Source organism: Streptomyces yangpuensis (genome assembly GCF_024666385.1).
Classification (GTDB): Bacteria; Actinomycetota; Actinomycetes; order Streptomycetales; family Streptomycetaceae; genus Streptomyces; species Streptomyces yangpuensis.
This window is the reverse complement of record NZ_CP102514.1, coordinates 1-112,791: the sequence shown is the minus strand read 5'-3', so window position 1 is coordinate 112,791 and position 112,791 is coordinate 1. Positions and strand designations below refer to the sequence as shown.

Below are 112,791 nucleotides of genomic sequence, written 5' to 3'. Positions count from 1 at the left end.
GGGCATGACGCACCACCAGACCGCGGAGGAGCTGGAGGCCGCGGAGGACGCGGTGGAGCGGTCCGCGGGCGACCTGGCCGCGGCGGACTCGGGTACCCGTGCCGAGGTGGCCGAATGGCGGCGCATCACCGATCTGCTCTTCGGCCACGGAGGCCCGTACGCGACGGAGATCGACGCCTACGTCCAGGGCCAGCTCACCGCCCGCAGGAACCGCCGGGCCGCGACCTCCTGAACCGGCCGGACTGGTCGCGGCCCTCCTGAGCCCCGTCGGGCGACGCCACCGGTGCCGCCGGCGGTGCTGCCGCCGGTGATGCGGCCGTCGGTGGCTCGGCCCTGTCATCGAAGGAGCGCCGGTCCGGCGCGTTGCAAGGCGGCGGGGTGCGACGAGTATGGGACGTACTCGGGAGCCCCGACAACGCGGCGAGCTGCGGTGCCGGGCGCCGCGTGCCGGCCGGGACCTTGACGACAGGGCTCAGCCGGCTGCTCTGAGGCGGGTCGCGGCGGCCTCGGCCTCCCGGACGACCCTGGCCGTGTCGATGTCGACCAGCCGGCCGGCCAGCTTCAGCGCCCGGCCGTCCACGAAGACCGAGTCGACGTTCTCGGGCCGCCCGTTGAAGACGATCTGGCCGACCCAGTCGAAGCGCGGTGCGAAGTTGAGCGCCGCCGGGTCGATGACGACCAGGTCGGCCCGCTTGCCCGGCGTCAGGGACCCCACCCGGTCGGCGATCCCCAGTGCCTCCGCGCCGCCCAGCGTGGCCATCCGTAACACGTCCTCCACCTGCGGGAAGACGCCGGCGTCCGTCGCCCGGGCACGTTGCAGGCCGATGGCCGTCTTCATCAGCGCGTGGAAGTCGGAGCTGTCGTTGGTCCCGCCGTCGAGACCGAGCCCGACCTTCACGCCCCGACGGCGAAACTCGGACAGCCGCATGATGCCGGAGGCCAGCCGCATATTGCTCAGGGGGCAGTGGGCCGCCCGTACGTCGTGTTCGGCGACGGCCGAGATCTCGGCGTCGGTCAGGTGGACGGCGTGGTTGATCAGGAGCCGCGGCCCCAGCGCCCCGATGTCGCCGAGGACCCCGATGGGGTCGTCCGCGCGCTGCTCGGGGCGCTCCAGTACATGCGAGTTGAGCATGACGCCAAGGTCCTGGGCCGCCTCCCAGTGCGCGCGGTTGAGGTCCTGGACGGCCCGCGCGGCGTGCGTGGCCACCTGGAAGGACCCCAGGGGCACCGGATCGACCAGTTCCTTCTTCACCTTCGTGACCAGCGCCGCGTCCGGCCCGGGCGGGAACATCGCGTAGGTGAAGCGCACCCCCGTGCCGGCCAGGGCCCGTACGTAGCTCTCGATGAGGTCGTACGCGAAGATGTCCACCCAGTCCACCAGCGTGGTGACGCCCGACTGGATGGCGTCGAGGGCCGCGAGCCGTACGAAGCTGTGGAGGGCCGCGGGGGTGAGCCGTGCGCGCTGGGGGTCGGTACACCCCGCGAACCACCCGAACAGGTCGCGGTCCGTGCAGCCGCCACGGATCACCGCCTGCCAGAGGTGCGTGTGGGTGTCGACGAACCCCGGCATGACCAGCTTGCCCGAGGCGTCCACCACCCGGGCTCCGGGCGGTCGTTGCAGTGCAGTGCCGACGGCGGCGATGGCGCCGTTCCGCATCAGGACGTCGGCGTTCTCGGCGGCTCCCAGAGGCCCGCTGCCGAGGGCGGGGTCCATGGTGAGTACGAGGGCGGCCCCGCGCAGCAGAATCGTTCTGCCATGTGGGGCGGGCCGGGCGGACGGGAGGCTCGGGGCTGCGGGGCGGTCGGTGACGCCGAGGAGCAGCGGTGCGGCGGCGGCCAGACCGAGACCGGTGAGGAGATCGCGGCGGCTGGGGGACGCGAGCGGGGTGGGGGTGGAGTGCATGGCGTGTTACCTCCCGAGAGTGCCGAACGGAAGGCCCGCCCGGGCGACGCCGGCCGGAGCGTCCGGGACGTCGGGGAGGGGCGGGAGATCACACGCAGCATTCCCGGCGAACGGCCGTCCGATAGACGTCAACGGAAAACATTTTCCGTTCCGGCCGTGCGCCAGTCATGTACCGGCCATGTTGTCGCGGCGGGCCGGGAGAGCCCGGCGCCGGGGGAGGGGAGGGCAGGGAGAGCAGAGAGAGGGCCGGGACCGTCGGTGTGACGGTCCCGGCCCTCCTCAGCCGGTTCGCGTGGCGCACCGGCGCAGCGTTGCGCCGGTGCAGCGTTCGCCGGTGCAGCGCGTGCTGCGGTGCAGCGGGTGCAGCGGTCAGGACCTGTGCATGCCCTTCTTGGTCCGGTCCGTGGCCTCCGAGGCCATCTCCTCGGCCTTGCCGGTCATCCGCTCGGCGCCGCCTTCCGCCTGCATGCGCTTGTCGTCCATCGCGTCGCCGGCGGTCTCCTTGAGCTTGCCCTTGACCTGCTTGGCCTTGCCCTTTGCCTTGCTCATGACGAAGTGCTCCTTGCCTGTGGGGGAATGCACTGCCCACCATGCGTCCGCCGCGGGTGACCCGCAACGCACGCTGGACCGTCCGGCTCGTCTCCCTAGTCGGGCGGCTCGGTCACCGTCGGCCGTTTGCCGGATGACGGTGGGCTGGGTACGGGACGGGGGCGCGGCTCACCCGGCCGGGGTGCGCGCTGCGCGTGCGCGGGATCCCGTGGGGTCGGGTCGGGCTTCCTGGGCGTGGGCCCGGAGCCCTCGGGTTCCTCTTCGGACGCCTTCCGGTCCATACGGCTCTCACCTCGCTGTCCGTGTCGTCCAGAGCGGTGCTGCGCCGTCGGCGCGCTCCTGCGTCTGCCCTGCCGAACGCGTTCCAATCCGTTGCAGCGGATCGCGTACTGGCACAGATAAGCGCGGCTTTCGCGGGCACACGCCGTCTGAAGCGCCACGGCGGAACCAACCCTTCCGTCGACACTCCAACGCGAATGAGGTACTCATGATTGCCGTCGGGTTGATCCTGCTGCTCATCGGATTTCTGACCGGGGTCTCGGTCCTGTGGACCCTCGGAGTCATTCTGCTCGTGGTGGGCGCGGCGCTGTGGATCATGGGATCGGTCGGACACGCGGTCGGCGGCCGGCGCCATTACTGGTAGTCCGGGACGTGGCCGAATCGGGCCTGTCCGGTTGATCACGACCGGGCAGGCCTCGGCCTGTCGAGGACCCCGGCCCGCTGCGCCGAGCACCGCGTCCACGCCGCGATGAGCCGTTACCGGCCGTCCCGGGCGAGGTTGTAGACCAAAATCAGGATCGCCGCCGCCATCACGGCCAGATGGACCCAGCCCGGCGCGTTCGCAACACCCGCCCCCAAGCTCGTATTCATCGCAGGGCCCTCCGTTCCCGGAAGGCGCCCAACTGCAGTAACCGTGTCCGATTCGCTGTCTCCATGTAGCGCACCTGCCCGCGCCGGGCCCGACAACGCACCGCGGGCCCCGAATTGTCGCCGGGTGGACCGCCGATGACCGGCGATGGTCCACCCACCTGCTCGACACCACGGACCGACCCGTCGCGGAATCCGTAGACCGGGTTGAGAGATGGGTGAGCGAACAGCGCGGCGCGCTCCGATCCAGCTGTCTTACCCTGTCGCCAGGCTGGTCGGATCAGACGCCCGCCCGAGCCGACCACGACTCCTGACCAACTTTCACAACACGCCCAGGCCCTGTCGTCGAGGTCCCGCCTGACCCGCGGCGCGCCCGGCGGCCGGGCCGCCGACCGCCCTGCCGGACAGCCCGCAGGCCCGGTGGTCACGGCCGACGGCCCGCCGGCGCCACCAGCCGGTGGCGTACGGCCATGACCGACAGCGCCCCTGCGGCGATCACCACCCCGCCCAGGCGCAGGATCACGTCGTAGGCCTCCTCGGGCGGCCGCTGCGGGGTCATGGCGGAGATCGCCGCCGCCGTCCCCGCCAGGGCGATCGCCCCCAGCGTGACCAGGAACGTCAGCAGTACGCCCGATGCCTCGCCCGCCCTGGCCGGTGCGACGACCTGCTGCGTCGCCACACTGGAGTAGGTCCAGCCCAGCCCCAGCCCGAGGCCGCACCACGCGAACACCGGCACGTACAGCCACCACGCGTCCACCCCGGCCAGCACGAACATCCCCGTACCCGCGAGAGCCCCGGCCAGCGCCATCACCGCGGTCGGCCGCATGCGCCGGCCCAGCCGCACACCGAGCGGCCCGCTGACCGCCACCAGCAGGGCCGGGGCCAGGAACACCGTGCCCGCCAGGAGCGGCGAGAGCCCGCGGACGCCCTGCAGGTAGAGCGTGGCGAGGAAGACGGTGACGCCGTAGCCCATGTTCGTGAGCGAGCCCATCCCGGTGACCAGGACGTACGGGGCGTTGCGGAACAGCCGCAGATCGACCAGCGGGTGCCGGGTGCGCCGCTCCCGGACGAGGAACAGCGCACCCGCCCCCACGGCCACCGCGAAGCAGACGAGGGTACGGGCGCTCTCCCAGCCCCAGGCGTCCCCGCGCTCCACGGCCAGCGTCAGGGTCGCCAGCGAGCACACGATCAGGGCGCACCCGAGGAGGTCGAGCTGGCGCGGCGCCGACGCGTCGCGCGAGTCCGGTACGTACACGAGCGCGATCAGCAGCGAGAGCAGGCTCAGCGGCGCCATCAGCCAGAAGATCCAGCGCCAGCCGGGCCCCTCGGTGAGCCCTCCGCCCACGAAGGGACCGAGCGCGGTCCCGATGTTCGCGACGCCGAACACCGCGCCCAGGGCCCGGGCGCGGGTCGGCTCGGGAAAGGTGTTCGTGACCACGGACACGGACACCGGGAAGACGAACGCCGCGCCCACACCCTGCGCGACCCGTGCCGCCACCAGCGGTCCGAGCCCGGGAGCCAGCGCGCAGCCCACGGAACCGGCGGCGAACAGGGCCGTCCCGGCCAGCAGCGTGCCCCGGCGACCGAAGACGTCCCCCACCCGGCCGCCGACGATGAAGAAGCAGCCGATGGCGAGCATGTACGCGGACAGGGTCCACTGCGCGGCCGAAGCCGTGATGCCGAGCTCCGCCGCGATGCCGGGAATGGCGAGGTTGAGCGCGAAGAAGTCGAGCTGGATGCAGAACAGGGCCAGGGCGACCGCGACGAAGGCCCCCTTCCGCCGCGCGGCCGGCGAAGACTCAGCGCGCATGGGGGCGGTTCCTCTCGGCCGACGCGATCGCGGCTGCACGGCCGACGACGGCCGCACGCACGCCCTCCCCCCATTGTGGGGCGCTTCACGACCGTCCGCAGTTCCGCACGGGGGAGTTCCGCAGTGCGGGGGTCCAACCGACTCGGTGGTGGCTGAAGAGCGGGCCGGAGCGGCGGCTGAAGATTCGCTCAAGCGTCTCCCGAACGCGCCCGCGATGCCGGTCGGTTGCTGTCAGGATCGGGCGTTCGTGCCCGGAGCGCACCACCGTTGGGGGAGAGGACGTCCAGCATGCCTGCCGGACCGTCGCCGTTCGTGCCGCCCGCACCCGCCGCCCGCGCCACCCGCCGTGCCGCCCGTCGTGCGCGCGCCGGGCACCCGGCTCGCCGGTGCCGGGGCTCGCGGCCGGAGACGAACGGACGTACGTCACGCCGATGCGCGCCTGACCACCGACATCATCCGCACGTTGCTGTGCACCATCGCCCTGGCGGCCCTCGCCCGCGCCCCGCTCCTCCACGGCCGTACCACCCGCTGAACGGGACGACCGGGCGGGCCCGCCGGCCCCGTAACCCGCCGTCGAATTCGCCGCCTCCGTCTCCTCCGTCGGTCAGCGCAGGGCCAGCGCCCAGGCGAGGAGGCCGAGGGAGACCGTGCACAGTACGGCCCGCCACACGTTCGCCCGCACCCACGGCGCTTCGAAGGCGCGGCGTACCTCCGCCGGGTCTTCGATCCGCTCGACGGGCCCGGCCTGTTCCAGGGCATTGTTCAGCGGGATGTTGATCCGAGCCGTCACGGCCATCGCCGCGAGGTACGCGACGAGCGCGCCGATCAGCGGCCCCAGGGCATCCCGCCCACCGCTGCCGACGGCGTGGAGGACGACCGCGGCCGCGCTGAAGACGAGCGCGCCGATGTACCCCAGCAGGAACCAGCCATTGAGGATCGCCACGTTGATCCGCTGCATCGTCTCGATGGCGGTGCGGTCGGCGGCGACCCGGAGCCCCGGCATGACGGATACGGAGAATCCGTAGAAGAGGCCGCTCATCCAGCCGATGGTGATCGTTGCGGCGATCATGGTCGCCAACCGTGCCGTTTCCACGTGAACCCCCGGGATCGAGAAGCAGGTCAGAACTGTGTCTCCGAACGGTCGAGTCCCGCCGATCATAGGGTGCCGGGAACGGGCCTGCGCCCGCGTAGGCTGACCGAACCGGCACGTCACCTCCCAGCACCGTGCATCCTCACCACCACCGTCACCGCCGAACGGAGTCGCCCGCCATGCTGACCGCCCTCACCGGTGTCCACGGGGACCGCGCGGACGCCGTCACCGTCGCCGGCCGTACCGCCTCCTACGAGGAACTCCTGGGGGCCGCCCGCCAGGTGGCCGTCGATCTCGCCGAGTCGGGGGTGCCGGCCTTCGCGGTGAACGCGACGCCCACCCTGGAGACCGTGGCCGCCGTGGTCGGCGCCCTGCTGGCCGGCGTACCCTGCGTTCCCCTGCCGCCGGACGCCGGTCCGGCCGAGCGCGGGCACATCCTGCGGGACTCGGGGGCTCGCACCATCGAGGTCGACTTCGCCCGCCGCTCGGACCGGACCCCCGACCCGGCCGCCGTACGCACACCCGACGACCCCGCCCTGATCCTCTACACCTCCGGCACCACAGGCGCCCCGAAGGGCGTGGTTCTCAGCAGCGCCGCGATCACCGCCGACCTGGACGCGCTCGCCGAGGCCTGGCAGTGGAGCGCCGAGGACACCCTGGTCCACGGACTGCCGTTGTTCCACGTCCACGGACTCGTCCTCGGTGTCCTGGGTGCGCTTCGCACCGGCAGCCGCCTCGTGCACACGGGCCGCCCCACGCCCGAGGCGTACGCTGCCGCCGGCGGCAGCCTGTACTTCGGCGTGCCGACCGTGTGGTCGCGCATCGCCCGCGAGCCGCGGGCCGCGGCCGCCCTGTCGGGGGCCCGGCTCCTGGTGTCGGGCAGCGCCGCGCTGCCCGCGCCCGCCTTCCGGGACATCGAGCGGGCGAGTGGACACCGCATCGTCGAGCGCTACGGGATGACGGAGACGCTGATCACGGTGAGCGGCCGGGCCGGCGGCGACCTCCACCCGGGCACCGTCGGCACCCCGCTCCCCGGTGTCACCACCCGTATCGCGGCCGAGGACGGTGCGGAGATCGGGGAACTCCAGCTGACCGGCCCCACGCTCTTCTCCGGCTACCTGGGCCGGCCCGAGGCGACCGCCGCCGCGTACACCGAGGACGGCTGGTTCCGTACGGGTGACATCGCGGCCGTCGACGAGAAGGACGGCGTGCACCGGATCGTGGGCCGCGCGTCCACCGACCTGATCAAGTCGGGCGGGTACCGGATCGGCGCGGGCGAGATCGAGAACGCGCTGCTGGATCACCCCCGGGTGCGGGAGGCTGCCGTCGTCGGGGTGCCCGACGCGGATCTCGGCCAGCGGATCGTCGCGTTCGTCGTCGCAGAGGGAGTCACCGGAGCCGAGCTCACCGACTTCGTCGCCGCGCACCTGTCGGTCCACAAGCGCCCGCGGGAGGTCCGCTTCGTCGAGACGGTGCCCCGCAACGCGATGGGCAAGCCCCAGAAGCGCCTCCTCCTGGACGGCGCCGCCCCCGACCCCACCTGACCGGCCGCGCGAAAACCCGATTCCGGCGCGACGCGCGCCTCGGTAGCGTGTGCCCTGAACGGGAACACCTGGGCGGGAGTACGGGACCGAGTGCTCCGCTTCGCCGAACACCCGGCAGCGGAGGCGGTCTTCGGGGCGAGAGGACACGGCTTCTGCCTCGGCCCCGTCATGGACGAGGAACAACTCCGCACCGTCTGGGAGGACCTGAGACCGATGGACCGAGGCATCGAGCCGACCGGCCACGCCTTCGCCCACTGGTACCGGAGTTGGCTCAGCCGCACCGAACACGAATGCGCCATCACCCCACCACCCGCACCCCACTCGCGGGACACCCCGTGAGCATCGGTTTCGTCCTGCGGATGCCGCGTGAGCTCGGAAGGCATGAGAGATGCATGTGAGGGACGCGGCGGCCAAGGAGACCGCCGTCGCTCGCTTCCTTCGCGAATACCCGCAGGTGGAGCACCCAGCCCGCGGCCACTCCGCCCTCTCGGGCTGTGCAGACGTCGACCGGTCCCGGATGACCGGGTGCCCGGCCGGTATCCCGGTCGTTCGATCGCCGGACGCCCCCTAGCGGGACCACACAGTGCCGCGGGACTCGTACTCCAGCATGGATTCGAGGCCGGTCGCCGCGTCGGCGCCCAGTTCTCGGCGTACGAGCCACAGCGCGAGCTCCAGGCCGGAGGTGATGCCTCCGGCCGTCACGAGATCGCCGTCGTCGACCACGCGCGCGTTCTTCAGAAGGCCGCCCTCCCGCTCCAGGTCCGGGCGCGCCTTGTGGTGGGTGGTGCACGGTCGGCCCCGGGTCAGGCCCGCGGCCGCGAGCAGCATCACGCCCGTGCACAGGGCGGCGACGGTGAGGCCCGGACGGGGCGCCGCTGCCAGCGCGCGCGGAAGGGTGCCGCGCCGGATCTCCGCCCACACGCCAGGGTCCTCGCGCCGGGCGTAGCCACCGCCCGGTACGACGACCACGTCGGCCTCCGACGACGTGCACCCTCAGGGACTTGCCGGTAACGGCAGAGGATCCCTCCGCCGCGTGGGCGGCGGGCGCGGTGGCGCCGAGCCCGCCGACTCCCGCGACCGCGCCGGTGGCGCCGAGCGCGGTCGAAGCCCGCAGCAGGTCCCGTCGGTTCAGACTCATGCGGCTCTCCTCGGTGTGGTCGTGCGCCTGCGTCTGCGTCTGCGTCTCGTGCAAGGGGTCGGCGGGACCGGTGCCCGAGTTCCGTGCGGACGCTGTGGCCCGCCCCACACACCCGCATCCACGCTGCCTCGCCCCGCACCCGCACCCGCACCCGCACCCGCACGCGCCGATCGGCGGTCGATCGGCCCCGGACGCACGACAGTTGGCGGCTGACCCGTCACACCGTGGCCGTGAGGATGGTCGTCATGGATCCCGAACTCGAAGCATTCGTCCCGTTCCTGCCCAGGACCGACTGGGCCGACCCGGCCGCCGCCCGCGCGATCTACACCGAGCTGGCCGCCTCCCGACCCGCGCCGGACCTCACGGACGTGGAGATCGAGGACCGCACGGTCCCCGGCGACCCCGCCGTGCCCGTACGGATCTACCGCCCGCGCCACGCCCGTGGAGCCGTCGTCTGGCTCCACGGCGGCGGGTTCATCATGGGTGACCTGGAGACCGAGCACCCGTGGGCCGCCCGGATAGCCGACAGCGTCGGCGCGGTCGTGGTCTCGGTCGGCTACCGCACGGCCCCCGAGCACCGTTTCCCGGCCGCCCTCGACGACGCGTACGCCGCACTGGCCTGGACGGCCGAGAACGCCACGCGGCTCGGTACGGACCCCGACCGGATCGCCGTCGGGGGCCACAGCGCCGGCGCGGGGATCGCAGCCGCGGTCGCCCTGCGGTCACGCGACGAGCAGGGGCCGCCGATCCGCTTCCAGCTGCTGAACGAGGCCGGCCTCGACGACCGTCAGGAGACGTGGTCGGCCCGGCAGTTCACCGACACCCCCTGGCTCGACCGCGGCAAGATCACCCATGGGTGGCGGCACTACCTCGGCCCGCGGCCCGCCACCCCGTACGCCGCTCCGGCCCGGGCCGACGACCTCTCCGGCCTGCCGCCCGCCTACATCGCCACCGCGGAGTTCGACCCGAACCGCGACGAGGGCATCGCCTACGCGCTGAGGCTGCTGCAGGCCGGCGTACCGGTCGAGCTGCACCAGTACGCCGGTACCTTCCACGGCTCGCAGGCGATCCTCTCCGCCGCCGTGTCCCAGCGTCAGATCGCCGATCTCGTGGCGGCGCTGCGCCGCGCGCTCGCCGAATGAGCCGCCCGCCGGGCACCCACATCCATCTCGAAAGGACGCACATGATGAGGATTCGACGGCCACTGTGCACGACCCTGGCCGCCCTCACCGCCCTCACCGCCCTGACCGCCCTGACCGTCGGTGCGGGCGCGTCGGCGGCAGCCGCCCCCATTACGCCGGCCGCCCCCGCCGCGTCGACTGGCCTGGACTGGGTGGCGCTGAAGTCCGCCATGGACGGGGTCCGGCGGGCAGGCGTACCGGGCCTGTACGCGGAGGTGCGCGACACGGGTGGCGGCCCCGGCCGGAGCTGGCGCGGCGCCTCCGGGGTCGCGGATCTCGGCACCGGCCGCCCCGTACGGCCCGACATGCGGCATCGCGTCGGAAGCGTCACCAAGACCTTCACAGCCGCCGCAGTCATGCAGCAGGTCGAACAGGGCCGGATCCGGCTCGACGCACCGATCGGAGACCACCTGCCGGACCTGGTACCGGGAGAACGCGGCAGGAAGATCACCGTCCGGATGCTGCTCAACCACACCAGCGGCATTCCCGATTACATCCCCTACGCGTTCCCGTCCCTCCAGACGTTCCCCTCGCCGGCCTCGGCGCGGAGCCTGGAAGACAACCGGTTCAGGCGCTTCCGCCCGGCCGAGCTCATCGCCCTGGGACTCGCGGCGCCCCCGGTCGGCGAACCCGGCGCCCCCACCGGGGTGTACTCCAACACCAACTACCTGCTCCTCGGCGAACTCATCGAGCGCACGACCGGTACGGCCGCGGAGGAGTACATCACCCGCCACGTGATCCGGCGCGCCGGGCTCCGGAACACTCAGTTCCCGGCCGGGACCCGCATCGACGGCCCGCACTCCCGGATGTACGAGTCCCTGTACGGCGTGCTCCAACCGCCGCGCGACTACAGCGTGTACGACATGTCGTGGACGGGGACGGGAGCCGCCCTCGTATCGACCATGGAGGACCTCAACCGCTTCTACGCCGAGCTGCTCGACGGCCGGATCGTGGGCCGGAGGTCGCTTGCCGAGATGCAGCGCACGATCCCGGTCCGCGCCCTGGACGGATCGGCCATCCGGTACGGCCTCGGCCTGCACGAGGTCACCGTCCCCGGCTGCGGCACCTTCTGGGGCCACGACGGCACGGTGTGGGGAGCCCGAACGATGTCCCTGACCCGCGCCGACGGCGGACGCCAGATGTCCGTGGGGATCAACCTGGAGAGGTGGAACGAGGCGGACGCCTCCGGCCGACCGCAGCACCACCCCATCGACGACGCCCTCTCCACGCTCTACCGCACCGCGATGTGCCCCACCCCGCCCCCCACCCCCTGACGAACCCGCGCCGCCAGGGCGCCTCGACCCGAACGCGCCCCGCACCACCGCAGGACGGGACGGTTGGGGGACGCGTACTCGCCGGCCGCGCAGGCGGAAGGCAACGGGTGCGCCGACGCCACCCGGCGCCTCGACTGCACATGGCTGAAAGCCTCCGCCGCCCGCCGCCCGCCGCCCGCTGCTGACCCCGGCACCCGGCCGGTCGGCTGACCCGGGCATGCGACCGGCCGGGTGACCCTGCCCGGCCGGCGGCCGCGTACGGCGCCGGCGGGCCCGCCCACGGGGGAGGATGCACGCACTCGTTCTCGTTCCCCCTCGGCAGCAGAAACGGCGGAGAGGAAGAAGATCCACGGTGCCGTCCCAGGGATCCACGCAGCGGCCCACGGCCGAACTCGACGCCCGCTACAGCTCCGCGCTCAACCCCCGCCCCGGTGCCTCCGAGGTCACCGCCACCGACTGGGCCGAGGCCCGGCGGCTCCTGGAGGCGGCCGAGATCTTCTGGCTGTCCACGGTACGGCCCGACGGCCGCCTGCACGTCACCCCGGTGATCGCGGCCTGGCACGACGGGGCCGTCTACTTCTCCACGGGACCGGGCGAGCAGAAGGCGAAGAACCTGGCCCACGACGGCCACTGCGCCCTGACCACCGGAGGGAACTCGCTCACCGAAGGCCTCGACCTCGTGATCGAGGGCAGGGCGGAACGGGTCTCCGATCCTGGCCGGCTGGAGGAGGTGATCACGGCGTACGAGGCGAAGTACGGCCCGCACGTCACCTCGTCCGAGGGCACCTTCCACGGGATCGACGAGGCGCTCCGGCAGGGAGCCGCGGTGGCGTTCGCGGTGACCCCGACCACGGCCTACGGCTTCGGCCGCGACGACGGCGTCTACAGCCACACACGGTGGACCTTCTGAAAGCCCTTGCCCACACCACGCCCACACCCATACCACGCCCACACCCACACCCACGCCGGGGCCCACACCCACGCCCGGGCCCCCACGCCCGGGCCCCCACGCCCGGGCCCCCACGCCCGGGCCCCCACGCCCGGGCCCCCGCGCCCTCAGCCGGACCGGCGGGCGTTCGGCCGGGCGTTGATCCGGGCGGCCTGGCGCGTCAGATGGTCGCGTTCGGCGAGGTTCGGAGCCTTCCGGGCCGCCTCCGCGTACAACCGGGCCGCCGTCACCGGGTCACCGTCGCGCTCGTGGAGGTACGCCGCCACCGCGGTATGGCGGGGGAGCGAAGCGTCGAGTGCCGCGAGCGCCGCCAGGCCCGCCCGCGGCCCGTCGGCCTCGCCGACGGCCACGGCACGGTTGAGACGTACGACCGGGCTGTCGGTCAGGCGCGCCAGCTCGTCGTACCACTCGACGATCTGCGGCCAGTCGGTCTCCTCGGCGACGGGTGCGTCCGCGTGGAGCGCCGCGATGGCCGCCTGGGCCTGGAACTCGCCCAGCCGGTCGCGGGCGAGCGCCGCCTGCAGCACCACGACGCCCTCGGAGATCATCGCCTTGTCCCACCGGCCACGGTCCTGCTCGGCGAGCGGCACCAGACCGCCGTCGGCGGCGGTCCGGGCGGCCCGCCGGGCGTGGTGGAGCAGCATCAGCGCGAGCAGCCCCGCCACCTCAGGGTGGTCGACCCCCGCCGCCAGCTGCCGGGTGAGCCGGATCGCCTCGGCCGCCAGGTCCACGTCGCCGGAGTAACCCTCGTTGAAGACCAGGTAGAGGACGCGCAGGACGGTGGCGACATCACCGGGCCGGTCGAACCGCACGCCGGAGACGGTGCGCTTGGCCCGGCTGATCCGCTGCGCCATCGTCGCCTCGGGCACCAGACAGGCCCTGGCGATCTGGCGGGTGGTGAGCCCCCCGACGGCCCGCAGGGTGAGCGCTACCGCGGACGACGGCGTCAGCGACGGGTGCGCGCACAGGAAGTGGAGCCGGAGCGTGTCGTCCACGCCCGGTGCGGGGCCGGGCGGCGGTTCCTGATCGACGAGGTCCTCCCGGCGGCGGCGGGAGGCGTCCGCACGCGTCGCGTCGAGGAAACGGCGCCAGGCCACGGTGACCAGCCAGCCCTTCGCGTCGCGCGGTGGGTCGGACGGCCAGACACGGACCGCCTCCACCAGGGCGTCCTGCACGGCGTCCTCGGCCGCCGCGAAATCGGCTCCGCGGCGGACGAGAACGGCGAGCACGCCGGGCGTGAGGCTCCGCAGGAAGACCTCGTCCATCAGAGGATCACTCCGTGATGGTGGGCGGCGCGGCCAGGAACGGGCGCACCTCCAGCCACTCGTGGATCGGCTTCCCGCCCGCCCCGGGAGCGGCCGACAGCTCCCCGGCCAGCTCCAGGGCGCGTTCGTAGCTGTCGACGTCGATCACCATCCATCCGGCGATCAGGTCCTTGGTCTCGGCGAACGGCCCGTCGGTGACCGGCGGCCGTCCCTCACCGTCGTACCGGACCCACGCCCCCTCGGGCGCCAGCGCCTGCCCGTCGACGAACTCGCCGGTCGTCTCGAGCCGCGCCGCGAAGTCGTTCATGTACCGCATGTGGTCCGAGATCTCCTCCGGCGTCCACCGGTCCATGGGTACGTCGTTGATCGGGGCCGGGGCGCCGCGGTAGTGCTTCAGCAGCAGGTACTTGGCCATGGTGCATCTCCTCGGTGCTGGTGCGACCCATTCTGGCCGCGTTCACACCGGGGACGGAGCGGCAGGCCGCTTCTCGACATCCCGGCCCGAACAATTTCCGGCGACCGCCGCTGCACCCGGCCCGGCCCGGCCCGGCCCGGCTCGTACCGGCCCGGCGCCACCGCCCGGCCGACCGGCACCACCATCGGAATGATGCCCGTGGGCCAGTCGTGCTGCGCCCCCGCACGCCTTCGACGTCCCGGCCGGCATCGGGACCTACGGTGCCGTCAACCCGTCCAATGCCGGACTCCGTCCCGCCACTCCGGCGTTCCCTTGGAGGTCACCATGACCCGTCCGCCCCAGCCGTTCGGCACCGTCGTCAGTACCGCCGGCGTCAACCTGCGCCAATACCCGAGTACGGACTCCTCCGTCGTGGGCAACCTCAACCACGGCGCCGAGATCGGCCTGCACAGCAAGGTGCACGCCCAGACCATCGACGGCAACAGCATCTGGTACCTGCTGCGCGACAAGGCCGTATGGGTCTCGGCCCGCCACGTCGACAACACCGGAGAGGTGCCACTGTCCAAGGACGCCAAACCGTCCGCCCCCCAGGGCTGAAGCCGGTCCCCGAACCGCCCGCGTGCACCCTGCGGACAAGCCCTGGGCCGTCCGGGGGCAGCCGGTGGCTGCCCCCGGGCCGGGATCCGCTGTCCTCAGGCGACGACGCGCAGCCGCGTCACGCCGCGGTCGATCGCGCCGCGTACGTGACCGTTCGGCGCGGCCGCGGTTTGCCGGAGGAACCGGACGACCTCGGCGGTGATGACCTCGCCCGGCAGGACGTTGGGAATGCCCGGCGGGTACGCGGCCAGCGTGTCCGCGGAGATCCGCCCGACGGCATCCTCCGCGGCGACGACCCTGGTGGGGCTCAGGAATGCCTCACGAGCCGTGAGCTTGGTGGCGCCGGGGTCCGGCAGCCGCAGGCCGTCCGAGCCCGTGCCCGAGCCCGAGCCCGCGCCCGAGCCCGCGCCCGAGTCCGCGTTCGTTTTCGGGCGCCTGTCACCGTGAGCGGCGCCGGCCGGGGCGGTGAGTGGGGAGGGCAGGGTGTGCAGTGCCTCGACGAACCGGTCGGTGTCGGGGACGGATCCCGCGCCGATCACGGCGACGATCGCCGCGCCGGTCGCCACCTCGACCATGACCTGATGGTCGCGGAAGAGCCGGCGCCGGGCCTCGTGGCCCGTGATCCCGCCGGCCCGGGTGTCGATGGCGATCCGCAGCGGATCGGCGCCGACGATGTCGGGGAAGGCATGGAAGCCGTCGCTCACCACAGTGAACCGGCCCAGCGCGCGGACTGTGTCCCGTACCCGCTCCGCGGTCTCGATGCAGCCGCCCGTGGCGTCGGCGCCGGTGGCGAGCCTCCTGCGGGCGAGGTCCAGCGACGCGGTCAGCAGGGCACTCGCGCTGGTGGACTGGACGAGCCGGAAGGCGCGGTCCACCAGAGGTTCGAGCCGGTCCGCGAAGGGCCCTTCCGCCAGGTGGAGCATGGCCGACTGGGTCAGGCTGCCCGCCAGCTTGTGCGTACTGGAGGTCACCAGGTCGGCGCCCATGGAGAGCGCACGCGCGGGGAGGTCGGGATGGAAGCCGAAGTGCGATCCCCACGCCTCGTCGACGATCAGCGGGACCCCGGCGGCATGGGCGGTGTCCGCGATGGCGCGTACGTCGGCCACCGCCCCGAAGTAGCTCGGCGAGACGATGTACACGGCGGCCGCGTCCGGTGTCCGCGCAAGCGCCGCTGCCACATCCGGGGCGGTCACGCCGTGGGCGATGCCATGCTCGGGGTCGACGGACGGATGGACGAAGACGGCGCCCATGCCGGACAGGACCAGTCCGTCGATGACGCTGGAGTGCACGCTGCGCTGCACGATGAGGGTGCGTCCCAGCGCGGGCGCGACCATCGAGGCGATCTGGTTGCCCTGCGAGGCGCCGTTCGTCAGGAACCACGTCCGGCGCGCGCCCCAGGCTTCGGCCGCCAGCTCCAGGGCCCGGTCCAGCGGGGTGTCCTGGCCGAGGTCGATGCCGTCGAGCAGCGGCGGGAAGTCCAGGGCGGTGACCATCGGGCCGAAGAAGCCGTCGAGGTCCGAGCCGCGGGTCGCGGCGTGCCCGGGCACGTTCAGCCTGAGCCAGTCCCGTCCGGCATGGCGCAGTAGTGCCTCCGCGTACGGGGCGCGGAGCTGGGCGGAGGGGGCGTGATGACCGGTCGTTCTTGTGTTCACCCCGGGAGCGTGACAGCCCTCGGACCATCGAAGAAGGGTGGAGTTTTCGTTGGCCCTCCATACGATGTCTATATGCTCGATGTCAGGCATCTCCAGGTACTGCGGTCCATCGCGCAGGAGGGTTCACTTGCCGCCGCCGGCCGTGCGCTGCACTACAGCCAGCCCACGATCACGCATCACCTCGCCGCTCTGGAGGCCCACTTCGACGCCCGGCTCGTCCAGCGCGGACCGCGCGGCGCCACGCTGACCGAACTCGGCGAGGCTCTGCTGCCCCACGCCGAGGCCGTGCTCGATCGGCTGCGCCGGGCCGAGCTGGAAGTGCGCAACCTCGCCGAGCGGGGCGCACGTACCCTCCACATCGGCACGTTCCCCACGGCGGGGGCCCTGCTGCTGGCGCCCGCGGTCAAGCGGCTCCACCGGCAGGGCGTGCACATTTCGCTCACCGAGGGCGAACTCCCGCTGCTGCTGAAGGGGCTGAAGGCGCGCGAGCTCGACGCCGCCCTCGTCTTCTCGCAGCCCGGCGACCGCCTCGACCTCGACGAGGACTTCGAGGTCCATCCGCTGCTGACGGACCCGCTCCTCCTCGTCATGCCGGAGGACCATCCGTGCGCGGCGCTGGACCGGGTGTCCCTCGGTGAGCTGCGGGACGCCACGTGGGTGGGCGCCGCCGACCCGCACGACCCGTGCGACCGTGTGCTCGCGTGGGCGTGCGCCCAGGAGGGGTACGAGCCCGTGCACGCGATGCGCACCGACGACTACGCGGTGGTCCAGGGCCTCGTGGCGGCGGGAACGGGCGTGGCCCTCGTCCCGCGGCTCGCCCTCGTACACCCTCGGCCCGACCTGGCCGTGCGCCCCCTGGCCAGCCCCGACCTGGCGCGGGAGATCAGCGTCGCCCTCCTGCGTTCCACCTCGGCCGCCGCCGCCCAGGAACTGATCGCGGCCCTGCAGGAACAGGCCGCGCTGATCACGGAGCGCTGGTCCGAGGCATGATCGCCGGAGCCCGCCCGTACGCTCCGGGCCATGACACGGATGAGTGACGACGGGTTGCGCGGCTATCAGGTGGGAGCGGTGGGAGCGGTGCGGGCCGAGCTTCGCGCGCTCTCGGTGGGCGACGATCGTGAGGGGATGCTGGAGGGGACTCCACACCTGCACCGCCGCTTCCGTCTGCGGGCCGTGGAGAAGGCAATGGCGGCGACCCCGCACCTGTATGTGCACGACCTCGAGCAGATCCGGGCCGATATCGCCGAGCGGTCCGAGGAGTGGCTGCCGCGGGAGGCGGCCCATGCGCGGCTGACGTCGTGGTGGACACCCGAGGGCCTTGCGGAGCCCGGGCACACGGAGCTCAAGGTGATGTGGTTCCAGACGGCCGCGGACGACCCCTTCGCCCGCCTCGCCGCGATCCTGCGTCCACTGGACTGGGCTGCGCTCGCCAGGTTCGTGCCCTGGGAGGACTGAACCGCGTTCCGAAACTGCCGGGCACGGTGATGAAAATGATGGATCAGAGCAACCATCTGCGCAGGTCGGACGTCTTCTGTGCGAAGAAACGTTTCCAGGGGGTTTTGTCTGTGAAGTTGTCCCGGATTGCCGCAGCGGTCACCACCGCCGCTCTCGCTCCGGCCGTCCTCATCGCGTCACCGGCGTTCGCCGCCGGTTCGGACGCTCCGGCCGCCGGCAACCAGCCGGCTCCGACCACGCCGGACCAGTCCGTTCCCGACCAGGCCGAAGAGGACCGCAAGACCATCCTCGCGATCATCGCTCACCCGATGGCCAGCGAGTACATGAAGGAAGCCGGCCGCAAGGCCATCGCCGACGGCCCGCAGGCCATGAGGAAGTTCATCGAGGTCGACCAGCACAGGATCCGCATCGACGACTATCGTGTGGCGATCCTCCGCCTCTCCCACGATGCCGGGCCCGGCCTGAAGGAAGGCATCGAAAAGCTCTTCCGGGGCGGAGAGACCCTGGAGCAGCTGCAGCACTTCTACGAGGTGACCCAGCACGAGCTGCGCGACCAGGACAACAAGGTCGAGATCTCCAGGATCATCAGCACGGGCGGCACCGCGGTCAAGGAGGCCGGCAAGAAGGCGCTCCAGGGCACCCCGGCCGACCGCACCGCCTTCCTGAAGACGGGTCGGTACCTCGCCCAGGCCTCGGACGACCGCGTCGAGCTCGCGCGCATCGACGAGGGCTGGCAGGGCCCGATCCTCAGCGAGGCGATCAGCAAGCTCCTCAACGGATCGCCCACCCCGGCCGAACTGCGCCACTTCCTGGAGGTGACCCAGCACGAGCTGCGCGACCAGGACAACCGCGTCGCGATCGCCAAGATCATCGACGGTGGCGGTCCCGAACTGGTCAAGGCGGGCCGCGCCGCCCTGGCGGGCACCGCCGCCGACCGGGCCGAGTTCCTGAAGACGGGCCAGCACGAGGCCCGTGCCAAGGACCAGGCGGCCAAGGACAAGGAGAAGCCCGGCACGGGCAAGGACGACCAGGGGCAGGGCAACGGCTCCGGTACCGGTACCGGTTCCGGTGGCAACGGTACGTCGACCGGCAGCGGTTCCGGCTCCGGCAACTCCGCCGTCACCGCCCAGGGTGGCAACGGCGCAGCCCTCGCCACCACCGGCGCGGGCGACAACACGACCATGATCGCGGGCGGCGCGGGCACCGCGCTCGTCGCCGGCGCGGGGCTGCTGCTCGCGGCCCGGATGCGTCGCGCCGGAGCGGCGGGCTGACCCGGCCCGCCCGCCGCGCGTTCGCGCAGTAAGGGCCGTCACCCCACGGGTGGCGGCCCTTCGCCTTCTTCGGACATCGGGTTCCCCACACGGCAGCGGCTCAGATGGGGCACTCGATGTGGATGTCGATGTCCACGTCCTCCGTGTGGATGCTGATGTCGATGGACGACTCCGTCTCCACCGGGATGATGGAGATCGGTATGCCGTCGGCGAGTCCCTGGCCGATCAGCGCCTTCCACCGGAAGGCCTCCGCGGGGTCGGAGGTGACCTCCACCATCATTTCGCGCTGCTTGTCCGTCAGCGCAAAGTACTCGTCCCCGAACGCCAGGGCGCCCTCGTTCTGGACGATCCCGATTGCCCTGCGGCGTTCCTGCTCGTCCTGCGTCAGTCGCTGGATGAGCTCATCGAAGGTTTGCGGATTGAGCGCGGGCTTGGTGTACGTGGCCATGGTGTCTCCTTGAAGCGCATGGGTCGGCACAGCGGCTTTGGCCAGAAGTGCCGGAAGGACCGGAGCCGGTGCGGGGAAGCCGGCCATGAACAGGCCTGGATCTTCCTTCTTGCCCCTGTTCCACCGTATGGGCAACTCGTTTGTGCTGCACGGCGGAAGCTGCCCCTCACTCCCCTGGGCCCGGCGGGCTGGCGGCCCTCGCGCTTCACCACGGACAGTGGCAGAAAGACCCCGCCAGGGAAGGCCCGCCACTCATGTCCGGACCCGTGGAATCCCTGCCCGACTGCGCCGACGACCCCACCGGCGCACTGTGCACCATGTTCGTCGACCTCGTGCAGGGCAGGCGGATCGAACAGGGGCAGGAACCCGCGCTGCGGCCCGTCTTCCTCAAGGCACACGGCTCCGCCCGGGGCCTCCTCACCGTCGACGCCGACCTGCCCGAGGAGCTGCGCGTCGGCTTCCTGGAGGCGGCCCGCGCCCAAGGCGGGTTGACCGCTTGGGTGCGATTCTCCAGCGACACAGTGCCCACCCGGTCCGACTTGCGCACCACCCTCGGCATCGGGATCAAGCTCTTCGGGTTGCCCGGCGCAAAGCTCCTGGCGGACGACAGAGCTGCGGACACCCAGGACCTGCTGCTCCAGAACCACGACGTATTCTTCGTCGACACCGCCCGTGACATGTGCGAATTCACCCGGGCCGGGTTGGTCGACAGCACTCTCCAGGCCTATCTGGACAGCCATCCCGTCACCCGGACCGTCCTTCAGGACATGGCCAAGGTCGAGAAGAGCACGCTGACGGCCACCTACTGGAGCGTGCTTCCGTACGGCTTCGGAGACGAGCGGCACGTCAAGTACAAGCTGGTCTCCGCAGGCTGCCCGGATGGCGACCCGCAGGCCGTGCCGCCCGACGAGGACCCGTCCTTCTTCCGCGGTGACCTCCGGCACCGGCTGTCTGCCGGAGAGGCGGCCTTCGACCTGTTCGTACAGCTGCGCACCGCCCCGGGCGATATGCCTCTGGACCGGGCCACGGTCCGCTGGGAGGAGGCGGCGAGCGCTCCGGTGCGAGTGGCCCGGCTGACCCTGCATCAGCAGAACACCGAGGCCCGCGGGCAGGCCGCGTACGGCGAGAACCTCGCCTTCAATCCCTGGCATTCCCTGGCCGAGCACCGCCCGGCCGGCAGCATCGCCGAGGCCCGCCGGGTCGTGTACCTCGCCTCGGCCGCCCGGCGCCGGGACGCCAACGGCATCCCCGCGACCGAGCCCGGCCCCGCTCGGCCGGCCTCCACCGAGCCCCCCGGCCGCGACACCCGGATCGTCCGCGCCGCCATCCACCCGGCGATCGGCGTGGCCCGGGTCGGCGACAGCGCCGAGGGCTTCTTCCTCGCCCCCGAAGTCGACGACGCGCCCACCGAGACGTCGTACAAGGACGCTACCGGGGCCCTGAAACGGCAGGCGGTCCGCTTCCGGGTGTACGGCTTCAACGCCGCCGGGGAGCCGGTCGCCGAGTTGACCGCGGACAACGCCGACCTGCGGTGGACCGTGCATGTGGCCAACAAGAAGGCCGCTTGGTACCAGTTCCAGCTCGCCCTGGACATCCCGGAGGCCACCCAGGCTCCGGAGAGCCGACTGCGCAACGCCACCGTCCGCCCTCGGAGCCGGCTTGTCATCGACCCCGGCTCCCGGTCCGTGCGCGGCCGCGACCGGGCCGGGCTGCCCGAGCTCCGTTTCGACACCGGCATGTTCCTGGGCACCCCCGTCTACCTCGGCGAACTACGCACCGATCGGGCCGGCCGGCTCCTCTTCCTCGGCGGCCACGGCAAGGCGGCCTCGGCGGACAACCTCCCCGCCACCGACTACGCCAACAACGACGGCTGGCACGACGACATCGCGGACGGGCCGGTGCGCGCCGAAGTCCGGATCGACGGCCGGACCATCCCCGTCGAGCCCGCCTGGGTCGTCGTCGCGCCCCCCGACTACGCGCCCGGTCTCAAGTCCGTCCGCACGCTTCACGACCTGCTCCGCGACACCTACGTGACGGCCGGGCTGCTGCCACGCCCGCAGCGGGTCTCCTTCACCCACGACGTGTTGCCGGTGCTGAGGCGGCTGTGCGACCTGCAGTGGGTCAACCACGGACTCGCCGTCCAGTTCGGCCACGGCGGCCGCGACCATCTGCTGGCTCCCGAGCGGCTCACCCGGCTGGCGAGCAAGGACCCGGTCCACAAGGAGCTGCGGCGCCAGGTCTGGGCATCGCTGCGACACCTCGACCGCGACGGCATGTCGCCCGTGCCCTGGCCCTCGGTGTACGGGGACGCCGTGAATCTGCCGCCGGTCTCCCCGCGCCAGCACCTCGCCCTTTCACCCCTGCAGTACGACCTGCTGACGCGATGGATGGACGGCGCCTTTGTGGAGGATTTCGATCCGGCCACCACACCGGTGACCAGGCTGGAGGACGTTCCGCTCGCCGAGCGCCCCGCGATGCTGGACCGGGCCGCGCTGTCGTTCTGTCTCGCCGACGCCTTCCACCCCGGCTGCGAGCTCACCTGGCCGATGCGGCACGCCACGATGTACTCGGCCCCCTTCCGGATCAAACACCGCGATCCGGGTCTGTCCGACCAGAGCTACGGCCGAGTCCTCACGCCGCAGGCCGCGCTCGGGGTCGACGGCCCCCTGTACGCGCAGGGGCCCGGCCACCTCACCCGGTGGATGGCCGTCCCTTGGCACACCGACACGGCGAGCTGCCGCTCCGGCTACGACCAGGGCTTCGGGCCCCGCTACGACCCGTACCTGCCCACATTCTGGCCGGCCAAGGTGCCCAATCACGTCCTGGCCGAGGAGGAGTACACGATCGCGATGGACCCCGCGCGGCCTCAGGAGGAGCGCAGGCTCGCCTTCGAGCGCAGGTCCGTATGGCTGCGCTGGCTGCCCACCGGCTACCAGGCCCAGATCAACGAGATGGTCCGGGACTTCGGCAAGCTCGGGATCGTCGAACGCCGGCCCGGACCGCAGGACACCCCCGGGCTCCCCGAGACCATGCTGGTGGAGTCCGAAGTGACCTTCGCTCCCGAGCCCGCACCGCCCCGCGAACGCAATCTGATCACCGTGCACGTGCCGGAGGCCGCCGACCCCGAGGTACGGGCTGAGGCCGTAGCCGCAGTCGTAGCGATGGCCGAGCCGCCCGATGACGAGGTCTCGGCCGGCTTCATCAACAAGATGTCCCGCTTCCCGGGCCGCCCGTGACAGGCGGCTGCGACGTGGTCGTGGCCGGCGCCGGGCCGGCCGGGTCGGTCGCGGCGCTGTGCCTGGCCCGCGCGGGCCGCAGGGTTCGGCTCCTCGCTCCTCGGCCGCAGGACCCGACTGGGCTGCGGAGAACGGACCCGTACCGGATCGGCGAGACCCTGCCGCCCGCCGCCCGGCCTCTGCTGCGCGACCTCGGTCTGCTGGACGGGCTCGACGCCGACGGGCACCTGCCCTGTACCGGCACCGACGCCGCCTGGGGCTCAGAGCAGCCACACGGGCGCGGTCACGTCATGGACCCGCACGGCCACGGCTGGCACTTGGACCGCGTCCGCTTCGACGCGTTCCTGCGCGGCGCGGCCGAGGACGCCGGGGCTCGGCCCGTGTGCGGCGTCGCAGTGCGCCGAACGGGCCGACCCGGAGCGTGGCGGCTGGTGATCCGCGAGCGCGGGGTGGAGCGGGAACTGCCCTGCAGGTGGGTGGTGGACGCCACCGGCCGACGCGCGGCGATCGCCCGACAGTGCGCCGCACGGCTGCGGCAGGACCGGCTCGTCGCCGCGTACGTCCTACTGGCCGGCCCCGTACCAGCCGACCAGGACCTGCGCACGCTCGTCGAGTCGGCGCCGCGCGGGTGGTGGTACACCGCGCGGGTGCCCGCCGGGCGGCTGGTCGCCCACCTCACCGACCTCGACCTGGTCGACCCCCGGCTGCGGACCGCCGCCGGGTTCCTCGAAGAGGCGGCCGGCACCCGGCACGTCGGGACCCGGCTGGGCGGCTACGCCGCCGGGCGGCTCCCGGAACCGCGATGGGCGCCGGCCCATGGGCAGCGTCTCGCCCGGCCGACCGGGCCGGGCTGGGTGGCCGTCGGGGACGCCGCGCTTGCCTGCGACCCGCTCTCCGCCCAGGGGATCCTCACGGCTCTGCACACCGGCGCCCGGGCGGCCGCGGCCGTCGACGGCTCCCTGCGCGGCGAGGCGGGCGCCCTCGCCGCATACCGCGCCTTCGTCGACGGGATTGCGGCACGCTACCTCGCCCTGCACGCCCAGGCCTACGCCGACGAAGCCCGTTGGGTGTCGTTGCCATTCTGGGCTCGACGCCGACCGTCGGTGGCGGCCCTGACCGGGGGCCTCACGCAGGGGTGAGGCAACAGCATTCGCGACGTGCCAGGGCCGGCAAGCCGAAGGGCAGCCACGACCGGCTCGCCCGGGGGCGGACATGACCAGCCTGCTCAACCCGCCGTGACTCGCCGGGTGCCAGAGCGTATGAAAGACATCTCGCGGGACGAACGACTCCACAGCCGCCCCGCCGCTTGGCCAGGGGCGAGCGGACTGTCGCGCACCACCTCCAGGGCGAGCAGCCCACCGGCAAGGCGGAACGCCTCTCCTTCGAAGCGTCGCAGCGCCGGGCGGCACCCCGGCCCCGGCCCGCCCGGGTGACCACCGGCGCGCCGGCCGCCGCGCGCCGCACAGGCAGCGGGGCGGACGCGGGCCCGGGGCACGGACGGCGCGACGGACAGCGCCTCCGCCCCCAGGGAGCGGCCCCGGCAGCGATGCCACCCGGTCCGGAGGCGGTCTCCTGGCGGTCCTGGCTCTCGGGGGTCTTCTCGGCGAAGGGGCGCAGGCTCAGGAGTTCCCTGGCCGCCTTCCCCCGGCTGCTGCCGGGGCTGATCAGTACGGTCAGCACGAGCAGCGCGTAGGGGATCAGGGCGATGACGCCGGCGTCGGTGTGGAGGAGGTCGCAGATGGACATAGGCCTCGATTCGTCTGGTGGGCCCGTCAGGGACACAGCGGGCGCGGTGCCCGCCGGTGCGTCCATTGCGTCCCACCACGGACGGCGTGTCGTGTCACGAACACTCGTTACTTGCCCGTGCGTATCGGCCCCGTCCGAACACCGGCCCGCGGCCCGCGACGCGCCGCCCCGCGAGACGACACCCCAGCCGGCCGGCGCATCAGGGCCCGCAGGGGCGGCACCGGCTCCAGCGGCCTGTTCATGCGGCGAACCCTTCGTCGGGGGTCGAGCTTCCGGCCTGCCGGCGGAGCGCTTCGAGCCTGTCGAGGGTCGCCTGGAGACGGTGCTCCGTGAGCCGCGCACGCTCCTCCAGGGCAAGGCGGTCGCGGCGCGCCCTTTCGAGCTCCTTTTCCAGCACCTGCAGCCGGTGGATCTGGGGGTTGACGATGCGCAGGGCGTCCGCCCGCAGAGCGAGCAGGTGGTGCGTCACCTCGGCCGAGACCGGGCGCCCGTTCTCGGCCGCCTCCCGCAGAAGCGCGTGCACGAAGTGCTCCGGCGGAATGCGGCTGCCGGCGAGGTAGCGCGAGACCGAACTCGCGTCGTATTGCTGGCGCCTGGCGAACCGGCGTGTGGAGACGTCCAGCACGTCGAACAGCTCGCGCAGCGCGGTGGCCAGCTCGTGCACCTCGGGCGGGAGGTTCGCGGGCAGGGCGCTCCGATGGCGGGACCTGCCGGATCCGGCGGACGCGGGCACGGGCCCGGGCACGGGCACGGGCGGGGGCGCTTCGGCCGTCAGCCTGCCCGTCGCCTCGGCGGCCGCCCCAGCGGTCGCCCCAGTGCCTGCCTCCGACAGGCGCCGGGCTGCCAGGGGATCCGGGGCCGCAGGAGGGCGGACAGCGTCTCGTGCGGCTTCCGCCTCGTACCGCCGCACCGCCGGCACCGGCTGGACGGCCTCGCGCAGCTTCAGCCGGTGCCGGGTGCGCAGCCAGGCCGCCTCGATACCTGCGATCCAGCGGTCCGGCGGGCCCTCCGTCGGCCTCCGCAACCACGGCCGGCTGCGGCAGGCGTACAGCAGGCAACCCCGGACCAGGGCCGAGACCAGGTCATGGGACGGGACCGTGGTGCGGTGCGGGGCACAGGTGTCCCCGAGGCTGCTGCGGGCGTGTCCGGTGAGCCGCGCCAGGCTGTGCAGGGAGGGGCAGCCCGCCCACAGCCGCAGTTCGCGCAGGAGCGCGACGTACGCGGCGGCGTCGACGGCCTGGGCCGGATCCGGCGGAGTGGCGGCCCAGGGTTCGTCCGGCCAGAGGCGGTCGCACCGCGGGCGATGAACCACTGCTCGGTCCAGTACTGCCGGTCACCCCGGCACGCCTCGGCGTACGCCAGGGTCAGGTCCAGGCTCGGCATCGTCGCACCGGACGCGGCGCCGGCCAGCGTCGACACCGAGAAGGCGTGGCCGACGCGGGCGGCCATCGCCCGGTAGGTGGGGTTGCCGGCGCCCCGGCGCAGGGCGCGCAGCCGCAGGGCGAACGTCCCGAACGGAGCGTCCGGGGCGATCGGCTTCTCGGGCCGGGGCATCAGCGGCTCCGGCCGGTCTCACGGGTGGCCGCCACCATCGCGACCAGGGCGGCGACCGCGGCGGACAGGTCGTGTCCGAGCGCGACCAGCACGATGACGATGACGGCCACCGGAAGGAGCGCCGGCACGGTGAACGATCGGCCGCCGGGCAGCCCGACACAGAAACTGCTGCTGTTGGGGTTCATGGGGAAGTCCTTGGTCCGGACGGGAGATGAGGGAGCGTCACGGGTTGCCGCCCGTGCCGCTGCTTCAGCCTGGCACGACGGTTCGGCGGCAGACCACCCTGTCCGGGGATGGTGTTTTCCGGCTGTGTTACGGCCGCACGCGAGCGTCCCCGCAGTGCTCCCAGGGGGTTGTCCACGCACATCCAGGACCGGCCGGACAACGCCTGTGGCGGCCGCAGGTGGGACCGTCCGTTGTCCGGCACCGTCCGGGATCGTCCCGGCCACAGATGCCCCCTCCTGCAACGACCTCGCGGAGCCGAACATCTCCTCGTAGGCAGCTTCAGGTCCTGGTCCGGACGGGGCAGCCGTACGCAGCACAACGCGGGGCCTTCGTTGCCGCGAGGGCCCCGCCCCTCCCCGGGTACGCACGCCGCTGGTCCGACAGCCACCGCCCGAGCGGGAACGCCCCGGCGGTCTCGACTCCGCCGCGACTCCTCTTCACGGCGCCCACCAGGTCACCGGCGCTCCGGCGGCGCGACGTCGGCGCCGGGACCGGGGCCGCCTGTCGATCACAAACCGTACAACCGGCGGGTGTTGGCCCCTATGGAGTGAACCGCACCGGAAGCCCGTGACCCTTGGCCGGAACCTTCCATACGGTGGCCCCTCTTCGCTCATCACCACAACTGGGGGGCCGGTGCGCAATCACCGACTCGTAATGACCGCTGCCTTCGTGGCGGCCGGTCTCGGCATCATCCCGGGCACCGCGCAGGCGGCTGATCCCGTACCCGTCGCGGCCGGCGTGGCCGAGGCGATCACCAAAGCATCCACGTCCCAGGGCTTCCACAGCCCCGCGGACCGCACAGTCCGTACCACTCTGCCCGCCGCCACCGAGGGGAAAACCAAGGCGAACGCCAAAACCGCAGCACCGCAGACCGCCCAGGCCGCGTCGACCGAGCAGGCCGCACTCGACGCGGGAGCCAACCCCGCCCTCGCCGTGGACGTCAGCGGCACCAGCTACACCGCGCACGGGATTCAGCTCACCACCCTGATCACGAGCGCCGACTTCGCGCTCGACGTCGTCATCGACTGGGGCGACGGGAAGACCGACACGGTCACCGCCCAGGGCGCCGCCGAACTGCACCACTCGCACACCTACGACAAGTCGGGCGAATACCAGGTGCAGGTGAAGGTGACCGACGCCGCCAACGCCGTCCAGGCCACCAACGGCGGAGCCTTCCTCACCCCGGGCGCCGACTTCACCCCGCACGCCCCGACCCGGCTCCTCGACACCCGCAACGGCACCGGCACCGGCGAGCCCCCGGCCAAGGTCCCCGGCCAGGGCTCCGCCCGCGTGAAGGTGGCCGGGAACGCGGCCATCCCGGCCGGGGTCACCGCGGTCGCCCTCAACGTCACCGTCACGGAGACCGTCGACAGCGGCCACATCACCGCCTGGCCCGGCGCGGGATACGACCGCCCCGTCACCTCCAACCTGAACTACACGGCAGGACACTCCGTCCCGAACCTGGTCATCGTGCCGGTGGGCGAGGACGGCTACGTGGAGCTCTTCAACGGCGGCTGGGGCGCCGTGGACCTGATCGCCGACGTCACCGGCTACTTCACCCGGGCCTCGGACAGCGGGTACACCTCGATGACGCCCGCCCGGTTCGTGGACACCCGCGAGGGCGTCGGCGCGCCCCCGGGCATGCTGGGTGCCCGCAGCGCCTTCACGACCCCGGTCGGCGGCCGGCAGGGCGTGCCGCAGAACATCACGGCCGTGGCCCTGAACGTCACGGTCACCGAACCGCAGGGGCCGGGTCACCTGACCGCCTTCTCCGGCGCCGGGGCGGTTCCGACCGCGTCGAACCTGAACTTCGTGCCCGGCCAGACGGTGGCCAACGCCGTGATCGTGCCGGTGGCCTCCGACGGAACGATCAAGATTTTCAACGGGGCCTGGTCGCCGACCCACGTGGTGGTCGACGTCGTCGGCTACTACAGCAAGGAGAGCAAGGCCGCCTTCCTGCCCTTCACCCCCTTCCGGACGCTCGACACGCGCGTGGAGCAGTACGGCTGGACCGGCGGCAGGTTCCGGGCCCGGGAGTACATCACGCAGGGGTTCACCCCTGAGGGCGACATCCCGGCGGGTGTCGAGGCGTACGTGCTCAACGCCACCGTCACCGAGACCGGCGGCACCGGATTCCTCTCGGTGACCCCGAGCCCCTCCGCGCTGCCCGCGCCGGGCGAGCCCGCCGCACCCGCCGCGGCGCGTCCCGTCTCCTCCACCCTGAACTGGACAGTCGGCGCGACCGTGCCGAACCTGGTGCAGGCGAACGATGGCGACCACGGCGTCATCAACTTCTGGAACCAGGGCCATGAGGACGCCGACCTGGTGCTCGATGTCTTCGGTGTCTACCAGTCGAAGTGACCCCCGGGGGTGACGCGCTCGCGCGTCACCCCTTCCTCGCGTCACCCCTTCCGCCCGGCACCCCCTGTCGCGGGGTCCACAGGGGCGCACCGGCGTGTCAGTGGGTGCCTCTAGCGTTGCGGCATGATCTGGACCGCCGCTCAGGACACCCTCCCGCCCGTGCCTCCCGCGCGGCGGCTCGACGCCGCGCCCGAAGGACTCGTGGACACCGTCGAGTTGACGGCGGCCCACCTCGACTCCCGCGCACACACCGTGGCGGACTTCGAGCGCTCCCTCGCCGGGCTGGTACGGCAGGCACACCGGGACCGCCACCCGCTCGCTCGGGCCCTCTCCTGCGCGCTGGGGCACCGCTACGAGGAGCAGGAGATCGAGGCGCACCGGCTCGGCGGGGTGAACGTCGTCGTGGCATCGCTGCTGTGGCTGGTCCCGGGATACAGCCTCAAGCCCGAGTACGTGCGCCGCCATCGGGGACACGAGGAGTGCTCCCAGGAAGGCCTGGAGCTGGTGATCGCCGCCCGGCTGCGGGAGATCGCGTACACCCTCATGTCGAAGGACCCGCTGCCGTTCCTGCTGTCCACGCCCAGCTGGGACACGGGCGCACTGGAGGCGGCCGAACTGGTCGAACGGCTCGCCGAGTACCGGCGCGCGGGTGTGCGGCCGGGCCCGGCCGACTTCGGGCAGGCGCTGCTGCGGGTGCGGCGCGACGACCCCGCGGCCGGAGCGGCCGCCGACGCCGCGGCCCGCCTCGGCACCGCCGAGGGAACCCGGCTCGCCGCCTGGCTCGGCCCCGACGGCGAACCGGCCCCAGCGCTGCGCCGGGTCGTCGAACCGGACCCCGCGGCACACCGGGCCTGGCGGCGCACCGGAGCCACCGCCGCACAGGTCGCCTTCCGTACGGGTGAACGCCCGCGGCTGCAGAAGGAGTTCCCGGAGCCCTTCCACTGGCTGGGCCGTCCGCACGAAGGGTTCACCCAGTGCTATCACTGGCACGAAGGCCACCCCGTCCGGGCGTCGGTGCTGCCCGAGGACCGCGAGACCCAGGCCGCCTGGCTCCTGCCGCACGTGACCCTGGCGGCGACGGCCGGCGATCACGGCGGCGCCTGGATGCTGCCGCACCTCGCCCGGCTGGGCGGGCCCGCGGGGCCGGCCCTGCACGCCGCCGTGGCGGCGGGGCTGGGCGGCCGGTACGTGGAGAGCCGGCGCCCGGCGGTGGAGGCGCTGCTGGTGCTGGCGGCCCGCGGGGAACTCGACGCCCCGCTGCTGGGCCGCGAACTCGCCGCCATGACGGCCCTGGGCACGGTCAAGCCCAACCGGCTCGCGGACGCCGCCCGCGACGCCGCGGCAGCGGGCGCCCACGCGACCCTCTGGCGCGTGCTCGCCGAGGTACTGCCGGCCCTGCTGCCCTCCGTACGGGGCGCCGGCGAGCTACTGGCCGTCGCCGCGGACTGCGCGGAGCGATCCCACGCCGCGGGCCCGGTCCCCGAGGCGGTGGCCGCGGCCGCAGCCCGCCGAGGCTCCTCCGCCGTCGTGACCGAAGCCCGCCGCCTGACCCTCGCCCTCACCGGCGGGTGAGCCGGGCCGGAACCGGTGGCCCGGCCGACCGCCGGGGCCGGGGACGCCCTCCGGGTACGCGGACCCTGCTGCCCGGGGCGAAGGTGTACCTGGATACACCCCCTTCGGTACCCATGTGCAAGGACCGGCCCGCACCGCACCGGCAGCATCGACGAGGGGCGTGACAGGCACGCCCCGAGCGACCCACGGGGGAGGCCGGGCGGCATGCCGGGAACCGAGCAGGTGCAACAGCAGGCACGACGGGCAGGACGAAGCGGTCGGAACGAGCGGAACGAGCGGAATGGGCGGAACGAGGGGAGCGGGGGGAGCGGGGGGAGTGGGCCGAGCGGGCGGCGGCCCCGATGGGTGGCGGAAGCCGGGGTGTTCCTCGCCGTCGCCTTCGTGGCGGCGGGGTTGCTCGGCGCCGTCCAGCCCGCGACCGGTATCCCGCCCGAGGTGGTGCAACTGACCCAGGTCGGGCCCGCCGTCGCCGTGGCCGCCGTGGCTCTGCTGTGGCCGGGCCGGATCAGGGACCGGCTCGCCGGCACCCTGCCCGCCCGCGAGCGGACCGCCGGCACCGCCGGTCGCCGGGTGGCCCTGCTGCTCACCCCCGTCCTCATCATCGCCCTGTGCGCGGGCGGCGGCCTGCTCACGTCCGGCTCGCTCCCCGTGACCGGCCCGCAGGCCTTCACCCACCCCGTCGTCCTGGTCGTGGCCGCCCAACTCCTCGGCGCCTGCGCCGAGGAGATCGGCTGGCGCTGCCACCTCCAGCCGCTGCTGCGCACCCGCTTCGGTCCCGTCACCGCCTCCGCGCTGGTCGGAGTCCTCTGGGGCCTGTGGCACGTACCGGTCTTCACGCACGAGCCCGCCTACGCCGCCGGGTTCCTGCTGGCCACCACCGCCATGTCCGTCATCCTCGGCCTGGCCCTGGAGGGCGTACGGAGCAACCGGCTGCTGCTCGCCGGCGGCTTCCACACCCTGGTCAACCTCGGCATGCTGTACGTGACCGACGAGACCGCCGCAGCGACCGCGCCCATGCTGATCCTCGGAGCCGCCTGCCTGGCCGCGGCGCTCCCATGGCTCGCCGCCACCCGCCGGGCCGAGCACCCGGCGCCGGATAGGATCACCGACGCAACGGCGCGCGGGGCACGCTGACATGACGGGACGACGGGTGGGTATGGCGGCGCAGGGGACTTTGCGGCCCGGCAACAGGGCTACGCGGGCCCGGATCCGGAGTGCCGCGGTGGACCTCGGCCGCTGCCAGCTGCTGTCCCTGGCCGCGTTCGCGGTGTCCGGCGCCGGCTGCCTCGTGATCGGGGCCCTGCTGCTCCTGCCCGTCGGCGCCGGCTTCCTCCTGCTCCCGCCCGCGGCGACGGCCCTGCGCAACATGTCCGACCGCTACCGCCGATGGGCCGCCGCCTGGACGGAGACCAGGACCGTGGCCCGGGCGCGGGCCGGGGTGGGGGCCGGTGCCAGGACCGGGGCGGGGGCCGGGGAGCGGGCGGTCATCAGTCCGCCGCAACCCCTTCCGGCCCGGCACGCCGGCAGGGGCGGCCTTCGCCGGCGGACCCTGGCGATCCTCGGCGACGCCGGGTTCTGGCACGACCTGCGCTGGGCCTGGGCGGAGCCCTGGACGGGTGCGCTGCTCGCCGCCCTACCGCTCGCCCTCGTCGAGTACGGGCTCTTCGGCGCGGCCGTCCAGCCCTTCGTGTGGCGGCTCCTGGGCGACGGCAACTGGTACGCCTTCGTCCGCGTCGACTCCACGCCGTCGATGCTCGCCGCGCTCCTCCTCGGCCTCGCCTTCACCGCCGCCGGACTGCGGCTGGCCCCCGTGGTCCTGCGGCTGCACGCACGCTGGAGCAGGCGGCTGCTGGCCGCCCCGTACACCACCGAACTCGTCCGCCGTATCGAGCACCTCGCCGGTTCCCGCGCCGACGTCCTCGACGTCCAGGCCGCCGAACTGCGGCGCATCGAACGGGACCTGCACGACGGGGCACAGGCGCGCCTGGTCTCCCTCGGCATGACGCTGGACGAGGCCACCCGCCTCCTCGACCACGACCCGCAGGCCGCCCGCGCCCTGCTGCAGGAGATACGGGCCACCTCCCAGCGAGCCCTCCAGGACCTGCGCGAGCTGGTCCACGGCGTACTGCCGCCCGTACTCGCCGACCGGGGCCTCGGTGACGCGGTGCGCTCGCTCGCCCTCGACAGCCACCTCGACGTGCACGTGGAGGCGGCCCTTCCCGGCCGGCTCCCCGCCCCCGTCGAATCGGCCGGCTACTTCGCCGTCGCGGAACTGCTCGCCAACGCCGCCAAGCACTCCGGTGCACCCGAGGTCCGCATCCACCTGAGCCACACCGGCGGCGCCCTGCGCGTCACGGTCGCCGACGACGGCCGCGGCGGCGCGGACCCCGCCGGAAGCGGTCTGCGGGGTCTGCGCCGCCGCCTGGAACCCTTCGACGGAACCCTCGTCCTGCACAGCCCGCGGGGCGGCCCGACCACCGCGACCTTGGAGATACCGTGCGCGTCGTCCTTGCCGAAGACCTCTGCCTCCTCCGGGACGGGCTGACGCGAACCCTCCAGGACCACGGCTTCGACGTGATCGCCGCGGTCGACAACGGCCCCGCCCTGCTCCGAACCCTCATCGAGGAGGAGCCGGACGTGGCCGTCGTCGACATCCGACTGCCGCCCACCTTCACCGACGAGGGCCTCCAGGCGGCCCTCGCGGCACGCCGGTCCCGGCCGGCGCTGCCCGTCCTCGTACTGTCCCAGTACGTGGACCAGCTCTACGCCCACGAACTCCTCGCCGGCGGCCAGGGAGCCATCGGCTACCTCCTCAAGGACCGGATCACGCACACCACCCAGTTCGTCGACGCGGTACACACCGTGGCGGCGGGCGGCACGGTGATGGACCCGCAGGTCATCGCCCGGCTGCTGGCCCGCAGCGACGCCCGCGGCACCACGGCGGAACTGACACCGCGCGAGCTGGACGTCCTGCGCCTCATGGCCGAGGGACGCTCCAACGCTGCCGTGGCACAAACCCTGTTCATCAGCGAGAGCGCGGTCGCCAAGCACACCGCGGCCATCTTCACCAAGCTGCGGATCGAACCGTCCGCGGACGACAACCGGCGCGTGCTGGCCGTCCTCGCCTACCTGAAGCGGTAGCGGGGGATGGGCAAGTGCGGGCCCGCGTGGTGAGATGCGGACATGGAAGCCGTGTTGGCCAGCTTCATAGCCGTCACCGGAACCCTGCTCGGTTCCTTCATCACCCTGACCGTCCAGCGCCGCGCGAGCGCCCAGGCGGAGGTCTTCACCCGGGCCCAGCAGCTGCGGCAGGAGCGCCTGACCACGTACAGCGCGTACGCCGGATCGGTCACCGCACTGAAACGGGCCACCGTCACCCTGTGGTTCCGGCTCCAGGAGGCCCCCGACGGCCCCGAGGCGCGGGAGGCCTTCGCGGAGTGCGACCGTCTCGGCGCGGCCACGGAGAACGCGCTGTTCCACGTCCGGCTCCTCGCCGCCGATTCCACGCTCGTCGCCCTCGCCACCGCGGCCTTCGACGCCATCGGCCCGCTACGGGCGGCGCCCACCCGAACGGTTCTGGCCGACCGCGAGCGGGACCTGCAGGACGCCCTCGACGCCTTCGTCACCGCGGCCACGGCGCAGGTTCACTGACGGGATGTCACGTACAGGTGTGTGTTCAGTTCGTGCCGGAGGCGCACTGCTGCTGGAGTGTGTGCAGGAGGTCGAAGGCGGGGCGGTCCACCGAGCGGCGGGCCGTGTTGCCGAGGGCGATGACGGCGAGGCGCTTCTCCGGATCGAAGCCCACGAAAGAGGAGAAGCCCCCGGTCCCGCCGTTGTGCCAGATCTGAAGGTGGGCGCCCTGCCGGGGGTGGAGGCGGTGGGCCATCCAGCCGAGGTGCACCCGGGCGAAGGAACTCCTGCGGTGCTCCACCGCACGACTCAGGCGGATCGCCTCGGACAGTTCCGCGGGCCCGCCGTCCAGCTGGGCCCGTACGTAGGCCACCAGGTCGGTCGCGGTCGACCGCAGGGCGCCGGCGCCCGCCAGGTCGGCGAGATGCCACGGCGTGACGGGCCGCCCCGGTCGGGCGTGGCCCCGCGCGCAGCGGTCCGACCGGGCGGCGTCCACCGTGACGACGGTGTCGGTCATGCCCAACGGGGCGCAGATCTCGCGGCTGATGAGGGACTCGTAGTCCGTTCCGGCCCGCCGGGCGAGGGCGAGGCCCAGCAGCCCGGATCCGAGGTTCGAGTAGCGGAACCGCTTCCCCGGCACGGCCCGCAGCCGCGTCCTGGCCAGCCCGGACAGCAGGGCCTCGGCCGTGCAGGCGGCGTACGGGTCCGACCTCGACCGGTTCAGGAGGACCGGCAGCAGGATGCCCCGGGGCAGCCGCGGCAACCCGGAGGTATGGGTGGCCAGATGCTCCAGGGAGATGGGCCGGCCGTCGCGTGACGGTACGGCCGTCCCCGCGGGCAGCAGGTCGGCGAGCGGCTCGTCCAGCGCCGCCCTGCCGACGGCTGCCATGCGCGCCAGGGCGAGGGCGGTGAACGTCTTCGTCACCGAGCCGATCTCGAACAGGGTGTCCGGCCCGGGGACGCGCCCGTCGCCAGCGCCGGTGCTCCCGGCGCCGCGGATCTCCACGGTGTCTTCCGCAACCGCGGCCACGACCACGCCGACGTGCTTCTCGGCCAGCCGGTCCGCGGTCCGCTGGGCGAGGGTGCCGAGTTCTTGTGCCATGACCAACATCCTGGCGGCTCCCCGCTCGCGCCCGGTGCCCCTTGATGATGATTTCCGGTACCCGGCCCTGCGACCTGAGCAGTACGGCGCGGACGGCGAGGGGGAGGGCGACGGCGAGGCGACGGCGATGGCGATGGCATCGCCCGGAGGAGCTGCCGGAGCTTCCGCTCGACACGTGAGGGACCCGCGGGCCGACAGGGCCTCGGGCGGGAGCTCCGCGGGCCGGGTCACCGTCCTGTCGGGGAAGCGTCGGTCATGGACATCAGGCCGCGCAGGCCGTCGCGGAGCATGGCGGGGTCGATCCCGCCGAACAGTGCCTGCTGGGTGATGTATCCCTGGGCCGCCGCGATCAGGGTGCGCGCGATGTGTTCGGCGGGGACGTCGGAGGGGAGCATGCCCGCCTCGCGGTAGCTCTCCACGAGCCCCACCCACGACCCCACGACCTCCTTGTACCCGCGGCGCAGCAGCGCGGCGAGTTCCTCGTTGCGCAGGGTCTCGGTCCAGACCTGGAGCATCAGGCGGGGGAAGTCCCGGGCGTCGGCTCCGGGCTCGCCGGCCCGTACGTCCAGGATCGTCCCGAGGACCTCGGAGATCAGGAGGTCCGGGGCGGGCGGCGGGCTCTGCTCCGCCGCCCGCTCGAACGCGCCGCGGATCGACACGAAGGTCTCCTCGGCGATCGCGACGATGAGCTCCTCCTTGCTGCGGAAATAGCGGTAGACGGCTCCGGCGGACAGGTCCGCCTCCTTCAGCACGTCCTGCATGGACGTGGCGTGGAAGCCGTTGCGCGTGAAGCAGCGGGTTGCGCCGTCGAGGATCTGCCGGCGGCGGGCGTCGAGGTGCGCCTGGGATACACGTGCCATGCCCCCCAAGCTAAAACGAACATTCATTCTTGACAAGGCGAGAAGGTCGTCCCACAGTGGGGCCAGGACGTAAAACGAACGATCCTTCTCTTTGAAACGAGTCCCGTCATGGCAGTGACATCCGCCTCCGGCCCCACGGTCCCGGCCTCCCGCCGCGTCCTGGCCGTGATGGTCATGGTTCCGCTCCTCGCGGCGCTGGCCCTCTGGGCCTTCGCCTGGCCGGCCGCCCGAATGGCCCCGCGCGACCTGCCCCTCGGCGTCGCGGGACCCGCCGCCGCGGCCGCCCCGCTGGAGCAGCGGCTCGCCTCCCACGAGGGGGCCTTCGAGATCCACCGGTACGCCGACGAGGCGGCCGCTCGCACGGCCGTCCGCGACCGTGAGGTCTACGGCGCGGTCGTCGTCACCCCACAGGGCCCGCACCTGCTCACCGCGTCCGCCGCGAGCCCCGTCGTCGCGCAACTGCTGACACAGGCCGTCGCGGCGCAGTCGCCGCCCGGAGCTCCGGCCGTCCCCGTCACCGACGTGGTGCCCACACCCGCCGCCGACGCCCGCGGCGCCGCCTTCGGTGCGAGTGTCCTGCCCCTCGCCCTTGCCGGGGTCGCGGCCGGCGCCCTGGTCTCCCTCAGCGGTCTGCGCGGCGGCCGTGCCGTCACGGCGGTCCTCGGCGCCGCCGCCCTCGTGGGGCTGACCGGGGCCGCCCTCGCCCACAGCTGGCTGGGCGTCCTCACCGGCAACTGGTGGGCCGAAGCGGGGGTCCTGGCCCTTACCGTCGCGGCCGTCGCCGGCGGCGTCGCCGGGCTCCACGCCCTCCTCGGCAAGTCCGGCATCGGCCTCGGTGTCCTCCTCGTCGTCCTCCTCGGCAACCCGTTCTCCGGCGCCGCGGGCGCGCCGCACCTGCTGCCCGAGCCCGCCGGACTCGTCGGCCAGTGGCTGCCGCCCGGCGCGGGCGGCTCCCTGCTCCGCTCGGTCGCCTTCTTCGACGGCGCCGGCGCGGCCGGGCCCGCGCTGGTCCTGTCCCTGTGGGCCGTGCTCGGAGTGACCGCGGTCCTGGTCGCCGACCGACGCCGCCCCGCCCCGGCCGCCGGTACCTCCGCGGCCCCGGTCCCGTCCCAGGCGGCTGCGGCCCCGGCTCCCCGGGCGTAGGAGGTCCCGGCCCGCGGTCGCCCGTGCGGGCCCCGGGATCCTCCGTACCGTATTCAGAAAGGTATTCACCGGTGCATACTCGGGGCATGGCAGACACGACTGTGAAGATCGACTCGGCGACGCGGGACCGGTTCGCCGCGGTGGCGGCCGCCCGCGGCATGAGCGTACGCGCCTACCTGGCGGAGCTGGCCATCGAGGAGGAGAACCAGCTCGCTCTGGGCAGGGCGACCGCCGCGTTCCGCGAAGTCGTCGGCCGACCGGGCATCGCCGAGGCGTTCGACCGTGAGTTCGGCGGGCCGCCCGCGCCCGCCCGCCCGGGCCGGGCGGCCTGATCTTGGACCTGCACATCGACATCCGATGGCTCCTGGACCGGCAGGAGGAACTCCTGGGCCAGGACCTGGGCGTCCTGGACTACTCCGGCCTGGTCGCCGCCGTCGCCCGGCACCGCGTGAACACCCCGGCGCTGGTGGCCGACGCACCCGACGCGTACTGGCGGGCGGCGGCACTGCTGGAGCAGATCGTCCTGCTGCGCCCGCTGCCCGCCAGGAACGAGTACTTCGGCTACGGCGTCGCCGTGGCCTACATCAGGGCCTCCGGCAAGGACGTCGACACGGCGTTCGAACCGTGGCGCGACCTGATCACCGACATCCGCGCCCTGCGCCTGAACGTGTACGACGTGGCCGAGCGGCTGCGCTCGATGCGCCCGCCTTCCTGACCGTTGCCTGACCGCCCGAGGGGTGCCGCCGCCGTTGGGCCGGCGGCGGGACCGGTCAGGAATGGAGAAGCCCCGGCGGCGGTGCGGCGCCTAGCGTGCTGGCCATGGCAACCACCACGCACACAACAGCCCACACGTCCCTCACGTCGGTCACCCTCGAGGTGGCCGACCCCGCCGCCGCCCGCCGCTTCTACGCCGCCTTCGGAGTGGAGCCGTACGTACGACTGCGGGCCTCCGAGGCGCACTCCACCGGCTTCCGCGGCTTCACCCTGGCGCTCACCGTCTCCGGGCCCGCCACCGTCGACGGCTTCGTCGCCGCCGCGGTGGACGCCGGCGCCACGGTCCTGAAGCCCGCCGCGAAGTCCCTGTGGGGGTACGGCGGCATCGTCCAGGCACCCGACGGGACGATCTGGAAGATCGCGACCTCGGCGAGGAAGGACACCGGGCCCGCCACCCGCGAGATCGACGAGGTCGTCCTGCTGCTGGGCGTCGAAGACGTCAAGGCCACCAAGCAGTTCTACGTCGGCCGCGGTCTGGGCGTGGCGAAGAGCTTCGGCGGCAAGTACGTCGAGTTCGCCGCCGGAGGGGCCGGCTCCGTCAAGCTGGCCCTGTACAAGCGCCGCGCCCTGGCCAAGGACCTCGGCGTTCCCGCCGACGGCACCGGCTCGCACCGCGTCGTCCTCGGCAGCACCTCCGACGCCTTCACCGACCCCGACGGATTCGCCTGGGAAGGCCCCGAATCGCACACCCCCGCGACGCAGCCCTGATTCCCCGCCCCCCCCCCCGAGCCCCGACGGCAGGGCGGCGGGTCGGCGGGTCGACGGGTCGGCGGGTCACGCCGCGTACGAAACCACCCGCGCGTCGTCGATGTACAGACACACCGCGCCGTCCACCGGGCACCTCAGGCCGACCGAGATGCCCCGTACCTCCCCCTCCGCGGTGAAGGAGAGCGCGACCCCGACCTGGAAGACGTCGTGCCCCGCGGGGCAGCGGGGCAGGTCCGCCGGTTCGAACCCCGGCCCCGGCGAAGCGGGCGGCAACGGCACCTCGGACGGCTCCAGCCGCCACCGGCGGGAGGAGCGACACACATCGCCGTCCGTGACCCCGAGTGGTATGCAGCAACCCACGCAGAAGCACTCCCCCTTGGCGACCTCGAACTCGTCCTCCCCGGCACCGCACATCCTGCACTCGGCGACCAGGGTCTCGACCCGCCCGCCCGGCTCGCCACGGACGGCGCCGCGCACCAGGCGCAGCACATCCTCGGGCCCGGCGGCGGGAGATCCCACCGCTCCCTTCGTCCAGACGATTCCATGATCCATGAGAGGGATCCTCGCACGCCGCCCCGTTCGATGATCATGCAAAGGATCGGGCGGCGGAACGAAAATCAGCGGTGGGGGAGCGGCGGCAACTGCTTGGATGCAGCCATGACGACTGTTCTTCCCGCTGAATACGAGATATCCGCCGACTCCGCCCGGATCGATCCCGCCCTGGTCCACAAGTGGCTGTCGGAAGACGCGTACTGGGCCCACGACCGGTCCCGGGAGAAGCAGGACCGGGCCATCGCCGGATCCCTGAACTTCGGCGTCTACGAACGGGCGTCGGGTCTCCAGGTCGGCTATGCCCGCGTGGTGACCGACCGGGCCGACTTCGCCTGGCTGTGCGACGTCTACATCTCCCGGGAGGTGCGCGGCAAAGGACTCGGAACCGCGCTCGTCGCCGCGGTGCGCGACCATCTCGCCCCGTACAAGCTGCGCCGCGTCCTGCTGGCCACCGCGGACGCCCACGAGATCTACGCCAAGTTCGGCTTCGCCCCGCTGGAGGCGCCCGAGCGGTGGATGACCCTCGGCAGCCAGTGAACCACCCGCCCCCGTTGCGGGACCGGCGCTTCACGCCTGCTCCACCGCCCGCGCCCGCGCCCGCGCCCACCGCGCCGAGCCGACAGCCGGGGCCCGCGGATGTTGTGGGCTTCCTGCTCGCTGCCGGGGCGACGCGTGCGAGATCATGACGGTGGTGTGGCGCAGTGCAGGGCATTGCGGTTCGGCTCGGTGCGAAGGATATGCAGGCTGTGCGGGAGGCGGAGTTCGTCACGGTCGCGGGACTGGTCGCGGCGGTGGCACAGGGGGAGAGCGGTGCGCTGTGGCGGCTGGAGGCCGCCGACCGGCAGCTGGACGCCAACCTGGTGCGCCACCTGCCCGGGACGGGCGGGGCGGCGTACGTCGAGAACGAGGTCGACGTGATGCTGGTCGTCGTCGGGGGCGGTGGCACCCTCACCCTCGACGGCACCAAGTCCCGGCTCTCTCCCGGCTTTCTCGGCCTGCTGCCGCGCGGCACCTCCCGGGCGCTGCTGGCCGGCCCCGAGGGTCTCCTCGTGCTGACCGTGCACAACAGGCGCCGCGGCATGAGCATCGGACGCAGCACCCCTGCCGCCCCGCCGGAGCCGTGCGCGCTGCACCTGGTGTGCGTCCGGTGCCACCGGCACGCGATCGAGGCGGAGGCCCGCTACTGCAGCGGCTGCGGCACGGCCTTGCCGGAACGCCGTACCTCCTGACGTCGCCGCCGTCGCGGACCTGCCCCAGCAGGACCTCCCTCGGCCTCGACCAGGCCCGACAGCCCGTCGCGGGTCGCGGGGCTGACGCGCCGGCTGAAGGCCACGGCAACCCGTACGACCAGGTCCGGCCTGCGCTACGTCCGGGTCCCCGGCCGCCCACAGCCGTGCGAACCGGCGGGCGTCAACCGGGCATGTCGTGCGCGGGTGGTTCCTGAGGTGCGCCAGGAGCCCACGCCCCGCCACCGCCGGACCCGGGGTCCGGCGAGCGGCGAGCGGCTTTGATCCGCCACACCGGCCCTCGGGAGCCGCGCCATCACCCTCAGTGGCGCTGTCGCAGGGCTATGGTGACACAGGGTCAGATGTTGTCGGGTTCCGTGCCGCGAGTACGGGACACCCTTCCGGAAAGGCTTGCACCCGTGTCTGCTGAACTCTCCGATGATCTGAAGCGCCTCATCGACGACGCTCCCCTGTTCGCGACGGTGGCGACCATCCAGCCCGACGGCAGCCCGCAACTGTCCGTGACCTGGCTCATGCGCGACGGCGACGCCCTGCTCATCTCCACGACCGAGGGCCGCAGGAAGGAACAGAACCTGCGCCGGGACCCGCGCATCACCGTGATGATCAACCCGCCCGACGCGCCGTACACCTACGCCGAGGTGAGGGGGACGGCCGAGCTGAGCACGGAGGGCGGCCAGGAGCTGATCAACGAGCTCTCGCTGAAATACACGGGCAAGGCCTACCGGGACTTCAACCCCGCCTCCGTCGACGACGCCCCGCGCGTCGTGGTGCGGGTCGTTCCCCGCAAGGTCGTCGGCTCGATCTAGTGCGGCGCGGCAGCCGTGGGCGCCCCGGGCCGGACGGGCCCCGGGTCGGACGTCCCGGGCGGGACGGCCCCCGGGGCGCCCACGGCGGGCTTGCGGCTAGGCGACCAGTTCCTGTTCGGCTGCCGCGGCACCCGGCAGGTCTTTCCCGGACCTGTTCTTCACGAGCTCGACGTTTTCGACGAACAGCTCGAAGAGCAGCTGGCTCGGACCGACCTCCCTGCCCCTCTTGCCGTTGTTGCCCTGCGCGATGCCCAGGCTGTAGGGCTCCTTGTCCTCGGCCTTCACGCCGATGTACCCGCCCAGAGTGCCCTCGTTCGGGTTTGCGTTCTGGTACGTCCCGTCGTCCTTGTTCGCCTTGCGGATCAGGTCGTTCTTGTAACCCGGCCCGAGCGCCATGTGGTTCGGGTGGAACAGGAGCGTGTGGGCGCCGGGCTTCAGCGTGAACCTCAGCTGGACCGCGTACGGCTCACCCTGCATCTCGTAGTACCCGTCTGCCTGGCCCTGGTCGCCGAGGTGGGCCCCGATCGTCATGCCGGAGTACCCCTGCTCCCTGAACCCCTTCGCCGTGCCCCCGCCAGCGGCGATGTATTGCGTCATCGCGTTCCGGGAGGCCTCGTCGCCCCAGTAGGTCAGAGCGCTGTAGGCCTCTTCGAAGCTCATGGAGCGGTACAGCTCCATCCGTCCGCTGGGTTCCTTCATGCTCGACAGGTCGCTCAGCAGCTGGGGGCCGACGGTCGCGATGATGTCCTCCATGCGGCGCGGAGCCTTGCTGGCCTTGAACTTCTTCGCGGTCTTCTTGGAGTCGGCGATCTGCGCCGCCTTGGCTTTGGCGGCCGTGCTGCTGGATTCGCCCAGTCCGGCCTTCCCCTCCCAGTACTCCACCGTCAGCAGGTCCTGGGGGTTCGCCACGCGCTGCACCGCCGGGTGGGAACCGCCCGCTGCCGAGGGCGCCGCCTGCCGCTGTACGTCCGCGGTGGCCCGGTGGCCGGGGGCCATGACCCGGCTGGCGTTCGCCTCGGCCTCCCGCTCGAACCGGTCCGACGGGTCGGAGACCTTCAGCCCGGCACCGTTGTCGGTACCGGCGACCGGCCCCTGGCGCTGCTGGATGACGTGGGTGAGCTCGTGGGCGAGGGTGTGCTTGTCGTTGCCGCCCGCGCCGATGACGACATGGCTGCCCGAGGTGTAGGCGCGGGCCCCCACCTCGGCGGCTGAGGCCTTCGCGGCGCTGTTGTCATGGATGCGTACGTCGGAGAAGTCCGCGCCGAGCCGGGTTTCCATGTCGGTGCGGGTGGCGTCGTCCAGGGGGCGGCCGGGGGCGCGCAGGACGTCGTGCACGGCGGACCGCTGAACCGCGTGCTGCCCGGTCTGCTGGTGTCCGCATCCGTCGGTGTGCCGGTGCTCTTCGCGGCCCTGGCCCTGGTCCTGGTCCTGGAGGTGGCCGCTCCGCCGGAGCATCTGCACGACCGCGGCGTTGCCCGCACCGGCCTGCAGCGCCATCAACCCGACCGGCGGCGCGGCCTCCTCCTGCGGAGCCGCGGAACGGCGGGAGGACAGCAGCAGTCGGTCGTCGGTCTTCTGCGTCGGCCGGGGGTGCTTGGGACTCACCGCATCGCCCTTTCAGTGCGTCGGGGAAGCCGCTTCGCGCGGCTGCAGGGCCACACCCCGAAGGTCGGTCACCCGTCATGACCAGGGGTTCTGAAGCATTATCAGCTCACCTTCCGAGGCGAAGCCAACGATCGACGCCCGGCCGTGCGCTCTCTGCCCGGACGGCCACCGAGCCGTGCAACCGAGGTGCCCTTTGAGGCAGATCCACCGCCCCCGGCCAGTCGGCCCGGACGGCACTGTGCCCCCGCGTGCTCCGGCGACTTCTGGTTGCCGTCGCCCTGGCGGACGGTCGGGGCGGCCGTGCCAGTCGGCCACCCGTGACCCGCTTCGCCGGACGGCGTGGGCGCTGAATCGTCAACTGCCTAGGTGTTCGTTGCCGCGATCGACATCGCCAGCCCGTCGGTGAGCCATCGATGCGCCACGGTCATGTTCAGGACGCGCCCGGCCGTGGCGGTGCCGACCAGGGTCCAGTACCGCTCCAGGCGGGGGTCGAAGCCGGATGACCGCGACACCAGCCCGTGCAGGTGGGAGCGGAAGGCGGCGGTGTCCGACTCCCGCCGGGCTCGCGCGTGGGCGGACACGAACGCGTCCACCGCCTCGCCGGCGCCCGGCGGCAGGCCTTGGGCCAGGGCGGCGGCCGTCAGCGTGGCGGCTTCGTCGATCTCCGCGTAGAAGGCCGGGCCTTCCCTCATCTCCTCGTCGTAGTCCTGGGTCCAGCGGGTGAAACCGGGCGTGGAGATGAGCAGATGCAGCTCGCCGTAGGCCAGAGCCGTGGCGGGGACGGGCTCCTGCGGCGGGGCGGGGGCCAACATGGCGACCATGATGTCGAGTCGAGGCTTGGGCATGGCCGCGGACAGCTCGCGGTACCAGTGATCGGTGAGGGTGCGGTGCGCCTCCGGGAGCCGCTGCACGCGGGAGAGTATCTCCAGACGCCGGAGCCGTTCCTCGCCCGGGCAGTCGTTCAGTGACATGAGCGTGGCCTCGCGCCACCGCAGTTCGGTAAGCCGTTCCTGCACCGATTCGAGCTCGGTCGCCACCAGTTCGCCGAGCGTGCGCTCGCCTGTGACCACCTGCGTAATCGTCGCGATCGGAGTGTCAAGCGCGCGCAGGCGTCTGATGAGCCGGATCCGCTCCCACGCCTCGGGGCCGTAGCGCCGATGACCACCGGTGCTACGAGCCGCCACCGGCAGCAGACCGCTGTCGGAGTAGTAGCGGAGCGTTTTGACGGGCAGGCCCGTTCGGGCCGCGAGTTCACCGATGCTCCAGGTGTCTTGCGTCACAGTCCCTTGAACCTCCAGTGCACGGGAGGTTCTAGCGTATTGATCACTGACGGGTTCGGTCCCACTGACGGCTTCGGTCCCGTCCCCTCGTCGCCCTCCCTCCCGTCCCCGACCCAAGAACGGTGGTACGCATGCCCCCGACCACGACGGCCCCGCGTCCGTCCGGAAGAGCCGGACACCGGCGCCTGGCGTTCCTTCCCTTGCTGTGTGCGGCGGCACTGCTGTCGGCCACCGCCGTACCCGCAGCCGGCGCAGGCCCCGCGTCCCCGGTCGTACGGACGGAGCAGGGCCTGGTACGGGGCGTGGCCCACGACTCGTACACCACCTTCGACGGCATTCCCTATGCCGCGCCGCCGAGCGGACCGCTGCGCTGGCGGGCCCCCGTGCCCGCCGCCGCCTGGCACGGTGTCCGGGACGCCACGAAGCCGGCTTCACGCTGTGTGCAGATGCCGACACCAGGTGCGGGCGGGGGCGGGGGTGCGGGCGCGGTCGTCGGCTCGGAGGACTGCCTCTACCTCAACGTCACCGTTCCGGCGACGAAGCCGGCCGCCACCGCGAAGAAGCGGCCCGTGCTGGTGTGGATGCACGGCGGTGCGTTCCTGGGCGGTTCCGGCAGCGACTACGGCGCCGAACGGCTGGCGGTCCAGGGTGACGCCATCGTCGTCACGGTCAATTACCGGTTGGGGATCTTCGGCTACTTCGGCCACTCCGGGCTGGGCGCCGCCCCGCCGTTCGGCCTGGCGGACCAGCAGGCCGCCCTGCGCTGGGTGCGGGCGAACGCCGCGCGGTTCGGCGGCGATCCGGGCAGTGTCACGCTGTTCGGTGAGTCCGCGGGCGCCCTCGGTATCTGCGCCCACCTCACCTCGCCGACGGCCGCCGGACTCTTCCAACGGGCCGTCCTCCAAAGTGGTTCCTGCCTCACGTCCTTCCCGCGCGGCGCGCTCGCCCCCGGTACACCGGCGTACGAGCCGTTCGCCGCACAGGCCGATGTCCAGGCGGCCGGCGCGGAAGCCGCCCGCCAACTGGGCTGTACCGAGGGCGGCAGGGACGAGGTCCTGGCCTGCCTGCGCCGGCAGAGCACGGACCGACTCGCCACCGCACAGCTGATGCAGTCCTTCAACCGGCCCGCCTTCGGCAACGCGCTGCTGCCCGTGGCACCCGCCCAGGCGTTGGCGTCGGGACGTTTCCACCGCCTGCCGCTCATCCTGGGCACCAACCACGACGAGATGCGGATGTTCGTCGGCCTGTCGCTCGCCGCGTTCCCGATCCGCACCGAGGACGACTACCGGGCCCGTCTGGCGGAGGCCTTCGGGGCTGCCGCCCCGGCCGTCGAGGCGCGGTATCCGGCGGCGCACCACCCCTCTCCCGCGCTGGCCTGGGCGGCGGTGCTGACCGATCGATCCTTCACGTGCACCACGCTGGCGGCCGGCCGGGCCATCGCGGCGCACGCCCCCGGCCTGCCCCTCTACGGCTACGAGTTCAACGATCCGGACGCTCCCGTCCTCGCCGGCCTGCCGGCGAACCCGGGCTTCCCCTACGGCGCGGCGCACGGCTTCGAGATCCCGTTCCTGTTCACCTCGTTCCCCACCGAACGACCGCTGAGCGACGGCCAGCGCGCCCTGTCGGACCGGATGGTCGGCTACTGGACGAACTTCGCGCGCACCGGCAACCCGAACAGCGCCGGGGCCCCGCTCTGGCCCGCGCTGCGCGCCTCCTCCCCGCACGCGCCGTCGGTGCAGTCGCTGGCTCCGGGCCCGGGCGGCATCCACCCCGTCGACGCCAGTTCCGCACACGCATGCTCGTTCTGGGACCGCCTGTCCCAGTGACCCGCGAAGGCCGTCAAAGGCCAGCACATGGGGGCGGCTCCACGCGGGCGGATCCTGGGTTCCCCTCTCCGTCCAGCCACCGCGAAACGGGGTTCAGGCTCCTGATGCCAGGCTGTGGCGGGTGCGGCAGAGCAGTTCCAACGCTGTGTTCTCAGCAGCACGGTCCGCGCCCAGGAGACGGTTGCAGTGCAGGTGAACGTAGCTGTGGCACAGCTCGGGCAGTGTTTTGCCGAGTTGCCGGCGGCGATCCAGCTCGGCGAGCCGGCGGGCGGCGTCCGCCAGATGAGGTCGGCGCCGGGCGAGGATGTCGCTGATGAGGCGAGGAGGTGGCCCGCGCAGCAGGTCACAGAATTCTGCCTTACGGGTGCGGTACTCCGCGCCTGCCAGCCGTCGCCGGGGAGTCGCCCGCTGGTAGAAGCGGAGCCTCTCGGCTTCGCCGAGACCGAGCCCGGTCAGCAGGTCGTCGATGGTGAGCAGGGCCAGGCCCGTCCGGTCGAGCTGAGACGTGCCGGCGTGGTCGAGGGAGAGCAGGTCGAGAACGGCGGCGCTGTCGGCCGAGTACAGCTGTTCGGCGACATCCATCCCCATGAGGCCGCCGTATCGTTCGATCTCACGATCGTAGACGTCGAAGGTGAACCGGGAGAGGTGGCCGTCGGAGAGGAGGGCGCCGGCCCGGTCGCTGACTGCGGGGACGAGCACGGAGGGGTCGCCGCGCAGGCGTAGCCGCAGGTGGGGTTCGGGGTCCGCGTAGCGCAGGAAGACGCGTCGGCCGCAATGGCGGTCCAGGGAGCGGACGAGCTCGCGGATCGGGCCGACGAGGAGGGATTCCTCTTCCTGCCGGTCGCCGTAGAGCTTGACGAAGGTCCAGTCGCTGCCCGGGGGCCGTAGCCGGTCTGCCCTCGTCACCGCGGCGCGGGCGCCGGAGGCAGGCGAGGGAACCGAGCGCGGAGCAGAGGCACTGCGCGTCATGGACACCACGAGTTCGACGGTGTGGCGGCCGTTCGGCCCGCTGACCCAGGCGTCGTCGAGGCCGGGTACGGCCTCCTGGAGGACCACGCTGCCGCCGGGCCCCAGACGACTCAGGGCTCGACGTATCTCGTCGGCATGGGACTGCGCGGTGACGTCGATGAGGAGCCGGTGGTCCGCTGCCGTGTCGCTGCTGGTGAGGTACGTGTAGCGGGGCACCCGCCACTGTCGGCGCCAGTCGTCGAACCGGGCCGGGAACCGGTCCGGCTGTCCGGCCATCTCGTGCGCCGCGGTGTCGTCGATGCGCCACTGGGCCGGGTGCAGGATGACACGGCCGGAGGTGACGCGTGGAAGGTAGGGGAAGCCGCGGGCCGGGCCCCAGTCGAAGCCGATGAGCTGTGCGCTGCCGTCGCGGCTCACCTCGGCGAGGAACTGGCAGGCTGCGGGGGCTCGGCTGTGGTTGAGCATGTGTCCTGAGCAGACGCTGATCTCCCGGCGTTCCCCCGTGCCGTCGACCCAGACCAGTGCGAACCTCCCGTTCGTGATGCGGACCGCGAGTTGGTCCAGGGGGATGTAGCGTGCGGGCCCGTCCTCGGCGCTGGTGCGAATACCGACCTCGTGGTCGCGGATCGCGGGCCGGACGACGACGTTCGCCGAGCGGGTCTTCTCGGGGAGGTAGACCAGTTCGGCCAGAATGCGGCCGGTGTCCACGGCTTGCTCGGCTGCGGCGATGTCGCCGAGGGCGGGTACGGCGCCGGGAAGCATGCCGGCGAAGCGGCCGAGGTTGCGTCCGGCACCCCCGGCGCCGACGTTGGGGCCCACGACCAGGTGGAAGTCGCCGGCGTCGATGGCGGCGGGTGACGGGGCGGAGACCATCGCGTAGAGGTCGAGCGATGTCGGCAGCCGCTCGGGAGCCACATCCCAGAGGGCGAGTCGGTCGATGGTGTCCTGGTCGAGGTCGATGCTGGTGAGGTGGTCATGGAGGGCGCCGGTGGCGAGGCGGAGCAGGGTGTCGGAGCGGGCAGCTCTGGCGGGAATGACCGGAGGGAGGAGGGAGGGTGAGCCGAGGCCCGCGACGGGATCGAGGAGTTCGAGGACGGATACGTCGCGGTCGGGGCCGTAGCGGAGTTCGAACGCGCTCCGGTACGCGCTGATCTGCGGCAGACCGAAGGGGAACGGGGTCAGTTTCAGCAGCAGTTCGGCCGCCCGGACCGCTTCGTCGGCAACTTTACGGGACACCTGGCGGGCGGCCAGCGGCTGAACGGAGTCGACCTGGAGCGGTGTGGCCGTGTCGAAGCCCGTGACGCGGCGGGCGTGGTCGGCGAGCGCGGGGAAAGTGGCGCCGCCGGTGCAGGCCGGCTGCCGCTCCCAGTCCTGGATCGCGGCCAGCAGTTCGCCGAGGTCCGCGGCGGCGGTGCCGGCTGCCGGTATCCGGCCGAGGTGGTCGAGGACATGTCCCGCGGGGTCGAGGTGGGTCAGCGGAGGGCGGAGGTCCGTCAGGAGGAATGCGTGCCGCCACAACCGGTACAGCAGATCGTGGACCTTGTCGGGGGTGGCTCCGGGGACGGCTTCCAGGAGGTCGGCGGCGAGGTCGGCGTAGGCCATGGGCATACGGGCGAGGGCGAGGGCGCGAGTGACGGCGCCGGTGGCGCGGAGGGTGACATTCTCGCCGCCGTTCGCCCCGAGGACCGCCTCGACACCACTCAACGTGATCCGGCCGGCGCGGTGCAGCACAGCCGGATTGGCGATGACCGTGGTCGCCTCCCGGATCTCCGTTCGCGATTCGAGGTCGGTGACGAAATGCACGAGGGCGTGCATGTCGACACGGGCGTGGACCTCGGGAGGCTGGTCGGCGAGGCGGACGTCGGTCACCGGGCCCCACCGCCCCAGAGCGACGCCGGCGTTCAGCCCGAAGGGAGTGGGCCGGGTAGTGAGGCGAATGAGATAGCGCAGGATGCTCGACTCGATTCGCCGCCGGTCGCGTTCGGAGCGTACCGGCCCCAGCAAGGAGGCGGCGAGGGGCAGGGACGACACGACAACGGCACGCCTGGCGTGCTCGTTGTCCCGGATGCGAGCGGTGGGGGGCACGCGCACGAGGTCCTCGGCCGAGGGGTAGTCCGTGACGGGGAGGATCGGGGTGCGGATCACGAAGTGGTCCAGGCAGCGGTACAGCCCCGACGCCCGGGGCGCGGCTCGTCGCCGAGTGCCGGGACCACCAAAGGCGTCGCCTCTCATGACAGCAGGAAGAACCGGTCCCAGGCGGGTGGTTCGAGGCTGACGGCGGCAAGAAGGGTGAGGGCGACCCCTGCGGCGCCTTCGAGGAGGCCGGACCGGTCCTCCCGGGTGCCGTCCGGCTCGATACTGCGGTAGCCGAAGGGCGCCTGCGGCTGGTATTCGCCGAGCAACTGGTCGACCAGGCGTCGCGCCCCGTCGCTGATCTCCTCGTCTCCGGTGTCGACGGCGAATCGCAGGGTGACCTGCAGAAGTCCGGCGATGCCGTGGCAGAAGCCGGGCGAGTCGATGCGCCGCCGGGCGACGGGTCGCCGCAGTACGGCCCGCATGGCCGCGACGGCCGTACGGGTCAGGTCGGGGTCGCCGAGAGCGGCGCCGGCCAGCCAGAGGGCGCGCGCCACACCGGGGCTGCCGTAGCACCAGGCGTCGCGGGCCGCCGACGGTACTCCGGTGTCCTCACCGAGCGGGACGACCGACGGGTACGACCCTCCTCGGGCGTCGTCGACGTGGTGCGAGGCGAGCCAGGACGCCGTGCGGCGGATCGCCTCGGTGTGCCCCGCGCCGATCGGGCCGTCGGCGTGGGCCAGGGCGAGCAGGGCGAGGGGGCCGGTGATGCCGTGGGCGAGACCGCAGTTGGCGACCGCGGTCCGGTACCGGTCGCGGATGCTGTCGTCCGCGATGAGGGCATGGGGGGTGTGCCACGCCGGGACTCCTTCGACGGCACGTGACAGCTCCACGAGCCAGGCGAGCACGGTGTGAAGGGCGCGGTCCCGGGCAGGGCCGGCCGGCCGGGAGTGGAGGTACGCGGCCACGCCGGTCCACCCCGACACGAGGTCGAACGTACCGACGGCGAGGCCCTCCCCGGTCACAGCGGGAAGGCGTCGGGGAATCCTGGCGTACAGGCTGTCGTCGATGTCCCCGAGGAGGGTCCGGTACCTCTGCTCGCCGTGTGCCAGATACGAGGTGGTGAAGGCCACTCCGGCCAGGCCGGCGAAGAGTCCCAGGGTGCTCACCGGGTTCGACGCGGTGCCGTCGACGGCGCGGCTGAGGTGTTGGTGGGCCACGAGGTCCCAGCCCTCGCCGGGCAGGCACCGGTCGAGGTGTCCGAAGGCGAGGGCGAGGCCGCATGTTCCTTGGGCGGCGCTGTGGGCCGTCCATCGAGGACGTCCTTGGAGCGGTGCCTCACGGGCCGCTTCCTCGACGACGTCGGGGTCACGCAGCCGCGAGAGCACGTCCACGGAGACGGCACGCACCATGGCGACGGTCCGCGGGTCGCCGATGGCCGGCTGCCAGGCGGAAAGGACCATCAGGCTTCCTGCTGAGGGTGCTCGACGACTCTGCGGATGACATGCTCACCGGCGACCTTGCGCGTGACCCCGTCGGCCCGGACCTGGCTGACCTCCAGGACGTAGTGATCCTCGTAGAGACTGCGGTCGCACTCCGAAGTGCAGGAACCGCAGGTCTCACAGGTGTCGGTCTCGCCGGAGGCTTCGAGCGTCGGGCAACTGCCCGCACAGGTGCTGGCACAGCTGTTCGTGCACTCATCGCCACAGGTACTGGCACAGCTATGGGTGTCCTGGATGACGAACTTGTCCACTTCCCGCGTCGTCATCTTGACCCGGATGTCCAGGTCGAACTGGTCATCGCTGTACGTAACGTGTGCTTGCTCGTCTTCCATGACTCAGCCCTCGACATTTTGCTCACCGAGCAATGCCCCTCCTTCCACGATGGCACCTCGGCTGAAGCCCGCAACCCCGGCGGGCCAAGGCCCACGCCCGGGGGTCCGGCGCCGCCGCGACGCGGACGCGACGGAGCAGCAGCCGGTGCCGGCGGGCCGGTTGCTTCGAGGCCAGGGGCCTGCCGGCGGGACAGCGATCGCGTTCGCCGACGCCACGGTCAGCGTGGGGGCACCGGCTGGAGGCGATCTGGCCCGAGTACCTGTGCCAAGCGAAGTTGCGCCTGTCGAAGTGGACCGCCCCGGTGAAAGCTGCCCGCCCGGGCCGCCATCTCCCTCGAAACACCCAGGTCTGGCTTCCCGGCGGCCCGGCCGCGGACTGCCACTCCTTGACAGCCGAACACCATCGCCGTGACCGACATCCATTCAGGTGCCCTGACTCGGCCATGACAAGGGCGTGAACGATTACGCTACGCACATGGGATATGCGTTTACATTCGAGCGGCCGGCCCCTGGCAACACGTTCTCCTTGAACAACTGGCAGATGGGATTCGTCCGGGAAGCCATGCGGGAGGCCGGTGCCGCAGCCGGACAGGGCTTGGAGCAGGTGTTGCGTACGCCGGGACTGGAACCCGCCGAGCAGACAGTGGACATGGAGAAGTTCCTGTCGAATTCGAACTGGCACGTCAGCGGCGAGGAGGCGGGCTTCGTCGCATCACGCTTGCGCCTGGCGGCGAGCATGGACGTGATCTCCGATCTGATGTCGTTCTTCGACGATGCGCCCGACGAAGTCGAGCAGTGGATCGAGGACTTCGCCGATTTCAACGAGCGGTCGGTCCCTCACGATGGTTACCGCGTGAGGTAACGCCCCGTCGGCCAACCGACAACCGCGGCCCGGGTGGTCGGCCCGCCCCGTTCAGGGACGGGCGCAACTACGGCACAGGCCCTGGTAGGTCACCTCGGCGCAGGAGACCTGCCGGCTGGCCTGGGTCCTGTCAGCCAAGGGCGAGATGACTGTGCACGGCCAGGACGCGGTGGCTCACCAGCCCGACTACGGAGGGAGCCACGGTGGTGCAGTGCTGCTGCTAGCCGGTGACCGCAGCCGCGGCGGCGAGCAGCAGGGCCAGAGCGCCGCAGGCGTCGAAGACACCGCACCATTCGGACCACTGCCGGGGCACGACCCGGGCTCTTGCGTAATGGACGGCGTCCCAGACGGCGTGGCCCAGCCAGCCGGCCGCGAGGACGAGCAGGGCGAGGGTGCCGTTGAGGAAAACGGCCAACAGTGCGACGGCGGCGAAGCCGACGAGGCCGGCCAGCTGTCCGGCGAGGACGCCCGGGCGGCGCAGTTCGCCCCGAAGCATGCCGAAGAGTAGGTAGAACAGCGGCATGGCGGCGAGGACTCCCGCGAGGAACTCCGGCGCGGGCCGGCCGTCGAGGAAGGTCAGAGCTGCCAGGGCCAGGGCGATCAGAGTGGGCCAGCGGTGCGCAATCGTGTGCATCGGGGTGCCTCCCGCGTGCGGGCGTACGGATGAATGTGGGCGAGCACCACTGTCCGGGGCGTCCGGGCCGACGGGAAGCGGCGTCCGGCCGCCATGTCCTTTCCCTTGGGGTACCCGTCCTTCCGGCATAGGGTCGGCGCATGGCGGAGAGGCTCATGGTGGTGGTCGGCTACGAGGCGGCCGAGTTGCTGGACATCGCGTGCGTGACCACGACCCTGGCCATGGCCAATGGGATCGGTGCGCCCGAAGTTCCGTACCGGGTGCTCCTCGCCGGTCCGGGCGGCGGTCCCCTTGTCTGCGGCTCGGGGCTCGTCCTGGGCAGTGAGCGGTCGCTGGAGCGGCTGACCGGCCCCCTCGACACGCTGATTGTTTCCGGCGGTACGGGGTACGAGCGGGCGGCGTCGGACACGCGGCTCGTCGGGCACGTGCGCCGACTGGCTCGGGAGAGCCGGCGGGTGGCCTCGGTGTGCACGGGTGCGGGGGTACTGGCAGCCGCCGGGCTCCTGGACGGCCGTCGTGCGACCACCCACTGGCGCTTCGCCCGTCTGCTCGCCGAGCGGCACCCGAAGGTGGCAGTGGACCCGGACCCGATCTACGTCCGCGACGGTCACGTCTACACGGCGGCCGGGGTGACGAGCGCGCTGGACCTCACCCTCGCGTTCGTCGAGGAGGACCACGGCACCGAACTGGCCCGCCAGGTAGCCCGGGACCTCGTGGTGTATCTGCAACGGCCCGCGAACCAGGCGCAGATGAGCCTGTTCACCGCGACCCCGTCGGCCCCCGACGACGGGGTTCGCGCGCTCGTCGAGCACATCGCGGCCCACCCGGACGACGACCTGAGCACGGCGGCGCTGGCCGCGCGGGCCGGGGTGACGCCCCGCCACCTCACCCGTCTCTTCACGGAGCAACTGGGCCGGGCACCGGGCCGCTACGTCCGGCAGGCCCGTACCGAGGCCGCTGCGCACGTCCTCGCCTCGACTACTCTGCCGATGGCGGGCGTGGCGGCCCGCTGCGGCTTCGGCAGCGCCGAGGCGCTGCGGCAGGCGTTCACGGAGCGGTTCGGGATCGCCCCCTCCCGCTACCGAGCGGCGATGCGCCCGGCCTGAGGCGGGCGGGCCGACCAAGAGGCCGTTTCCGGTGCCTCGTTCGCCTGGGAGGGACATCAGCGGCGACCACCCCACACCTGTCTTCAGGTCCGGGATTCTGTCACCGGGTCCTGGTCGAGGGTCGACGGTCGACAAGGACAACGTGAAACGCCGCTGCGGTCTGGGTGGGATCACAGGCGAGCACGGTGGCCGTTCGCTGAACCCGGCCGGGATGGCCTGGTTCAGCGAACGAAAGCGGGCTTGCGGCGCCCAGGGCCAGGCCGACCGCCTTGTGGGCGATCTTCGCGGCCTTCACCGGCGGCGCCTCCGGCTGCGGCGCAGCAGCAGGAAGACGACGAGCGCGGCAGCCGCGGCGATCAGCGGGGTGAGGTTCGCCCGCGCCATGGTTGCGGCGGTTGCGGCCTTGTCTCGAACCGGATCCGGGGTCTTCTCGGCAGCGAGGTGCCCGGCCCGGGTCGCGGTGTCGCGGACCTGGGCCGCGGCGTGGGCTGTCTTGTCGAGGACTGGATCGGGGGTCTTGTCCTTCACCAATTGAGCGGCCTGCCCTGCCTTCTCCCGGACCTGGCCGGTGACATGCGTGGTCCTCTCGGCGGCCTGCTCCTTGATCTCAGCCGCCTTCTCCTTCGCTTGCGCCCTCACGCGCGCCTTGGCCGCCGGCGCCTCGGCGGTCCGGCCGAGTTCCTCGCGGGTGTGCTCGGCCTGCTCGCGCAGCTCTTCGGGGGTGGACGCGGATTCATCGCCCTGAGGCTGATCGGTCATGGTCTGGCTACTCCTTGATCTTGGCCTCGTCGGCGTTGGCCCGGCGATGGCCTGCTCGCGTGCGGGGCCGGTGAATGCACGATGGCGGCCCGCGGCCTCGCTCCCGTGTTGCCGCGCCGGTCAGTGGACCTGATTGCTCCCGGTTTCCGAGCGCCATGCCTCCTCGGCCTGGCACAGGACGGCATCACCACCGTCTACGAAAGCTGTCCATGAGCCTGCGGGACTTCCTGGGGCCGTGCCGTGGCCGGGCTCACCACCATGGCGACTGCCGTGACCTGTCGCCGGCCCACGCGCCATCCTCGGCTACGTCGTCTGCCCGAGGCGGGCCCCGATCTGGTACGGCCCCCGGGGTGAAAGGCCGACCCATAGGTGAGCCCCGGCCACGAGGACAGTGAAGGAGTACTTCCCGGACGTCCACGTCCACCTCACGGCCAGACGGTCAGACCAGCTGGAGCACCGCAGGCTCGTCGCCCTCGCCGGTCAGTGACTCGTCGTAGTCCACGGTGTTCCCCAACCTAGGGCCGGCGGCCGTGCGAGCCCGCTGTTCCTGCCGGGTCCGCTGCGGTGAGCCCGTGGACACAAGGGACATCGGCCGAGGCAGCGGGGATGCGCATGCGCCGCAGCAGGTCGCGTGTGGTGCGCAGGCTCAGGGTGCTGCGCCAGGACATGCCTGGGTGGCGGGCTCGCAGGTGGGACAGTGCACGGTTGCCGAGGCCGCTGGAGACGAGGTTCCCGTCGATGTCGATGCCGGTGATCAGACCCTGCCCGCAGTCCGTGCAGATCCGGTAGTGGACCTGGCCGACGATCTTGCGGACGTGGACCAACAGGAGGCACTCCTGGCCGGGCCCGGGGTCGCCGGGGATATGGGTGGAGAGAAACTCGATGTCGCGGTAGGCGAGGATCCTGCGGCGCCACCACCTACCGAGTCGTCCGCGGTGCCTGTGCCTCGCAGCATGCGGCGCTTCGGGGCCGGGGGCGGAACGGAAGAGGGCGCTCGTGGAACGTGCGTGGTCTCCGGACATGGACCGCTTGTGCCCCGGCGACCCCTCCTGATGCCTCGGCGTCCAGCAAAGCGGTGACCCACCTGCCTGGACCCGGTTCGACCAGTGGGCCCTGGCAGCCGGCCACCGCCCGCTGCCCGCGACCGCCGAGACCCTGACCGAGACCCACCACCCGGTGCACCGTCACCCCGCGGCCCCCCACCGGCCGACCCTGCAACCCCGTGACGGCCTCGATCAGGCGGAGCACGCCGGCCCGGGCTGTGCCGGGCCGGCGTCCATGGCTGGTGCGCGTCTCACGCCGCCCGCCTCACGCCGCGCGCTTGACGAGTTCGGTGATCCGGGCCTCGACCTCGGGGGTTACTTCGGTCAGGGCGAAGCCGGCGGCCCACATGGGGCCGTCGTCGAGCTTGGCGAGGTCGCTGAAGCCGAGGGTGGCGTAGCGGGCCTTGAACTTCTCCGCGCTCTGGAAGAAGCAGACGACCTTGCCGTCCAGGGCGTAGGAGGGCATGCCGTACCAGAGCTTCGGGGCGAGGGCCGGGGCGTGGGCGGTGACGATGGCGTGGACGTGTTCGGCCAGGATCCGGTCGGAGTCCTGCATTTCGGCGATCTTCGCCAGTACGTCCCGTTCCGCCTCCGCCGCCTTTTCCGCGGCCGAGCCACGGCGTGCGGCCTTCTTCTGCTCCAGGGCGTGTGCCTTCATCGCAGCCCGTTCCTCGACGCTGAAACCCTCGTACGTGCTGTTGCTGGCGGTGGTGGTGGCGGTGCCGGCCATGGTCACTCCTTCAGTCGCTCGTGCGATTCGGCCCGGTCTGCTGCCGCCGGGCCGATCGCCGTGACCACAGATTGCCCCGGCGAGACGGCGTACCGCCTCCGTGCCGGCCACGGAGAACACCACGGACCGCCAACCCGGTGCCGGACCCCGGTGGTGAGTACGGGCCCGCCGTCATCCCATCAGGTGCCGGCACAGCCGCAGGAACAGATCCGGATTGGCGATGCTCTGCAGGTCCGCGCTGTCCACCGTGGTGCGCTTCAGGCTCCCGTTGAAGATCAGCGTGCCGCTGTACGAGGAGATCTCCGTGATCTGCGACCAGGGGGCGGAGTGCCTGCGCCCCGCCAGGACGTGCTGGTCGACCTTGTAGGCCCCGAAATCCACGGTCCCACCGCGTTCGAGGGCCGCGAGCGCCTTCGGCAGCTGGGCGCGCGTGACCGCCCGCAGGATGTGCTCACCCCAGACGTCCGGCCACAGGAAGAGGGCACCCTGCACCAGCGAGGTGATGCCCAGCGCCCGCTTCTCGTCCTTGAGGAACACCCGTGTGCCCGGACCGATGTTCACCGCCGCGCCCTGCTGGTCCAGCAAGGTGTAACGGGCGTCCCACGGGACGCCGTTGCGGGTGCTCAGGTACCGCAGCACCCGCACGGTGTCCCAGGCGTACGCGGCCCCGAACCCCTCGGGGCCCGTCACCACCGTGCCGCTGTCGTAGAGGTAGAGCCGCGACGCGTTGTGCTTGCCGAACAAGCGGCTCTGCTTCATCCGGAAGGTCCGCTGCCACTGCCCGAGGCCGCGGTCCGCCGCCAGCGCGGCTGCCTCGCCGGTCGGCTGCTCGTAGGTGTCCCGTTCGTTCATGCTCGTTGTCCCCTCACTTCGCGCCGTACGTTCCCGGGCCCGGGCCCAGGCCCAGGCCTTGGTCCCCGGTCAGCCCGCCGCGGCGAAGGCGCCTTCCAGACGCGGCACGTAATCGGCGAGCGCGGGGGCCCAACAGCCGTAGTTGTGGCCGCCGTTGCAGCTCGGGGAGAGCGACGTACCGTTGCCGTAGTCGACGAGCCGGCTGGGGATGCCCAGCCGGTCCAGGCGGCCCTTGACCGTGTGCGAGGCGGCTGCGGTGTGGACGTCGATGACGTCGTTGTTGCCGGTGTAGAGCGTGATGGCGGTGCCCGAGAGCCGGGCGAGGTTGGCCGGTGCGGCCGGGTCGACCGCGTTCCACACCCGGTCGGCCCCGAACACCGGGTACGGGGAGCCGAAGATCGCATCGCTGTCCACGATCGGGCCGTAGCCGGTGCACCGGCCGGAGCCGGCCGAACCGGAAGTGGTGCTCGCGCACCAGGCTCCCGTGACGTTGAGTTCGGTGGCCAGGACGGCCGCGCGGACCTGCCACATGCCGAAGTCGATGCCTCCCGAGAGGGCGGCCACGTGTCCGAACAGGTCGGGGCGGGCCTCTGCGTAGTGGAGTGCGCCGAAGCCCCCCATCGACAGCCCGACCACCGCCCGGTGGGCCCGGTCGGTACGGGTGCGCAGGTTCGCGTCGATGAAGGGTACGACCTGGGAGAGGTGGAAGGTCTGCCAGTTCGCGGCCCCTTCCGCGGTGTTCTGCATGACCCAGTCGGCGTACCAGCCCTTGAGCCCGCCGTCCGGCACCACCGTGATCATCGAGTCCGAACGCAGCGCGGGCGCGGCCGCGACGTCGTCCACGGTGCCGCCACCGCCGTGCAGGAAGTACGTCACCGGCCAGCGCCGGTCGGGGTCGGTGCCGGCGCCGTAGGCCGAGGGCAGCAGGATGCGGATCCGGTGCTTCCCGGAGACCTGCGGGGTGGTGACGGTGAGGGTGAAGTCGGTGGGGCTGTGCACCTGCGTGTCCTCGGGGACCAGCCTCAGACCATGGCTGTCGGTGAAGACCGGGATGCCGGAGGCTTGAGGAGCGGCGGCGGTGACCGACGGCGGGGCGATTGACCCTGCGGGGCTCGGCGCCGCGGCGGCGAGTGCGGCGCCGGGGCCGAGCAGCGCGGAGAGCGCGAAGGCCGCGCCGAGTGTGGTGATGCGACGGGAGGTCATGACGAACCCTTCATCGTGGACGGAAGCTCGCACCGCGGGGACGACCCGCCGCGAGCCGGAGTCCCGATGCTGGCCTCCCGAGCCACGCGGCCACCAGGCCATTCGACCGGCCATCGATGACCGGCCGCCGGACGAGGGGCCGGCGGCCAGGTGCGCGCCCCCGGTCAGCCGTTCTCCCCGTCCCCGGCGACAGGACTCCCGGCGACAGGAGTCCCGGCCACAGGAGTCCCGGCCACAGGAGTCCCGGCGACAGGACCCCCGGCCACAGAAGTCCCGGCCCCAGGAAGCCCCGCCGCAGGACGCCCGTCGCCGGGACGTCCGTCGCCAGGACGCCCGTCGCCGGGACGCCCGTCGGGGGAGGCCGGCCCGAATGCCGCCGGCGTGAAGTCCGGGTGCGTGCCGCGGTAGGCACGGCCGAGGTGGTGCTGCAGCCGCTCGTGACGGAACTGGTAGACGGCCCCGGTCTGGCGCAGCACCCCGCGCCGGTAGGCGTCGTCCAGGAACGCGGCCGGGTCCGCGGGCAGCCGCCCGGCCAGTGGGAGCCAGACGCGCGCCAGGACGATCCACTGGCCCCAGGCCGTGAAGGCGAGCACATAGGCCGCCGCCCCGCCCAGGCCGCAGACCGTCCCGATGAACAGGCTGTCCTGGACACCCCAGTTGAGCGGCCCCATCACCGTGCGCAGCATCGCGACCACGAGATACCCGCCGAAGGCGATGGCCAGGGTGAGCGCCACGGCCAGGACGAGGAACTGGCGCCCCGCCGTCGCACGGTTCGAAGCCAGCAGACTGACCGGGGTGGCCGCCGTCGAGACATCCACGGGCGCTTCGAGCGCGGCCATCAGCCCGAAGACGAGCCCGGCGGCCGGCCCGAAGATCAGCACGAAGACCAGCATGTTGATCAAGGTGCCCAAGACGACGTCCGGGTGGGCCAGCGGCGTGCCGGCGGCCAGGGCACGCTGAAGGGTGAGGGCACACGCGCACCCGATGCCCATGACGGTGCCGCCGATCAGGCCCTGCCCGAGCCGCGCGAAGAAGGTACGCAGCGAGCGGCGGCCGAGACCGGCGTGGGAGGCGCGCAGCGTCAGCCGGACCCGGGTCGGCTCGAAGGCCGCCGCGCCACCGGACCGGTCGGCCATCGCGTAGACCGCTCCGAAGCCGAGCCCCGCGGCCGGCCCCATCAGGGCACCCTGCAACAGGAGTTCCCCGGCCGGCAGCGGCACGAGCAGCAGACCCACCGACCAGTCGGCCAGCGCGACGACCACGGCGGTCGCCAGCACGAGGGCCACGGTCCGTGCCGTACGGGACAGCTCATGGCCCAGCTGCCACCACGCGAGGTCGTGGCGCTCACGGTCCGTGCGGACCAGATGGTGGGCGAGGCGGCCGAGCCAGCGCTCGGCGCGGACGGCGTCCGCGTACCGGGCCCCGGACCGCGTACCGCCCGTGTCCCGCTCCGGGGCGCGGCGGCGGTAGACCGCGGGCACGAAGCCCGCCAGCAGGTGCTCGCTCAGACTCCTCACGGAGGGGAACCGCTCACCGTCCAGGAGTTCGGCCGGATCGCGGTCGCCGGACTCGCTGTAGAGCGTACGGGCGAGGACGACCATGAGCGGGGTGGTCAGGACCGCGGCCAGGTTCCGGTGCGCGGGTCCGGGGCAGGTACGGAGCTCCGCGAGGACCGTGTCCCAGGCGGAGCCGCGGGGTACGGCGTCGTCGCTCGCCCGGGCGGCCGGGGCCCCGCGGTCGGTGCGGGGCAGGTAGTCGGCGAGGTCCTCGGGCGTCAGGTCGGCCAGCTCGATGCAGCCCGCCCAGACCAGCGGTGCGTGCGCCGCCCGGACGGCCTCGGCGTACTCGTCGCGCCGACTCGTCAGTACGAGCGGCGCGGCTGTCGCGTTGAGAGCGTCCAGGGCGTCGCGCCGCAGCCCCTCGCCCATCTCGTCGAACCCGTCCAGGACCGGAAGCACGAGGTCGCCGTCGACCAGCGCGGCGGCCAGGGTCGCCCCGCCCGGCCCCCGGCGGGCCAGATGCGGATGGTCGCGCAGCAGCCGGCCGACCAGCCAGTCCCGCAGCGCGGTCGTCGACGGGTCCCACGACCCGACGCTGAAGACCACCGGCACGCGGCGGTGCGCGGCCGACGCCCGGGTCTCCAGGAGGTCCAGCGCCAGCCTGATGGTGAGGACGGACTTCCCCGAGCCCGCCCGCCCCAGGACGACCAGCCGCCCGGAGGGGATCCTGAGATACACCTCGGCAAGGCTGCGCAGATCCCCGTCCAGGTCCACCGCACGCGGCGGCTCACCCGGTCCGAGGCGCTGGATGTTCTCCGCCCGGTCGGTCAGTGCGGCGGGCGCCGGCGTCCACCGTACGGGCAGCGGGAACGGGTCGTGCACGCGCCGTTGGGCCTCCTCCCGGCGCCAGCGGCGCCGGACCTCCACGGCCAGTTCCTCCGCCGCCTCGGCCAGCCTCCCGTGGACGGGAAGCCGGCCGGGCACGCGCTCAGGTACTCGCTCGGGCACGCGCTCAGGTACTCGCTCGGGCGGGGCGGCCGCCGGCGCCCGCGCCGGCGCCTGCACCGGTGCCGGCCCGCGACCGGCACGGGGGTCCGCGTCGGGACCGGCGGCCGGCTCGACGGTGGCAGCGGCGGGGGAGCCGGCGAGGGTGGCCGCCAGCAGCAGACGATCCCTCTCCTCCAGGCCGAGCGCGTCCGCGAGCAGGTTGAGCGTTGCCACCCGGTGATTGGTGGACCGGTCGTTCTCCAGCCGGCGAATGGTGCGGACGCTGACCCCGGAGCGCTCGGCGACCTGCTCCTGCGTCAGGCCCGCCCGCTCGCGCAGCCGTCGTAACAGCGTTCCCACGTCCTCTGCCATCCCTCATCCCCCTGACTCACCGGTAAGAACGGCGGTGAGCCTACCTGTGGCCGCCGGTCACCAATGGCCGGGTCCCTGACCTGTCCGGCCGCCACCGCCCGGGCCAGCATCGTGAGCGGCGCCACCCCGACGGAAGGCGAGGAGCCCACGTGCCCCACCGCTGCTGGTGCGCCGAGTGCAGCTTCAAGACCCCCTGGCTCGACGAGCCCGAGGGACTCGGCCGCCTCGCCGAGCACTACGCCCTCAGACACCCCGGCACCGCCCCCCGCGGCCACATCGAGACACGCAGGGGCGGCCGGGCCACACGAACGACACCTCAAGGAGTACGAGCCATGAACGATTCCCCTCACATGCCGCGGCCGGCGGCGGCGACCGGCGCGGGCGCCCTGGGCATCGCCGCCGGTGCCGTCATCGCCGGCTTCGCGGGGCTCCTCCTGCTGCTCCTCACGGACGGCAACGGCTTCGGCCTCTTCGGCCTGCCCGTCCTGGCTCTCGGTGTAGGCCTGCTGCGCAACGGTGGCCGAGTGCTCGCCGGCAGGACCGACGCGGGCGACCGCCTGAGCCGACTGGCCCTGATCCCGGCGACCGTCTCCGGCCTGGCCATCGGCGGCATGGTCGCCGGAGCCGACTGGGACCGCGACGGGACCTTCACCCAACTTGCCGGATTCATCATCACCTTCCTCCTCTCGGCCGTCCTCATCACCCTGTGCGGCCGCCCGGAGACGAAGACCTACCTGGGCGAGTACTGAGGACGGCAGAACGGGCCGCCTGCCCGCAAGGGTGCTTGCCCGCGGCCGCGGTCCGGCGGCCGGTCTTCTACGGTTCGGCCGGTAGACGGACCGTGACGCGGAGGCCGCCGGCCGGGCGGGGGGTCAGGTCGAGGATGCCGTCGTGCGCGCGGACGATGCTGTGCACGATGGCCAGACCGAGGCCGACGCCGGCGTGCTCGTCGGTGCGTACTCGTTCCGTCCCGCGCCGGAACGGCTCGGTGAGCGTCGCCACCAGTTCCGCGGGGAGCACGCTGCCCGTGTTCTCGACGCGCAGCACGCTCGTGTCGCCGTACGCCTCGGTGCGGACGGTCACGGTGCCCCCGGCCGGGAGGTTGTGGACGACGGCGTTCTGGACGAGGTTCGTCACCATCCGCAGCAGGAGCTCCGGGGAGCCGGTGGTGCGGGGCGCGCCGCCGGTCACGTCACCGGTCACGTCGAGTGTGATCCGGCGCTGCTCGGCGAGGGGCAGCAGTGTTTCGGCGGCCTCCTCGGCGAGGAGGGAGAGGTCGACGCTCTCGCGGGTGAAGTTCCCGCGGTCGCCGCGGGAGAGCAGCAGGAGGGCCTCGGTGAGGTCGATCGCCCGGGCGTTCACGACGGACAGGCGTTCGAGGAGTTCGCGGTGGTCCCGCGCCGGGTCCTTGAGGGCGACGTCGAGGAGCGTCCGCGAGATCGCCAGTGGGGTCCGCAGTTCGTGGGAGGCGTTCGCGGCGAAGCGTTGCTGCTCGGCGACGTGGGATTCGAGCTGTTCGAGCATCGAGTCGAAGGTGTCGGCCAGTTCACGGAACTCGTCCTGGCGGCCCTCCATCCGGACCCGGTGGGACAGTGACCCCTTTCCGGCCGTACGCGCCGCGTCCGCGATCCGCGTGAGCGGTCTGAGCATGCGACCGGCGAGGACCCAGCCTCCCAGCAGACCGAACATGAGCAGGAAGAGCATCGCGGCGGCCGCGGCGGGGGCGAAGGTGCGTACGAGGAGGTAGCGGTTGGGTGAGACCCCGAGGAGGCCCTGGGAGTTGTCCGGTACGTAGCGCAGCAGGAACATCCACACCACGGCCAGCAGCAGAGCGCCGGCGACGAAGAGGAATCCGGCGTAGCTGAGGGCGAGCTTCAGCCGGGCGCTGGGCCCCGGCCGTCTACGCACCGGTGGCACCGTCGGCACCGGGCGCGGACGCGGACGCGGGAGCGGTGGGGTTCGTCGTACCGGAGTCGATCCGGTAGCCGACTCCGGGCACGGTGGCGATGACCCATGGCTCTCCGAGCCGCTTGCGCAGGGCGGACACGGTGATCCGCACGGCGTTGGTGAGCGGGTCGGCGTTCTCGTCCCAGGCCCGCTCCAGCAGATCCTCCGCGCTGACGACCCCGCCCTCGGCGGCGACGAGGACTTCCAGCACGGCGAACTGTTTGCGGGTGAGCGCCACGTACCGCCCGTCGCGGAACACCTCCCGCCGGAACGGGTCGACCCGCAGGCCCGCGATCTCGCGGACAGGCGGCCGGGCGTACGCGCGCCTGCGGTCGAGCGCCCTCAGCCGCAAAACCAGCTCCCGCAGCTCGAAGGGCTTCGTCAGATAGTCGTCGGCGCCCAGCCCGAACCCGGAGGCCTTGTCGTCGATCCGGTCGGCAGCGGTCAGCATGAGGATCGGGATACCGCTGCCGGAGGCGACGATGCGACGGGCCACCTCGTCCCCGGAGGGGCCGGGGATGTCACGGTCGAGGACCGCCAGGTCGTAGGAGTGGACACTGAGCAGTTCGAGGGCGGAGTCACCGTCACCGGCGATGTCGGCGGCAATGGCCTCCAGCCGCAGACCGTCACGAACGGCCTCCGCCAGGTAGGGCTCGTCCTCCACGATCAGTACGCGCATGCCGGAAGCCTAAGCGGCGCGCCCGGTCGCCGACGTACGCACCCACGTACGCACCGACGTACGCACCGACCTGCGCCCCGCCGCGTGCCCCGTCCTGTGCCCCGTCCGGTGCGCACCGGGGAGGCCGCCCTCATGCCGGTACGGGTGCCGGGCGGGGCGGGTCCGACGGCGTCCGCTCCGCCGTGCGCCACCAGCGGCGCGACGCCAGCGCGGCCAGCACGGCACCGGACGCGTTGACCAGGACGTCGTCGACGGAGGACACCCGGTCCAGCCACAGTACGTACTGCGCGGTTTCCACCAGGACCGAGCAGCCCGTTCCGAGCGCCAGGATCCGCGGTACGGACGCCAGCGCCGCGAACCGCACGGGGGCGAAGAACCCCAGCGACGCGAAGACCAGCAGGTTGCCCACGATCCCGAGCGGCCCCATCGTGATCAGGTCCCGGAGCGGCACCAGGCTCACCCGGCCCGGAACGACACCGGCCCCGGCGCCCGGCATCAGGATCATCCAGACCCACGGCAGCGTCCCGTGCACCATGCCCACCTCGGCCAGCGACATCCGCCACGCCGACGGGACACCGGCGGCGCGCCGTCGGCGCGCCAGGACCCACGCCACCAGCACCGCCAACGGCAGCGAGACCAACGTCATGAGCACCACACCGTTGAAGGTGTCGAAGCAGCCGTGCCACCGCCCGGCCATGCACGCCGGAACGGACATCATCAGCGGCCGCCGCAGGACGAACGCGGCGCCCGCCACGCACAGGACCGCCAGGCCGACGAGCACGATCGCGCCCGTGCGGCGCGGCGGCCGGGGCGGTGCGGACAGGGATGCGTCACGGTTCATGCCCCCATGGGACACGCGGCGCCGTTGCGGTGGCGTATGAGCTTTTCGATACACCCGCGATACACCCGTGATGAATCAGCGAGGGGCCCGGTACGGCCGCACGGCCGCACGGCCGCGCGAGCTGCTGGACCGCGCGGGCGTCCCCCGCCGACTCAGCGGCCCGTCCGGAGGCGGTTCGTCAGCGGACCCGTCCGGACAGCCAGGGCGTCAGGGAGACGCCCGGGATGTGCTCCTGGTAGGTCTCGTCGCCGGGAAGGGGGACGCAGAGCTTGTAGCCCGGCGGGAAGAACCGGCCCTTCACGAAAGCCAGTCCGCCGTAGACGGACGTCAGGAACGGCGGGACGTGGTCGCGGGGGACGTCGTGGAACTCCACGCCGTCCACCGTGATCTGCGCGTCGCCCTCGGGGAAGAGCCGGACGCTGATGGCCGGGCTGCCGTCCAGCTCCACGTACGCCTCGTGGGGCAGGGACCCGTCGGGATCGGTGACGGAGAACAGCGGCGCGGAAGTCCGCCGCGACGTCCGGTCGGCGCCGATGTCCTCGGCCACGGTCATGGCCCGTCGGTGCGCGGCGGCGACGGCCCGTACCGCGGTGACGGCCGACTCGGTGGTCGGCAGGTGGGGGTGATCCGTCATGATCCCGATGATGCCCTACCCGCCGGGACGCGGCCCCTCCCGGTGCCGTCAAACACCGCGCCGGTAGGGTCGGCCGTCCGGGCAGAGATCGGATCGGGGGGACCCATGACCGCCACGGACGTACCGCCCATCGTCCTCGTTCACGGGACGCGGTTCAGCGCGGGGCAATGGAGCCCCCAACTCAGAGTCCTGGAAGGCGACTTCCCGGTGGCCGCGGTGGACCTGCCGGGCCACGGCGCCCGCGCCGCCGAGCCCTGGAGCCTCGACGCGGCGACGGAGATCATCGCGGCCGCCACCGAGCAGCTCGATCGCGGCCCCGCCCTGGTCGTCGGGCACTCCCTCGGCGGTTACGCGGCGTTGGAGTTCGCCCGCCGTCGCCCCGAACTGCTGCGGGGCCTGGTCCTCGCGGGGGCCAGTGCCTCGACGAAGGGCGCGTGGGCGAAGCCGTACCGGTGGGTCGCCGGTCTCGTACCGCGTATCCCGGCGGACCGGCTGACCCGGTGGAACGACCGCCTGCTGCGCCGGCTCCACCCTCCCGAGGTGGTGGATGCGACCATCCGCGCCGGATACGCCTTCCACACCCTGCCGACCGCCTGGGCAGAGGTGCTCGGCCGTTTCGACGCGGATGCGATGCGGCACGTGGCGGCTCCGGTGCTCATCCTCAACGGCGAGAAGGACACCGTCTTCCGGTCCGGTGAGCGCGAGTTCGCCCGCGCGCACCCGGACGCCCGCATCGAACTGATTCCTCGGGCAGGGCACTTGGCGAACTTCGACGATCCGGAGGCGTTCACCGGGGCCGTCCGCCGCTTCGCCCTGCACCTGCCCGCACACGGCTGATCGCGCCTGATCGTCGCTGGTCGAGGCAGGTCGTGGCAGGTCGAGCAGGCCGTGGCAGGTCGCGGCTGGCCGCGTGCCGGAGCGGGAACCGGCCGGCCGAAGGCTACGCCGGGCCGATGTCGCGTACGCGTACGGTCTCCACCCAGGACGGGGGCGCGGGCGGAGCCTCCCCGACCAGCGCGGCGATCAGGCGGCAGGAAGGCGTCTCGTCCGGCCACGGCGTGTACCCGTCCGTCAGCACGACCACGATGTTCGGGCGGTCCGGCAGGGCCAGCGCGGCGCTGATGCCGACCCGCATGTCCGTACCGCCACCGCCCGCCAGCGTCACCTCACCCGCACTGCGGACCCGCGTCACGGCATGCACGTCGGCGTCGCAGGCCAGCACCGCCACCCGGTTGCCGCCGACGCCCACCTCCCGCAGGACGCCGGTGACTTCGGCGAGCGCCGCGGCGAGATCGTCCGGACCCATCGAACCCGAGGTGTCGACGACAATCGCCACCCGCGGCAGCGGCCTGCGCAGACTGGGCAGCACCACCCTGCCGCCGAGCGCCGGTGTGCGGCGCGAGGGGCGACGGTAGGTGTAGTCCACGGCGCCGGCGGCCCAGGCGGCGGCCTCGCGGACCGCTCCGGCCAGGGCCTGGCGCCAGTCGACCGTGGGTTCCAGCAGCTCCTCGGCCCAGCGGGCCCAGCCCTCGGGGACCTGGCCCCGCGTGCGCCGGTGTGCCCGTACGGCCTGGGCGGTCTGCCGCCGCAGCGCCTCCGCCTCCACCGGGCCGACCCGGGCGGGGCCGCCGTCCTCGCCCAGCTCCCAGGGCATCGGGGTGCCGTGCGCGCCGGAACCGCAGTCCGGCCCCTGCGGGGTCGGGGGGATACCCGGCAGATACGCCTCGAACAGGCCGCCGGTGGGCAGCCCGTAGAGCCGGGGCTCCATCCGGCCCTCGGGCAGCGCGAGCCCGTCGGCGAGCAGGTCGTCGTTGATCTCGCAGTCCTGGGCGATGTTGACCCGTACGTGATCGCGCTGGTCGGCGGCGGGCAGCCGCTCGGCCCGGCCGTGGTGATCGCGCAGCAGGTGCGCCACCTCGTGGATCCACACTCCGGCCAACTCGACGACCGGGGTCGCCTCGACGAAGGCGGGGGAGACGTAGCACCGCCAGTGCCGGTCGACGCCCATGGTGCCCACGCGGGCCGAGGGGACCACGGTCAGGGCGTACAGCGCGGAGGCGAGGTACGGACGGGCCTCGGCCGCCTTGTAACGGGCCGCCAGCAGCTTCGACCGGTCCAGGTCCGGAGCCGGCTTCGGATGCTGATCCGGGCGCACGGTGGCCGGACCGGAATCAGCCGCCGCCCGGCAGCGAGCCGGACAGCTGGAGCAGTTCCAGGAAGGCGTCGATGCCGGCGGGCACCGGCCAGTCGAGGTCACGCATCGCCGCGAGGTCGGCGGCGGCCCGGGCGGCGACGTCGGGCACGCCCGCGTCCACGGCCTTGGCGAGGACCGCCCAGCCCGCCTCCCACCGGGGACGGGTGAGCTCGCTCTGCACGGCCGCGACCACGGCGATCAGGAAGGCCAGCTGTCGGTCGCCGCGCTCGGGCAGGGCGAAGGCGTCCGGGTCGGCCAGCACCCGGTCCGGGTCGGGCAGGTCGAGGTGTTCGAGGTAGGACAGCAGCTCGATCCCGGCCGCTTCACCGACGGCGCCGGTGAGCGCGGCCGCCAGGGCCTCGCGGCCCGTCGACGCCGCGTAGCCGGTGGCCAGCAGCCGCAGGGCCATCTCCCAGGTACGGGGGGAGGGCCAGCCATGGCCGCGTCCGGCGGCCTCGGCCGGCATGTGGTGGACCAGGCCCGGCCGGGCGGTGAGGAAACCGGAGACGGCGCCGCGGGCACGGGCGACCGCCCCGGACGCCTTGGCGGGATCGACGGTGGGGATCGCCACCTCGGGCCAGGTGCCGGCCATGCCGCGGGCCACGGTGCGCGGGCTGTGCGTCCAGTCGAGGTGGACGAAGCGGTTGGCGAGCGGCGGGCTGAGGTGCCAGCCGTCGGCGGCGCTGGCGGGTGGATTCGCCGCGGCGACGATCCGTACCGCCGACGGAAGTTGCAGGCTGCCGACTCGCCGCTCCAGGACCACCCGCAGCAGGGCCGCCTGTACGGCGGGCGGGGCGGAGGACAACTCGTCGAAGAACAGCAGCCCGTGGCCGGTACGGGCGAGGCGCACCGCCCAGTCCGGCGGGGCCATGGGGACACCGGTGGTGGCCGGGTCGTCGCCGACGATGGGGAGCCCCGCGAAGTCGGAGGGCTCGTGGACGCTGGCGATGACGGTCTCCAGCGGTACGCCGAGCGCGGTCGCGAGCTGCTCCATGCCGGCGGACTTGCCGATGCCCGGCTCACCCCACAGCAGCACGGGCTGATTGGCCGTCACCGCCAGTGCCAGTGCCTCAAGCTGAGGGTTGGTGGCGGGTTCGGTACGGGTGGCGCCCAGCCGGGCGCCGAGGGCGTCGGCGGCGGCCAGGGCCCGGGCGGGCTGCGGCGGCCGGGCGGCACTCATGCGTCCTCGTCCTCTGCCTCGTCCTCGTCCTCGGCGTCCGCGTCGTCGTCCGCTTCGTCGGCGATCTCGTCCTCGTCCTCGTCGTCGTCCTCCCAGTCCTCGCTGTGCTCGTCGAACCAGTCGGCGCCGTTGCCGGGGAACTCCTCCTCGACGCGGTCCCGGAGGAAGGCGAGGTCGGTCCGCTTGTAGCGGCGGATCTCCTGGGACACCGACAGGTCCATCTCGTCCAGGACGTCGATCCGGGAGCCCGCTGCCAGCAGGGCCTTGACCAGCTCGACCGAACCGCCCCAGTGCACCGCGGACAGCAGCGGGGTGCGGTACGCCCTGTCCCGCGCCTCCAGGTCCAGTCCGGCCGCCAACAGCCGGGGCAGGAGCACCTCGTGGTCGAGGAGGTGGAGCGTGTGCAGCAGCCCGCGGTGGCGGCCGTCCCGGATCCGCGGGTCCACGCCCGCGTCCAGCAGTGCCACCACACCGGGGGTGTCGCCGTGCTGGGCGCGCAGGAAGAGCTCGTGCCGCTGGGCCCGCAGGCCGCGCGGCAGCCGTCCCTCGCCCGTGGTCCAGATCTGCTGCACGGCGAAACAACCCGAGACGGCGCCGCCGAACGCCCGCATGGCGCGCTCGCGTTGCTGTTCCTCGGGGGAGTGCGGTATGTCGAGTACGCCGCCGCGCGAGCGCACCTCGTGCCATCCGCCGCGACAGCGCACCCGTACCGGGTGGCCGGCCGTGTCGGGGCCGGGCGGCCCGACGACCGGGCCCGCGTCGGGGAACAGGGCGGAGGCCACCAGGGGGTGCAGCTCGCGCGGGGAGATCCGGCCCGTTCGTACCAGTTCGAGGTCGGGGAGGCGCTGCCAGGCGTACCGGGGCAGGGCCGGGAGGGGAGCCGCCTCGGCCTGCGGGACGACGCGGATCAGGAGACCGTCCGGACCGGTGTGCTCCAGGACGGCCGAGTAGGGCCAGTCGGCCCTCAGCCGGTACCGGTCGCCCGCTCCGGCCGCCACGAGCCGGGTCACCTCCGGCGCGATCCGCGTGAGGTCGACGGGCAGCTGCGCGAGGAGCGCCTCCGGGTCTGCCGGGCGCTGGTACGGCCGGGCGGGAGGAACGGTCAGGTCGCAGGTGATGCCCGCGGCCGCGTACGCGCCGACCGTGTCCCCGGCGGCCCGCAGCCCGGCGATCCGCTCGGCGAGGCCGTCCGGGTCCGGTCCGGCGAAGCGCGTGCCGAGTTCGCCGGTATGGCGGGCGTCCCAGAACGGCCGGATCGCGGTCCAGTTCTCCGGGACGAAGCCACGTCCCGTGTACTTGTTCCGCTTGATGACGACGGGCGCGCAGTGCAGGCGCAGCCGCTGCGAGGCCTCGGTCATGACGGGTGTGGTGACCGACAGGGCCGGCCCGCCGGGCCCGTCGTAGGCGGCGAGGACGATCCGCAGGTCGGGGGCGATGGTGGTGCGGCCGCCCAGGAACCGGGGCAGATGCCAGCGCAGCAGGTCCGGGGCGAAGTGCCGCAGGTCCTCCGCCACGGCCGCGGCCACGGTCGCTCCGTAGCGGGCCTCGATGTCGGGCAGTTCGAAATCGACGTCCACGGCGGCGGCCGCGCAGGCCGCCCGCCAGTCGCCGGCCAGCCGGTGCGCGGTGGCCTGCTCGATCATCCAGCCGGGTACGGCGTAGCGGCGGATCCGCTGCCAGGCCGGGCCGTCCTCCGCCCGGAAGCCGCCGGCCGGTTCCGCGTTCGCAGGGCTCATCGGTACACGCTGCCGATGGCCCGCACGTCGGGGTGGGCGGCCCGGGCGGGGCGGAGCCGTTCGCTGAAGGAGCGCTTCACCCGGCGGGGGAGTCCGGGCCCCAGACCGACGTACTCCAACGGGCTGTCGTCGTGCACGGCGGCGAGCAGGCCCTTGGCGCCGCGCCCGGTCAGACCGGTGTGGCGCAGTTCCAGCCGCCGCAGGGGGCTGCCGGGGAGGGCGGCGGCCAGGGCGTACGCCCCTTCGTCGCCGGGGTGGTTGCCGGGGGCCCCGAGGCTGCGCTCGGACAGGGTCCGGCCGAGGTCGAGGGCCTCGATGCCGCCGAGGGAGGCGGCAAGGGCGTGGGCTCCGGCGGCGCCGATGCCGTTGCCGCCGAGCCCGAGGCGGACCGGGTGCGCGGCGTCGGCCGCGGCGGCGGCGAGGATCGCGGTGCCCTCGTCGCCGAGGTGGTTGGCGGGGGCGTACAGCTCGCGGACGCCGGCATCGCGGATCAGGGCGGCCAGCAAGGGGGCGGCGGTGGGGCCGAGGCCGTTGCCGCCGAGGAAGAGCCGTTCCAGGGGCTGTTCGCGCTCCAGCAGGGCGTCGAGCAGGAGGCGTATGCCGTCGGCGCCGATCCCGGTGTTGACGAGGTCGAGGGTGCGCAGGGCGGTGTTGCGGCGCAGCAGCGCGGCCAGGGTGCGGGCGCCGTCGGCGAAGAGCGGATTGCGCTTGAGCCAGAGGGCGCGGACGGTGGTGTCGTCGGCGAGCGCTCCGGCGAGTGAGCCGAGGCCGTCGGGGCCGATCCGGTTGCAGCCGAGGTAGAGGGTGCGCAGCCCGTGGCCCCCGGTGGTGTGGCCGCCGGTGGTGCGGCCGTTGGCGGCGAGGGCGTCGGCCAGGGTGCGGGCGCCCGTGTCGCCGATGGCGTTGGTGCCGAGGAGCAGGTGGGTGGCGTGCGGGGAGGCTGCGGCGGCCGGCAGCAGCCGTGCGGCGCCGGCCGGTCCGAGGCCCTGCTTGCACAGGTCGACGCGGCCGTCGGTGCGCAGGGTGCCGAGCGGGAAGGTCTCGTCGGTCTCGACGGGGCGGTCCGCGGCGAGCCGGGCGAGCAGCGGGTCGAGGCCCGCCGGGTCGGCCGGTGGCAGATCGGGGTGCTCGATCGCGGGGCACCGTACGGGTGTCGGCTGTGTCATCACCACTCCACCGGTTTCCTTCGCCGGTGCCCGGCGTCCATCACGACTTGAAGAGACGAATACTGCTCAGATATTGCTCAAGAAGACGCAAGACCGGTCGGATTCGAACCGACGTCCTCCAGCTTGATGCTTGGGCGCGACGACCTCTGCGCTACGGCCTTGCTGTCGGCGATCATACCCATACGGTGGCTGAAAATCGATCACCAGTTTGGGTGGGCGGGTGTGAGGGCCGGTGGAGAGGGGGAGAAGGTCTAACCGGACGCGTCGGTGGTGGAGTTGAGCCAGTCATGGCGGCTGTGGCCGGTGTGCCTGGTGGGGGTCACGGCCGCTATGTAATGTCACATTGCATGATGTTCTTACGTCGTGCGGCATCGGCCGCAGCCCTCCTCGCCACCGTCCTTCCCGTGGCGGTCGCCTCGCCCGCGCACGCCACCGCCGACGGCCCGTCCGCCTGCCGCCCCCCGGCGTCCGTACCGCTCGACGCCGAACAGTCGCGGCTCGCGGACCCCCGTACCACCGCCCTCGTCGAGCGGGCCGGTTTCGCGGACTTCGTCCGGAAATTCCCCGCCGCCCTCTGCACCACACGCAGCCGCGCCGAGGCCGAACGGCTCCTCGCATCCTGGGGCCATGCCCTCTGGCAGGCCTCCGTCCGCCGGGCCCAGGGGCAGCGCCCCGGCGGCGACCTCGCCCCCGGGGACGACCGGCCGCTGTACTGGGCGCGACTCGGCATGACCGCCGCACTCGCCCGCTGGCAGCCGCAGTTCACCGTGGACCGGGCGACGCTCCGATCCCGCTTCGAGGACGCTTCCCGAGGCCTCACCGACAACGCCTTCCGGACGGCGCCCGGCGTACGGAGGATCTTCATCAGCGGCTTCGACCCCTTCGGGCTCGACGCGGAAATCCGCCGCGCCAACCCGTCCGGCTCGGCCGCCCTCCAGCTCAACGGACGGCGTGTCACGCTCGCCGACGGCAGTCAGGCCGAGATCCGCGCCGTGGTCCTGCCCGTGCGGTACGCCGACTTCGACGCCGGCATGGTCGAGCGGGCCTTCGCCCCGCACCTGGCCGCCGGACCCGCCGCGGCCGACATCATCACCACCGTCAGCCAGGGCTACCCCGGCATCTTCACCCTGGAGGACTGGGCGGGGCGGGCGCGGTCCGCCGACCCGTACCCCGACAACGCCGACGCCCTCTCCGGCGGCACCCGGGAACGCCCGGTCACGGCCCCCGGCCTCGGCCCGGGCCCGGAGTTCATCCGCACCACGCTGCCCGCCGACGCGGTCACCGCCGCCGTACAGACCCCGTACCCGGTCCTCCTCAACCGCAAGGTGACCGAGATCCCGGCGGGCGGCACGGCTCCCGTCGACCGGGCCGACGGCCCGACGCCCGGCTCACGCGCCGTGGCCGGCGGCGGAGGCGGCTACCTGTCCAACGAGGTCGCCTACCGCTCCAACCGGCTGCGCGCCGAACTCGCCCCGCACCTGCCCGGCGGCCACCTCCACACCCCGGTGCTCACCGGACTGCCGGCCGATCCCCAGCTCCTGACCGGCCCCGAGTTCGAACGCAACGAGAGCGCCATCACGGCAGAGATCCGCGCCGTCCTCCAACACGCCGCCGTACGACGGTAGTCACCGCCCCGCCTGCGGTGCGTCACCCCGCCATGGGGCAGGATGGCAGCCTGTTCCGGATGCGTGCACACGCCCGAACGCGCCCTACAGCACGACGAACTGACAGGTGACAAGGTGACGACACACCTCATACGACGGCCGGCGGCACCCGCCACCACCCCCACGGGCCGGCGCCGCGCAGGGGAGGGGGTCCGTTGAACCGGGACCTCGTCCTGCACGACTGGCTCGTCGCCGGTATCGCCCTGGCGGCGGGCGCCGCGGCCGGGCTGCTGCTGCGCACACTCCTGCGGTGGCTGGCCCGGCACGCCGAGCGCACCCGCTGGCGGGGCGACGACATCATCGTCGACGCACTGCGCACGATCGCCCCGGGCGCCGCCCTCATCGCGGGCGCCGCGGTGGCCGCCGGCACCCTGCCGCTCACGGCGCGCATCTCGGGCTTCGTGAACCAGTCCCTGACCGCGCTGCTCATCCTCATCGCCACGCTCAGCACGGCGCGGGTCGTCGCCGGCCTCGTCCAGTCGATGGCGGGAACGCGCACCGGTGTGGCCGCCTCGGCGTCCATCTTCGTCAACATCACGCGCATCGTGGTCCTCGTGATGGGCGTCCTCGTCGCCCTGGAGACCCTCGGCGTGTCCATCGCGCCCCTGGTCACCGCCCTGGGAGTGGGCGGCCTGGCGGTGGCCCTGGCACTCCAGGACACCCTCGCCAACCTCTTCGCCGGGGTGCACATCCTCGCCTCCAAGACCGTGCAGCCCGGTGACTACATCCGGCTCACCAGCGGCGAGGAGGGATACGTCGTCGACATCAACTGGCGCAACACCGTGGTGCGCAACCTCTCCAACAACCTGGTCATCATCCCCAACGCGCGTCTCGCCCGCACGAACATGACCAACTTCACCCAGCCGGAAGCGCAGTTCTCGATCCTCGTCCAGGTGGGAGTGGGCTACGAGAGCGACCTTGAGCACGTCGAGCGGGTGACCCTGGAGGTCGTCGACGGAGTGATGGCCGACATCAACGGCGCGGTCCCCGACCACGAAGGCGCCGTCCGCTTCCACACGTTCGCGGACTCCCGCATCAACTTCACCGTCATCCTGGGCGTCGGCGAGTTCAGCGACCAGTACCGGATCAAACACGAGTTCATCAAACGCCTGCACCGCCGCTTCCGCGCCGAGGGCATCTCGATCCCGGCCCCGACCCACACGATCGCCCTCCAGCGGGACGAACTCCCGGCCTCGCCCGCCTCCTCCGCGCCCGTCCCCCACCAGCGCACGACGTCACCGTCGATCCTCACGGACAGCGACCGCTGAGACACCGCCCCCGGTCTTCGCGGAACCTCCACGCGCCGGCATGTCAGGGCAACGGCCTCCGCGCCTCACCGACACCTCCCTCCACGAGGTACTGCGCCTCCTGGAGGCAGGCGAGCGCATGCCGCCGGCCCGCGGCCTCGCGGAACGCCTGCCCAAGGGGTCCGCGACGACGGGGAGCCGTCGGCCGTCCTCGCCGAGGCCCTCCTGGCCCTCGTCCGCACCGTCGGCTCAGTCGCGGTGATCAGCCCCCCACCGGGACCCGGCCCCACCGGGCCCCGTCCCGGCTCGCGCGGGCCGCCCGATCGCGGTTTCGTGGTGACAGGGGCGTGTGCAGCGATGCGGCGGCATCGACCGCCGGACCGAGCCCTCGCCGTGACCGAGGAGGGCGGAGCATGTCCGCACCAGGTCCCACCACCAGCCGTCGGCGCCGTGCCGCGGTCCTGACCGCGGCGCTGGCCTGCTCGGCACTGCTCACCGGGCCCGGCCCCGCCGCGGCAGGCAGCCCGCCCGACGCGCCGACGCCCCGGCCGGCCGCGCCCACGGCACCCGTACCCCCCTCGCCGTCACCCTCGGTGGCCGTACCGCGGCTGGACTGGAGTCCGTGCAGACCCGGCAGCCCGTGGGACTGCGCCACGGCGAAGGTGCCGCTCGACCACGCCGCCCCCGCCGGCCGCACCATCGACCTGGCCGTCGTACGCCGCCAGGCCACCGACCCCGCCCGGCGCATCGGCACCCTGTTCGTGAACCCCGGCGGTCCCGGAGGCCCCGGGACCGTACAGGTTCCGCAGAACTACGATGCCTTCCCCGAGGAACTGCGGGAACGGTTCGACATCGTCAGCTGGGACCCGCGCGGGATCGGCAGCAGCACGGCCGTGAACTGCTTCGACACCACCGACGAGGCCAGGGCCTGGGCGGCCCGCCCACCCGCCGGCTTCCCGGTCGGCGCCCAGCAGCGCAAGGCCTGGACCGATGCCTACGACGACCTCGGCCGACGCTGCGAGAAGCGCGACCCCGACCTGCTGCGCCACGTGTCGACCGCCGACACCGCCCGGGACCTCGACCTGCTCCGCCGCTCGGTCGGCGAGCGCCGGCTGAACTACCTCGGCGTCTCCTACGGCACGATCCTCGGCGCCACCTACGCCAACCTCTTCCCCGGCAACGTCCGCGCCATGGTCCTCGACAGCAACATCGCCCCCCGGGCCTGGACCGGTGACCCCGCACAGGACGATCCCCGCACCACGACCCTCCTGCGCATGGGCTCGGACCGCACCGCCGCGGCCACCCTGGACCGGTTCCTCACGCTGTGCGGATCGGCGCCGACGGCCCGCTGCGCCTTCTCGGCGGGCAGTCCCGAGGCCACCCGCGAGAAGTTCGACCGGCTGATGCAGCAGTTGCGGGAGCGCCCGATCGGCTCGTGGACGTACGCCAGGACGGTCGCCGACACGGTGAACTCCCTCTACATCGTCGACCCCGGCTGGACCGCTCTCGCGAGCCGGCTCCAGGAGCTGTCGCAGGGCCGGGCCCCCGAGCCCCCGGTGTACCCGCCGCCACCCCCGGTCGCCGAGCCGAACCCGTACCTGGGGGACGAGCAGGCGGCCGCCGTGTGGTGCGCCGACAGCCCCAACCCGCGCGACCCCGCCGCGTACCAGCGCCTGGAGGAGGACAGCGCCCGCCGGGCGGGCGACGCGGGACGCTTCTGGACGTGGGCGGCGGAGCCGTGCGCCACCTGGCCGGCGCGGGCCGCCGCCGGGTACGACGGCCCGTGGAACACCCCCACGGCCCGCCCCGTCCTGGTGATCGGAACCCGGTACGACCCCTCCACCCCCTACACCGGCGCCCAGGCCATGGCCGCCGAGCTGGCCGACGCCCGTCTGCTCACCAACGACGGGTACGGGCACACCGCGCTGTTCAACAACGGCAGCAGGTGCATCAGCGCGTACGAGAGCCGCTACTTCGTCGACGGCACCCTCCCGCCCCCCGGTACGGTCTGCCGCGCGGACCGTACCCCCTTCTCCTGACGGGCGGGGAACGCGGCGCCCGCCCGTCAGGCACCGCCCAGCCACCCCATACCCACCGTCGTACCGGCGTCGGCACGCGTCCCCTGCTACGCACCCGGTCCTGGAACTCCCGGTGCCCATTCTGACCCCCGGGCCATAAACCGGGCACCGTGAACCACTGTCGTATCGGTGACCTCATCAGGCATGAATCCCTTGAGGCCGAGGCGCACCCCCGCCGTTGTTTTCGGTCAATGCCCGGCGACCGTACCGGAGTTGTTGACCGCTCAACCTCCTGGACGCTGCTGGTCGCGCGGGTGGCCGCGCCCCGGGCGGGCCGCAGGGTCGCATTCTTGCGCTGGTCGGCGGCGCGGCGGAATAAGGCCCTTTACGGCAGGACGGACAACGGGAAAGCTGTAGCACGGCAGCAGCCCACCGATAGTGTTCGCGGCGACCGCAAGAAATACGGCCGCCGGTCGGTGGAGAAACCGGCGGAAATTCCTGCACTTCTCATTCTGATTCTGATCCTGATTCGGGAGCCTGGGAATTCGCGGGACCCGGCCCCTCCAGGCGCGCCCACCGGCAGGCGCACAAAGACATCTAACCCCGCGCGCTCCTGTGCGCTTCTTTTCTGCGCCGGTTGACACCATCCGGTGACGCAATGACACCGTGCGCTTCGTCGCACCCAGTGACGTCCGTCCGGCACGGCCGATACGTTCTTCGTTACCGAAGGCATATTCCAACCAGCGGTCCTCGCCGTTGAGAGGGACAGGCATGACGAGCCACGCAACCGAAGTCGACCTCGAAGAGCTGCTCCGCCGGGCGCTGGACGCCTCCGGTACGGGCCCGCGCTGGACCACCGACGCGGACGAGATGTGGTGCCGCCTCACCCCCCTGACCGCCACGCAACGCGATCAGGGATGGAAGCTGCACGTGTCGGCGACGTCCGCCTCCGCGCCCGCCGTCCTCGCCAGATCCTTGGACGTGCTGCTGCAGGAGGACTCGGCGTTCAAGTTCGCCCGGTCCCTGGAGAAGGTGGGAGCGCTCAACTCCCGTGCCACACCGCGGGGGAGCTCCGGCAAGTTCATCACCGTCTACCCCCGCTCGGACACCGACGCGGCCCGCATCGCCCTGGAGCTGCACAAGGCCACGGCGGGGCTGGCCGGTCCCCGGATCCTGTCGGACCAGACCTACGCCGTGAACAGTCTGGTGCACTACCGCTACGGGGCCTTCGTCGGCCGCCGGCGGCTCTCGGACGACGGTCTGCTGGTGTGGTTCATCGAGGACCCCGACGGCAACCCCGTCGAGGACAAGCGCACCGGCCAGTACTCCCCGCCCTCCTGGGCCGTCAGCCCTTTCCCCGCCTCGGTCCCCGCACCGCCCCGCCAGGGGAAGGAGGCGGGCGGGCCGGTACTGCTCGGCGGCCGCTTCTCGGTCCGCGAGGCCATCCGCCACACCAACAAGGGCGGTGTCTACCGCGGTACGGACGTCACCACGGGCGCACCCGTGGTCATCAAGGAGGCCCGGCCGCACGTGGAGGCCGACGCGTCCGGATCCGACGTACGGGACTGGCTGCGCGCCGAGGCGAGGACCCTGGAGCAGCTGGCCGGCACGGGCCTGGCACCGGAGGCCCTCGCGATGTTCGAACATGCCGGACACCTGTTCCTGGCCCAGGAGGAGATACCCGGCGTGCCCCTGCGCAACTGGGTCGCGGAGCACTTCCGCGACGCCGGGAGCGCGCGGTACCGTATCGACGCCCTGGCCCAGGCGGCCCGCCTGGTCGACCTCGTCGCCGCGGCCCACGCCCACGGCTGCGTCCTGCGGGACTTCACCCCCGGCAACATCATGGTCCGGCCGGACGGCGAACTGCGCCTCATAGACCTGGAACTCGCCGTCATGGGCGACGACACCGCCCTCCCGACGACGGTCGGAACCCCCGGCTTCAGCGCCCCCGAGCGCCTGCAGGACGCACCGGTCTCGCCGACCGCCGACTACTACAGCCTCGGCGCCACCGTGTGCTTCGTCCTCGCCGGGAAGGTCCCCAACCTGCTGCCGGAGGAGCCCGCCACCAGGCCCCCGGAGGAGCGGCTCGCCGCATGGCTGGCCGCCTGCGACGCGACGCTCGACCTCCCGGACGCACTGCGCGGGACCATCCTCGGGCTGATGAGGGACGACCCCGCCGAGAGGTGGGACCCCGCCAGGGCCGGCGAGGCGCTGCGCCGCACGGAACGGGAGCTCCCGCCCCACCGCGGCGCCACCGGCCGCCGCACCGGCTCGGACGACGACGGGACGCAGACCGCCGTGGCGGGCATCGTGGAGCACCTCGTCGACGCGATGACCCCGCACGACGACAAGCGGCTCTGGCCCGTCTCCACCATGGCGGGGGAGACCGACCCGTGCACCGTCCAGCAGGGTGCGGCCGGCGTACTGGCCGTCCTGACCCAGTACTTCGAGGCCACCGGTGACCCGCGCCTGCCGGAGGCGATGGCCACCGCGGGCCACTGGACAGCGGCCCGCACCGACCTGGAATCCGTACGTTCCGGCCTGCACTTCGGCGGCCGCGGCACCGCCTGGGCGCTGTACGACGCCGGACACGCCCTCGGCGACGGCGCCCTCATGGACCACGCCCTGGCCCTCGCCCTCGCGCCACAGGTGCCGACGCCCAGCCATGACATCACCCATGGCTCCGCGGGCGGCGGACTCGCCGCCGCCCACCTGTGGCACCGCACCAAGGACCCGCGCCTGGCCGAGCTGGTCGTCGACGCCGCCGACCGGCTGGCCTCGGCCGCGCGGCGCGAGCCGTCCGGGGTGAGCTGGCCGGTTCCCGCGGAGGCAGTCTCCGAGGAGGCGGGCAAACGCTACCTGGGCTTCGCGCACGGAACAGCGGGCATCGGCTGCTTCCTCCTCGCCGCCGCGACCGTCGCGGACCGGCCCGAGTACACCGAGCTGGCGGTCGCGGCGGGCGAACACCTGGTGGCCCATGCCGTGCTCGTCGGCGAGGCCGCCCAGTGGCCGGCGCAGGCGACGGACCCGCCCACAGCCCCGTACTGGTGCCACGGCTCGGCCGGCATCGGCACCTTCCTCGTACGGCTCTGGCAGGCCACCGGGGACGACCGCTACGGCGACCTCGCCCACCGCGCGGCGCACGCCGTCGTCGAACGCGCCTCCCGCGCGGCCCTCACCCAATGCCACGGACTCGCCGGCAACGGCGACTTCCTCCTCGACATGGCCGACGCCACGGGGGAACCGTCGTACCGCACCATGGCCGAACACCTGGCCCGACTCGTCGTCGCCGAACGGGCCCACCGATCCCGCCACGTCGTCTTCCCCAACGAGTACGGGGACGTATCGACGAGCTGGAGCGACGGATCCGCAGGAATCCTGGCCTTCCTCCTGCGCATCCGCCACACAGGACCCCGGCGCTGGATGATCTGATCCGGCAGCCGGTTTGAGCGGCAGGGACCCTGCTGCCACGTCACAGAGAAGGAGAAAGTCATGGAGAACCGCGACCTCGAACTGCTGGCTCACCTGCACGCCCTTCCGGAGACCGACCCGGTCGGCGTCGACGGAGCCCCGTTCGCCGCGACCTGTGAGTGCGTCGGCCTGCTGACGCTGCTCAACACCGTCTGTGTGGGCATCAGCTGCGCCTGACCCCTACCACGGGCCCCCATCGGGCACCGGACACCGCAGGGGGAACACCGGATGTTCCCCCTGCGGAACCGGGCCGGAGCCGACACGAGCAGGGCCCGACAACCTCCGGCCGGTGGCTGCCCCGCAGCAGCCACCGGCCGGAGCACCACCCGACCCATACCCGGCGAACACCCGTACGTACACACCGAGTCCGCAGAAGAAACCCCGCAGACGAGGACCGACCATGAAGCCGCACGCCGGTGACGACGCCCCCGCTCGGGCCCTCCTCCTGACCGCCACACCCGAGGACCCGGACAGCAACCGGTCCGCGCCCGAACCGGCGTACGCCATCAGCACCCGCGACCTCGTCAAGAGCTACCCGGGCCCGGACGGCACCGCCGTCCACGCCGTCCGCGGCCTGGACCTGGACGTCAGCCAGGGCGAGACCTTCGCCTTCCTCGGCCCGAACGGCGCCGGCAAGTCCACCACCATCGCCATGCTGTGCGCCCTGGCCCGCCCCACCGCGGGACGAGCCGTCGTGGCCGGCACCGACGTCGTCGCCCGGCCCGACCGCGTGCGCCGAAACGTGGGCATGCTCTTCCAGCACAGCGCCCTGGACCCGGACCTGACGGCCGAACAGAACCTGTACATCCACACCCGCCTCTACGGCATGGGCCGCCGCCACGCCCGCCGCCGCGTCGGCGAGACGCTGGAGGCGGTCGCACTCACCGACCGCCGGCGCTCCCCGGTCCGCACCCTGTCGGGCGGCATGCGCCGACGCCTGGAGATCGCCCGCGGCCTGCTGCACGAGCCCCGCATCCTCTTCCTGGACGAGCCGACCACCGGACTCGACCCGCACGCCCGCGCCCAGGTCTGGGACCACCTGCGCACCCTGCGCGAACGGCACGGCACCACGCTCTTCGTCACCACCCACTACCTGGAGGAGGCGGAGAACTGCGACCGCCTCGCCATCATCGACGCAGGCCGGCTGGTCGCGCAGGGCACACCCTTCGCCCTGAGGGCCGCGATCGGCGACGACCGGGTGGTGCTGCGCACCGGCGACGACACGACGGCCCGACAGGTCGTCCACGAGACCGCTCCGCCGGGCACCGCCCTCACCCTGGACGCCGACGGCCTCTGCCTGCGCGTACCCGACGGAAGCGCCTGGATCCCCCGCCTGTGCGCGGCGCTGGAGGCCCACGGGATCCCCGTACGGGCCGCGTCCGCGACCCCGCCCACCCTCGACGACGTCTTCTTCCACCACACCGGCCGCAGCATCACCACGGCACGGCCCCCGCAGCCGGAAACCGGGAAGGACGCATGACCGCACCCGAACCCGCCCCCGTGCGAACCCCCGAGCACCGGGAAGCGGGCACTTCCGCGCCCCCCGCGACCCCGGACCCCGCCGCGACCCCTGACACCCCCGGCCGCGAGCCGACCCGGCTGCGGCGTGAACTGCGCGCGGTCCACGCCCTGGTCCACCGCGACCTGCTGCGCCTGTCCGCCCAGCCCACGCATACCGCCCTCATGCTGCTCCAGCCGGTTCTGTACCTCCTCATCCTCGGCGGCGGGCTGGCCGCTCTGATCCCCACCTCGACGCTCGGCGTCGGCTATCAGACCTACCTCTTCCCCGGCATGCTGATGATGACGGTCCAGACGCCGGCCATCATGGTCGGCATCCGCCTGATCACCGACCGGCAGAGCGGCTACCTGCGCGAGCTCCTCATGGCCCCGGTCAGCCGCACCACCCTGCTCCTGGGCAGCTGCGCCGGAGGCACGACCGTCGCCGCGGTGCAGGGCGCGGTACTCCTCGCCATGGCCGGAGCCGTGGGCCTGCCCTACGATCCGCTGCTCCTGGCGCTGCTCATGGCCGGCATGATCCTGGCCTCGTTCACCATCACCGCCCTGTCCCTGGCCCTGGCCGTGAGTCTCCAACGCGCCGAGGTCTTCCACATGTTGCTCGGCGTCGTGATGATGCCCCTGCTGTTCCTGTCCGGCGGGTTCTTCCCGCTCGACAGCCTGCCGGGCTGGGCCCGCTCCCTGGCCGCCGTGAATCCGATCGCGTACGGGGTGGACCTGCTCCGCCGCTCCATCACGCTCCGGCTGCCGGACCGGGCCACCGCGGCGGGCATCGAGTGGTTCGGCAGCCGCCCCCCGCTGGCCCTCGAAGCCGCGGCCTTCCTGGCGACCGGAGCCCTGGCACTCCTCTGGGCGGCTCACCGCTTCAAGCGCCCCGACTGAGACGGCCCCCGTAACAGACTGTCACCGTCCGGACCGCACAGCCCCCTACTCCCGGAAATGCGTTCCGGAGAACGGCCGACATCGAATATCCGTCCCCCTCGGAGCGGTATTGTGTTAGCCGATACTTTCTGCATCTCCCCGCGCGCCGAGTCCATGCCGCTACGGAAGGACAGTCTCCGCGCGGTGTCGTGAAGATGTCTCACGCATGTCCGAGAATGAGCGACATTCCCGCACGCGTTCGACCCGAATTCATCCCGTCCCCCCTTGTTCGCATGGCGCGAGGAGGGTAAGTGACCCGAATCCCCGGCGATTCGGAAGCAGCGCGCCGGCGGTCACAGGAAGCGGCGGAGTGGGCGCGTCGAGAGTTCTCGGGCGCGTTGGAGGACGGAGCGGCGGCGCCAGCGCTCCGGGGCGATGCGGGTGCTGGCCCGGAGGTCCTGGTCGTAGTGCTCGTCGAGGGTGCGGGTGACGGCCGGGTCCATGACGGCGAGCATGACCTCCTCGTCGTGGTCGAGGGAGCGCCGGTTGAAATTCGACGAGCCGATGAGGGAGACCACCCCGTCCATCGTCATGATCTTGGCGTGCATCATCGTGGGCCGGTACTGGTGGATGCGCACGCCCGCGGCGGTCAGGGCCTCGTAGTGGTGCTGGCCCGCCAGTTGGCACACCCGCTTGTCGGTGTGCGGGCCGGGCAGCAGGATCTCGACGCCGACGCCCCGGCGGGCGGTGGCGGACAAGAGCTCGACGAAGTAGTCGTCGGGGGCGAAGTACGCGGTCGCCAGGCGTACGCGCTCCTCCGCCGATTCCAGGACGACCCTCATCAGCGTCTGCATGTCCTGCCACCCGAAGGCGGCCGAGCCGCGCACCACCTGGACGACAGCGGAGCCGGCCGGCTCGTGATCCACGAAACGGTCGCGGTCGTCGAAGAGTTCGGGATGGCACTCCGCCCAGTTCTGGGCGAACGCCGCCGCGATCCCGTCGACCGCCGGCCCGCGGACCTCGGCGTGCGTGTCCCGCCACTCGTTCGGGTTGCGGGCGTCCCCGCACCACTCCTCCGCGATGCCGACGCCGCCCGTGAAGGCGGTCCGTTCGTCGACCACGAGGACCTTGCGGTGACAGCGGTGGTTCTGCTTGAGCGGGGAGAGGAAGACGGGTCTGCGGAACCACGCCACGTCCACCCCGGCCGTGCTCATCCTGTCCAGCAGGTCCTGCTCGATCAGACGGCTGCCGAAGCCGTCCAGCAGCAGCCGTACGCGTACGCCGTGGCGCGCCCGTTCGGCGAGGGCCTCGGCGAACCGGCGGGCGATGTCGCCCTTCCAGTAGACGAAGGTCATCATGTCGACGGTGTGCCGGGCGGAGGAGACGGCGTCCAGCATCGCGGTGAAGATCTCGTCGCCGTTGCGCAGCGGACGTACGGAGTTCCCCTCCGTCGCGGCGATGCCGATCAGGCGCTCCAGTCGCCGGCGGATACGCCGAATGCGCTCGTCCGCGCCGGCGGTGAGCGCGGCCCGGTCGTCGGTGCCGGCCGCGCGCTGCGGATCGGTTCCCGTGCCGAGAGGCTCGGTCCCCTCGGCGGGGGTGGCGTCGGTGTCGGTGGTCGTCATGACGAGGCTCCTCGGGCGGGGGCGGACGGGGACGGTGCGGGGTCGCCGGCGCCGGACTCCCACGGGGCAGGCGCCCGGAGGTCGGTCCAGGCCGCCAGAGCTTCGCCGTCCACGCGGACGATCCCGCAGGCGTCGGCGTACTCGGCGGCCGGCGCGGTGAAGGAACTGGTCGTCACGATGACGGCGACGTCGGCTTCATGGACCGCGAAGCAGGTTCCGCCGAAGCGCTGGAGGTCCTGCGAGCCGACCCGGTTGTCCTCGGCGTAGTGCTTGCACTGGAGCACCACCCGGCGCCCGTCCGCCGTTGTCGCGAGGACGTCCGCGCCGAGGTCGCCCGCGCCGCCCACCACCTCCACCGAGGTGCAGCCGTCCCGTGCGCACAGGGCGGCCACCGTGTGTTCAAAACCGTCGGCGTCGACCGCGGCGTGGTCGAGGGCCTCACCCCCGACGTCCGGCAGGTCCGCCGGCGGCTCCGCGCGCCTTGAGGGCCGTACGGGACGGACCCGGCGCCGGCCGGGAGCCAGGCTCCACCGTGCCATGAGCGAACCGGCCACCAGCACGATCAGGATGGCGACCGGAGCGAGCGGGAGCCCGCCCCCGCTGCCCGGAGCGGCCTTCACGAAGGCCGCCACGCCTGCGACGGCGATGCCGAGCAGCCCGAGCGCGAGCACCGCGTCGCGTCCCAGGGACCCTGAGCCGCGTACGGACGCGGGCGCGTCCTCCTCAGGTGTGGTCATCAGCGTTCCCCCTCCCGCCCCGGCACACCGGCCCCGGCCGCGCCCGGGATCGGAGCGCGGGCCGCGGCTGACGCCGAAGCCTGTTCGACGCCCGTATGGCCGGGATTGCGGTTCTCAAACCGGTGGGGGACGGGTTCCGGTCGCGGTGCCCCGGGTCAGCCCTGGCGAGGCGGGACGATCATGACCGTGCCCTCCGCCACGCTGGGGGCGGTGGCGAAGGCCAGTTCGGCACCGGTGAGTTCCAGCAGCCGGGCCAGCCGTCTGGGGACGGTCCCCGCCAGGACCACCGGCCTGTCCAGCGCCGGTTGCAGCAGGACACTGAGCGCGGTGGAGTCGACGAAGGTCACCCCGGCCACGTCCAGCACGAACCGGGCGACACCGGGCGCCGCGGGATCCATGGCCGTCCGCAGATCGGCCACGTTGTCCATGTCGAACTCGCCCGCCATCACCACGATGCGCACGTCCCCGTCGGACCGGGTCTCGACGTGGCTGCGCGCCTCGGCGTTCTGCGTGTCCATGCTGTTCACGTCTGCCTTCCCCACATTTCCGTTCGCATTGCCGAAACCACCTTCCGGCCGTCCCGTCACGGGCCGGCCACCGCCCTCACCGCGTACGGGGCAACTTGACCACGGTGACGAAGAAGTCGTCGATCTGCTGGATCGCCCGGATGAACTGGTCGAGGTCCACCGGCTTGGTCACATAGGCGTTGGCGTGCAGCTTGTAGCTGCGCAGGATGTCCTCCTCGGCGGCCGAGGTGGTGAGCACGACCACGGGGATGTGGCTCAGGTCCGGGTCCGTCTTGATCTGTTCGAGGACCTGCCGTCCGTCGTACTTGGGCAGGTTCAGGTCGAGCAGGATCAGGTCGGGGCGGGGGGCGTCGACGTGCGCGCCGCGGCGGTACAGGAAGTCCAGGGCCTCCAGGCCGTCCCGCACGACGTGCAGCACGTTCCCGATCTTGTTGTCCTCGAAGGCCTCCCGGGTCATCAGCTCGTCGCCCGCGTCGTCCTCGACCAGCAGGACTTCGGCGGGGGTGGCCTGGGGCCGGTCTGCGGGGGTGCTCATCGGACGGTTCCTTCGGTGGGTTCGAGTGCAGGGGCAGGTGCGAGTACGGGGACGGGCGCCGCGGCATCGGTGTCGGCATCGGTGCCGGCGGCGGCTTCGGTATCGGCGTCGGCATCGGCATCGGTGCCGGCGACCGGCAGGGTGAAGACGATCCGGGTCCCGTCGCTGTAATCGGTGTCGATCCGGATGCGCCCGCCCGCGTGTTCGACGATCTTCTTGCAGAGCGAGAGTCCTATGCCGGTGCCGCCATAGCTCTCCCGGCCGTGCAGCCGCTGGAAGATGACGAAGACCTTCTCGGCGAACTCGGCCGGCACGCCGATGCCGTTGTCCGTGACGGTGAACGTGTGGAAGCCCGGCTCCGCGCCGGGACCGTCCACCAGGGCCACCTCGACGCGCGGAGCACGGTCGGGCGAGCGGAACTTGACGGCGTTGCCCACCAGGTTCTGCCACAGCATCGTCAGGAGCGTCGGGTCGCCCACCACGTCCGGGAGCCGCTCGGGCCGCGCGATCTCCGCGCCGCTCTCCTCCACCGCGGTGCCCAGATTGCGCAGCGCCCGGTCCAGAGGGCCGTTCATCGCGACGGTCTCGCGCGCGTCCTGTACGCGGCCCACCCGGGAGAAGGTCAGCAGGTCGTTGATGAGCACCTGCATCCGCTTGGCGCCGTCGACGGCGAAGCCGATGTACTGCACCCCGCGCTCGTCCAGCCGGTCCCCGTAGCGCTTCTCCAGCAGCTGGCAGAAGGAGGCCACCTTGCGCAGCGGCTCCTGGAGGTCGTGCGAGGCCACGTACGCGAACTGTTCCAGCTCCGCGTTGGAGCGGCGCAGCTCCACAGCCTGCGCGTCCAGTTCGACGGCGATGCGGTCGAGCCGCTCGGCATTGCGCCGTGAGGCCTTCAGCTCGGCCACGGTCCGGTGCCGCATGGCCTCCACCGCGCGGGCCAGGTCCTGCAGGTCGGAGGGGCCGCGCAGGGGGATTTCCTCCTCGAACGCCCCGTCCGCGACGCGCCGGGAGGCGATCCGCACCAGCGCGAGCGGCCGCAGCACGCCCACGTGGAGCAGGGCGGCGAGGGCCGAGCCGGCCAGCAGGAAGGCCACGACGATCGCCAGCAGGATGTGGTCGCGCTGCGAGCGCGCTTCACCGAAGGTGGTGCGGGCATCGGCCTGGATGCGGTCCAGGTGGGCCTGCTGGGCGGCGATGCGACGGCGGACCTCGTCGAAGCGCTCCTTGCCGGCCTGCAGGGAGGGTGCGGCGGTGCCGTTCGCCACGGAGTCGATGGCGGGCACCGCGAACTGTTCGCGCCAGGCGCGGGCGGCCTCCTGGACCGCTGCCAGGTCCTCGCGCACGTCGTCGTCGCCGTCGAGGACGGCGGCCAGACGCTGCGCGGCCGCGCTCTCGTCGGCCAGCCCCCGCTCGTACGGCTCCAGCAGCGCGGGCTCGTCGGCCAGCAGGTAGCCGCGGACCCCGGTCTCCTGGTCCAGCAGGGCCGTCTCCAGCCGCAGGGCGTCCCGCTGGGCGGGCAGGATCCGGTCGACGAGCCGGTTCCCCGCCGTGGTGGTGTGGGACAGGAGGGCGGCGCCGAGCGCGCCCGTGCCGACGACCATCAGGGCGAGCACGACCAGCACGGTGGTCAGCCAGCCCTGGAGGCTCGGCCCGCGGCGCTGCGCGGCCCGTCCTCGGGATGTCCGGGGAGGCTGTACGGAGGAGGTCACGTGGGGGAGTTCCATTCGAGGTGGAGGACGGCGACATCGTCGGCCAGGCCGCCCCAGTCCGCGGCGAGGCCCTGGGCCGTCTGGATCAGGGTGTCGACGAACGGCTCTGCGGGCAGGTCGGCGTGCTTGCGGGCGATCTCCAGGAGGCCCTCCTCGTCGAGGCGGTCGGAGCCGGGGCCGACGCGCCCCTCGATCAGGCCGTCCGTGAAGAGCATCACGGCGTCGCCCGCCCCCACGGCCACCTCGGTGACGGGCCAGCCCGCGCCCCAGCCGGGCACGATGCCCAGTGCCGGTCCTCCGGGGACGGTGCGCAGCTCCACGCCGGCCGCGGAACGGATCAGGAAACCCGGGTGGCCGGCGCGCTGTACCGATACGGCGTGGGCGCCCGCGGGGCGGGTGAGGGAGACGAGGGTGGCGAAGATCTCCGGGCCGGAGCGTTCCGCCAGCAGGATCCGCTCCAGGAGGCCGACCAGTTCGGCGCCACGGGCGCCCGCCATCACGAAGGACCGCCAGGCGACGCGCAGGCACACGCCGAGCGCCGCCTCGCTGGGGCCGTGGCCCGAGACGTCGCCGACGACAGCGTGCGTGGACCCGTCGGGAGTCTGGACGACGTCGTAGAAGTCGCCGCCGAGCAGCGTCTGGGCGCGTCCGGGGTGGTAGCGGGCGCAGACGGTGACGGGGTCCGCCACGTCGTCGAGCAGCAGCGGGGTGGGCAGCAGGCCGCGTTCGAGGCGCGCGTTCTCCTCGGCGCGCAGCCGGCCCGCCTGGAGGGCGGCGGCCGCCAGCTCGGTGCGCTTGCGCTGGATCGCGTAACGGATGGCCCGCATGAAGACGTCGGCCTCCAGGCGGCCCTTGACCAGGTAGTCCTGGGCCCCGGCGGCGACGGCGCTCAGCCCCGCCCGCTCCTCCGACAGGCCCGTCAGGACGACGACCGCGGCCTCGGCGGACACGGCGAGGACCTTCTCCAGCCCCTCCAGCCCCTGGGCGTCCGGCAGGTGCAGGTCGAGCAGGACGCACTCGGGGGCCTCGGCCTCCAGCAGGTGCAGCGCGCCGGTGAGGGAGCGGGCCCGGCCGAGGCGGACCTCGATCCCGCTGTCCTCCACGAGCTCCTCGACGAGCACGGCGTCGCCCTCGTCGTCCTCGATGAGCAGGACGTACGGCGGTACGCCGTTCCACAGGGCCAGCGAGTCGTCCGGTTCTCCGGATTCCCCGGAGGACGCCTGCCGGGGCCGGACCACCGGCTGCTGCGGCGTACGGGCGGCCGGGCGCTGGGCCCCGAGCCCGGAAATGCTCACCATGGCGTCGCGTCTGCCCCTTCTCATCTCGGACGGCGGACGCCCGACGGACGCCGGGTTGCGTCGGACAAGCCTAGAGTGATCATTTGCCGTCAGGCAATATTTTACGAACTCAATGATTCTGCCACGGCCGGGGACGGGCCGTGCACCACCCCCGCAGACCGGGCGGGAGGGGCCGCGGTGAACGCGGCTGTCAGGCGCTGTCGGGGACCTGTGCCGGAGCCGTCGACGGCTCCCGTGCGGGCGACGGCTCCCGTGCCGGCGGGGCGGAGGCCTCCGCGGCCGCGGGCGGGCCGCCGGCCGGGTACAGGCCCGCGGCCGCCTCCCGGAACGCGGCCAGCCCCGTCATCAGCGCCTCCACCGAACCGGGCGCCATCCGGCCGAGCACCGCCGACAGCTCGCGCACCCGGATCGCCCGCCGTTCGTCGAGCAGGGTCCGCCCCTGGGGCGTGAGGCGCACCTCCACCTCGCGCCGCCGGGACGGGTGGGGCGAGCGGGTCAGCAGCCCCATGGCCTCCAGCCGGTCGCAGAGCCGGGTGACCGAGGGCGGACGCGAGCCGAGTACCTCGCCCAGGGTCCGCAGGTTGACGCCCTCGGCGGCCTCGACGGCGAGCAGCGCGCGGAGCTGCGACGGCGACACGGCGGGTGTCACACCGTCCTGGCCCCTGGCGTGCAGGACCGCGAGGAGTTCCGCCGCGGCGGCGAGGGTCGCGGCCGGGTCCTCGTACGCGCCGGAGCGGCCGGGACGGGGCATGCCACCACTGTGCCACCGTCCGCCGCGGTCGGCTCCCGCCGCCGCGCCCCGCGCCGTGACCGCCCGAGTGCCCGCCCGCCGTGGCCGCCCGCCGTGACCGGTCCCGGCTGCCGCCGGCCGCTACCGCTCGCCGCCGCCCGCGTCCTTACCGGTCCGGCCGTGCCAGTCGAGGCAGACGACCATCGCGTCGTCCGAAGCGTCCACGCCGCCCCGGTACCCCGGCAGCTCCTCCAGCAGCGCCCGCGGCACCTGCGAGGGAGGCAGCAGCCGCGTGTTCATGACCGCCCGGGTCAGCGCGTGCAGACCGTACGGCTCTCCGGCGGGGGAGAGTACGTCGTACACGCCGTCGCTCAGGAAGAACAGCCGGTCCCCGGGCAGCACCCGGAAGCGCTGGCAGGTGTAGACGGTGTCCTCGAACATGCCGAGCGGCAGCTGCGCCTCCAGACCGACCGGCTCCACGACCCCGCCGCGCAGCCGCCAGACCCGGGGCGACCCGGCGTCGATCACCTCCACCTCCCCGGTGTCCAAATCGAAGCGGAGCAGCAGCATCGCCACGTGCAGCTGCCCCTGGTACTGGCCGTAGAGAGCCTGGTCCGCCAGGGCCGCCTGGTCGGCGAGGTCGAGCCCGGCCCGCCGGGCGTTGCGCAGGGCGCTGACGGCGAGACTCGTCAGCAACGCCGCGTCGATGCCCTCGCCCATGCCGTTGTTGACGGTCAGCGTCAGATGGTCGGCGGAGGCCGACCAGTCGAAGCTGTCACCGAAGATGGCGTACGCGGGCTCCAGTTGGGCCCCGAGGTCGTACTCGGGCCGGGAACACGACCGCCCCGGCAGCAGCTGCCACTGCATCTCGGCGGCCAGGGTGAGCCGCTTGGCCCGCCGCGCCTGCAGGAAGAAGTCGGTGTCGCGGTCGGCGACGAGGATCTCGTGGGCCAGCGCGTCGGCCACGTCCTGCAGCGGGCCGATGCGTCCGGCGACCGGGACCCCGGCCGGGTAGCGGACGCTCAGGACCCCCAGCCGGTCGCCGCGCACGCTCACCGGAAGGTGCACGACCGCCCCGTCGGCCCCGTCCGCGCCGGCGACCACATGCGGCTCCTGGGCGCCGAAGGCCCGCCCCTCGGCACTGTTGTACGCCGACACGGACTCGGTGGTGAAAGGCTGCGCCGTGACGGGCTGGAGCCGTGCCGAGGCGTAGTCCGCCATCAGCAGTTCGGCGCCCGCCGCTCCGTGCTCGCGGGCCAGGATGCCCCGGACCACCTCGAACAGTTCGTGCGGGGCGGCACCACGCAGCATGCGCTCGACGTCCCCGCCGCCCCCGGCCTTCCCGCCGCCCCCGAACTTCCCACCGCTTCCGCCTTCGGTCACCGGCCCCGCACCTGTCTCTCGCAACTGCCAAAATGGGGACCACGAAGCCACCGGTCCGCCGGGGAGGGGCTGCGCGTAGTCCGGTAGGGAGTGTCACATGAGTCAGCGGTCGATCGGCTCCCCGGGGCCCGCCGTGTCGGTGGCGGCGCAGATGAGCGAGCTGATCGAGCTGTTGGAGGTGGTCTGGGAGCGGGGCCGGGACACCGCCAGCGCCCCGCCCGTCTCCTCCGCACAGGCCCGGGTGCTGTTCCTCGTCGAAGCGAACGGCCAACTCAACCTGCGCGAGCTCGGCAGGCTGCTGGAGGCCGCCCCGCCGTCCGTCACCCGGCTCTGCGACCGGTTGCAGGCCGTCGGCTTCCTCGAACGGCACCCCGGGGCCGACGACCGCCGCGAGGTACTGCTCCGCCTGACGCCCACGGGCCGCACGTACCTCGAACGACTGCGGGCCCGCAGGCAGGAGGTGCTGGCCGAGGCGATGGCCGCGATGCCGGAAACGTCCCGGGCCGCCCTGGCGACGGGACTCGCCGACTTCTGCGCGGCGGTCGCGAATCCGCTCCGGCTGCCGTCCTCCGAGTCCTTCACCACCAGGACGGCCTGAACCGGCGCGGGCGTCAGCGGCGGCCGTCAGCGCGTGGCGGTCGCCCAGCTGCCGGCCCGCACGGCGAACACCGTCAGCCGCCGGTTCACCGTGTCCCCGTGGCTGTCGAAGGCGACACGGCCCGTGACCCCGTCGAAGGCCAGCCGCGACACGGCCCGCGGCACTTCGGCCCGGGCGTTGTCCGGAAGGGTGCCGCCGTGGGCCGCCGCGACGGCCTTCACCGCTTCGATGAGGGTCCAGGCCGCGTCGTACGCGTACGGGCCGTACCAGCCGGCCTCCTCCGGGTACCCGGCCTTCCGGTACCGGGCGAGGAACTCCTGCCCCGCCGCCGACTCCTCGGCGGGCACACCGATGTTGGTCGCGAGGTCGCCCTCGGCCTTCGGGTTCGACGTGAGGTACTGCTGGTCGAAGATGCCGTCGCCACCCATCAGGGGGACGGTCACCCCCGCCTGCTTCAGCTGCTGCGAGAGGTGCGCCGCGGTGTCGTAGTAGCCGCCGAAGTAGACGGCGTCGGCACCCGAGGAGCGCGCCCGCTCGGCGAGACCGGCGAAGGCGCGTTCTTCGGGATCGACCTGCTCCGTACCGACGACGGTTCCACCGAGCTTGGTGAACTCGGCCGTGAACCCGGAGGTGAGGGCCGTGCCGTGGGCGCTCGCGTCGTCGACCACGTAGAGCTTGGTCTTCTTCGCCTCGCGGTACAGGTACCGGGCGGCGAACGGCCCCTGGTCGACGTCCGTGGCGAGGGTGCGGAAGTACGTGGAGTACGGGCGGGTCCGGGTGCCCGCCGCCCAGTCGGGGCCGAGCGTCAGCACGGGGTCGGTGTTGCCCGGTGACACGACGGCCAGGTCCGCCTGGGCCAGCGGCGCCACCAGGGTCTTGGCGACACCCGAGTTGAGCGGGCCCACCACTCCCAGCACCTTCTCGTCGGACACGAACCGGGCGGCGTTGGATGCACCCTTCGTCGGGTCGGCCCCGTCGTCCAACGACTTGATCTCGAAGGTCACGCCGGGCACGTGACCGGTCTCGTTGGCGGTCCTGACGGCCAGCTCCGCGGAGTTCATGACCCCCGTGCCCATCGCGGCCAAGCCGCCGCTGAGCGGCGCGTCCACCCCGATCACCACGGTGACGGACGAAGAGGAAGGAGCCGCCCCGCTGCCGGCCGAACCGCCGTTGTGGCGCGCCTCGTCACCCCGCGTGAGGGTCCAGGTCAGGACGGAGCCCGCGGCGAGCGTGGCCAGCACCGTGCCGAGCACGACGGAGCGGCGGGTGAGATTGCGCCGCCCCGCGGAGGGCCCCGTGCCCTGCTCCCGCTCCGGCGCGGTCTCGTGCGCCGTCGGCGCCTCGGACGGAGGCGCGGGCACGGTCGGGCGGGTCGGCCGGTCCGGCACCGGGTGCTGCGGGATGCCGCCGGAGGCCTCGGCGTCCGCGATCGTGGGGGTCGGCCGCGGTGGGGGCGTCGTCGACGGTGCGGGCTCGGAGGCGGCCTCGGAGGCGGAGGCGGCCTCGGAGGCGGAGGCGGCCTCGGAGGCGGAGGCGGCCTCCGCCACCGGCTCCCGCTCCGCCACGTGGGGCGTCCGGGGGTCGGGCGCGGGCGCCGGAGCGGCCCCGGGCTCGCTCCGCTGCCCGTCCCCGTCGTCGCCGGCCGGTTCGGGCTCGGGCACGGCGGGCGTGGAGTCCAGCACCGCTGCGAGCATCTCGGCCGCTTCCGCGGCGCCCGCACGCAGCGCCGGATCCTTGGCGAGGAGCGCGTCCAGTACGGGTGCCAGCGGGCCGGCATGAACCGGTGGCCGGTGAGGACGGGTGAACACGGCCACGGCGAGGGCGTGCAGTCCCTCCGCCTCGAACGGCGGGTGCCCCTCGACGGCGTGGTAGAGGGTGGCGCCGAGCGCCCACAGGTCGTTGGCGGCGGTGGGGCGCTTGCCCTCCAACTGCTCCGGCGGCATGTACTGGGGCGTGCCGATGACGATCCCGCTGTGGCTGAGCTTGGTCGTGGCGTCCGCGAGGTGGGCGATGCCGAAGTCGGTGAGGACCACACGGTCCTTGGCCAGGAGCACGTTGTCCGGCTTGATGTCGCGGTGCACGATACGCGCCTTGTGTGCCTCGGCCAGCGCGTCGAGCATGGCGGCGCCGATCTGCGCCACGCGCCGCACGGGCAGCCGGCCCCGGCTGCGGATCGCGGCGGCCAGCGACTCGCCGCGGATCAGCTCCATGACGATGACCGGAGCGCCCCGGTGCTCCACGACGTCATGGATGGTGATGATCCCCGGGTGGCTGAGAGTGACCGCCGCCCGCGCCTCGCCGGTGAACCGGCGCAGCAGCGCGGCACGGTCCTCGTCCTCCATGCCGGGCGGGAAGAGGATTTCCTTGACGGCGACCTCGCGCCCGAAAAGATGCTGGTCGACACCGCGCCAGACCCGGCCCATACCGCCTTGGCCGATGCGCTCGACCAGCTGGTAGCGGTCGGAGATGAGTTCGGGACTGTGCTCGGTCACGCGCACACTGTATGTCCTGATGGGCCGATCGGGTGCCGAAAGTATGGCTTGATCACGCCTGGGGGACGCGGACGCGGCACCGGGGGACGAGGTCACCGTCGAGATGACCGTGGTCCTGCCGGGCTGACGCCGGCCGCGAGGGGTGCCCGCCGGGCCGCTGCCGCCGGTGGCCCGCTGCCCGGGGGCGGCGGTACGAGCGCCGACGACGGGGGTTCGCCGGACAGCTGGTCTCCCGCGCGGGGAGGCGGCCGGGACGCGAGGTGTCCGGGTGCCGTACGGGACCGGCGGCAGCCCGCCGTCCAGCCGGGCCTGCCGCACGGCGCAGGGGGAGGACGCCGTGCGGCCGAGCCCGCACCGGAAGCCGTTCGCTTCCGATGCCACGCGTCTGACCCGGAACACCGCCGCCAAACATCCCCGGCGGCACCACATATGAGGAGACATCACGCGTGGAGGCCGGGGGAGCGGCTGTCCGACCCCCTGCACAGGGTGCTGCCCCATGAGCACCGACACCTTGCTCGAAGACCTGACCAGCGACGACCCGGCACGCGTGGACGCCGCCCTGCGGCACCACCTGGCCGACCGGCCCGACGACTCCGTACCGGCACCGCTGCGTGGTGCCCCAGCCGCACAAGGGGGCGCCGCACTGCGGCCGCTCCTCACGGCATGCGCGCACCTGTCCGTGGATCCGGGCGCAGGCCCGCGCGGCGGCCGCCTCCCGTGCCGGTCAGCTCAGCCGGAGCGCCGTCGTGATGGTCTTGCCGTCGGCGCGGGTGCTGCAGTCGACGTGCACCGCCAGGCGCTGGATGAGCGGCCAGCCGTACCCGCCGGGGTGGTCGACCGTCCCCGTACGGGCGGCGGGCGGGCACGGATTGGCGTCGGCGATGGACAGCCGCAGGACGTCGCCGGTGATGTCGGCCCGGAAGGCGATGACACCGTCACCGTGCCGGATCGCGTTGGTGACCAGCTCCGACGTCACGAGCAGTGCGTCCGCCGCGATGACGCTGTCGAGGCTGACGCCCGCCATGAGCAGCAGTTCACGGACGCGTGCACGGGCCGCGGCCGCGGAGCCGGGCGGGGCGTCGGACGGCGGAGGCGGGTCCATGTTCATCGCCTGCCCCCACCTGTAAGGGTCGTACCGTGACGGGTCGTACCGTGACGAGTCGTACCACGACAAGTCGTACGATGACGGATGGTGCCGGGAAGCGGGACGGCGGTCAGCATGTCATCGCGGTTCCCAGGTTGTCCGCCATGCGGAACGCCGGTGCCGATCCGGTCACTTCGAACAATCGCCGGACGGCGGTGTGCAGCGGGCCGGCGAGCACGAGCACCGGCCCCGCGGCCGCGTGGGCCCGCTGGGCGTCGAGCAGCGCGTGCAGCACGGAGGAGTCCACGAACGGGGTGCCCGACAGGTCCACCACGGTCCGCGGCAGGCCGCTCGCCGCGGCCCGCGCCAGGGCACGGGCCAGGAACGGCGCGTTCTCCTCGTCGACTTCGCCGCACAGGCTGATGACGGTCGCGTCGCTCTCCATGGTCGTGGTGACGACCGCTTCCTCTCCGGTCACCGGGACATCCTCCTACATTGCGCGCCGTCCCGTGACCGGATACCCGTACGGGCCGGCGGACCGGCCCTGCGTCACCCTCAGGGACCAGCCCTCGATACCGCGTCCACCCGCGGCCCGGTTGCACGGTGCACGGCGCATGGAGGAAAGTTGCCGGAGGACAACTGTTTGTCCCGAGGCCCATCCGACGTGATGAACGCGATGAAGAGGTGAGGGGTCCGCGCAGCGGGCCTTCAACGTTTGCTTCCTTCCACCGAGACGACACCGAACTCGCCCACCCCGGGCCTGTCGTGGAGTCAGGCCCCCTACCCCGTGCTGGTCGCCGACGCCGGCGCCGTCGTGGTCCACACCAACGAGGCGGCCGGGCTGCTGTTCCCGGACGCCCGCCCCGGATCGGCTCTGGCGGACGCGGTCCCCGGCTGGCTGGCGTCCGCCCACGCCCGCCACACCGCCACCCTGCCCGCGCAGCGTCCGCCCGCCGGATCCGGCACCGTCCAGGGACCCGTCGGAGACCGCTCGTACGAGGCGCACCCGACACCCCGTGACGACGGCACGGTCGTGTGGTGGCTCCTCGACGACACCGACCACCGGCTCGCCCGGGAAGCCCTCCGGGCGGAACGGGAACGCACCGAGTTCCTGGTCCGCTCCTCCAACCTCCTGCTCTCCTCGCTGAACCTCGACCGGTGCATGGACGTCACGGCGCAGATGGCCGCCGACCACCTCGCCGACGCGGCCCTGGTGATCGCCCCCGCACACGGCCGCGAACTCCCGATCGTCTCGTGCGTCCGCGGCGGCGGCCCGTCGGTGTCCCGCGCCGCCGTCGACCCCGAGGACGTGCCGGGGCTGGCCGAGGCGCTCCAGGGCTTCCCACCCGTCCCCTCCCGGTGGCTCGACCCGTCCGCCGCACCGGCCTGGCTGGTGCCCGACGGCCTCGACACCCTGGGGTCGATCGTCATCACACCCCTGCCCGGCCACGGTGTCCCCGCGGGCGCCCTCGTGCTGCTGCGCTCCGACGGCGCCGGCGCGTTCACCGAGGGCGAGGAGGTCTTCGCCCGGCTGTTCGCGGCCCGCGCCGGCGCGGCGATGTCGGCCGCCCGGCTCTACGCGGAACAGGCCTCGATCACCGACACCCTGATGCGCGAACTCCTGCCGCCCTCCCTGCACCAGGTCTCCGGGGTCGAGTACGCCGGCGGCTACCGGCCCTCGAAGGACCACGAGCGGGTCGGCGGCGACTTCTACGACGTGCACCCCGCCGCCGAGGAGGGCGCCCCCTCCCTCGTCGTCCTCGGGGACGTGTGCGGCAAGGGCCTGGAAGCGGCGGTGATGACCGGCAAGATCCGCAACACCCTGCACGCCCTCCTGCCGATGGCCGACGACCACCACCGGATGCTCAGCCTGCTCAACACCTCACTCCTGAACTCCGACAACGCCCGCTTCGCCACCATGGTGCTGGCCTCCGCGGCCCGGGACGGGAACACGGTACGGCTGCGCCTCACGAGCGCCGGACACCCCGCCCCGCTGATCCTGCGCTCCGACGGCCGGGTGGAGGAGGCCCCTACGAAGGGCACTCTCGTCGGCGCGCTCCCCGAGATCATCTCGGAGACGGCCCGTGTGACCCTGGCCCCCGGGGACACATGCGTGTTGTACACCGACGGCATCAGCGAGGCACGGGGAGGACCCATGGGCGGTGCGATGTTCGGGGAAGAGCGGCTGCGCCGCGCCCTGTCGCAGTGCGCGGCGATGCCCGCCGAGGCGGTGGTGGAGCACGTTCAGATGCTCACCGCCCAGTGGGTGGGCACCGGCCGCCACGACGACATGGCCGTCGTGGTGATCTCGGCGCCGCGCACCAACCACCTCAGCGCCGTGGACGGCCACACGCGTGGGAGGTTCACCGCGTGAGCCCGTACGGCACCACGGCGCCGGCACCCGCACCGGTGGCGGCCCCCGCCACGGGCCCCGCCACGGCCCCCCATGCGGCGCCGGAGCAACTGCGCGCCCAGGTGTGGGAGTCGGTGATGGCCTTCGACGAAGCCGCCACGGTCGGCGCGGTGCTTTGCGCACTGGACGACGGCATGGCGGCGGAGGACCTCCTGCTCGACGTCATCGCCTCCGTACAGGGACGGGTCGGCCGGGAGTGGGCGGCGAACCGCATCACCGTCGCCCAGGAGCACGCCGCGACCGCCATCAACGACCGCGCCGTCGCCGCCGTCGCCCTGCACCCCTCGGCGCGCCAGGCCCCGACACGCGGCAGGGTCACCGTGGCCTGCGTCGACGGCGAATGGCACGCCCTGCCCGCCCGGCTCCTGGCCGAGGTACTGCGCATCCGGGGCTGGCGCGTCGACTACCTCGGCGCGCAGGTGACCGCCCCACACCTGGTCGCACACCTGCACCGCACCGGCCCGGACGCCGTGGCCCTCTCCGGCTCCCTCGCGACCCGGCTGCCCGCCGCGCACGCGACCATCACCGCCTGCCAGGCCGTCGGGACCCCCGTGATGGTCGGCGGCGCCGCCTTCGGACCCGGGGGTCGCTACGCCCGCCTGCTCGGGGCGGACCTCTGGGCCCCCGACGCGCGCGCCGCCGCCGACGAACTGGCCCGCAGCCCGCTTCCGCGGCCCCGGCCCGGCCACCAGGCCATCGACGACCTGCCCCACCTCGACGACCAGGAGTACACGCTGGTCGCCCGCAGCCGTCCGCGACTGGTCCGGGAGGTCTTCGGACGACTGGAGGACGCCCATCCGGCCGTCCGCGCCTACACCGAAGCGCAGCGCGAGCGGACGGCCGAGGACCTCTCCCACATCGTCGAGTTCCTCGCCGCCGCCCTCTACACCGGTGACGAGGACCTCTTCGGCGGCTTCCTGCAGTGGACCGCCGGTGTCCTCGACGCCCGCGGAGTCCCGGCCGGCTCCCTGCTGCCCGCGCTGGAACTGCTGCAGCGGGAACTGCAGGACTTCCCCCGCGCCACCGCCACCCTGCGGGCCGGAGCCGCCCGCCTGACCCGTACCCCTCTCACCGCTGCCGGGACCGCTGAATGACGAGCCTGCCCTCCACCCCGCTCGGCCTGACGTACTCCTCCTCGCACGAAGCCGTGCGCGTCGAGCTGACCGGCGACCTCGACCACCTCCACGCCGACCTCCTCGTCGACGCCGTCGACCGGCTGCTCGCCGCGCATCCCGGGCTCCGGGACCTGCGGCTGGACTGCGCCGGACTGACCAGCGTCGACTCCAGCGGCCTGTCCGCCCTGCTGATGGTCCGGCGACGCACCGACAAGGCGGGCGCCGGACTCCACCTCGACGGCCGTACGGTGCAGCTGGACCGCATCCTGGAGATCACCGGCACCCTGGGCCACCTCACGGCACCGGGCCCGGGCGCGCAGGCACTGCGCCGGACCGGCGGCGGCGCGTGCGGCGGTCCGGCCCGCGGCGGTCCGGCCCGCGGCGGTCCCGCCGAGGACAGCCTTCCCGCCGCTCCCTCCGGCGGCCCGGAGCCGAGCGCCTGAGACCGCGTCCCCGAGCGGTGGTGTGTGACCATCGCAGGAATCACTCGTTTGACGCGGGCGTGAGCACCTCTCCGAGATTCGGCTCGGCCGCCGTCGAGCACGCCGAGGCGGTCCTTGTCGAGCAGTACCCCCGACTGGTCCGGCTCGCCTACCTGACGCTCCCGGACACGCGGGGCCGGCACACCCGCGTCCTGCTGGCCCACAAGGCCGTGCAGCGGGCGCTGCCCCGCACCGGCACACCGGCAGCACCCGCCCCGGCCGGGGCGGGCACAGCGGACGAATCCGGCACGCATCTCACTCTGGTCCGCTCCCGTGTCCTGCGCGCCGCTCTCGCCCCCTCGGGTCCCGCGGGCGGCACGTGGGCTCGTATCGGCCGGCCGCCCGGCCCGCCCTTCGTGTGGGGGCTGAGACTGTGGCCACCCGCCGGCGGTATCGACGAGGCCGCCCAGACGCTGAGCGGCGCTCCCGCCCCGGTGCGGGCGGCGTTCGTCCTGCACCACCTGGACGATGTGACGGAGGACGAGACCGTACGCCTCCTCGGCCTGGCCGGGGCGGCCGACCCGGCCGGTACCGTCCGCGAGGCACTCGCCCTGCCCGTCGCCGAGGAACTCCTCCGGGCGCTGCGCCGACCGGAGTTCGACGCCAGCGTGGTCAGCGCCCGGCCCACCGACCTGCTGCGCCGCCGCCGCAGGGCACGGGCCGGCTGGGCCGGTCTCGCCACCCTGGCGGTGACACTCACCGTGCTCTCCGTCCGCGGCCCGTCCCCGGAACCGGACCCGGGACCGGCCGCCGGCCCCGCACCCTCCGGGGCACTGGACCCCGCCCGGCTCCAGCGCGTTCCCTCCGACGCCTGGTCCGACACCGCCCGCGTCGACTTCACCGCCTGGCCCGCCCGCGGCGGCCGGACCGGCGACCGCGACCTGCTGGCCCGCGCCCTCCGCACATGGGCCGCGCCGGGCACCACCCGCGTCTCGGCGGCGCCCGGCACCACCGCCGAACCGCCGCCACGGCCGCCGCAACTGCTGTACGCGGGTGACGTGGACGGCCGTACGCTGGTGCTCCTGCGCGACGGGGACCGCGTCGTGCGCTACGGCGAGGCCGGCACCGCTTCCGGCGGCCGCACCCTCGACATCACCCGCACCGACGACTCCGGCGTCACCACGGCCGCCGCCCTCACCCTGTCCCGGGCCCCCGGCGGGGCATCGGCCCGCTACCTCCTCGCCCCCTGGATCGCCGCAGCCGCCACACGGGATCTGACGCGGGCGGGCGACGCGGCGCGGCCGCTCGCCTTCGCCGCGGACGGGGTCACCGCCCCGGCCGCGGTTCCCCCCGCCGGCGCTCGCGCGGACGGCGCACCCTGCGCGTCCTGGCCCGTCATCGAACTCACCTCCTCCACCCGCATCGTCGAGAAGCACTCCTTCGTCCTCACCGACCTCGGCGGGCTGTCCCCGGTCCACCTGACCTACACGCCGCTGCCGGACGGCTCCGCCGCCGCCCCCGCCCGCCAGCCCCGCGAGGCCACCGGCCCCGAGGCCCGCGCCGCCTGGGCACCCCAGGCCTGTCGGCTCGGCGAACTGCGCCCGGGCGCGTACCGTGCCGTCAACGTCTGGGACTTCGCGGCCGCCCAGCTGCCCGACGGCGCCGGCCGTGCGGTCTGGTCCTGCACCCGTGCCTCCGGCTGGGCCGGGCCCGGCGACGCCACGGTCCGGCTGCGCCTCGAAGCCGGAACCCCGCAGGACGTGACGCGGGCCCGGTCCACCGCCGCCTGCGGCCGGTTCGGCCAGCACCTCCTCGCGGGCTTCCGCTGGCGCTCCCCGGCCGGCCGCTGGTACCTGCTGGCCGCCGGAAGCCGTCACGTCACCGGGATCACGGCGACCGGAGCCGTCCGCGCCGGCAGCTCCGACCGGACCCTCGCCGCACCCTGGCCCGGCCCGGACGGCGCCGTCTCCCTGACGGGCATTCTCGCCGGCGGCGGCACCGTCACCGCGCTCGACGGAGCCGGGGGCGGCCGCGACTGACCGGCCGCTACCACCGCATACGGACGTTCTCCGCCCATCCCAACAGGCCGTCGACCGCGATCCGCCGGCCCCCGTCCTCGCGGACGGTTCCCGCGTAGTGGCCGAAGCACTGGTCGGTGCGGTTGCCGACCGGCCCGGCGTCCGTGCGGGCCCGCCGTACGTGGAACGGCGTGAACCGCAGGTCGACCTGACCGGCCCGGCCGTCGTGGACGGTCCACGGCGCCAGCGGGTCGTCGGGCGCGAAATGCCAGTCGAGCTCCGTGCCGATCTTGGTGATCCTGCCGTCGACGCACAGTGCGTTCTCCGTCGAGCCCGTGCCCCGGGTCCACTCGCCGCCGAGCTGGAGGCCGACCGTGTGTCCGTCCGTACGGCCGGAAGCCGCCCCCCAGTTCCAGCGCACGTGCCGGGGCCACCGCCCGCGCCCGTGGTCCAGTACGGCCCAGGCACCGTCCCCGAACGGCAGGACGTCGGCCCCGACGGTGACGGTGCCCGTCGCGGGGCGCGCCGTGTGCTTGGAGGTGTACTGAAAGCGGCGGTCGCTCCACGGGACGACCACCGAAAGGGTCTCGTGCCCGTCGGGCAGTGCGGCGAACAGATCGACCTCGACGGGTACCCGGCCGGGTCCGAGGCAGCGCGCCGCCAACCGGGTGCCGCCCGGCCCTTCGGCGATCCTGATGCGGACCTGGCCGCGGACGGGCCGCTCGGGCCCCACGACGAGGGGCCGCGTCCCCGCGGAGCCGGCGACGGCGTCGGGCAGGCGCACGCCGCGGCCACCGGGAACGATGGCGGTCCGCTCGAACTCCCGCCGTCGACCCGGCCCGAACTCCAGCACGTAGACGGAGTTCAGCGCCAGGTAGTCGAGGTCGCCGACGGTGAGGGCGACCAGGTGCGTCGGTGTCGTCACGCACCAGTACTCCCACCGTTTGGTACGGCCCCAGCCCCGGATGGCCGAGCGGTGCACAGGCCGGCGCGACCAGCCGATCGCGGCGGGATCGAGCCTGCCGTCGGGGAGGCACAGGCCGACGGGACGGGTGATCTCACGTTCGTACGTGGCCATGCGCGGACCCTACGCGGCCGCGTGCGCGGTGGTCGAGGGGGCAGCGTCCGCGGACGTGCGGCGGGGGCGACCGCCGTGGTCGCCCCCGCCTTTCGTCACTGCTCAGAAGTCACGCGCCGTTCGCTGCGCGCAGGTCCCTGTGGGCAGGTCCCTGTGATCAGGTCCCTGGGATCAGAACTGCAGCGCCCAGGAGTCGATCTTGCCGGTGTCGAGGTTGGCGTTGTCGTTCACCCGGAGCTTCCACACGCCGTTGGCGACCTCGGAGGAGGCGTTGACGGTGACGGTCTTGATGATGTTGTCCGCGCTGCCGCCGGAGCGGTTGTGCAGGTTGTACAGGGTGCCGTCGGGAGCGACCAGGTCGACCTTGAGGTCACCGATGTAGGTGTGCTTGATGTCGATCGCGACGCTCAGCGCCGCCGGGGCGTTACCGGTGACCCCGCTGACGGTGACGGGCGATTCGACGGTCGCGTTGTCGCTGATCGCGTAGTCGGCGGTGTTCTCGAAGCGCTTGCCCGGCGGGACGGTGCCACCCCCACCGACGTTGAGCAGCAGGTTCGGGGAGCCCGTACCGGGGCTGGTCACCACGTTCGGGGTCGCGGCGCCCACCAGGGCGTCACGGACCTGCGCCGGGGTGCTGGAGGTGTTCTGCGACAGGTGGAGCGCCGCCGCCCCGACCACGTGCGGCGTGGCCATCGAGGTGCCGGAGATGGTGTTGGTGGCGGAGTCCCCGGTGGCCCACGCGGAGGTGATGGAGGAGCCCGGCGCGAAGAGGTCCAGGACGCTGCCGTAGTTGGAGTAGCTCGCCTTGGCGTCGGTGTTCGTGGTGGCGCCGACGGTGATGGCCTCGGCGACGCGGGCCGGGGACTTGGTGGAGGCGTTGGTGGACTCGTTGCCCGCCGCGACGCCGTAGGTGATGCCGGAGGCTATGGAGTTGCGGACGGCCGTGTCGAGCGCGGAGTCGGCGCCGCCGCCGAGCGACATGTTGGCGACGGCCGGCTTGACGGCGTTGCGGGTCACCCAGTCGATGCCCGCGACGACCTGGGCGGTCGTGCCGGAGCCGTTGTTGTCGAGGACGCGGACGCCGACGATCTTGGCCTTCTTGGCCACGCCGTAGGCCCCGCCCGCGACGGTACCGGCGACGTGCGTGCCGTGGCCGTGACCGTCCTGGGCGGTGTTGTCGTTGTCGATGGCGTCGAAGCCGTAGGAGGCACGGCCGCCGAAGTCCTGGTGCGTGATGCGGACACCGGTGTCGATGATGTACGCGGTGACGCCCTCGCCGGCCTTGTCCGGGTAGGTGTAGCTCTGGTTCAGCGGGAGGGCCCGCTGGTCGATCCGGTCCAGGCCCCAGGACGGCGGGTTCGGCTGGGTGGCGTCCACGGTGAAGACGCGGTCCTGCACGACCGACTGGACGGCGGGGTCGGCGGCGAGCTTCCTGGCCTGCGCCTCGGAGACCTTCACGGAGTAGCCGTTGAGGGCCGAGCTGTAGGTCCGGTCGATCGTCGCGCCGTACCGCTTCGCCACGGCCTTGCCGCTGTCGGCGGTGGAGCGGGCGGCGGAGTCCTTCAGGGTCACGATGTAGCTGCCGGAGATGGTTCCCGCGGCGCCGGCGTTCTCGATGACGCCCTGCGCGCCGCTGTCGGCGGCCGAGGCGGGCAGGGCGGCGGCCGCGCCGAGCGCGAGGGCCGCGACGGCGGTCGCGCTGATGCCGGCGAGCTTCCGGCGTGTGTGACGCATCACGGACATGTGGGGGGTCCTCCTCATGGGCGGTGCACTTCGGGGATGGAGCGGAAGCGACGGCCGACGCGAACCGCCGGCATGTGCGGCCATGCGTGCCCTATGGCCGGTACATGACAACCCGTCAACTCGCCTCCGCCTCCGAAAGGTTGACCCACCCCCGGCCCGCCCACAAGAGGCCGGCGGGCGCGTAACATCCTTGCCATGCTCCGGCCATGATTCGGCAAAGACGCACCGCACATGACGCGGGCACGGCCGGTGTGCCCGGCGAGGTGGGCGTATACGAGCCGAACGCGTCCCCGTACCGCTGACGCGGCCCGGACGGCGGTGGTGGTGCCGGGGCTCGATTTCAAGCCGGGGACGGGTGTGACGCCCGTCCGGGTCGGCGCGGAAACCCTCCCGCGGCGGCGGACCTGGTAGCGGCCGCAGCCTGCGGCCGCAGCCTGCGGCTGCCGCCTGCGGCCTCCTGGACGACCCTGGCGGAGGAGCGCACTCCGCCGATGTGGTGGCAGAGACGGGTTCACGCCACGCGGACGCGCCGTGCCGAGCGTCCCGGCCGTGCGCGACGGGATCAGATCACGGCTGCCGGGTCCGCTGGGCGGACGGCTGCGGCACCCGGTCGGGAGGCGGGGGAGCGGCGCGGAGCCGCTGGGGATCGCCTACCGATGTACCAGGGCGCCGAGTTGTGAAATTTTCGTGCGCGGGAGGGTCGCGCCGGGGCGCGGTTTCAGAGGGAGGTGGTGGTGAGGGTGGCGAGGGCGGCTTGGTAATGGGTGGGGGCGGGGAGGTCGGTGAGGTGGTAGCCGGGGATGGCCGGGGGCTGGGGGTGGGTGCCGACGTAGGGGTGGGTGAGGCCGTTGGCGAGTCCGACGCCGGTGGCTTTGAGACAGGCTTCCTTGCGGGCCCAGCAGCGGGCGAGTGCGGAGGGTTGTCGGGTGGTGGGGAGGGTGGTGAGTTCTTGGGTTTCGGTGGGGTGGAGGGTGTGGAGGACGTCGGTGACGGTTCGTGGGGTGGGGTGTTGTTCGATGTCGATGCCGACGGGGGTGGTGGCGAGGGCGATGTAGGCGTGGTCGCCGCTGTGGGAGAGGGAGAAGTGGAGGGGGTTCCCGGGGACGTTGGGTCGGCCGTGGGGTGCTCCGCAGCAGGGGCAGTTCTCGCGGGTGAGGTGGATGGTCTGCGGTGGTTGGTGGAGGTAGGTGCCGAGGAGGGTACGCAGGGCGAGGTGGGAGGTGGTGTAGCGGTGTCGGTGGCCGGGGTCCCGGAAGTGGGCGGCCCGTTCGCGTTCTTCGGTGTCGAGGATGTGGTGTGCGTCGGTGACGGCGTGGCCGCCGACGGTGGTGATGGTGGTGTTGAGGGCCCAGACGACGGGTGTGGTGGGGGTGGGCGCGGGGCCTGGGACGGGTGGATTGGGGCCGAGTTGGTTGAGGTGCTCGATCACGCGTTTGAGGGTAGTCGAGACGGGTGGAGCGTCCGTTCGACCGGGATCCACAGCTGGAAGTCGGTTGCCGAGCCGACTTCCACCGGCCGGGTCCGCAGCAGCTCCGGACCCGGTCGGCTCGTGTACGGGTTGGAGGGGAACCACAGGGTGAACACGTCGCGCCAGAGTTCCTGGACGGCGCTCGGACAGGGACCGTGATGGTCGAAGACCGCCCAGGTCCCGGCAGGGACGTCGAGGACGTCGAGAGTGCGGAGGGCGTCGGCGTCGGCGGTGTCGGGGGCGGGGGCGGGGGCGGCGTCGGAGGTGTCGGGGGTGTCGAGGTCGCGGGGTTCGCCGCGTTCGCCGGTGGTCGCTTCGGGGCGGGTCGCGACACCGACCCAGTAATCCGCGTGGGCGCCCTCCTCCCGACTGCCGGTCAGATACACGAACGCCGACAGGATCCCCTCCGGCTCCGGGACACCGCGGAGCTCCTTCATCCGTGCGATCGTCCGCGCGTCCAGGCTCTCCACATGTGCCGTGGCGGCCGTGTTGACCCCGTCGTGCACGAGAGGGACCGTGGTCTTCCTGCCGACGACCCGGAACGGCTCCTTCTCCACGATCCGGTAGCGCATGCTCGTACTGCCCTCGACGACGACACGGAAGGACATCCGCGGTTGCGCCGTGAGCACCGCTCCCGTACGCCGGGCCTCACCCGGCCCGATGCCGTGCACCGACCGGAACGCCCGGGCGAACGCCTCGCCCGAGCCGTACCCGTAGCGCACCGCGATGTCGAGCAGCGTCAGGTCTCCGGCGAGCACCTCGGCCCCGGCGAGCGTCATGCGCCGCCGCCGCACGTAGGTGGGGAGGGGCATTCCGGCCAGGGCGGAGAACAGCCGCCGGAAGTGGTACTCCGGCACTGCGGCGATCCGGGCCACCTCGGCCATGTCGATGACGTCCTGGCCGAGGCGGTCCTCGAGGCGATCCTCGAGGTGGTCCAGCGCCTGATTCAGCCGCTCCAGCACGCGCCTGCGTCCTTCCTCGTTGTCGACGCCCACCCCGCCGTCCCGTCGCGGGGGCCGCGCTTCCTTGCAGGGTAGGGGCGACCCGATCGTGCCCCGCCCGACAAAGCCGGTGCGGGAAGTGTCGGGCGGGCCGCGAGGGGGCCACTCAGCCTTGTGCCATGAACGATACGGATACGGATACGGAGATCGAGGGACGGTGCGAGCCGCGGTTCGCCGCGGTCCGCGAGGTGCTTGCGGGTCTCCTCGGCACGGACGATGTGGGGGCCTCGGTGGCCGTCTTCCTCGACGGTGAGCCGGTGGTCGACATCTGGGGCGGTTACGCGGACGCTGAGCGCCGCACCGCATGGGAGCGCGACACCCTCACCTGTGTGAACTCGACGAGCAAGAACATGACCGCCCTGTGCGCGTTGATCCTGGCCGACCGGGGGGAGCTGGACCTGGCCGCGCCGGTCGCCGCCTACTGGCCCGAGTTCGCGGCCGCGGGCAAGGAGAACGTGCTGGTACGACATGTGCTGTCGCATACCGCAGGACTCCCGGACCTGGCGGGGCCGACGACCGTGGAGGAGCTCTACGACTGGGAGAGCGTGACGTCGGGGCTGGCCGCGCAGACGACCGAGTGGGAAGCGGGAACGGCCGCCGGCTATCACGCGCTCACCTTCGGGTTCCTGGTGGGTGAGATCGTCCGCCGCGTCACCGGCCGCAGCCTCGGTGAGTTCTTCGCCGACGAGGTGGCCGGGCCGTTGGGTGCGGACTTCCACTTCGGGCTCGGCGCCGAGCACGACCGCCGTGTCGCACCGCTCGTCCCGCCGCCGTCGCTGACCGACGCGTACACCTCCAGGGCGCCCCTCGGGCCGGACGGCGTACGCCGGGAGTCCCCTGGTGCGGCGATCCGGGTGCGGGACATCAACTCAGCGGCCTGGCGCCAGGCGCAGATCCCGGCGGTGAACGGCTTCGGCAACGCCCGGTCCGTCGCCCTCGTCCAGTCGGTACTGGCCAACCGCGGATCGGCGGGCGGTGTGCGGCTGCTGTCGCCCCGAGGCTGTGAGCCCGCCTGGGAGGATGTGTTCCACGGCGAGGACCGGGTCCTGCGGACGCCGGTGTCCTGGACCATGGGCTTCGGCAGATTCGGCACCGCCTTCGGATGGGGCGGCTGGGGCGGCTCACTGGTCGCGAGTGACCCCGGCTCGCGCATGACGGTGGCCTACGTCATGAACCGGATGCTCGACCGGGACACGCAGGAGGACAACCGCGGCCTGGAGATCATCATGGCCGCCTACGGCGGACTGCAGTGACAGCCCGCCCGTCTGCCGCTCGCGTCCGGGCAGATCGGGAACGGTCGCGGCATAGGGGGAGGTCCGGGCGCCGTCCGGTGCGGGGCGGAAGACGTAGCGCAGGGGCAGCCGCACCAGGGCTCGGCAGGCGCGGCCGCGGCCGCGGGCGCTCTTGGCGCCGCCGATGAGCACGTTGGTGCGGGGCGCCGGCTGCCGCCCACGCCCACGCGCTGTCGGCGGTGTGACGGCGCAGGCCGGTCCCGGCGTGGGGGTGGTTGGGGCGGTGGGGGTGCGTGTGCGGTACAGGGTGTGATGTGGGTAACGTCGGATCATGGGTTTCGGTGGTGTGAGTGGTGGTCAGCGGCGTGGGCACGTAATGCTGTTGGCGGGAGACGCAGCGGTGCGCCGTGGCGGCGTGCTGGTGGCTCCCGGCGTGAACGTGGCCGCGTTGGCGATGGTCCCGGCGGATGCGCTGCTGGGGTGTGGGGTGCCGGCCGACATGGTGTGCCTGGAGGGAGTACGCGATCCGAACACGGTGTTGGCGCGGCTGCGCGTGGCGGTCGGTGCGGAAGGGCCGCTGTTCGTCTACGTATCCGGGCGGTTGACAGCGGATCGTCGTGGCCGGGGTCATGGTCGTGGCCGCGGGCTGTTCGTGGCGCTGGCGGGGACGACGGCGGCCAGCGTCCGGTACACGTCGTTGCCGTGGGAGTGGCTGCTGGGGGAGCTGCGTTCACGTACGGCGGGGGAGACCACGGTGGTGGTCGACCTGGTGGCGGACAAGGCGGCGTGGCCGCTGGTGGAGGAGACCGGGACGCTGCCGGGGCTGGCCGGGCTTACGGGGGTGGAGGCGTTCGGCGTGGTGGGCGGGCCGGGTGCCCCGGCGGCGGTCGGCGGGGTCAGCGGGTACACGCGGCAGTGGATCGACCAACTGCGGCGCGCTCCGGTGCGGCCGTCGAACGTGGAACTGCACGTCCTGGCAGCGGGGTCGGCCGGGCTGGCGCCGGGCACGCTGGTGGTGCCGTCCGCACGGGAGCTGGAGACGCGCTCCGTTCCTGTTCCTGTTCTTGGTCCTGTACCTGGTCCTGTACCTGGACCTGCACCTGTACCTGTTTTTGTTCCTGCTCCGGAGTCCGTGGCCTTTGCCGGGACCACGCGGGTTGTCGAAGCAGCGGACGCGGTGACCGGTGCCGTGGCAGTGGTGGGGACGGAGGACCCGCGGGCACGTTTGCACGCGCTGGCGGTGGGCGGCCGGCATACGGAGGCGGACGCACTGGCGAGGGCGTGGGAACGGTGGGTGGTGGAACGGTCGGGGCATGCCTCGGCAGAGGCGGTGCAGTGCGGGGAGATCCGGGCGGACCTTGCGCGGATGGCGGGTGATTTCGCCTCGGCGACCCGTTTGTGGACGGCTGCGGGGCAGGCTCGGCTGGCATCGCAGGGCCCGGATGCTGCCGAGGTGCAGGATGCGGCAGCGGGCGCCCTGTACTGCTGGACGCAGCTGAAGGACCGGGCTGGGGCACTGGAGCTGGGACCCGCGCTGGTGGGTCTCTTGCGTGCCCTGCCGTCGCTGGATCCGGACCGTCTGCGCCTGGCCGAGCGCCGACTGGAGACGCTGCGTACCCCGGCCGGCGCGCCCTATGGCTCCCGCGTCGTACGGTCCTGACCTTCTGCCGGGCGGGAGCGGGGCGGGGTCAGTACCCGGGGCCACGCTGCCGGGGCCGACCTCGACTTCGGCAGGGCTGAGGACATCGGTCTGCAGGTTTACGGGCGGTGTCGAGCAACCGCCCGCTTGTCAGGAGGCCAGGTGGGCGGGCAGCCCCGCCTCGGCACGCCAGTAGTCCCCGTCGCGCGGGTCGGCCGGCCAACCGATGAGACGCTCGTCCCCCGCCCCGAAGGCCTGAGGAACTTCGGACGGGCATTCGGCGGGTGGCGGGTGGGTGTGGATACTGCTGGGCATGAGGTTCTCGCCTGTTGCCCGAATCCACTTGATGATCACTTTCGTGTTGGTGATGTGCGGAGTGGCGGGTGGGGCCTGCCTCGGCTTGTTGCTGGGTGGGCGAGTGACGGGGGTGCTGGCGGCGACGGCGGCCGGGCTGGGCGCGGGGATCGGATCATTCCTGTCGCGCCGCCACGTGGCCGCTTACCTCCGCCCTGCTCCTGCTCCTGCTCCTACTCCCGCCCCTGCCCCTGTCCCTGCTCCTGCCCCTGCGCCCGGCACTGTCGCGGGCGCGGGTGGGTACGCCGAGGGGATTGCGGATGCGGTGCTGGTCAGCATTGCGGTGTACCAGGCGGCGGTTTTCCCCGTGACGGCTTTCGGGGTCAGCGAGGAGGAGCGCGTCGCGCGGCGGGGCGTCGCATACCGTGTCTGTGCGCATGAGGGTCTGCCGCAGGCGGTGCGGGTCTCGGCGGCTGCGGCGCTGGAGGCGGTTGATCAGGGTGTGGATGCCGAGCGTGCGCATGCTGCGGTGAGGGCGTTGTCGTTGGCCGTCTACGACCAGCGTGCTGCCCGCTGACCCTGCCCTTGTACAAGGGTCTGGGGGCTGGATCGGTTGGGTGGGGTGGGGGTGGGATGGGATGGGCTTGATGGGGTCTCTGCGGCCTGGTGACCCGTCGGAGGTCGGTGGGTACCGACTGCTGGCGCGTTTGGGTGAGGGTGGGATGGGCGAGGTCTTTCTGGCCCGGACGGCCTCGGGGCGGCCTCTCGCGCTGAAGACGGTGCACCGGGATCTGAGCGCGGATGCGGGTTTCGCCGAGCGTTTCGACCGGGAGATCCGTACGAGCGACCGGGTGCGGGGCGCCTGGATGGTCTCGGTGGTCGACTTCAGTCCGCCGGGGGCCGTGTTGCAGTGGCTCGCGACGGAGTACGTGGCGGCGCCCTCGCTGGCGGACTGGGTCCATCGGCACGGGCCGTTGCCGCTGCCCGCTCTGTTGTGCCTGGCCGGGGAGCTGACGGCCGCACTGGTCACGGTGCAGGCAGCCGGGGTCGTTCATCGCGACATCAAGCCGGCGAACGTGCTGCTGGGCCGCGACCGTCCCTTCCTCATCGACTTCGGTATCGCCCGCGTGGTGCGCGACGCCCGCTACACGCAGACCGGCGCGGTCATCGGTACTCCCGGCTACCTCGCTCCGGAGCAGGCCACCGGCGCTGTCGCCTCGGCTCCGGCGGACGTGTTCTCCCTCGCTGCGGTGCTGGTTCATGCGGCGACGGGGCGCGGCCCGTTTCTGGCAGCGGGTGAGGAGCTGACGCTGCCGGCTCTCCTCTACCGAATCGTGCACGAGGAGCCCCGGCTGGACGGTGTCCCGGGGGATCTGGCGCCCTTGCTGCGGGACTGCCTGGCCAAGGATCCGGCCGCGCGCCCCACCGCGGCGGAACTCCTGCAGCGCCTGACGGCTGACGGGCCGGGGCCGGGGGCGGGGCCGGGGGAGTGGGGCACCGCGGTACCGCCTGCCCTGGAGGCTGATGTCGCGCGCCGCGAGGCCGAACTGGCCCGGCTCCTCACTCCGCCGGTGGTGGCGGTGCCCCCGGTACCCGCGGCCCCACCGGCTGTACCATCGCCGTCCACACCTGCCACACCCTCCACACCTGCCACACCGCCCACGGCGTCCGGCGGCGGGCGGTTTTCGGGTCGGAGCCGGCTGCTGGCGGCGGGCTGTGCGGTGGCCGTGGCGGCAGTTCTGGCCTTCTTCCCACTACGGCTCCTCATGGACGGCGACCGTGACCACGGCGGTGGAGGCAAGCCCACCTCGACCCTGACCCCGACCCCGGTCGCGTCTGCGTCGGTATCGGGGCCGGCGGTTCTGCCTGCGGCGTGGGTGGGAACCTGGACCGGCACCGGTCCGGGGACGCCGGATGCGGACGGTGTCACTCGGGCCAGGGCGGGTGCGTTCTCGGTCACGGTGACCTTTAACGCGGGGGCGGTCGGCGAGATCGTGGGCCGGCAGGTCAGTGATGTCAAAGAGCTGGTCACCGGGCGGAACCTGGGTTGTACCGAGGCGTTGGAGCTGCGGCAGATCCGCCAGGCCTCCGCTGTCTTCGCGGCGGTGACCAGTCACCCCACCGATGGTTCGGCGACGTTCGAGTGCCCCCGGGGCAATCTCTACGTCCTCACGATGACGCAGTCCGACCGGTTGACGTTGGAAGCGGAAGGAGCCCAGTCGGCAGGCGCCCCCGAGGCCCTCACCCGCCGAGGCTGACCGACCGACCGATGCCGGCAGACCGAGGCTGACCGACGGACGCCGGTACACCAGGCGGCCGGGGGAGGTGGGTGCCAGGCTGGGAGGAGGCCCATCTGCACACCGGCACAGCGCGGCATGCAGAGGAGTGTCATGTCCTACACCGTGAACGGCGCTGCGGCCCCCGGCCGGCTGCGTACGGCCCTGGGAGCGGCCGCCGCCGCGGCAGCTTTGCTGGCTGCTGCCGCACCGGCCGCCGGAACAGAACCCGGTGCTGTTACAGCGCCTGTGCAGGCGCCTGTGTATGCGCCTGTACCTCCGTGCGGCAGCGGTCAGGTCGCGGCGGACGGCGCCGAACGTCTGGGGGCGAACGCGGTGCGGATCACCGTCGTCAACGAGGGTTCCGCGCCGTGTGTCCTGCGCGGCCACCCTGCCATCGCCCTGGCCGGCCAGGGCTCGCCTGCCCGTGCCAAATCCCTGACGGTCGTCCGTCTGGGCCCGGCGCGTCCGGTGGAGCTGCCCCCCGGCGGTGCGGCTCAGACCCGCATTTCCTTCACGCCGGTACTGGGCGAGGCCGACGGCTACTGCGCCTCGGGTGCCGAGCCCTTCGTCGCGCCCTCGATGGTCCTGGGTGTCGCGGGTGCCCGTCTCCAGCTCGCACCGGACGACGGCGGAAACTTCGCCCTGTGCGGCACCGTGGTCCGCGCCACTGCCTTCCGCCCCGCCTCCTGACCCCTGGGCCTGCGGCGCCCTACGCGCTCAGCGGGGGTTCCAGTGGGCGCGGGTGGCGCCGAAATGGGTCTCGTGTGCCCACACGTGATTGCAGCTGGAGCACTGGAGGTGGAGGAGGCTGCCGGTGTTGGCGAGAAGGTAGCGCCAGTGCGTGGGGCAGGTCCGCCGCTGAGTACAGGGCTCGCAATGGTTGCTGTCGCGGCAGCGAGGACAGGGCACCCAGGCACGACGTCCGGGGTCGGCCTGCGGGTCAAGGGGTAGCACGGTGGTCTCCGCGAGCGGGGAGTATCCCGGCTGCGACGAGGGTGTCGTGGATCTGTTGCTGTTCCGGATCGAGCCCGGAGTACAGCAGGTCGTAAGCGGCTTCTTCGCCGAGGAGGACCTCGACCGGGTTCCAGTCGGGGCCGAGCGCTTCCATCATGTGGGCGCGCCGGAGTGTCTCGTGGGGGGTGAGGTCGAGCGCGAAGTCGACCGGCGCGGACGCGGCAGGTTCGTGGGGGGCCATGTCCTCGAAGTTAGGTAGCCCTTCCTTGGCCGGTCAAGGGAGGGTGTCCGGAGTCACAGCCCCCACCAGCGTCCCGTTCCCCAGCCCCCGTCCACGGCCACACGTCACGCCCGCCCCTCCCACCTCCGGCCCCGAGCCCGCCCTTTCTCCCGGTCCGACTTTGTCTCCGTTCCCCGGCCCACCCCCTGCACAGGCCTCGAGCCGCATCGGCCTCGGCATTCTCGTGACTCGGGTTGGGCAGGGCGGCTGCGCATGCCTGCGGGATTGGGCGCCGTGCGGGGCATTGATGTCGGTGTGCGGTTATGGGGAGGCGGGGCCGTCAGCGACCTGGCCGAAACCTCACTCGGGAGTACCCGGGGGCAGGGTTCAGGTCGGGACCGCGCTCGCTGAGGGGGGTGCGGATTTCCTTGGGCGGCGGCGCCTCGTCCCGTGTCTGCCCTTGGCCTGCCAAGGCTCTGTGCCCCG

The 112,791-nt window shown here is 72.9% G+C and carries 100 protein-coding genes and 1 pseudogene (1 of these 101 only partly in view); 49 read left to right on the top strand and 52 right to left on the bottom strand.

Features of this window, described 5'->3' with window-relative positions:
• Nucleotides 1–232, top strand: partial view of a hypothetical protein gene (locus NRK68_RS00505; RefSeq protein ID WP_183069490.1) — the 3' portion only. Its footprint begins 92 nt before the window's first position; 232 of the gene's 324 nt are visible here — the last part of the coding sequence; its start codon lies beyond the left edge, outside the window; the stop codon is at nt 230–232.
• Between the two features lie 240 nt (nt 233–472).
• Here the strand turns inward: NRK68_RS00505 and NRK68_RS00500 are convergent, their stop codons facing one another.
• Both NRK68_RS00500 and NRK68_RS00495 read right to left on the bottom strand, forming a co-directional pair.
• A complete protein-coding gene (locus NRK68_RS00500; protein ID WP_257854354.1) occupies nt 473–1,903 on the bottom strand; it encodes an amidohydrolase family protein in 1,431 nt (476 codons plus the stop codon).
• Nucleotides 1,904–2,272: 369 nt separating this feature from the next.
• The gene (locus NRK68_RS00495) at nt 2,273–2,452 is read right to left on the bottom strand and encodes a CsbD family protein (RefSeq protein WP_183069489.1); all 180 of its coding nucleotides are present in this window, start codon (nt 2,450–2,452) and stop codon (nt 2,273–2,275) included.
• A gap of 487 nt (nt 2,453–2,939) precedes the next feature.
• Between NRK68_RS00495 and NRK68_RS00490 the strand changes: the two genes are divergently transcribed.
• Complete coding sequence (locus NRK68_RS00490) at nt 2,940–3,095, top strand: DUF6131 family protein (RefSeq protein ID WP_167350577.1); 156 nt, start codon at nt 2,940–2,942, stop codon at nt 3,093–3,095.
• A gap of 648 nt (nt 3,096–3,743) precedes the next feature.
• Here the strand turns inward: NRK68_RS00490 and NRK68_RS00485 are convergent.
• Both NRK68_RS00485 and NRK68_RS00480 read right to left on the bottom strand, forming a co-directional pair.
• Nucleotides 3,744–5,129 (bottom strand): MFS transporter, encoded by a 1,386-nt coding sequence (locus NRK68_RS00485; RefSeq protein WP_257854351.1) that lies wholly within the window; start codon nt 5,127–5,129, stop codon nt 3,744–3,746.
• A 604-nt stretch (nt 5,130–5,733) separates the two neighbouring features.
• On the bottom strand, nt 5,734–6,198 hold the full coding sequence (locus NRK68_RS00480; RefSeq protein ID WP_257854350.1) for an anthrone oxygenase family protein: 465 nt from the start codon (nt 6,196–6,198) through the stop codon (nt 5,734–5,736).
• A 200-nt stretch (nt 6,199–6,398) separates the two neighbouring features.
• Here NRK68_RS00480 and NRK68_RS00475 point away from each other — a divergent pair, with 200 nt between their 5' ends.
• Nucleotides 6,399–7,763 carry an acyl-CoA synthetase gene (locus NRK68_RS00475; protein WP_257854349.1) on the top strand — a complete coding sequence of 455 codons (1,365 nt, stop codon included), beginning with the start codon at nt 6,399–6,401 and terminating at the stop codon, nt 7,761–7,763.
• 90 nt (nt 7,764–7,853) lie between these two features.
• Entirely contained in the window at nt 7,854–8,102 is a 249-nt protein-coding gene (locus NRK68_RS00470; protein ID WP_257854348.1) for a hypothetical protein, read from the top strand.
• Between the two features lie 228 nt (nt 8,103–8,330).
• Here NRK68_RS00470 and NRK68_RS00465 read toward each other — a convergent pair.
• Nucleotides 8,331–8,741 (bottom strand): annotated as a pseudogene (locus tag NRK68_RS00465) (DJ-1/PfpI family protein); the annotation flags it as partial.
• Between the two features lie 405 nt (nt 8,742–9,146).
• On the opposite strand from NRK68_RS00465, the gene NRK68_RS00460 reads away from it, so the two are divergent.
• The 3 genes from NRK68_RS00460 (at nt 9,147) to NRK68_RS00450 (ending at nt 12,266) form a co-directional block, all read left to right on the top strand.
• Nucleotides 9,147–10,043 carry an alpha/beta hydrolase gene (locus tag NRK68_RS00460; RefSeq protein WP_183069483.1) on the top strand — a complete coding sequence of 299 codons (897 nt, stop codon included), beginning with the start codon at nt 9,147–9,149 and terminating at the stop codon, nt 10,041–10,043.
• Between the two features lie 209 nt (nt 10,044–10,252).
• Entirely contained in the window at nt 10,253–11,356 is a 1,104-nt protein-coding gene (locus tag NRK68_RS00455; protein ID WP_257857727.1) for a serine hydrolase domain-containing protein, read from the top strand.
• 352 nt (nt 11,357–11,708) lie between these two features.
• Nucleotides 11,709–12,266: a pyridoxamine 5'-phosphate oxidase family protein gene (locus NRK68_RS00450; RefSeq protein ID WP_257854346.1), complete on the top strand. Its 558-nt coding sequence runs from the start codon at nt 11,709–11,711 to the stop codon at nt 12,264–12,266.
• A gap of 146 nt (nt 12,267–12,412) precedes the next feature.
• On the opposite strand, the gene NRK68_RS00445 is transcribed toward NRK68_RS00450, so the two are convergent.
• Complete coding sequence (locus NRK68_RS00445) at nt 12,413–13,570, bottom strand: RNA polymerase sigma factor (RefSeq protein ID WP_257854345.1); 1,158 nt, start codon at nt 13,568–13,570, stop codon at nt 12,413–12,415.
• A gap of 7 nt (nt 13,571–13,577) precedes the next feature.
• Nucleotides 13,578–13,985 carry a YciI family protein gene (locus NRK68_RS00440; RefSeq protein ID WP_257854344.1) on the bottom strand — a complete coding sequence of 136 codons (408 nt, stop codon included), beginning with the start codon at nt 13,983–13,985 and terminating at the stop codon, nt 13,578–13,580.
• Nucleotides 13,986–14,309: 324 nt separating this feature from the next.
• On the opposite strand from NRK68_RS00440, the gene NRK68_RS00435 reads away from it, so the two are divergent.
• Nucleotides 14,310–14,582: an SH3 domain-containing protein gene (locus NRK68_RS00435; protein ID WP_183069479.1), complete on the top strand. Its 273-nt coding sequence runs from the start codon at nt 14,310–14,312 to the stop codon at nt 14,580–14,582.
• A gap of 95 nt (nt 14,583–14,677) precedes the next feature.
• Here NRK68_RS00435 and NRK68_RS00430 read toward each other — a convergent pair whose 3' ends face one another.
• A complete protein-coding gene (locus NRK68_RS00430; protein WP_257854342.1) occupies nt 14,678–16,234 on the bottom strand; it encodes an aminotransferase class I/II-fold pyridoxal phosphate-dependent enzyme in 1,557 nt (518 codons plus the stop codon).
• Between the two features lie 72 nt (nt 16,235–16,306).
• Here NRK68_RS00430 and NRK68_RS00425 point away from each other — a divergent pair, with 72 nt between their 5' ends.
• The 3 genes from NRK68_RS00425 (at nt 16,307) to NRK68_RS00415 (ending at nt 18,960) form a co-directional block, all read left to right on the top strand.
• Nucleotides 16,307–17,224, top strand: coding sequence for a LysR family transcriptional regulator (locus tag NRK68_RS00425; RefSeq protein WP_183069477.1), 918 nt, complete (start codon nt 16,307–16,309; stop codon nt 17,222–17,224).
• A 30-nt stretch (nt 17,225–17,254) separates the two neighbouring features.
• The gene (locus tag NRK68_RS00420; protein ID WP_183069476.1) at nt 17,255–17,689 is read left to right on the top strand and encodes a hypothetical protein; all 435 of its coding nucleotides are present in this window, start codon (nt 17,255–17,257) and stop codon (nt 17,687–17,689) included.
• Nucleotides 17,690–17,805: 116 nt separating this feature from the next.
• A complete protein-coding gene (locus NRK68_RS00415) occupies nt 17,806–18,960 on the top strand; it encodes an ALF repeat-containing protein (RefSeq protein WP_257854341.1) in 1,155 nt (384 codons plus the stop codon).
• A gap of 100 nt (nt 18,961–19,060) precedes the next feature.
• Here the strand turns inward: NRK68_RS00415 and NRK68_RS00410 are convergent, their stop codons facing one another.
• Nucleotides 19,061–19,408: a hypothetical protein gene (locus NRK68_RS00410; protein WP_183069474.1), complete on the bottom strand. Its 348-nt coding sequence runs from the start codon at nt 19,406–19,408 to the stop codon at nt 19,061–19,063.
• Nucleotides 19,409–19,662: 254 nt separating this feature from the next.
• Here NRK68_RS00410 and NRK68_RS36690 point away from each other — a divergent pair, with 254 nt between their 5' ends.
• From NRK68_RS36690 to NRK68_RS00395, 3 genes are all read left to right on the top strand, one after another.
• A complete protein-coding gene (locus NRK68_RS36690) occupies nt 19,663–22,644 on the top strand; it encodes a LodA/GoxA family CTQ-dependent oxidase (RefSeq protein ID WP_308295998.1) in 2,982 nt (993 codons plus the stop codon).
• Between the two features lie 14 nt (nt 22,645–22,658).
• Nucleotides 22,659–23,783: an NAD(P)/FAD-dependent oxidoreductase gene (locus tag NRK68_RS00400; protein WP_257854339.1), complete on the top strand. Its 1,125-nt coding sequence runs from the start codon at nt 22,659–22,661 to the stop codon at nt 23,781–23,783.
• Nucleotides 23,784–23,950: 167 nt separating this feature from the next.
• Nucleotides 23,951–24,337, top strand: a complete 387-nt coding sequence (locus NRK68_RS00395; RefSeq protein WP_257854338.1) for a hypothetical protein — start codon at nt 23,951–23,953, stop codon at nt 24,335–24,337.
• A gap of 291 nt (nt 24,338–24,628) precedes the next feature.
• Here the strand turns inward: NRK68_RS00395 and NRK68_RS00390 are convergent, their stop codons facing one another.
• Complete coding sequence (locus NRK68_RS00390; protein WP_257854337.1) at nt 24,629–25,702, bottom strand: helix-turn-helix domain-containing protein; 1,074 nt, start codon at nt 25,700–25,702, stop codon at nt 24,629–24,631.
• A gap of 241 nt (nt 25,703–25,943) precedes the next feature.
• Nucleotides 25,944–26,129, bottom strand: coding sequence for a hypothetical protein (locus NRK68_RS00385; RefSeq protein WP_183069468.1), 186 nt, complete (start codon nt 26,127–26,129; stop codon nt 25,944–25,946).
• 694 nt (nt 26,130–26,823) lie between these two features.
• On the opposite strand from NRK68_RS00385, the gene NRK68_RS00380 reads away from it, so the two are divergent.
• The 6 genes from NRK68_RS00380 (at nt 26,824) to kilB (ending at nt 33,753) form a co-directional block, all read left to right on the top strand.
• Nucleotides 26,824–28,530 carry a PKD domain-containing protein gene (locus NRK68_RS00380; protein ID WP_257854336.1) on the top strand — a complete coding sequence of 569 codons (1,707 nt, stop codon included), beginning with the start codon at nt 26,824–26,826 and terminating at the stop codon, nt 28,528–28,530.
• A gap of 123 nt (nt 28,531–28,653) precedes the next feature.
• The gene (locus tag NRK68_RS00375) at nt 28,654–30,102 is read left to right on the top strand and encodes a DUF7824 domain-containing protein (protein WP_183069466.1); all 1,449 of its coding nucleotides are present in this window, start codon (nt 28,654–28,656) and stop codon (nt 30,100–30,102) included.
• A gap of 360 nt (nt 30,103–30,462) precedes the next feature.
• A complete protein-coding gene (locus NRK68_RS00370) occupies nt 30,463–31,236 on the top strand; it encodes a CPBP family intramembrane glutamic endopeptidase (RefSeq protein ID WP_257854334.1) in 774 nt (257 codons plus the stop codon).
• A gap of 88 nt (nt 31,237–31,324) precedes the next feature.
• On the top strand, nt 31,325–32,647 hold the full coding sequence (locus NRK68_RS00365; RefSeq protein ID WP_257854332.1) for a sensor histidine kinase: 1,323 nt from the start codon (nt 31,325–31,327) through the stop codon (nt 32,645–32,647).
• Nucleotides 32,599–33,243 carry a response regulator transcription factor gene (locus NRK68_RS00360; RefSeq protein ID WP_257854331.1) on the top strand — a complete coding sequence of 215 codons (645 nt, stop codon included), beginning with the start codon at nt 32,599–32,601 and terminating at the stop codon, nt 33,241–33,243. Before NRK68_RS00365 ends, NRK68_RS00360 begins: the two co-directional genes overlap by 49 nt.
• 42 nt (nt 33,244–33,285) lie before the next feature.
• On the top strand, nt 33,286–33,753 hold the full coding sequence (gene kilB / locus NRK68_RS00355) for a plasmid transfer protein KilB (protein ID WP_257854330.1): 468 nt from the start codon (nt 33,286–33,288) through the stop codon (nt 33,751–33,753).
• 25 nt (nt 33,754–33,778) lie between these two features.
• Here the strand turns inward: kilB and NRK68_RS00350 are convergent, their stop codons facing one another.
• Together NRK68_RS00350 and NRK68_RS00345 are read right to left on the bottom strand one after the other, a co-directional pair.
• The gene (locus NRK68_RS00350) at nt 33,779–34,834 is read right to left on the bottom strand and encodes a serine hydrolase domain-containing protein (RefSeq protein WP_257854328.1); all 1,056 of its coding nucleotides are present in this window, start codon (nt 34,832–34,834) and stop codon (nt 33,779–33,781) included.
• Nucleotides 34,835–35,061: 227 nt separating this feature from the next.
• Complete coding sequence (locus tag NRK68_RS00345; protein WP_257854326.1) at nt 35,062–35,694, bottom strand: TetR/AcrR family transcriptional regulator; 633 nt, start codon at nt 35,692–35,694, stop codon at nt 35,062–35,064.
• A 108-nt stretch (nt 35,695–35,802) separates the two neighbouring features.
• Here NRK68_RS00345 and NRK68_RS00340 point away from each other — a divergent pair, with 108 nt between their 5' ends.
• From NRK68_RS00340 to NRK68_RS00325, 4 genes are all read left to right on the top strand, one after another.
• The gene (locus NRK68_RS00340) at nt 35,803–36,837 is read left to right on the top strand and encodes an ABC transporter permease (RefSeq protein ID WP_257854324.1); all 1,035 of its coding nucleotides are present in this window, start codon (nt 35,803–35,805) and stop codon (nt 36,835–36,837) included.
• Between the two features lie 86 nt (nt 36,838–36,923).
• Nucleotides 36,924–37,169 carry an antitoxin MazE7 gene (locus NRK68_RS00335; RefSeq protein ID WP_257854322.1) on the top strand — a complete coding sequence of 82 codons (246 nt, stop codon included), beginning with the start codon at nt 36,924–36,926 and terminating at the stop codon, nt 37,167–37,169.
• Between the two features lie 2 nt (nt 37,170–37,171).
• Entirely contained in the window at nt 37,172–37,552 is a 381-nt protein-coding gene (locus NRK68_RS00330; protein WP_046776898.1) for a hypothetical protein, read from the top strand.
• Nucleotides 37,553–37,656: 104 nt separating this feature from the next.
• Nucleotides 37,657–38,319, top strand: coding sequence for a VOC family protein (locus NRK68_RS00325; protein ID WP_257854320.1), 663 nt, complete (start codon nt 37,657–37,659; stop codon nt 38,317–38,319).
• Nucleotides 38,320–38,385: 66 nt separating this feature from the next.
• Here NRK68_RS00325 and NRK68_RS00320 read toward each other — a convergent pair whose 3' ends face one another.
• Nucleotides 38,386–38,871, bottom strand: coding sequence for a hypothetical protein (locus NRK68_RS00320; RefSeq protein WP_257854319.1), 486 nt, complete (start codon nt 38,869–38,871; stop codon nt 38,386–38,388).
• Between the two features lie 105 nt (nt 38,872–38,976).
• Between NRK68_RS00320 and NRK68_RS00315 the strand changes: the two genes are divergently transcribed.
• From NRK68_RS00315 to NRK68_RS00305, 3 genes are all read left to right on the top strand, one after another.
• Nucleotides 38,977–39,408 (top strand): GNAT family N-acetyltransferase, encoded by a 432-nt coding sequence (locus NRK68_RS00315; protein WP_183069457.1) that lies wholly within the window; start codon nt 38,977–38,979, stop codon nt 39,406–39,408.
• 200 nt (nt 39,409–39,608) lie between these two features.
• Nucleotides 39,609–40,100, top strand: coding sequence for a zinc ribbon domain-containing protein (locus NRK68_RS00310; protein ID WP_183069456.1), 492 nt, complete (start codon nt 39,609–39,611; stop codon nt 40,098–40,100).
• A gap of 416 nt (nt 40,101–40,516) precedes the next feature.
• On the top strand, nt 40,517–40,924 hold the full coding sequence (locus NRK68_RS00305; RefSeq protein WP_183069455.1) for a PPOX class F420-dependent oxidoreductase: 408 nt from the start codon (nt 40,517–40,519) through the stop codon (nt 40,922–40,924).
• A 96-nt stretch (nt 40,925–41,020) separates the two neighbouring features.
• On the opposite strand, the gene NRK68_RS00300 is transcribed toward NRK68_RS00305, so the two are convergent.
• Both NRK68_RS00300 and NRK68_RS00295 read right to left on the bottom strand, forming a co-directional pair.
• Nucleotides 41,021–42,529 (bottom strand): eCIS core domain-containing protein, encoded by a 1,509-nt coding sequence (locus tag NRK68_RS00300; RefSeq protein ID WP_373023441.1) that lies wholly within the window; start codon nt 42,527–42,529, stop codon nt 41,021–41,023.
• 362 nt (nt 42,530–42,891) lie between these two features.
• Entirely contained in the window at nt 42,892–43,809 is a 918-nt protein-coding gene (locus tag NRK68_RS00295) for a MerR family transcriptional regulator (RefSeq protein WP_257854318.1), read from the bottom strand.
• 131 nt (nt 43,810–43,940) lie between these two features.
• Between NRK68_RS00295 and NRK68_RS00290 the strand changes: the two genes are divergently transcribed.
• Nucleotides 43,941–45,635 (top strand): carboxylesterase/lipase family protein, encoded by a 1,695-nt coding sequence (locus NRK68_RS00290; RefSeq protein ID WP_257854317.1) that lies wholly within the window; start codon nt 43,941–43,943, stop codon nt 45,633–45,635.
• 93 nt (nt 45,636–45,728) lie between these two features.
• Here NRK68_RS00290 and NRK68_RS00285 read toward each other — a convergent pair whose 3' ends face one another.
• The 3 genes from NRK68_RS00285 to NRK68_RS00275 form a co-directional block, all read right to left on the bottom strand.
• A complete protein-coding gene (locus tag NRK68_RS00285; protein WP_257854316.1) occupies nt 45,729–48,749 on the bottom strand; it encodes a lantibiotic dehydratase in 3,021 nt (1,006 codons plus the stop codon).
• A gap of 83 nt (nt 48,750–48,832) precedes the next feature.
• Nucleotides 48,833–50,140 (bottom strand): lanthionine synthetase C family protein, encoded by a 1,308-nt coding sequence (locus tag NRK68_RS00280; protein WP_257854315.1) that lies wholly within the window; start codon nt 50,138–50,140, stop codon nt 48,833–48,835.
• Nucleotides 50,140–50,511, bottom strand: a complete 372-nt coding sequence (locus NRK68_RS00275; RefSeq protein WP_257854314.1) for a hypothetical protein — start codon at nt 50,509–50,511, stop codon at nt 50,140–50,142. Before NRK68_RS00275 ends, NRK68_RS00280 begins: the two co-directional genes overlap by 1 nt.
• Before the next feature lie 475 nt (nt 50,512–50,986).
• On the opposite strand from NRK68_RS00275, the gene NRK68_RS00270 reads away from it, so the two are divergent.
• Nucleotides 50,987–51,373 (top strand): hypothetical protein, encoded by a 387-nt coding sequence (locus tag NRK68_RS00270; RefSeq protein ID WP_257854313.1) that lies wholly within the window; start codon nt 50,987–50,989, stop codon nt 51,371–51,373.
• 220 nt (nt 51,374–51,593) lie between these two features.
• On the opposite strand, the gene NRK68_RS00265 is transcribed toward NRK68_RS00270, so the two are convergent.
• Entirely contained in the window at nt 51,594–52,007 is a 414-nt protein-coding gene (locus NRK68_RS00265) for a hypothetical protein (protein WP_183069448.1), read from the bottom strand.
• A gap of 140 nt (nt 52,008–52,147) precedes the next feature.
• On the opposite strand from NRK68_RS00265, the gene NRK68_RS00260 reads away from it, so the two are divergent.
• Complete coding sequence (locus NRK68_RS00260; RefSeq protein WP_183069447.1) at nt 52,148–53,113, top strand: GlxA family transcriptional regulator; 966 nt, start codon at nt 52,148–52,150, stop codon at nt 53,111–53,113.
• Nucleotides 53,114–53,404: 291 nt separating this feature from the next.
• Here NRK68_RS00260 and NRK68_RS00255 read toward each other — a convergent pair whose 3' ends face one another.
• The 6 genes from NRK68_RS00255 to NRK68_RS00230 form a co-directional block, all read right to left on the bottom strand.
• The gene (locus NRK68_RS00255; RefSeq protein ID WP_183069446.1) at nt 53,405–53,872 is read right to left on the bottom strand and encodes a DUF3618 domain-containing protein; all 468 of its coding nucleotides are present in this window, start codon (nt 53,870–53,872) and stop codon (nt 53,405–53,407) included.
• Between the two features lie 515 nt (nt 53,873–54,387).
• Nucleotides 54,388–54,894 carry a hypothetical protein gene (locus tag NRK68_RS00250; protein WP_257854309.1) on the bottom strand — a complete coding sequence of 169 codons (507 nt, stop codon included), beginning with the start codon at nt 54,892–54,894 and terminating at the stop codon, nt 54,388–54,390.
• Between the two features lie 286 nt (nt 54,895–55,180).
• Nucleotides 55,181–55,645, bottom strand: coding sequence for an iron chaperone (locus tag NRK68_RS00245; RefSeq protein WP_257854308.1), 465 nt, complete (start codon nt 55,643–55,645; stop codon nt 55,181–55,183).
• Nucleotides 55,646–55,816: 171 nt separating this feature from the next.
• Nucleotides 55,817–56,497 (bottom strand): DUF6585 family protein, encoded by a 681-nt coding sequence (locus NRK68_RS00240; RefSeq protein ID WP_257854307.1) that lies wholly within the window; start codon nt 56,495–56,497, stop codon nt 55,817–55,819.
• A gap of 69 nt (nt 56,498–56,566) precedes the next feature.
• Complete coding sequence (locus NRK68_RS00235; protein ID WP_183069444.1) at nt 56,567–57,700, bottom strand: alpha/beta hydrolase; 1,134 nt, start codon at nt 57,698–57,700, stop codon at nt 56,567–56,569.
• A 164-nt stretch (nt 57,701–57,864) separates the two neighbouring features.
• Nucleotides 57,865–60,558 carry a helix-turn-helix domain-containing protein gene (locus tag NRK68_RS00230; protein ID WP_257854303.1) on the bottom strand — a complete coding sequence of 898 codons (2,694 nt, stop codon included), beginning with the start codon at nt 60,556–60,558 and terminating at the stop codon, nt 57,865–57,867.
• 332 nt (nt 60,559–60,890) lie between these two features.
• Here NRK68_RS00230 and NRK68_RS00225 point away from each other — a divergent pair, with 332 nt between their 5' ends.
• Nucleotides 60,891–61,307, top strand: coding sequence for a hypothetical protein (locus NRK68_RS00225; RefSeq protein ID WP_183069442.1), 417 nt, complete (start codon nt 60,891–60,893; stop codon nt 61,305–61,307).
• 67 nt (nt 61,308–61,374) lie between these two features.
• On the opposite strand, the gene NRK68_RS00220 is transcribed toward NRK68_RS00225, so the two are convergent.
• The 4 genes from NRK68_RS00220 to NRK68_RS00205 all read right to left on the bottom strand — a co-directional run bounded on the left by NRK68_RS00220 (nt 61,375) and on the right by NRK68_RS00205 (nt 64,659).
• Nucleotides 61,375–62,466 carry a sensor histidine kinase gene (locus NRK68_RS00220; protein WP_183069441.1) on the bottom strand — a complete coding sequence of 364 codons (1,092 nt, stop codon included), beginning with the start codon at nt 62,464–62,466 and terminating at the stop codon, nt 61,375–61,377.
• Nucleotides 62,459–63,184 carry a response regulator transcription factor gene (locus NRK68_RS00215; RefSeq protein WP_183069440.1) on the bottom strand — a complete coding sequence of 242 codons (726 nt, stop codon included), beginning with the start codon at nt 63,182–63,184 and terminating at the stop codon, nt 62,459–62,461. The genes NRK68_RS00220 and NRK68_RS00215 overlap by 8 nt, the downstream gene beginning before the upstream one ends.
• 130 nt (nt 63,185–63,314) lie before the next feature.
• A complete protein-coding gene (locus NRK68_RS00210; RefSeq protein ID WP_257854301.1) occupies nt 63,315–64,025 on the bottom strand; it encodes a VanZ family protein in 711 nt (236 codons plus the stop codon).
• Between the two features lie 178 nt (nt 64,026–64,203).
• Entirely contained in the window at nt 64,204–64,659 is a 456-nt protein-coding gene (locus NRK68_RS00205; RefSeq protein ID WP_257854300.1) for a hypothetical protein, read from the bottom strand.
• A 105-nt stretch (nt 64,660–64,764) separates the two neighbouring features.
• On the opposite strand from NRK68_RS00205, the gene NRK68_RS00200 reads away from it, so the two are divergent.
• Entirely contained in the window at nt 64,765–65,496 is a 732-nt protein-coding gene (locus NRK68_RS00200) for an alpha/beta fold hydrolase (RefSeq protein WP_257854298.1), read from the top strand.
• A gap of 103 nt (nt 65,497–65,599) precedes the next feature.
• On the opposite strand, the gene NRK68_RS00195 is transcribed toward NRK68_RS00200, so the two are convergent.
• From NRK68_RS00195 to NRK68_RS00180, 4 genes are read right to left on the bottom strand one after another with little or no spacing between them, the layout of a single operon-like run.
• The gene (locus tag NRK68_RS00195) at nt 65,600–66,814 is read right to left on the bottom strand and encodes a vWA domain-containing protein (RefSeq protein ID WP_257854297.1); all 1,215 of its coding nucleotides are present in this window, start codon (nt 66,812–66,814) and stop codon (nt 65,600–65,602) included.
• Between the two features lie 16 nt (nt 66,815–66,830).
• Nucleotides 66,831–68,033 (bottom strand): AAA family ATPase, encoded by a 1,203-nt coding sequence (locus NRK68_RS00190; protein ID WP_257854296.1) that lies wholly within the window; start codon nt 68,031–68,033, stop codon nt 66,831–66,833.
• On the bottom strand, nt 68,030–69,769 hold the full coding sequence (locus tag NRK68_RS00185) for an ankyrin repeat domain-containing protein (RefSeq protein WP_257854295.1): 1,740 nt from the start codon (nt 69,767–69,769) through the stop codon (nt 68,030–68,032). Before NRK68_RS00185 ends, NRK68_RS00190 begins: the two co-directional genes overlap by 4 nt.
• On the bottom strand, nt 69,766–70,935 hold the full coding sequence (locus tag NRK68_RS00180) for a leucine-rich repeat domain-containing protein (RefSeq protein WP_257854294.1): 1,170 nt from the start codon (nt 70,933–70,935) through the stop codon (nt 69,766–69,768). Before NRK68_RS00180 ends, NRK68_RS00185 begins: the two co-directional genes overlap by 4 nt.
• 347 nt (nt 70,936–71,282) lie before the next feature.
• On the opposite strand from NRK68_RS00180, the gene NRK68_RS00175 reads away from it, so the two are divergent.
• From NRK68_RS00175 to NRK68_RS00145, 7 genes are all read left to right on the top strand, one after another.
• A complete protein-coding gene (locus NRK68_RS00175) occupies nt 71,283–72,560 on the top strand; it encodes a PA0049 C-terminal domain-containing protein (protein ID WP_183069432.1) in 1,278 nt (425 codons plus the stop codon).
• Between the two features lie 194 nt (nt 72,561–72,754).
• A complete protein-coding gene (locus tag NRK68_RS00170) occupies nt 72,755–73,867 on the top strand; it encodes a mechanosensitive ion channel family protein (RefSeq protein WP_183069431.1) in 1,113 nt (370 codons plus the stop codon).
• A 392-nt stretch (nt 73,868–74,259) separates the two neighbouring features.
• A complete protein-coding gene (locus tag NRK68_RS00165) occupies nt 74,260–75,885 on the top strand; it encodes an alpha/beta hydrolase (protein WP_183069430.1) in 1,626 nt (541 codons plus the stop codon).
• Between the two features lie 750 nt (nt 75,886–76,635).
• A complete protein-coding gene (gene lanL, locus NRK68_RS00160; RefSeq protein WP_183069429.1) occupies nt 76,636–79,296 on the top strand; it encodes a class IV lanthionine synthetase LanL in 2,661 nt (886 codons plus the stop codon).
• Between the two features lie 60 nt (nt 79,297–79,356).
• On the top strand, nt 79,357–79,512 hold the full coding sequence (locus NRK68_RS00155; protein WP_167350579.1) for a VenA family class IV lanthipeptide: 156 nt from the start codon (nt 79,357–79,359) through the stop codon (nt 79,510–79,512).
• A 223-nt stretch (nt 79,513–79,735) separates the two neighbouring features.
• On the top strand, nt 79,736–80,815 hold the full coding sequence (locus NRK68_RS00150; RefSeq protein ID WP_183069428.1) for an ATP-binding cassette domain-containing protein: 1,080 nt from the start codon (nt 79,736–79,738) through the stop codon (nt 80,813–80,815).
• The gene (locus NRK68_RS00145; protein ID WP_257854291.1) at nt 80,812–81,732 is read left to right on the top strand and encodes an ABC transporter permease; all 921 of its coding nucleotides are present in this window, start codon (nt 80,812–80,814) and stop codon (nt 81,730–81,732) included. Before NRK68_RS00150 ends, NRK68_RS00145 begins: the two co-directional genes overlap by 4 nt.
• Before the next feature lie 332 nt (nt 81,733–82,064).
• Here NRK68_RS00145 and NRK68_RS00140 read toward each other — a convergent pair whose 3' ends face one another.
• The 8 genes from NRK68_RS00140 to NRK68_RS00105 form a co-directional block, all read right to left on the bottom strand.
• The gene (locus NRK68_RS00140; protein ID WP_257854289.1) at nt 82,065–83,336 is read right to left on the bottom strand and encodes a phospholipase D-like domain-containing protein; all 1,272 of its coding nucleotides are present in this window, start codon (nt 83,334–83,336) and stop codon (nt 82,065–82,067) included.
• A complete protein-coding gene (locus NRK68_RS00135; RefSeq protein ID WP_257854287.1) occupies nt 83,333–84,073 on the bottom strand; it encodes a restriction endonuclease in 741 nt (246 codons plus the stop codon). The genes NRK68_RS00140 and NRK68_RS00135 overlap by 4 nt, the downstream gene beginning before the upstream one ends.
• A gap of 155 nt (nt 84,074–84,228) precedes the next feature.
• Complete coding sequence (locus tag NRK68_RS00130; RefSeq protein ID WP_257857724.1) at nt 84,229–84,591, bottom strand: STAS domain-containing protein; 363 nt, start codon at nt 84,589–84,591, stop codon at nt 84,229–84,231.
• 85 nt (nt 84,592–84,676) lie between these two features.
• Complete coding sequence (locus tag NRK68_RS00125; RefSeq protein WP_183069424.1) at nt 84,677–85,135, bottom strand: response regulator; 459 nt, start codon at nt 85,133–85,135, stop codon at nt 84,677–84,679.
• A complete protein-coding gene (locus tag NRK68_RS00120; protein ID WP_308295993.1) occupies nt 85,132–86,844 on the bottom strand; it encodes a sensor histidine kinase in 1,713 nt (570 codons plus the stop codon). The genes NRK68_RS00125 and NRK68_RS00120 overlap by 4 nt, the downstream gene beginning before the upstream one ends.
• Nucleotides 86,841–88,142, bottom strand: a complete 1,302-nt coding sequence (locus NRK68_RS00115) for a PP2C family protein-serine/threonine phosphatase (RefSeq protein WP_183069422.1) — start codon at nt 88,140–88,142, stop codon at nt 86,841–86,843. Before NRK68_RS00115 ends, NRK68_RS00120 begins: the two co-directional genes overlap by 4 nt.
• A 190-nt stretch (nt 88,143–88,332) precedes the next feature.
• Nucleotides 88,333–88,893 carry a MarR family winged helix-turn-helix transcriptional regulator gene (locus tag NRK68_RS00110; protein ID WP_257854284.1) on the bottom strand — a complete coding sequence of 187 codons (561 nt, stop codon included), beginning with the start codon at nt 88,891–88,893 and terminating at the stop codon, nt 88,333–88,335.
• Between the two features lie 120 nt (nt 88,894–89,013).
• Nucleotides 89,014–90,183, bottom strand: coding sequence for a PP2C family protein-serine/threonine phosphatase (locus NRK68_RS00105; RefSeq protein ID WP_183069498.1), 1,170 nt, complete (start codon nt 90,181–90,183; stop codon nt 89,014–89,016).
• A 169-nt stretch (nt 90,184–90,352) separates the two neighbouring features.
• Here NRK68_RS00105 and NRK68_RS00100 point away from each other — a divergent pair, with 169 nt between their 5' ends.
• Complete coding sequence (locus NRK68_RS00100) at nt 90,353–90,853, top strand: MarR family winged helix-turn-helix transcriptional regulator (protein WP_257854283.1); 501 nt, start codon at nt 90,353–90,355, stop codon at nt 90,851–90,853.
• Nucleotides 90,854–90,879: 26 nt separating this feature from the next.
• On the opposite strand, the gene NRK68_RS00095 is transcribed toward NRK68_RS00100, so the two are convergent.
• The 3 genes from NRK68_RS00095 to NRK68_RS00085 form a co-directional block, all read right to left on the bottom strand.
• Nucleotides 90,880–93,345 carry a bifunctional serine/threonine-protein kinase/ABC transporter substrate-binding protein gene (locus tag NRK68_RS00095; protein ID WP_183069419.1) on the bottom strand — a complete coding sequence of 822 codons (2,466 nt, stop codon included), beginning with the start codon at nt 93,343–93,345 and terminating at the stop codon, nt 90,880–90,882.
• 724 nt (nt 93,346–94,069) lie between these two features.
• The gene (locus tag NRK68_RS00090) at nt 94,070–94,447 is read right to left on the bottom strand and encodes an ATP-binding protein (protein WP_257854282.1); all 378 of its coding nucleotides are present in this window, start codon (nt 94,445–94,447) and stop codon (nt 94,070–94,072) included.
• A gap of 112 nt (nt 94,448–94,559) precedes the next feature.
• The gene (locus tag NRK68_RS00085) at nt 94,560–94,907 is read right to left on the bottom strand and encodes an STAS domain-containing protein (RefSeq protein WP_257854281.1); all 348 of its coding nucleotides are present in this window, start codon (nt 94,905–94,907) and stop codon (nt 94,560–94,562) included.
• 309 nt (nt 94,908–95,216) lie between these two features.
• Between NRK68_RS00085 and NRK68_RS00080 the strand changes: the two genes are divergently transcribed.
• Genes NRK68_RS00080 through NRK68_RS36685 form a run of 4 tightly spaced genes read left to right on the top strand, consistent with a single transcriptional unit; the run spans nt 95,217 to nt 100,418 of the window.
• A complete protein-coding gene (locus NRK68_RS00080) occupies nt 95,217–96,803 on the top strand; it encodes a PP2C family protein-serine/threonine phosphatase (protein ID WP_183069496.1) in 1,587 nt (528 codons plus the stop codon).
• A gap of 35 nt (nt 96,804–96,838) precedes the next feature.
• Nucleotides 96,839–97,936 (top strand): cobalamin B12-binding domain-containing protein, encoded by a 1,098-nt coding sequence (locus NRK68_RS00075; protein ID WP_373024354.1) that lies wholly within the window; start codon nt 96,839–96,841, stop codon nt 97,934–97,936.
• Nucleotides 97,933–98,400, top strand: coding sequence for an STAS domain-containing protein (locus NRK68_RS00070; protein ID WP_183069417.1), 468 nt, complete (start codon nt 97,933–97,935; stop codon nt 98,398–98,400). Before NRK68_RS00075 ends, NRK68_RS00070 begins: the two co-directional genes overlap by 4 nt.
• A gap of 59 nt (nt 98,401–98,459) precedes the next feature.
• A complete protein-coding gene (locus NRK68_RS36685; protein ID WP_308295992.1) occupies nt 98,460–100,418 on the top strand; it encodes a serine/threonine-protein kinase in 1,959 nt (652 codons plus the stop codon).
• A gap of 7 nt (nt 100,419–100,425) precedes the next feature.
• Here NRK68_RS36685 and NRK68_RS00060 read toward each other — a convergent pair whose 3' ends face one another.
• The 4 genes from NRK68_RS00060 to NRK68_RS00045 all read right to left on the bottom strand — a co-directional run bounded on the left by NRK68_RS00060 (nt 100,426) and on the right by NRK68_RS00045 (nt 105,648).
• On the bottom strand, nt 100,426–101,475 hold the full coding sequence (locus NRK68_RS00060) for a DUF2804 domain-containing protein (protein ID WP_257854279.1): 1,050 nt from the start codon (nt 101,473–101,475) through the stop codon (nt 100,426–100,428).
• A 171-nt stretch (nt 101,476–101,646) separates the two neighbouring features.
• Nucleotides 101,647–103,218 (bottom strand): S8 family peptidase, encoded by a 1,572-nt coding sequence (locus NRK68_RS00055; RefSeq protein WP_183069414.1) that lies wholly within the window; start codon nt 103,216–103,218, stop codon nt 101,647–101,649.
• 718 nt (nt 103,219–103,936) lie between these two features.
• Nucleotides 103,937–104,647: a 4'-phosphopantetheinyl transferase family protein gene (locus tag NRK68_RS00050; protein WP_257854277.1), complete on the bottom strand. Its 711-nt coding sequence runs from the start codon at nt 104,645–104,647 to the stop codon at nt 103,937–103,939.
• On the bottom strand, nt 104,644–105,648 hold the full coding sequence (locus NRK68_RS00045) for an AraC family transcriptional regulator (protein WP_257857721.1): 1,005 nt from the start codon (nt 105,646–105,648) through the stop codon (nt 104,644–104,646). The genes NRK68_RS00050 and NRK68_RS00045 overlap by 4 nt, the downstream gene beginning before the upstream one ends.
• A gap of 158 nt (nt 105,649–105,806) precedes the next feature.
• Here NRK68_RS00045 and NRK68_RS00040 point away from each other — a divergent pair, with 158 nt between their 5' ends.
• Nucleotides 105,807–106,940 carry a serine hydrolase domain-containing protein gene (locus NRK68_RS00040; RefSeq protein WP_257854275.1) on the top strand — a complete coding sequence of 378 codons (1,134 nt, stop codon included), beginning with the start codon at nt 105,807–105,809 and terminating at the stop codon, nt 106,938–106,940.
• 310 nt (nt 106,941–107,250) lie between these two features.
• The gene (locus NRK68_RS00035; protein ID WP_257854273.1) at nt 107,251–108,579 is read left to right on the top strand and encodes a hypothetical protein; all 1,329 of its coding nucleotides are present in this window, start codon (nt 107,251–107,253) and stop codon (nt 108,577–108,579) included.
• Nucleotides 108,580–108,708: 129 nt separating this feature from the next.
• On the opposite strand, the gene NRK68_RS00030 is transcribed toward NRK68_RS00035, so the two are convergent.
• Nucleotides 108,709–108,873 carry a hypothetical protein gene (locus NRK68_RS00030; RefSeq protein WP_257854272.1) on the bottom strand — a complete coding sequence of 55 codons (165 nt, stop codon included), beginning with the start codon at nt 108,871–108,873 and terminating at the stop codon, nt 108,709–108,711.
• 304 nt (nt 108,874–109,177) lie between these two features.
• Between NRK68_RS00030 and NRK68_RS00025 the strand changes: the two genes are divergently transcribed.
• From NRK68_RS00025 to NRK68_RS00015, 3 genes are all read left to right on the top strand, one after another.
• Nucleotides 109,178–109,429 (top strand): hypothetical protein, encoded by a 252-nt coding sequence (locus NRK68_RS00025; protein ID WP_257854271.1) that lies wholly within the window; start codon nt 109,178–109,180, stop codon nt 109,427–109,429.
• A gap of 61 nt (nt 109,430–109,490) precedes the next feature.
• On the top strand, nt 109,491–111,110 hold the full coding sequence (locus NRK68_RS00020) for a serine/threonine-protein kinase (RefSeq protein ID WP_308295990.1): 1,620 nt from the start codon (nt 109,491–109,493) through the stop codon (nt 111,108–111,110).
• Between the two features lie 132 nt (nt 111,111–111,242).
• Nucleotides 111,243–111,821, top strand: a complete 579-nt coding sequence (locus tag NRK68_RS00015; RefSeq protein WP_257854270.1) for a DUF4232 domain-containing protein — start codon at nt 111,243–111,245, stop codon at nt 111,819–111,821.
• 27 nt (nt 111,822–111,848) lie between these two features.
• Here NRK68_RS00015 and NRK68_RS00010 read toward each other — a convergent pair whose 3' ends face one another.
• Together NRK68_RS00010 and NRK68_RS00005 are read right to left on the bottom strand one after the other, a co-directional pair.
• Nucleotides 111,849–112,085, bottom strand: coding sequence for a hypothetical protein (locus NRK68_RS00010; protein ID WP_257854269.1), 237 nt, complete (start codon nt 112,083–112,085; stop codon nt 111,849–111,851).
• The gene (locus tag NRK68_RS00005) at nt 112,072–112,326 is read right to left on the bottom strand and encodes a DUF6400 family protein (RefSeq protein ID WP_183069405.1); all 255 of its coding nucleotides are present in this window, start codon (nt 112,324–112,326) and stop codon (nt 112,072–112,074) included. The genes NRK68_RS00010 and NRK68_RS00005 overlap by 14 nt, the downstream gene beginning before the upstream one ends.
• Between the last annotated feature and the right edge of the window lie 465 nt (nt 112,327–112,791).

Coding starts and splice junctions, on each gene's coding strand:
- NRK68_RS00500 (WP_257854354.1), bottom strand. CDS start 1,903: ATGCACTCCACCCCCACCCCGCTCGCGTCCCCCAGCCGCCGCGATCTC.
- NRK68_RS00495 (WP_183069489.1), bottom strand. CDS start 2,452: ATGAGCAAGGCAAAGGGCAAGGCCAAGCAGGTCAAGGGCAAGCTCAAG.
- NRK68_RS00490 (WP_167350577.1), top strand. CDS start 2,940: ATGATTGCCGTCGGGTTGATCCTGCTGCTCATCGGATTTCTGACCGGG.
- NRK68_RS00485 (WP_257854351.1), bottom strand. CDS start 5,129: ATGCGCGCTGAGTCTTCGCCGGCCGCGCGGCGGAAGGGGGCCTTCGTC.
- NRK68_RS00480 (WP_257854350.1), bottom strand. CDS start 6,198: ATGATCGCCGCAACGATCACCATCGGCTGGATGAGCGGCCTCTTCTAC.
- NRK68_RS00475 (WP_257854349.1), top strand. CDS start 6,399: ATGCTGACCGCCCTCACCGGTGTCCACGGGGACCGCGCGGACGCCGTC.
- NRK68_RS00460 (WP_183069483.1), top strand. CDS start 9,147: ATGGATCCCGAACTCGAAGCATTCGTCCCGTTCCTGCCCAGGACCGAC.
- NRK68_RS00455 (WP_257857727.1), top strand. CDS start 10,253: ATGGACGGGGTCCGGCGGGCAGGCGTACCGGGCCTGTACGCGGAGGTG.
- NRK68_RS00445 (WP_257854345.1), bottom strand. CDS start 13,570: ATGGACGAGGTCTTCCTGCGGAGCCTCACGCCCGGCGTGCTCGCCGTT.
- NRK68_RS00440 (WP_257854344.1), bottom strand. CDS start 13,985: ATGGCCAAGTACCTGCTGCTGAAGCACTACCGCGGCGCCCCGGCCCCG.
- NRK68_RS00435 (WP_183069479.1), top strand. CDS start 14,310: ATGACCCGTCCGCCCCAGCCGTTCGGCACCGTCGTCAGTACCGCCGGC.
- NRK68_RS00425 (WP_183069477.1), top strand. CDS start 16,307: ATGCTCGATGTCAGGCATCTCCAGGTACTGCGGTCCATCGCGCAGGAG.
- NRK68_RS00420 (WP_183069476.1), top strand. CDS start 17,255: ATGACACGGATGAGTGACGACGGGTTGCGCGGCTATCAGGTGGGAGCG.
- NRK68_RS00410 (WP_183069474.1), bottom strand. CDS start 19,408: ATGGCCACGTACACCAAGCCCGCGCTCAATCCGCAAACCTTCGATGAG.
- NRK68_RS36690 (WP_308295998.1), top strand. CDS start 19,663: ATGTCCGGACCCGTGGAATCCCTGCCCGACTGCGCCGACGACCCCACC.
- NRK68_RS00385 (WP_183069468.1), bottom strand. CDS start 26,129: ATGAACCCCAACAGCAGCAGTTTCTGTGTCGGGCTGCCCGGCGGCCGA.
- NRK68_RS00380 (WP_257854336.1), top strand. CDS start 26,824: ATGACCGCTGCCTTCGTGGCGGCCGGTCTCGGCATCATCCCGGGCACC.
- NRK68_RS00375 (WP_183069466.1), top strand. CDS start 28,654: ATGATCTGGACCGCCGCTCAGGACACCCTCCCGCCCGTGCCTCCCGCG.
- kilB (WP_257854330.1), top strand. CDS start 33,286: ATGGAAGCCGTGTTGGCCAGCTTCATAGCCGTCACCGGAACCCTGCTC.
- NRK68_RS00350 (WP_257854328.1), bottom strand. CDS start 34,834: ATGGCACAAGAACTCGGCACCCTCGCCCAGCGGACCGCGGACCGGCTG.
- NRK68_RS00345 (WP_257854326.1), bottom strand. CDS start 35,694: ATGGCACGTGTATCCCAGGCGCACCTCGACGCCCGCCGCCGGCAGATC.
- NRK68_RS00340 (WP_257854324.1), top strand. CDS start 35,803: ATGGCAGTGACATCCGCCTCCGGCCCCACGGTCCCGGCCTCCCGCCGC.
- NRK68_RS00335 (WP_257854322.1), top strand. CDS start 36,924: ATGGCAGACACGACTGTGAAGATCGACTCGGCGACGCGGGACCGGTTC.
- NRK68_RS00325 (WP_257854320.1), top strand. CDS start 37,657: ATGGCAACCACCACGCACACAACAGCCCACACGTCCCTCACGTCGGTC.
- NRK68_RS00320 (WP_257854319.1), bottom strand. CDS start 38,871: ATGGATCATGGAATCGTCTGGACGAAGGGAGCGGTGGGATCTCCCGCC.
- NRK68_RS00315 (WP_183069457.1), top strand. CDS start 38,977: ATGACGACTGTTCTTCCCGCTGAATACGAGATATCCGCCGACTCCGCC.
- NRK68_RS00310 (WP_183069456.1), top strand. CDS start 39,609: ATGCAGGCTGTGCGGGAGGCGGAGTTCGTCACGGTCGCGGGACTGGTC.
- NRK68_RS00290 (WP_257854317.1), top strand. CDS start 43,941: ATGCCCCCGACCACGACGGCCCCGCGTCCGTCCGGAAGAGCCGGACAC.
- NRK68_RS00280 (WP_257854315.1), bottom strand. CDS start 50,140: ATGGTCCTTTCCGCCTGGCAGCCGGCCATCGGCGACCCGCGGACCGTC.
- NRK68_RS00275 (WP_257854314.1), bottom strand. CDS start 50,511: ATGGAAGACGAGCAAGCACACGTTACGTACAGCGATGACCAGTTCGAC.
- NRK68_RS00270 (WP_257854313.1), top strand. CDS start 50,987: ATGGGATATGCGTTTACATTCGAGCGGCCGGCCCCTGGCAACACGTTC.
- NRK68_RS00265 (WP_183069448.1), bottom strand. CDS start 52,007: ATGCACACGATTGCGCACCGCTGGCCCACTCTGATCGCCCTGGCCCTG.
- NRK68_RS00260 (WP_183069447.1), top strand. CDS start 52,148: ATGGCGGAGAGGCTCATGGTGGTGGTCGGCTACGAGGCGGCCGAGTTG.
- NRK68_RS00255 (WP_183069446.1), bottom strand. CDS start 53,872: ATGACCGATCAGCCTCAGGGCGATGAATCCGCGTCCACCCCCGAAGAG.
- NRK68_RS00250 (WP_257854309.1), bottom strand. CDS start 54,894: ATGTCCGGAGACCACGCACGTTCCACGAGCGCCCTCTTCCGTTCCGCC.
- NRK68_RS00245 (WP_257854308.1), bottom strand. CDS start 55,645: ATGGCCGGCACCGCCACCACCACCGCCAGCAACAGCACGTACGAGGGT.
- NRK68_RS00240 (WP_257854307.1), bottom strand. CDS start 56,497: ATGAACGAACGGGACACCTACGAGCAGCCGACCGGCGAGGCAGCCGCG.
- NRK68_RS00235 (WP_183069444.1), bottom strand. CDS start 57,700: ATGACCTCCCGTCGCATCACCACACTCGGCGCGGCCTTCGCGCTCTCC.
- NRK68_RS00230 (WP_257854303.1), bottom strand. CDS start 60,558: ATGGCAGAGGACGTGGGAACGCTGTTACGACGGCTGCGCGAGCGGGCG.
- NRK68_RS00225 (WP_183069442.1), top strand. CDS start 60,891: ATGAACGATTCCCCTCACATGCCGCGGCCGGCGGCGGCGACCGGCGCG.
- NRK68_RS00215 (WP_183069440.1), bottom strand. CDS start 63,184: ATGCGCGTACTGATCGTGGAGGACGAGCCCTACCTGGCGGAGGCCGTT.
- NRK68_RS00210 (WP_257854301.1), bottom strand. CDS start 64,025: ATGAACCGTGACGCATCCCTGTCCGCACCGCCCCGGCCGCCGCGCCGC.
- NRK68_RS00205 (WP_257854300.1), bottom strand. CDS start 64,659: ATGACGGATCACCCCCACCTGCCGACCACCGAGTCGGCCGTCACCGCG.
- NRK68_RS00200 (WP_257854298.1), top strand. CDS start 64,765: ATGACCGCCACGGACGTACCGCCCATCGTCCTCGTTCACGGGACGCGG.
- NRK68_RS00190 (WP_257854296.1), bottom strand. CDS start 68,033: ATGAGTGCCGCCCGGCCGCCGCAGCCCGCCCGGGCCCTGGCCGCCGCC.
- NRK68_RS00185 (WP_257854295.1), bottom strand. CDS start 69,769: ATGAGCCCTGCGAACGCGGAACCGGCCGGCGGCTTCCGGGCGGAGGAC.
- NRK68_RS00180 (WP_257854294.1), bottom strand. CDS start 70,935: ATGACACAGCCGACACCCGTACGGTGCCCCGCGATCGAGCACCCCGAT.
- NRK68_RS00175 (WP_183069432.1), top strand. CDS start 71,283: ATGATGTTCTTACGTCGTGCGGCATCGGCCGCAGCCCTCCTCGCCACC.
- NRK68_RS00165 (WP_183069430.1), top strand. CDS start 74,260: ATGTCCGCACCAGGTCCCACCACCAGCCGTCGGCGCCGTGCCGCGGTC.
- lanL (WP_183069429.1), top strand. CDS start 76,636: ATGACGAGCCACGCAACCGAAGTCGACCTCGAAGAGCTGCTCCGCCGG.
- NRK68_RS00155 (WP_167350579.1), top strand. CDS start 79,357: ATGGAGAACCGCGACCTCGAACTGCTGGCTCACCTGCACGCCCTTCCG.
- NRK68_RS00150 (WP_183069428.1), top strand. CDS start 79,736: ATGAAGCCGCACGCCGGTGACGACGCCCCCGCTCGGGCCCTCCTCCTG.
- NRK68_RS00145 (WP_257854291.1), top strand. CDS start 80,812: ATGACCGCACCCGAACCCGCCCCCGTGCGAACCCCCGAGCACCGGGAA.
- NRK68_RS00140 (WP_257854289.1), bottom strand. CDS start 83,336: ATGACGACCACCGACACCGACGCCACCCCCGCCGAGGGGACCGAGCCT.
- NRK68_RS00135 (WP_257854287.1), bottom strand. CDS start 84,073: ATGACCACACCTGAGGAGGACGCGCCCGCGTCCGTACGCGGCTCAGGG.
- NRK68_RS00130 (WP_257857724.1), bottom strand. CDS start 84,591: ATGGACACGCAGAACGCCGAGGCGCGCAGCCACGTCGAGACCCGGTCC.
- NRK68_RS00125 (WP_183069424.1), bottom strand. CDS start 85,135: ATGAGCACCCCCGCAGACCGGCCCCAGGCCACCCCCGCCGAAGTCCTG.
- NRK68_RS00115 (WP_183069422.1), bottom strand. CDS start 88,142: ATGGTGAGCATTTCCGGGCTCGGGGCCCAGCGCCCGGCCGCCCGTACG.
- NRK68_RS00110 (WP_257854284.1), bottom strand. CDS start 88,893: ATGCCCCGTCCCGGCCGCTCCGGCGCGTACGAGGACCCGGCCGCGACC.
- NRK68_RS00105 (WP_183069498.1), bottom strand. CDS start 90,183: ATGCTGCGTGGTGCCGCCCCGCACGAACTGTTCGAGGTGGTCCGGGGC.
- NRK68_RS00100 (WP_257854283.1), top strand. CDS start 90,353: ATGAGTCAGCGGTCGATCGGCTCCCCGGGGCCCGCCGTGTCGGTGGCG.
- NRK68_RS00090 (WP_257854282.1), bottom strand. CDS start 94,447: ATGGACCCGCCTCCGCCGTCCGACGCCCCGCCCGGCTCCGCGGCCGCG.
- NRK68_RS00070 (WP_183069417.1), top strand. CDS start 97,933: ATGACGAGCCTGCCCTCCACCCCGCTCGGCCTGACGTACTCCTCCTCG.
- NRK68_RS00060 (WP_257854279.1), bottom strand. CDS start 101,475: ATGGCCACGTACGAACGTGAGATCACCCGTCCCGTCGGCCTGTGCCTC.
- NRK68_RS00055 (WP_183069414.1), bottom strand. CDS start 103,218: ATGTCCGTGATGCGTCACACACGCCGGAAGCTCGCCGGCATCAGCGCG.
- NRK68_RS00040 (WP_257854275.1), top strand. CDS start 105,807: ATGAACGATACGGATACGGATACGGAGATCGAGGGACGGTGCGAGCCG.
- NRK68_RS00035 (WP_257854273.1), top strand. CDS start 107,251: ATGGGTTTCGGTGGTGTGAGTGGTGGTCAGCGGCGTGGGCACGTAATG.
- NRK68_RS00030 (WP_257854272.1), bottom strand. CDS start 108,873: ATGCCCAGCAGTATCCACACCCACCCGCCACCCGCCGAATGCCCGTCC.
- NRK68_RS00020 (WP_308295990.1), top strand. CDS start 109,491: ATGGGCTTGATGGGGTCTCTGCGGCCTGGTGACCCGTCGGAGGTCGGT.
- NRK68_RS00015 (WP_257854270.1), top strand. CDS start 111,243: ATGTCCTACACCGTGAACGGCGCTGCGGCCCCCGGCCGGCTGCGTACG.
- NRK68_RS00005 (WP_183069405.1), bottom strand. CDS start 112,326: ATGGCCCCCCACGAACCTGCCGCGTCCGCGCCGGTCGACTTCGCGCTC.